At 40.6% G+C, this 82591-nt stretch carries 61 protein-coding genes, 1 rRNA gene and 2 pseudogenes; 39 read left to right on the top strand and 25 right to left on the bottom strand.

The features are described 5' to 3' along the window. A pseudogene (locus ACTNC0_RS13915) lies at positions 1-928 on the top strand (hemoblobin-interacting domain-containing protein); the annotation flags it as partial. 93 nt (positions 929-1021) lie between these two features. Here the strand turns inward: ACTNC0_RS13915 and ACTNC0_RS13910 are convergent. The 8 genes and pseudogenes from ACTNC0_RS13910 to ACTNC0_RS13875 all read right to left on the bottom strand — a co-directional run. Next, positions 1022-2467 (bottom strand): InlB B-repeat-containing protein, encoded by a 1446-nt coding sequence (locus ACTNC0_RS13910; protein WP_441087843.1) that lies wholly within the window; start codon positions 2465-2467, stop codon positions 1022-1024. 522 nt (positions 2468-2989) lie between these two features. Further along, entirely contained in the window at positions 2990-3367 is a 378-nt protein-coding gene (locus ACTNC0_RS13905; RefSeq protein ID WP_441087842.1) for a hypothetical protein, read from the bottom strand. A gap of 1 nt (position 3368) precedes the next feature. Further along, positions 3369-3614 (bottom strand): hypothetical protein, encoded by a 246-nt coding sequence (locus ACTNC0_RS13900; protein ID WP_441087841.1) that lies wholly within the window; start codon positions 3612-3614, stop codon positions 3369-3371. Next, positions 3611-3772, bottom strand: a complete 162-nt coding sequence (locus ACTNC0_RS13895) for a hypothetical protein (RefSeq protein WP_441087840.1) — start codon at positions 3770-3772, stop codon at positions 3611-3613. Before ACTNC0_RS13895 ends, ACTNC0_RS13900 begins: the two co-directional genes overlap by 4 nt. Before the next feature lie 67 nt (positions 3773-3839). Further along, positions 3840-4259 (bottom strand): type II toxin-antitoxin system HicB family antitoxin, encoded by a 420-nt coding sequence (locus ACTNC0_RS13890; RefSeq protein ID WP_441087839.1) that lies wholly within the window; start codon positions 4257-4259, stop codon positions 3840-3842. A 54-nt stretch (positions 4260-4313) separates the two neighbouring features. Then, a complete protein-coding gene (locus ACTNC0_RS13885; protein WP_441087837.1) occupies positions 4314-4487 on the bottom strand; it encodes a type II toxin-antitoxin system HicA family toxin in 174 nt (57 codons plus the stop codon). A gap of 106 nt (positions 4488-4593) precedes the next feature. Continuing rightward, the gene (locus ACTNC0_RS13880) at positions 4594-5142 is read right to left on the bottom strand and encodes a hypothetical protein (protein ID WP_441087836.1); all 549 of its coding nucleotides are present in this window, start codon (positions 5140-5142) and stop codon (positions 4594-4596) included. Between the two features lie 37 nt (positions 5143-5179). Further along, positions 5180-5514, bottom strand: a pseudogene (locus ACTNC0_RS13875) (ATP-binding protein); the annotation flags it as partial. A gap of 291 nt (positions 5515-5805) precedes the next feature. On the opposite strand from ACTNC0_RS13875, the gene ACTNC0_RS13870 reads away from it, so the two are divergent. Next, positions 5806-7395, top strand: coding sequence for an AAA family ATPase (locus tag ACTNC0_RS13870; protein WP_441087835.1), 1590 nt, complete (start codon positions 5806-5808; stop codon positions 7393-7395). Positions 7396-7502: 107 nt separating this feature from the next. Here the strand turns inward: ACTNC0_RS13870 and ACTNC0_RS13865 are convergent, their stop codons facing one another. Continuing rightward, positions 7503-7682, bottom strand: coding sequence for a hypothetical protein (locus ACTNC0_RS13865; RefSeq protein ID WP_441087834.1), 180 nt, complete (start codon positions 7680-7682; stop codon positions 7503-7505). 510 nt (positions 7683-8192) lie between these two features. Here ACTNC0_RS13865 and ACTNC0_RS13860 point away from each other — a divergent pair. Continuing rightward, the gene (locus ACTNC0_RS13860) at positions 8193-8888 is read left to right on the top strand and encodes an ATP-binding protein (RefSeq protein WP_441087833.1); all 696 of its coding nucleotides are present in this window, start codon (positions 8193-8195) and stop codon (positions 8886-8888) included. Positions 8889-9005: 117 nt separating this feature from the next. Here the strand turns inward: ACTNC0_RS13860 and ACTNC0_RS13855 are convergent, their stop codons facing one another. Next, positions 9006-9866 (bottom strand): FKBP-type peptidyl-prolyl cis-trans isomerase, encoded by an 861-nt coding sequence (locus tag ACTNC0_RS13855; RefSeq protein ID WP_117846219.1) that lies wholly within the window; start codon positions 9864-9866, stop codon positions 9006-9008. Positions 9867-10028: 162 nt separating this feature from the next. On the opposite strand from ACTNC0_RS13855, the gene ACTNC0_RS13850 reads away from it, so the two are divergent. Together ACTNC0_RS13850 and ACTNC0_RS13845 are read left to right on the top strand one after the other, a co-directional pair. Continuing rightward, positions 10029-11018 carry an N-acetylmuramoyl-L-alanine amidase gene (locus ACTNC0_RS13850; protein WP_118247625.1) on the top strand — a complete coding sequence of 330 codons (990 nt, stop codon included), beginning with the start codon at positions 10029-10031 and terminating at the stop codon, positions 11016-11018. 58 nt (positions 11019-11076) lie between these two features. Next, positions 11077-12711, top strand: coding sequence for an AAA family ATPase (locus ACTNC0_RS13845; protein ID WP_441087832.1), 1635 nt, complete (start codon positions 11077-11079; stop codon positions 12709-12711). Between the two features lie 171 nt (positions 12712-12882). Here the strand turns inward: ACTNC0_RS13845 and ACTNC0_RS13840 are convergent, their stop codons facing one another. Together ACTNC0_RS13840 and ACTNC0_RS13835 are read right to left on the bottom strand one after the other, a co-directional pair. Next, on the bottom strand, positions 12883-13518 hold the full coding sequence (locus ACTNC0_RS13840; RefSeq protein WP_441087831.1) for an AAA family ATPase: 636 nt from the start codon (positions 13516-13518) through the stop codon (positions 12883-12885). 407 nt (positions 13519-13925) lie between these two features. Then, positions 13926-18347 (bottom strand): hypothetical protein, encoded by a 4422-nt coding sequence (locus tag ACTNC0_RS13835; protein WP_441087830.1) that lies wholly within the window; start codon positions 18345-18347, stop codon positions 13926-13928. Positions 18348-18723: 376 nt separating this feature from the next. On the opposite strand from ACTNC0_RS13835, the gene ACTNC0_RS13830 reads away from it, so the two are divergent. After that, positions 18724-20295: an AAA family ATPase gene (locus ACTNC0_RS13830; protein WP_441087829.1), complete on the top strand. Its 1572-nt coding sequence runs from the start codon at positions 18724-18726 to the stop codon at positions 20293-20295. A 329-nt stretch (positions 20296-20624) separates the two neighbouring features. On the opposite strand, the gene ACTNC0_RS13825 is transcribed toward ACTNC0_RS13830, so the two are convergent. Beyond that, a complete protein-coding gene (locus ACTNC0_RS13825; protein ID WP_441087828.1) occupies positions 20625-21608 on the bottom strand; it encodes a PD-(D/E)XK nuclease family transposase in 984 nt (327 codons plus the stop codon). A gap of 287 nt (positions 21609-21895) precedes the next feature. Between ACTNC0_RS13825 and ACTNC0_RS13820 the strand changes: the two genes are divergently transcribed. Beyond that, complete coding sequence (locus ACTNC0_RS13820) at positions 21896-23401, top strand: hypothetical protein (RefSeq protein ID WP_441087827.1); 1506 nt, start codon at positions 21896-21898, stop codon at positions 23399-23401. An 80-nt stretch (positions 23402-23481) separates the two neighbouring features. On the opposite strand, the gene ACTNC0_RS13815 is transcribed toward ACTNC0_RS13820, so the two are convergent. Next, the gene (locus ACTNC0_RS13815; RefSeq protein WP_441087826.1) at positions 23482-24741 is read right to left on the bottom strand and encodes an IS110 family transposase; all 1260 of its coding nucleotides are present in this window, start codon (positions 24739-24741) and stop codon (positions 23482-23484) included. Positions 24742-25737: 996 nt separating this feature from the next. Here ACTNC0_RS13815 and ACTNC0_RS13810 point away from each other — a divergent pair. After that, positions 25738-27510, top strand: coding sequence for a hypothetical protein (locus tag ACTNC0_RS13810; protein WP_441087825.1), 1773 nt, complete (start codon positions 25738-25740; stop codon positions 27508-27510). Positions 27511-28029: 519 nt separating this feature from the next. On the opposite strand, the gene ACTNC0_RS13805 is transcribed toward ACTNC0_RS13810, so the two are convergent. Further along, on the bottom strand, positions 28030-28227 hold the full coding sequence (locus tag ACTNC0_RS13805) for a hypothetical protein (RefSeq protein WP_441087824.1): 198 nt from the start codon (positions 28225-28227) through the stop codon (positions 28030-28032). 372 nt (positions 28228-28599) lie between these two features. Between ACTNC0_RS13805 and ACTNC0_RS13800 the strand changes: the two genes are divergently transcribed. Then, entirely contained in the window at positions 28600-30789 is a 2190-nt protein-coding gene (locus ACTNC0_RS13800; protein WP_441087822.1) for a leucine-rich repeat protein, read from the top strand. Between the two features lie 601 nt (positions 30790-31390). Next, the gene (locus ACTNC0_RS13795; RefSeq protein ID WP_441087821.1) at positions 31391-31852 is read left to right on the top strand and encodes a hypothetical protein; all 462 of its coding nucleotides are present in this window, start codon (positions 31391-31393) and stop codon (positions 31850-31852) included. Positions 31853-32417: 565 nt separating this feature from the next. On the opposite strand, the gene ACTNC0_RS13790 is transcribed toward ACTNC0_RS13795, so the two are convergent. Continuing rightward, positions 32418-33698, bottom strand: coding sequence for an IS4 family transposase (locus tag ACTNC0_RS13790; protein ID WP_441087820.1), 1281 nt, complete (start codon positions 33696-33698; stop codon positions 32418-32420). Between the two features lie 364 nt (positions 33699-34062). On the opposite strand from ACTNC0_RS13790, the gene ACTNC0_RS13785 reads away from it, so the two are divergent. From ACTNC0_RS13785 to tnpC, 3 genes are all read left to right on the top strand, one after another. Continuing rightward, positions 34063-34464 (top strand): hypothetical protein, encoded by a 402-nt coding sequence (locus ACTNC0_RS13785; protein ID WP_009243735.1) that lies wholly within the window; start codon positions 34063-34065, stop codon positions 34462-34464. Beyond that, on the top strand, positions 34454-34981 hold the full coding sequence (gene tnpB, locus ACTNC0_RS13780; protein ID WP_441087819.1) for an IS66 family insertion sequence element accessory protein TnpB: 528 nt from the start codon (positions 34454-34456) through the stop codon (positions 34979-34981). The genes ACTNC0_RS13785 and tnpB overlap by 11 nt, the downstream gene beginning before the upstream one ends. A gap of 122 nt (positions 34982-35103) precedes the next feature. Further along, entirely contained in the window at positions 35104-36747 is a 1644-nt protein-coding gene (gene tnpC, locus ACTNC0_RS13775; protein ID WP_441087818.1) for an IS66 family transposase, read from the top strand. A gap of 238 nt (positions 36748-36985) precedes the next feature. Here tnpC and ACTNC0_RS13770 read toward each other — a convergent pair whose 3' ends face one another. The 4 genes from ACTNC0_RS13770 to ACTNC0_RS13755 all read right to left on the bottom strand — a co-directional run bounded on the left by ACTNC0_RS13770 (position 36986) and on the right by ACTNC0_RS13755 (position 45173). Then, on the bottom strand, positions 36986-41734 hold the full coding sequence (locus tag ACTNC0_RS13770; protein ID WP_441087817.1) for a hypothetical protein: 4749 nt from the start codon (positions 41732-41734) through the stop codon (positions 36986-36988). 330 nt (positions 41735-42064) lie between these two features. Continuing rightward, a complete protein-coding gene (locus tag ACTNC0_RS13765) occupies positions 42065-43105 on the bottom strand; it encodes a PD-(D/E)XK nuclease family transposase (protein ID WP_441087816.1) in 1041 nt (346 codons plus the stop codon). A gap of 209 nt (positions 43106-43314) precedes the next feature. Continuing rightward, positions 43315-43887, bottom strand: a complete 573-nt coding sequence (locus tag ACTNC0_RS13760; protein ID WP_441087815.1) for a hypothetical protein — start codon at positions 43885-43887, stop codon at positions 43315-43317. Continuing rightward, positions 43878-45173, bottom strand: coding sequence for an ATP-binding protein (locus ACTNC0_RS13755; protein WP_441087814.1), 1296 nt, complete (start codon positions 45171-45173; stop codon positions 43878-43880). The genes ACTNC0_RS13760 and ACTNC0_RS13755 overlap by 10 nt, the downstream gene beginning before the upstream one ends. Positions 45174-45437: 264 nt before the next feature. Here ACTNC0_RS13755 and ACTNC0_RS13750 point away from each other — a divergent pair, with 264 nt between their 5' ends. Genes ACTNC0_RS13750 through ACTNC0_RS13740 form a run of 3 tightly spaced genes read left to right on the top strand, consistent with a single transcriptional unit; the run spans position 45438 to position 48228 of the window. Continuing rightward, positions 45438-46943 (top strand): recombinase family protein, encoded by a 1506-nt coding sequence (locus ACTNC0_RS13750; RefSeq protein WP_441087813.1) that lies wholly within the window; start codon positions 45438-45440, stop codon positions 46941-46943. A 53-nt stretch (positions 46944-46996) separates the two neighbouring features. Beyond that, a complete protein-coding gene (locus tag ACTNC0_RS13745; protein ID WP_441087812.1) occupies positions 46997-47704 on the top strand; it encodes a nucleoside recognition protein in 708 nt (235 codons plus the stop codon). After that, positions 47701-48228: a spore maturation protein gene (locus ACTNC0_RS13740; protein ID WP_441087811.1), complete on the top strand. Its 528-nt coding sequence runs from the start codon at positions 47701-47703 to the stop codon at positions 48226-48228. Before ACTNC0_RS13745 ends, ACTNC0_RS13740 begins: the two co-directional genes overlap by 4 nt. A 68-nt stretch (positions 48229-48296) precedes the next feature. Here ACTNC0_RS13740 and ACTNC0_RS13735 read toward each other — a convergent pair whose 3' ends face one another. Further along, complete coding sequence (locus ACTNC0_RS13735) at positions 48297-49043, bottom strand: lysophospholipid acyltransferase family protein (RefSeq protein WP_117677226.1); 747 nt, start codon at positions 49041-49043, stop codon at positions 48297-48299. Positions 49044-49524: 481 nt separating this feature from the next. On the opposite strand from ACTNC0_RS13735, the gene ACTNC0_RS13730 reads away from it, so the two are divergent. From ACTNC0_RS13730 to ACTNC0_RS13690, 9 genes are all read left to right on the top strand, one after another. Next, entirely contained in the window at positions 49525-49935 is a 411-nt protein-coding gene (locus tag ACTNC0_RS13730; protein WP_178761076.1) for a protease complex subunit PrcB family protein, read from the top strand. 190 nt (positions 49936-50125) lie between these two features. After that, positions 50126-51682 (top strand): DUF3794 and LysM peptidoglycan-binding domain-containing protein, encoded by a 1557-nt coding sequence (locus ACTNC0_RS13725; RefSeq protein ID WP_441087809.1) that lies wholly within the window; start codon positions 50126-50128, stop codon positions 51680-51682. A 228-nt stretch (positions 51683-51910) separates the two neighbouring features. Continuing rightward, complete coding sequence (gene ispE, locus ACTNC0_RS13720) at positions 51911-52783, top strand: 4-(cytidine 5'-diphospho)-2-C-methyl-D-erythritol kinase (RefSeq protein WP_441087808.1); 873 nt, start codon at positions 51911-51913, stop codon at positions 52781-52783. After that, on the top strand, positions 52780-53499 hold the full coding sequence (locus ACTNC0_RS13715; RefSeq protein WP_117677223.1) for a GntR family transcriptional regulator: 720 nt from the start codon (positions 52780-52782) through the stop codon (positions 53497-53499). Before ispE ends, ACTNC0_RS13715 begins: the two co-directional genes overlap by 4 nt. 136 nt (positions 53500-53635) lie before the next feature. Next, on the top strand, positions 53636-55138 hold the full coding sequence (locus tag ACTNC0_RS13710) for a spore germination protein (RefSeq protein ID WP_441087806.1): 1503 nt from the start codon (positions 53636-53638) through the stop codon (positions 55136-55138). Continuing rightward, complete coding sequence (locus ACTNC0_RS13705) at positions 55135-56823, top strand: GerAB/ArcD/ProY family transporter (protein ID WP_441087805.1); 1689 nt, start codon at positions 55135-55137, stop codon at positions 56821-56823. Before ACTNC0_RS13710 ends, ACTNC0_RS13705 begins: the two co-directional genes overlap by 4 nt. A gap of 37 nt (positions 56824-56860) precedes the next feature. After that, positions 56861-57130 carry a hypothetical protein gene (locus ACTNC0_RS13700; RefSeq protein ID WP_441087804.1) on the top strand — a complete coding sequence of 90 codons (270 nt, stop codon included), beginning with the start codon at positions 56861-56863 and terminating at the stop codon, positions 57128-57130. A 116-nt stretch (positions 57131-57246) separates the two neighbouring features. Next, complete coding sequence (murI, locus tag ACTNC0_RS13695) at positions 57247-58068, top strand: glutamate racemase (protein ID WP_441087803.1); 822 nt, start codon at positions 57247-57249, stop codon at positions 58066-58068. 145 nt (positions 58069-58213) lie between these two features. Next, positions 58214-58660, top strand: a complete 447-nt coding sequence (locus ACTNC0_RS13690; protein WP_178761071.1) for a DUF1934 domain-containing protein — start codon at positions 58214-58216, stop codon at positions 58658-58660. Positions 58661-58890: 230 nt separating this feature from the next. Here ACTNC0_RS13690 and ACTNC0_RS13685 read toward each other — a convergent pair whose 3' ends face one another. After that, positions 58891-59346, bottom strand: a complete 456-nt coding sequence (locus ACTNC0_RS13685) for a hypothetical protein (protein WP_441087802.1) — start codon at positions 59344-59346, stop codon at positions 58891-58893. 332 nt (positions 59347-59678) lie between these two features. On the opposite strand from ACTNC0_RS13685, the gene ACTNC0_RS13680 reads away from it, so the two are divergent. The 11 genes from ACTNC0_RS13680 (at position 59679) to ACTNC0_RS13630 (ending at position 76608) form a co-directional block, all read left to right on the top strand. After that, positions 59679-61484 carry a polysaccharide deacetylase family protein gene (locus ACTNC0_RS13680; protein ID WP_441087801.1) on the top strand — a complete coding sequence of 602 codons (1806 nt, stop codon included), beginning with the start codon at positions 59679-59681 and terminating at the stop codon, positions 61482-61484. Between the two features lie 69 nt (positions 61485-61553). Further along, entirely contained in the window at positions 61554-62987 is a 1434-nt protein-coding gene (locus tag ACTNC0_RS13675) for a polysaccharide deacetylase family protein (protein WP_441087800.1), read from the top strand. Between the two features lie 19 nt (positions 62988-63006). Beyond that, positions 63007-64320 carry a trigger factor gene (tig, locus tag ACTNC0_RS13670; RefSeq protein ID WP_441087799.1) on the top strand — a complete coding sequence of 438 codons (1314 nt, stop codon included), beginning with the start codon at positions 63007-63009 and terminating at the stop codon, positions 64318-64320. A 172-nt stretch (positions 64321-64492) separates the two neighbouring features. Beyond that, positions 64493-65830, top strand: a complete 1338-nt coding sequence (locus ACTNC0_RS13665) for a polysaccharide deacetylase family protein (protein WP_441087798.1) — start codon at positions 64493-64495, stop codon at positions 65828-65830. Between the two features lie 355 nt (positions 65831-66185). Beyond that, a complete protein-coding gene (gene glgB, locus ACTNC0_RS13660) occupies positions 66186-68069 on the top strand; it encodes a 1,4-alpha-glucan branching protein GlgB (protein ID WP_441087797.1) in 1884 nt (627 codons plus the stop codon). Positions 68070-68308: 239 nt separating this feature from the next. Next, complete coding sequence (locus ACTNC0_RS13655) at positions 68309-68542, top strand: polya polymerase (protein WP_118511845.1); 234 nt, start codon at positions 68309-68311, stop codon at positions 68540-68542. A gap of 177 nt (positions 68543-68719) precedes the next feature. Further along, positions 68720-69865, top strand: a complete 1146-nt coding sequence (locus tag ACTNC0_RS13650; protein ID WP_441087796.1) for a GTP-binding protein — start codon at positions 68720-68722, stop codon at positions 69863-69865. 94 nt (positions 69866-69959) lie between these two features. Continuing rightward, complete coding sequence (locus ACTNC0_RS13645; protein WP_441087795.1) at positions 69960-70910, top strand: TIGR03943 family putative permease subunit; 951 nt, start codon at positions 69960-69962, stop codon at positions 70908-70910. Between the two features lie 11 nt (positions 70911-70921). Further along, on the top strand, positions 70922-71503 hold the full coding sequence (gene pth, locus ACTNC0_RS13640) for an aminoacyl-tRNA hydrolase (protein WP_441087794.1): 582 nt from the start codon (positions 70922-70924) through the stop codon (positions 71501-71503). 369 nt (positions 71504-71872) lie between these two features. After that, a complete protein-coding gene (gene mfd / locus ACTNC0_RS13635) occupies positions 71873-75196 on the top strand; it encodes a transcription-repair coupling factor (RefSeq protein WP_441087793.1) in 3324 nt (1107 codons plus the stop codon). A gap of 107 nt (positions 75197-75303) precedes the next feature. Continuing rightward, positions 75304-76608 (top strand): peptidylprolyl isomerase, encoded by a 1305-nt coding sequence (locus ACTNC0_RS13630; RefSeq protein WP_441087792.1) that lies wholly within the window; start codon positions 75304-75306, stop codon positions 76606-76608. 221 nt (positions 76609-76829) lie between these two features. Here ACTNC0_RS13630 and ACTNC0_RS13625 read toward each other — a convergent pair whose 3' ends face one another. The 3 genes from ACTNC0_RS13625 to ACTNC0_RS13615 are packed head-to-tail and all read right to left on the bottom strand — an operon-like array spanning position 76830 to position 79986. After that, entirely contained in the window at positions 76830-77891 is a 1062-nt protein-coding gene (locus tag ACTNC0_RS13625) for a GGDEF domain-containing protein (protein WP_441087791.1), read from the bottom strand. Between the two features lie 60 nt (positions 77892-77951). Then, entirely contained in the window at positions 77952-78752 is an 801-nt protein-coding gene (locus ACTNC0_RS13620; protein ID WP_441087790.1) for an HAD family hydrolase, read from the bottom strand. After that, entirely contained in the window at positions 78742-79986 is a 1245-nt protein-coding gene (locus tag ACTNC0_RS13615) for a DUF4317 domain-containing protein (protein WP_441087789.1), read from the bottom strand. The genes ACTNC0_RS13620 and ACTNC0_RS13615 overlap by 11 nt, the downstream gene beginning before the upstream one ends. A 173-nt stretch (positions 79987-80159) precedes the next feature. Between ACTNC0_RS13615 and ACTNC0_RS13610 the strand changes: the two genes are divergently transcribed. The 3 genes from ACTNC0_RS13610 to ACTNC0_RS13600 form a co-directional block, all read left to right on the top strand. Continuing rightward, positions 80160-80678, top strand: a complete 519-nt coding sequence (locus ACTNC0_RS13610) for a nitroreductase (protein ID WP_441087788.1) — start codon at positions 80160-80162, stop codon at positions 80676-80678. 249 nt (positions 80679-80927) lie between these two features. After that, positions 80928-81347 (top strand): acylphosphatase, encoded by a 420-nt coding sequence (locus ACTNC0_RS13605; RefSeq protein ID WP_441087787.1) that lies wholly within the window; start codon positions 80928-80930, stop codon positions 81345-81347. Positions 81348-82286: 939 nt separating this feature from the next. Further along, a 16S ribosomal RNA gene (locus ACTNC0_RS13600) occupies positions 82287-82591 on the top strand; the annotation flags it as partial.

Genomic DNA, 82591 nt, shown 5'->3' with positions numbered 1-82591 from the left:
CACAGCAGTTGAAGGAAGCAAAAAATTCACAGGAAGCCAGACAGTAACTTTCCAGATTAAAGACTATGACCGTGCAGACCTTGCTGACGCTGTTATCGAAGGATTAAAAGACGAGACAGTAACAGGCGAGCAGATCAAACCTGAGATCAAGGTTATCGTTGGAAACAAAGTACTTGCAGAGGGAACAGATTATACAGTATCCTACGGTGAGAATACAGAAGCAGGTGAAGGTACTGTTACTATCACAGCTGTAGAAGGAAGCAAAGAATATACAGGAAGCAAGACTGCAAGCTTCAACATCGTAGCTGCTAAACCGGAAGTTGGAACAGCAGTCATCACAAACGTACTTGTAAAGGGAAATACTGCAACACCAGTACTTTCCGGAGACGTAGACGGAGCAGTTGGATATGACTACGTAATCGCTACAGAAGAAGATTATGAAAACGGCCGTGTAGATGTCAGCAGGAATGTACTGAAAACAAATACAAACTTCTACTATGTACAGGAAGGTACATACTATGCATACTGCCATGCTTGGAAACGTGATGAGAATGGTAAGAAAGTATTCGGTGAATGGTCTAATATTTACAAATTTACTGTAAATGCAATCACACCGGCTACACCACAGATCACAAGCGTAACAGCAAAAGGAAATACAGTAACCGTTAAATATACAAAATCTAAAGATGCAACAGGATATGATGTTGTACTTGGATCTTCTGTTAAGAAAGTAAACGGAGAAAAACGTCCGGTAGACTTCGGCGAACTGGTTGAGAAGAATGTAAAAGGAAACACAGTGACCGTAACATTCAAGAATGTACCGGCAGGAACATACTATGCAGGACTTCACTCCTTCAACAGAACATCCGAAGACGGAAAGAAAGTATTCAGCAAATGGTCCAATACACAGAAAGTAACTGTCAAATAATCCATTTGGGTAAATAAATACAGATTCCTAAAAAGAGACCCCCTGGTTATGATAACCAGGGGGTCTTGCTCTTCAAATATAGATTTTTTGTAATTATTTTACAGTTACTTTCTTTACATTTGACCATTTGCTGAAGACTTTTGTATTGTCCTCAGAAGTGCGGTTCCATGCATGTAATGCCAGATAATGAGTTCCTGATTTCACATTTTTGAATGTTACAGTTACTGTATTACCTTTTATTTTCTTTACGACCTTGTTTTTACCATCCGGAAGTTTGGAACCATCCAGTTCTGTTCCTAATACAAGATCATATCCTTTGGCATTTTTGCATTTTGTATAAGTTACGGTTACAGAAGAACCTTTTACAGTTACTTTTTTGATCTTAGGTGTCTGAGGTGTAACAGCAGTTACAGTTACCTCTTTCACTTCTGACCATGTACCGAATACTTTCTTTCCTGCTGCGTTTTTGGTCCATGCGTGGCATGCAACGTACCAGGTACCTTTATCAACAAATTTGAAAGATGTTTCTAAAGTCTTGTTCTTCAGGACACTTGTATACTGTTTTGTCTGAAGCATATCTGCGGAAGTACCGATCACATAATCATAACCTTCTGCGCCTGCACAGTCGTCAGATACTACAACGTTTACAGAGTTCTTAACAGCTTCTGCACTTTCGATCATTGGTTTTGCCGGCTGAGCATAAGAACCGTCAGCATTTTTAACGCTTCCGTCTGTTCCATATACTTTTCCGTCTGTCTTATATACATTTCCATCAGTATCTGTTACAGTACCGTCAAGTGCTACTTTCCAGTTAGCTCCGGCTGTGATATCTGCAAGACCTGGTCTGCTGATCACACTGCCATCGGCTGTGATTACGACTTTTTCATCTTCCTTGTAGGTTGGACGGGATCCGTCTTTACCTGTGGAGATCTTGATGTCATCTGCTGTGTCATTCAGGTCTGCACCTGGAAGGATGATATTTCCGTCGGTATCTACAGTTACATCTTTCTGAGGATCTTTTTTGCCGGCTTCCTTGAAGGATGCTTCGATTGTATGGTCGCCATCGATTTCTTCAAATGTATAAGTAGAAACTGCGCCAACACTCTTACTATCTACAAGGACATCTGCAATTTCATAGCCTTCATTTGGTGTGATTGTATAAGTCCAGTTAGTTTTTTCTCCTGCAACTGCGACACCATCTGGGGAAATCTTTCCGTTTTCACCGGCTTTTGCAGTAAGAGTATAGTATTTTGCTGCATTGATGTTGTCAATATAGAATTCTATGGGATCAGACTCAAGACCTTCATAGTCGGCTGTTTCTTTTACAACAGCTTTTATATACCATTTACCAGATGCAGTAGGTTTGGCTGTTCCAGCGTTTGAAAAATCGTCTGCTACACGGGAATAATAAAATTCTACATCACCGATTTTTGCTGCTGCGGCAGGATCTTCTACCGTTCCTTTGTAACTCCATTTGCTCAGGGAAAGTTCTTTAGTCCAACTGTTAGATGCCTGAGCAATCTCAAATGGCAGTGTCACTGTTTGGGATTCATAGTTATTGTTTCCAAATGATGTTGCGGTTACTCTGTAGTGACCTGCATGTACAGGTGCATTATCAATAATAATATATTGGGGTCTGACACTCCGAAGGATAAATAAAAAGAATGAAGCGTTCCTAAAAGATCCATAAAAGAAATATAAAATTAGGGATTTTACCAGCGTGTGCGAGCTGCTAAAAGTCTCGCTCTTTTAAACCCCGCATTCCTGCTCTCTGTCTATTCTTTCGGCATTTATATTATTGTCAGAAATTTCCAATCCTATTCCAGAGGTCGGGTGTGGGCAGAGCCCACAAAAGGCAATGATCATGATGCCTTATTTGTCATGCAAAAAAATCGAAAATGATGTATATAATTTTCCTGCATGGCAATACTGTAAGTACAAAGATATATTCGACAGCCGCATAATCATTAATTCGACAGCAAAATTTTACATATCTATTTCTTATCAGAAAGATTTACTTTCCATAGACACAAGAATTTTTACACCCTCTTTTAACTTGTACTAAATCTTGACATAGGACCACTCTTCGCCTGCTTCTGTTTCTATAGGCAGACACTCGGTTTCGCTCACGACAGCAGACTTAATATAATCATCTGCTGTCTTGGATGTTCCGTTGTCAGAGACAACACAAGATACTGTATCTCCTACGGAGAAGCCTTTTCCTTTGTAGCTCCAGGTGCGCTTATCTGGAGATACAATAGATACAGAACGTCCAGAAACAAAATAGACTCTACCTGTTATTGGACGAGTGCTGTCTTCACTTGCTCCTGTAGGCTTTACTACAGCCAATAAAAAAAGGAGTGCTATTAACACTCCTATCAATGAAGGGATTACTACTTCCTTGATTAATTTCCTTTTTATTCTGTCTGCCTTGTTCATATCAGACCCTCCCTTCAAAATCATAGATACGCCTTGTGCCAAATGGCTTGTAGGCATTGGATTCTATTATTCCAAAAGTTTTATACACATACCCTAAGATAAACTGATACTCAGTATATGTATATAAATCGGCTCTCCATAAAGCTGATAAGGTTTTCCGGAACTCCAACCGCTGACTTGCCTTATACCCTTTCATAAGTTTGGCATAGTGTTTTGCTACTCCGTAAATTGCTTGTATTCTGTTCATAATGATTTCCTCCTAGCTGCAATTTCAGCGGAACGTTTTTCATACATTTCTTTGCTGATTGTCTTTTTGTCCCAATATGCGTTGCGAACTTCTTCCCAGATACAGGAAAGTTCGAAACTTGATTTTGCTTGTGCGATTCTGGTTTTATAATTTTTCATTATTGTTTCCTCTAATCAAAAAAAGACAACCGGTATTAAACCAAACCGATTGCCTTGTTAAAATTTTTCAATATTTTTTTTGTACACCTAATACACTCATTAGTGCGTCCTGTAAAACTCTTGATACATTCACACCTGCATGCTCTGCTTCGTAATTTAACCAACTTGGTAAAGCTACATTGCGGCGAACAGTTTTAGTATCTATTTTTCTTCTGTACTCAGCAGAATCTACGTCTACTAACGAAATAATTGTTTTGCCTTCTCCTGAAAATGTTGTTTTGCTTAAATCAATAGTAGACACATCAGATGGTTTAGGAATTTCTTCACCTCCATCTTCCATAGAAACACATTTTAACTCGATCGCATCTCTTGCCATTTCAATTGCGTTATTAAAGTCTTTCCCTTCTGTCAAAATTTCTAAATCTGGCACTTCAACCAGAATTGCTCCATCGACTTCTGTAAATACTGTTGGGTAAACTCCTTTCATAGTATTATTCCTCCGTATATAATCTTTTATATTATTTATTCCCAAAAGGAAGGGTTATAATAACCCATTCCTTCTAAGGATTGCTCTCGCTAATTGCTCATTAATCTCTTTATGTCTTGGTACTGTTTCCCTTTGGCTCCCTCGAACATAAATGTCGTGTCCTGCTCCATGACGTTCAAAGACGAAACCTCCATTTTCTAATCGTTGAGTTAATTCTCGTTGTTTCATCTTTGGTAATCACTCCTTTCTATCTTATTTGATTATTATACACACTTTTTACACAATGTCAATAATTTTTGTGTAATTAATGTGTATAATTACTAATCAAAAATTCCTATAGTGCCATGTCCACATAGCTTACTACTTCGCCTGTGAACATGTTGACAATAAGTTCATAGTCCGGTCCCTTGATAGTAACTAACAGACATTTTTTAAGCTTCTTATTTCCTTTCCAGAGAAGAGAGAGTTCGCTTGTACTTGGATACATTACTGGAATACATCCGTAGTCAAACAATTCACTGTGACTGAGAATCAGTACAGCTGCTTTCTTTTCCTTTGCGGAAAGAGTTTTGTAGAACTCAGAGAAGAAACTATAATCATTTTTGCTAAAGAAATCTGTCAGTTTTTCTTTAACAAGGTTGATGATTTCCCTGTGCTTTGCTTTGCCTTCTGTAATGTCTAACCAAGTGTTGTTGTATTCTGCCCATGCTTTATAGTCAGAGATATACTGGCAGAACTGTTCTGGTGTGTAGCTGAAAGAAAATTCGTTGAGAACATCTGTCCAAGTTCCATTGGAATAGATGTAGAGTTCCCTTCCTAAAATGGAAATGATTTCTACAGATGTGGTTACATGAGACATAATGCGATCATAGATAGTTTTCATAGTGTTTTCCTCCTGCCTTTTAGAGTGACATAACTTGGTCCCTGGCAGCCTGTAAGTCCAATAATAGATCAGGAAGTCGTACATACCGTACTGAGTAATAGCACTTGCATGCTTCCATGCCAAAGGCACAGGCCATGTAGGTTTTACCGCTTCCAGTTGCTCCAGTAATAAAGATGTTCCGGTATTCTGTAATGTATTCACAGGTTGCCAGACGATTAATCAATGCTTTGTTCAGTTTTCGCCCAGAATGATAATCAATTGCTGCAATGCTCGCATCTGGCTGCTCAAGTTCAGCCTTTTCAGACGATTGTTTTTACGGTTGCTGTATTCGACATCAACAAGCATACCGAACCGATCCTCGAACGGCACTTTGGGTGGTGGACAGGTTCATAAATAGAAGAATATTTATTGCTTAACGGTTATGGTACATGAATATTGCTTTTGTATTGAGACTTATAAATGATCTTTTAGATATTAATATCACAGTTTTAGACAGTTATAATTTTTTTGCTTCTTTGATTCGAAATATTAAGATACCAGAAAGAAGCGTTTGATCAAGGCTGGGATATGCTTTGTCGAAAACTTAATCTGGCAAGTATAACCATGATTTGTTATAATACTTTGTATCAGTAATATACGATTTCTGAAGGGAATGATAAGAATATGGGAATCTATTTAAATCCACCGGCAGATGCATTTGCAGCAATTTTAAAGAAAAATATTTATGTAGATAAGTCTGGATTAATTTCATATACAAATAGTGTGCTCAACAGCAGCCGTATGCTCACCTGTTTCAGCAGACCGAGGCGTTTTGGAAAATCATATGCAGCAAAAATGCTGGCAGCTTATTATTCTAAGGGTGCCGATTCTGATTCCTTATTTCAAAATTTAGAAATCTCAGGTATGGATGGTTACAAAGAAAATCTCAATCAGTATGATGTACTGTTTCTTGATGTTGCATGGTTCATATCTATTTCCAGTAATATTCAGAATACTATCTCTGAAATGCAGGACAGCATTATCGAGGAATTAAGATCTGCCTTCCCGAATATAGTCAGTGAAACCGTACATTCTCTTCCTGTTGCATTATTGCAGATCAGTGCTAAAACAGGGCGAAAATTCTTTATCATTATTGATGAGTGGGATGCTCTGTTTCGTGAAACAGAGAGTAATGAATCTTTACAGAGATCATATATCCAGTTACTGCGAGCTTTGTTTAAAGGGCTCCAGGTATCGCAATTTGTGGTTGGTGCATATATGACAGGTATTTTGCCAATAAAGAAATACGGTACACAGTCCGCTCTTACAGATTTTCGGGAATTTACAATGTTAGAACCAGGCTTTCTGGCAGAATATGTCGGATTTACAGAAAAAGAAGTTCGCGGGCTTTGTCAGGATCATGCACTTGATTTCAACGAGGCAAATAAGTGGTATGATGGATACCGATTCGATAAGATCGGCCATGTCTACAGTCCAAATTCTATCATAGAAGCCGTTATAAACCAGAAATTCAGTAATTACTGGACGCAAACAGAAACCTATGAATCATTGCGAATCTATATAGACATGGATTTTGATGGTCTGAAAAAAGCTATTATAGATATGCTGGGCGGTCAGAAATGCAGGATAGACACCGGAACTTTTCAAAATGACATGACGTCACTGCAGGGAAGGGATGATGTCTTAACTCTATTAGTTCATTTGGGATATCTGGCATACGATGATGATTCTGGAGAAGTTTATATTCCAAATGAAGAAGTGCGTCAGGAATTTATCAGAGCTGTAAAAAACGGAAAGAGAAAAGAGCTTGTTAAAGCAGTTCAACTGTCTGACAGGATGTTAGAGGCAACATTATCCATGGATTGTGAAACTGTTGCTGAAATATTGGAAGAAACGCATGATGCAAATGTTTCGCCTAAATTTTATAATAATGAGCAGGCACTCAGATCTGTAGTTATCATGGCTTATCTGAGCTGCATAGACCATTATATACGTTTTGAGGAATTGACCAGTGGAAAAGGATATTCTGATATATTATTTCTTCCAAATGCAGACTCCTCTAAACCGGCACTTCTTATTGAATTAAAATGGGATAAAAGTGCGCAGGGCGCAATCTCTCAGATCAAAAAGAAAAATTATACACAGGTCTTGCAGAAATTTACTTATCATGGGGATCTGCTTTTAGTTGGAATAAATTACAATTCCCGGACCAAGAGGCATAGTTGCAAAATTGAAAAAATACAGATATTCTAAAAATTATACTCGTTTTTAACAAAATTCCTAAATGGATTATATTTTACATTTACCTTTTTAACGTTTGACCACTGGCTGAATACTTTCTTACCATTCTCATCACGTTTTCAAGCGTGGCAGTATGCATAGTACTGTCCCTGACCTACATATTCAAATGTAGGCTCAGTCTTAACCTGGTTCTTGTTTACTGCATCATAATCTTTGTTTGTGATGCAGTCGCGGTCTGTAGAGATTACATAGTCGTAACCTGCAGCACCTTCGGACTCACCGGAAAGGATTACAGTCACATCTGCGTTTGCAAGCCTTTCTTTTTAGAAAATTAAAACGGATTCCTAAAAGGGAGCCCCAGTCTTGATTGACTGGGGCTCTTCTCATATTCATTATACAACACAAACGATAGAGAGGTGTCTTTCATTTATGCAAAATCACGAACTTGCTCATTTATAGTTTATAAGAGTCAATCGGATATTCGCAATCCGCTTTCGCTACTTGCTCATAACCAAATAACTGCTTCGCAGTTTATCAGAAGGGGCTTGTACCCCTTCTGATACAAGCAAGTCCCCACCCACTGCTTATTGCTCTTCGCAATTGAAGCAGGGGACTTACTTGATTTGGTTAAAATGCTATAGTTATATTTTTTATATTTATATACTGTGTTAAGCGAAGCTGCCATATATTTAAATATAATAGTGATTAAATCGTTGCATCTTATTTGGAACGCAAATATTATCGTTGCATTTCATTCGAAACGAAAAATAAATCGTTGCATTTCAATCAAATCCGGGTGAATTGAACAATTGACAAAGGATATTTTAAAAACGTTAGAATTATATTCTGACCAGAATGGGTTTAATAATGCAGCAGCACTTCTGGCTGATAATAACCATTTTAAGGGAATCGACATTATCCGATTCGGGGACAGTATAGATGAGATCATGGAAAGAAAAAGTGTTGATAAGATTCCGGAAAAGGCGTTCAGAGAGGCCGTTGCAAATGCACTTGTTCACCGCATGTGGGATATCCCGGCCTCCATAAAAATCAGCATGTATCCTGATAAAATAGAGATCAGTTCTCCAGGAGGACTTCCGGCAGGACTCAGTGAAGATGAGTATTTAAATGGACAGATCTCACTTCTTGGAAATCCTATTATTGGAAATGTTTTCTTCCGGTTAAAGTACATTGAGAAATTTGGCACGAGAATTATGCGTATTAATTATGCATATAAAAACATACTCGTAAAACCGGAGTATCGTATTTTTTCTAATTCAATCAGAATTATTCTCCCGGTTATTAAGAGCGATTACAAATTAAATGAAGCAGAAAAAAGACTGATAAATATTTTGACAGATAGTGGAAGCATGACCAGAAATGAAGTCGAGAAGGCAGCTGAAATGGAAAAAAGCAAAACAATCCGTATACTGAATGGATTGATTGATAAAAATATAATCCAGAAAAAAGGAATGGGACGTGCCACCAAATACGAATTAAAATAAATAAAAACAGATTACATGCTTTTGGATAAACTGTACCAATTTCTCAATTATTAGATTTGGAAATCCAATTTAAAGGGCTATCTTAAAAGCTGTAATCTGTTTTTATTTTATTTTGTTTTATTTCACTTCAACCAGTTCGATTCTGAAATTCAGTTCTTTTCCAGCCATTTCATGGTTGGCGTCAAAGGTGATATTCTTTTCGTCCTTGGCGGTTACTTTAACCGGGAATGGCTGTCCGTACTGGTTGGACAGGTATACCTGCTGGCCTACAGTAAGGTCTTCTGAACCTGGCAGCTGTGCGATTTCCATGGTAAAGATTGCATTCGGATCAGCCATGCCATAAGCTTCTTCCGGCATCAGATGAACATCTACGATCTGTCCGACTTCCATATCTGCTACAGCAGCATCAAAACCTTTGATCATCTGACCAGCACCGCAGATGAATTCCAGCGGTTCTCCGCGGTCATAGGAAGAATCAAACTGTGTTCCGTCATTAAAGGTTCCTCTGTAATGTGTACGGCAGGTTTTACCCACGTTGCGTCCGGTGATGGTGCTCTGTGCTCCACAGCTTCCACCACAGCCACTGCCGCAGCTCTCTCCACAGGAATGTCCTTCTTCGTGAGAACCGCAGGAATGACCATCCTCATGGTGATGATCACAATTTGCACCAGAAGAAATTAATTCACCTTTCAGGTAAAAATCTACCGCCTCATCCGCATCTCCCTGAACACCTGAGTATAATTCGATTCCAGCATCTGCAAGAGCAGCCTGAGCTCCGCCTCCGATGCCGCCACAGATCAGCACTTCAACATTCTGTCCGGCAAGTAATCCAGCTAAAGCACCGTGACCGCTGCCGTTAGATTCAATGATCTCGCTTGAAACGATCTGATCGTTTTCTACTTCATACACCTTAAAAGTCTCAGTTTTTCCAAAGTGCTGAAAAATAGTTCCATTGTCATAAGTTACTGCAATTTTCATGTGAAAAATCCTCCAAATTTATTACAAATATCGTTCAGACCAGTATAGCCTGTGGGCGCAATAAAATCAAGTAATATAAGACTTTTTGTACTGGTATGTATGCTTTGCGTCTGATAAAATAAAACTACATAACAAAGTAGTAGAAAGAAGGGAATGAAATTTATGAAAAGAAAAAAGAAAACATGGATAGTTTGGCTGATGTGTCTCTTACTTTGTGTCGCGTCTTTGCCAGCTGTAAGCTTTAAAGACGTTCAGGCGGCTTCTGTGAGCAGTGAATTTACAGGATGGAAAACGGTGAATGGAAAGAAATATTATTACCAAAATGGTACAAAGCTCACTGGCCTGCACAAAATCGGTAAATATTATTATGGCTTTGCATCTGACGGAACGATGCTGACAGGATGGAATTATATCAAAAAACATTATCGTTATTTTGCAAAGCTGTCCGGAAGAATGCGTACCAGCCAGACGATTCAGGGAAGAAAAATCGATAGTAAAGGTGTCTGGACACCGGTTATCGTTTTGGATCCCGGACATTCCGGAATTGTTGCAGGCGGTTATGAGCCCCTCGGACCTGGTTCCAGTCAGACGAAGTCAAAAGACACTTCCGGAACGCAGGGCGTTGCGACTGGTGTGGAGGAATATAAGCTGACATTAAACATCGGACTTCAGCTACGCTCTTTACTTCGGGACAGGGGCTGTAAAGTAGTCATGACTCGCACGAACAGCAAGGTTGCATTAAGCTGCATCGACCGTGCCAGAATAGCAAATAAAGCAAAAGCAGATGCATATATCAGACTGCATGCCAATGGAAGTGACAATTCCTATGTAACCGGAGCGATGACTATCTGCACCACCAAAAACAGCCCTTATATTGCGTCCATGTACAAAAAGAATAAATCCCTGTCTAACGCCGTTTTGAATGCTTACGTGTCTGCCACAGGATGCCGGAAAGAGTATATCTGGGAAACAGATTCCATGTCTGGAAATAACTGGAGCAAAGTTCCGACAACACTGATTGAAATGGGGTATATGAGCAACCCATCCGAAGACCGCCTCATGCAGCAGACTTCCTACCAGAAAAAAATGGTCAGGGGAATTGCAAAAGGAATTGAGAATTATCTGACAGATTTGTCGAAATCTTTAAGCTGACAAATATTCCTAAACAATGTTATAATCCATTTAAGGGAACATTTTATTCATTATCAATATGAAGAAGGTGAGTGCAGATATGGCAATGTTTTTGAATAATTCATACCCATATAAAAGGTATAAAAAGATATCCAACACAACATATTTTATAGATAAGTCCTGCATATTAGACGATATATTAAGATGTATGGAAGAAGAAACTCAGTATATCTGTATCACCAGACCGCGCAGGTTTGGAAAAACAGTCATGGCCAATATGCTTGGTGCATTCCTTGGAAGATCCTGGAATTCTTCAGATATCTTTGACCACTTAAAGATCTCCTCTTCTGAAAGATATTCCAGATATCGAAATCAATACGATATTATCTATATCGATTTCAGCAGACTTCCAGAAAATTGTGTATCTTATCAGCAGTATATAGACCGTATCATTAGTGGACTGAAAAAAGATCTGCTAAATGCTTATCCGGAATCTGCTTTAGATTCTGATCTTTCCATATGGGACATGCTCTCAATGATCTCGGATCAGTCGGATTGCTCTTTTGTATTTATTATGGATGAGTGGGACGCGGTATTTCATATGCCGTTTATTACCGAAAAAGATAAGGCAGAATACATTCTTTTTCTGAAAGCTTTATTAAAAGATCAGGATTATGTTGCACTGGCATATATCACAGGTATTCTTCCAATTGCTAAATATTCCAGCGGATCAGAGTTAAATATGTTTATGGAATTCAAAATGACATCCATGGAAATGTTTGGTGAATATTTTGGATTTACAGATGATGAGGTAGACTATTTATATGAAAAATACAGCCAGTCATACGAGAATCCACACGTATCACGGATGGGTCTGCAAGAATGGTATGATGGGTATTTCACAATAGCTGGAAAACGCCTGTATAATCCAAGGTCTGTAGTAATGGCTCTCAGCTTTAACCAGCTGTCTAACTACTGGACCAGTTCCGGACCTTATGATGAGATATTTTATTATATCCGTAATGATATTGATCAGATTCGAAATGACCTGGCACTGATGATTGCCGGCGAAGGCGTTACAGCAAAAATAGATGAATTTGCAGCATCTGCAATGAATCTTCAAACCAGAAATCAAATATATTCTGCAATGGTTGTATATGGACTGCTTACGTTTACCGACGGGAAAGTTTATATTCCTAACAGAGAACTGATGCTGAAATATGAAGAACTGCTCCAAAACGAAAAAAGTTTAGGTTATGTATATCAGCTGGCTCATATTTCGGAACAGATGCTTAATGCAACACTGTCAGGAGATACGAAAAAAATGGCAGAGATTCTTCAGTATGCACATAATACAGAAACTCCAATTCTGTCATATAACAATGAAGTAGAACTGTCTGCTATTGTGAATCTGGTATATCTTTCCGCACGGGACAGATACCGTGTTGAACGGGAAGATAAAGCAGGCAGGGGTTTTGTTGACTTTATCTTTTACCCATATAAGGCAAATGATACCTGTATTATCCTTGAATTAAAAGTAGGTCATTCTCCAGAACAGGCTATTCAGCAGATCAAGGATAAACAGTATATCCTGAGATTTCAGGGAAAACTTGGTGAAACACCTAAATATACAGGAAAAGTACTTGGCGTTGGAATAAGCTATGACAAAGATACCAAAGAACATAAATGTATCATAGAGACTTTGTCAAAATAAGTGTGCGATTCGCAAACTTTCTATATATCAGACGGTATAGATTGTCATACAGTCCTATATATGAGAAGAACCCTGACCAATTAATGCTACGGTTCTTCTCATATGCGCATAAAAATCCAAACTCACAGATAAGAATTCCCATCCAGCTTGAATCTTTTAATTTTAACATGTCTATTCCTCTTTTTTATCACATAAAATTTCCTCAAAAATCGGTGTGAAATCAATATCTTTTATTGCTCCATACTGGCTGATAAAATATTTACTCATATAATCTTCATGCTTACGGACGCCCTTATCACCTGTTGTTCCAAAATCAGATAATGCATATAAAACACTGTCATGTGTATCATCGTCTCTTTCAACAAACTTAATCTCATCCCTCCGGAATAAGTTTGAATTTAAAAAAATCGGATTATGTGTATTAAATACGAGCTGCGCATGATGGATATTTACATCATCATTGTGAAAGACATTAATAATGCTCATCAATGCCATCGGATGAATCGATGCATCAAATTCATCTACCACTAATGTTCCTCCCGTCTGCATTGCTTTAATCACAAGAGGAAACATATTGATAAAACGAATTGTTCCATAAGATTCGAAAATATCTGCTGCAATTGCTGTGGTCTTCTGATCTTTCATATTTTTAAATATAGAATATAATTTCGCATCCGGCTCATCATCACTCACTACATACCCAATTGCATTTGAATTGATTCCGAATAATTTTGCTGCTTCATCGGTTGTCTTTTCAACATAAACTGCTTTTTTCTTCGGATCTGCAAATCTTTTAATCAACTGCATGCAACTGGATATGATGTAGTTCTCGGAACATCTACAAAGAATGTTAACGGAGAAATACGTCCGGTAGAATATGGAACACTTGTTAAGAAGAACATCAAAGACAATGTTGTAACTGCAACATTCAAGAATGTAGACTTTACAAATAATAAAGTTTATTATGCAGGTCTGCACGCATTCAACAGAACTTCTGAAGATGGCAAGAAAGTATTCAGCAAGTGGTCAAATGTAAAACCAGTATCTAAATCTAAAAAATAATCCATTTGGGTAATTAAAACAGATTCCTAAAGAGGGAGCCCCTGCCAGTCAAGGCAGAGGCTCTTCTCAGTATTAAAAACAGGAAAAACCCCGGCTCATGATAGCCGGGGCTTTCCTGTTTTAGGAATCTGTATTTGATCTACCCAAATGGATTATTTTGCTTTTCCTACAGAAATTGCTGTTTTTCTGTATCCCCATTTGCTGAATACTTTCTTTCCATCGTTGGATGATTTGTTATAGGAATGTACACCTGCATAATATTTGCCGTCTGGTACATTGTAGAATGTTGCTGTATAAACATCATCTTCAATGTTCTTAACAACGAGTTTACCATAATCAACAGGACGGTTCTCACCATTTACTTTCTTTACAGCTTCTCCAAGGACTACATCATATCCTTTGGCATCTTTAGATGCTGTAAAGGTAACAGTTACAGTATGGCCGCTTACTTTTACAGTCTTGATGCTTGGTTTGGAAGGTGTTGTAGCATCCACTGTAAATTTCTTGATATTAGACCATGCGCCGAATACCTTCTTGCCATTCTCATCACGTTTCCAAGCGTGGCAGTATGCATAATATGTGCCTTCCTGTACATAGTAGAAGTTTGTGTTTGTCTTAAGAACGTTCTTGCTGATGTCTACACGACCATTTACGTAATCTTCTTCTGTAGCGATTACATAGTCATATCCAACTGCTCCGTCTACATCACCGGAAAGTACAGGTGTTGCAACGTTACCTTTGACTACTACGTTGGAGATCGTTGCTTTGCCAACTTCTGGTTTTGCTTCTACGATGTTGAATGTTACTTTTTTGGAACCTGTGTAGTTCTTATTTCCGTCAACTGGTGTGATAGTTGCTGTTCCAACGCCAACTTCTGTGTTGTCACCATAAGTTACCTGGTAATCAACACCCTCTTTCATAACAACATCTCCGTTGAGTACTGTTAAAGTAGGTTTAATCTGCTGGCCTGTAGCTGTCTGGTCTTTTACTTCTTCAACAGTTACATCTTTCAGGTCTTTAGCTACGATCTTGTAAGTTACAGTGATAGAAGCATTATCGCTGGAATCTCCGCCAAATGTATAGCATTTATTATTTACAAGGCGAAGAATAGCTTTTCCTGTTTCACCAACATTCTGTCCACTTACATATTCTACTGTATAATCTTCGCCTTCTTTAAGAGCTTTTCCACTTGCTGGGTTAGTTACAGTAATCTTGGATTCTGCAACCTTTCCACCAGCATAAACTGCATCTTCAGCTTTTACATCAGCTACAGAGATATCTGCTTTCTTAATTTCGAAACCGAGTTTTACATAACCTGCATACTGTCCGATACCACGGGCAACAACCTTCGGTCCCACATTGTTAATGTCTGTTGCATCACCTTTTCCAGGATTTACGTTGTACTCATAAGTAATTTCGTAATCTTTTCCTTCTACAAGGTTCGGTGAATCTGGTTTGAAAGTTACCTTCGGCTCGATTGCTTCTCCGGTATATGTCTGTGCCGGGATGGATTCTTCAACGAAATGTCCGCTGATACCTTTACCAACAATTGTGAAGCTTCCTTCAAGTGTTCCTTCATAATCACCTTTGCCTGTGATGATAATAGTTGCTGTACCAACTTTAGTATTATTCTTATACTCTACAGTATAATCATAATTCTGTCTCAGAAGGTTGTTGTTTGCATCTACAACATCGAATTCAGTAGTAACTTCTCTGTCGTTGTTATACAGACCGCTTGTCAGGACATAATCAGAATCTTTATATTTGCTTAAATCTGTATAAGTGCTGTTCCAGGAACCTTTTTTCATGATCTTGGCATCTGCAATTGATTTATTCTCAATTGTAAATGTCTTGGATACAGCATCTTTATAACGTCCTTTAGAATCAAAACCTGTGATTGTAACAGTTGCTGTTCCGGCAGAACGGTTATTTGTATAGCTCAGTTTATAGTCAGTACCTTCTACAAGTGTATAGGAACCATCTGTAACTGTAACCTTTGGCTCAATTAATTTTCCATTATATTTCTGGCTTGCAATATCTGCAACTTTGATACTTTCTGACTTTAAGCTCTTTGGAGTGATATTTGCCTTATACTCTTTATAACCATAGTAGTTTCCATCATATACGGAAATACGGCTGGTGCCATTCATAATTTGGGAAGTATGAGCAGTCATTTCCAGAGTGAACAGACCTTTTTCTGTTGTTACATCCTTTACATTGTTTACATAATAGCTGTCATAAGTGTAATCAATAGTATCTTTTAATGTATTTCCTTTTGTATCTTTAAACTGTAATGCCTTTACCTGGTCTGCATAAGTAGTCATTGCATTGGCGTCTGTGGCAGACGGGTTAAAAGTAATGGCTCCTGTAGTGGTGATTTCATCAATGTTTCTCTGGTTGATTGCAAAACGTACAGGTGTTGTCTGTCCGGAATATTTTCCTTTGAATACAAGATATACCTGTGGTGCCTGTGGGTCGTCATTATCTGGATAAAAGTCATTTCCTTCCTGTGAGTAATGAGTTACGCCATTAATCTCTTCACGGTAAAGATCAATGCTATTTGAGTCCAGAAGTGCCCCAGTTTTATTTTTTAATAAATATGCATTTACATTATTCTTGTAAACGATATCGAAATCAACGCCCACTTCAAGATCATCTGAGAATACTTTTCGTACATCCCAAACGCTAATATTATTAGCCCTAGCTACATCAGTAGCAGTAATTTTGTCAAGACGTTCATTTGAAGGTTTACCTGCTCCACCAAAAGTAATCTCTTTTCCTGTGTAGTCCTGAGAAGAAACTACGCTGGCTACATAGTTTGTTAAGTATGTAGAAAGATTTGTTCCAACAGTTGTGAAGTCCGACTTAACACTTCCATAATAATTACCAGTAGTTTTATCTTTTTCTCCTGTTGCAGTTACTTCTACCTGGCATTTTTGTCCAGATACATCATAAATACCATCTTTGTCGTATGTGTAGTCTTCATCAGGAATGAGTACATAACCCTTCTGATCAACTACTACAAAATGAGTCTTTGTGGTATCTTTTACATCAACACCGGCAACTAATTTCTCACCTTTAATAACTGGCTTTCCAGTCCATACAACCTTGCAGTTTTCCATGCTGCGGGCTACAATATTGAATTCTACTGTTGTCTTGGTTCCGGTAAATATACCGCGTCCAATAAGATCTACTTTATTTTTACCCGCATTAATGCAATCTTCTACATAGTTAATCTTAGTGAAACGTGCAGTTTCTGTCTTGTCAAGTTTTTTAGATGCTACAACGTATTCATCGCCTTCGGCTAAAGTTGCTTTACCGCCAGCCCATGTAACACTTTTGATAACAGGAGCAGCATACTGTCCATCGCCTGCGAACTCAACAGTTTTGCTTTCCAGAGTAACATCGCAGTCAGCGAGGTTGTATTTGCTTAAGTTTACGGTTTCTGTAACTTCACCTGTATAAGCACCCTTTAACTGAACAGTTACAGTACGGATACCTGATTTATCTGGATCCTGTGCTTTTAATTCAAAATCAACGCCTTCTGTTAAAGGTGTATTTCCAAGAACATCTTTCTTTGAAACGGTAATTTTTTTAACTCTTGGCTGAGTATTAACCTCGCTCATGCCAAAGTTTTCATCTTTGTCAATTTTAATATCTTCAGCTGCAATTTGAAGTGGTGCAACTTCATAATTGTTACTTTCTACTTCTTTGATTACCTGATCATTTTTGGAATTTGTAAATTTGGCAATTGTACGAAGTTTTTTTCCGGTAATCTGTACAGTCTCATTATCAGCATTTTTAATTTCTTTTAATGGAGTATATGTTGTTGCAGTAGCATCTTTGATATCAACCCATGCTTCTTTGTCAGTATCATAATACTGCCACTGATATCCCAGAGTTACACCTTCCGGAACTTCTGCACTGTAATCAGCTTTGTTTTTATATCCCCACTGATTGCCTGCTTCATTACTTATGCTTACAGTACCAGTGATAGATTCTGCACTGATTTTTTTTGCTGCTTTAACGGTAGCTAAAGTAATTACTGGATATGTTGTCTGGGAGAAAAATCCACGGATTTTAAGGGTTGCCTTTAATGTATAGGTTCCTTCGTCATTTGCAAAAAAGTTTCCTTCACTGCCAACATTCACTGGAGTTCCATCTGGTCCATACCAAGCTGGGGCGGAATAAATCTCAGCACCATTTTTTGCTTGGAATGTTCCTGTGTAAGATAATGCAGAACCAGTGTCGATAGCTGTATTTTCTACCTCAATCGTAGTTGTATAATAACCTTCACCATCATTTCTGTTCTGTGCATCAGCAGCATTTGTATTATCTTCAACAGCCGGAGCTTCATCAGCAACTGCAGCCTGTGTAGCAGCAGTATCATCTGAAAATTCATCTACTGTTTCAGCAGCCGGTGTTTCTTCGCCAGATGTTACAGCAACGTCTTCGCCAGCGCTGAACTCAGCAGCCCATACCGGCACATTAGAAGTAGCAAGCATTGCAACAACAAGTGACATACTTAATGTCTTTTTTGCCATGCCCTTCTTTGTGTTTTTAATCTTTGTCATGATTATAGTTCCCCTTTGGGTGGTGTACAGGTTCATAAGTGGAAAAATATTTATTGTTTAACGGTTATGGTACATGGATATTGCTTTTGTATTGAGATTTATAAATGATCTTTTACCTATTAATACTACAGTTTTAGACAGTTATAATGCTTTTTGCTTCTTTGATTCGAAATATTAAGATGCCAGAAAGAAGCGTTTAATCAAAGCTGGGATGTGCTTTGTCGAAAACTTAATCTGGCAAGTATAATCATGATTTGTTATAATATTTTGTATCAGTAATATATGGTTCTTAAAGAGAATGATAATGGCATGAAGGATATCTGAATCATGACAAGATATAATATAATACTATTTTAAGAAGGGGTGATTTTCTGTTATGGGATTATATCTGAATCCAGGTAATGATGGATTTTTTGAATCGGTCTCATCAGAGATTTATATAGACAAAACAGGACTTATTCGGTATACAAATAGAGTATTTCGTACCCGGCAGAAATTTATCTGTGTAAGCCGTCCACGACGGTTTGGAAAATCTATGGCGGCGGAAATGCTGGCAGCGTATTATCAACGAAATTGTAATTCCAGGGAATTATTTGCGGATAAGGACATATCGTCGGATTCTTCGTTTTTGATCCATTTAAATAAGTACAATACTATTTTTCTGAATATGCAGGATTTTTTCAGCCGTACCCACAATATAGATAAAATGTGTACCCTTCTTAGTAAATATGTGCTTCGTGATCTTTTACGTGAATATCCTGATCTGGACTATTTGAATCGGACGGACATTATTGATGTACTGCAGGAGATCTACAGTGAAAGCAGGATTCCGTTTGTCTTTATTATTGATGAATGGGACTGCATTTTCAGAGAAAACAAGAAGGATACGGAAGCGCAGAAAAAATATCTTGATTTTCTGCGTAATCTTTTAAAAGACAGAAATTATGTAGGACTAACCTATATGACGGGAATACTTCCAATCAAAAAATATGGCTCTCATTCTGCATTAAACATGTTTGATGAATTTTCCATGACAAATCCGGGCACTCTTGCTGAATATGTTGGTTTTACAGAGAAAGAAGTAAAAGGTCTGTGCAAACGGTTTGATATGGATTTTGATGAGACCAGACGCTGGTATGATGGTTATTATTTCAAAGAAATGGGACATATCTATAATCCACGTTCAGTTGTAAGTGCAATGCTGAACCGTTCCTTTGATAATTATTGGAATAAAACAGAAACCTTCGAGGCACTTCGGGATTATATTATTATGAACTATAAAGGGCTGAAGGAAAATATCATTGAATTGCTGGCCGGTAAAAGACAGCCTGTTGATGTCAGCTCGTTTAGTAATGACATGACGACCTTTTCGAGCGCCGATGACATATTGACATTATTTATCCATCTTGGATATCTTGGATATGATTTTTCAAAAAAAGAAGTATTTATTCCGAATAGTGAGATTACAACAGAGTTCGTTACCTCCATACGGGATGCAGGATGGCAGGAAGTAATTCTGGCGATAAAGAATTCTGAAGAATTGCTTCAGGCAACATGGAAAAGGGAAAATGAGACAGTCGCAGAGAAAATCCAGGAAGCACATTTTGAAACGTCTATACTGACATATAATGACGAAAATGCACTGGCATGCGTAATTTCTCTTGCATATTATAGCGCACGGACTTATTACACTGAAATAAGAGAGCTGCCGTCCGGAAAGGGTTTTGCAGATATTGTATATCTTCCGCGAAAAGAGCATCGGGATAAACCAGCTATGATCATTGAATTGAAATGGAATAAGGATGCAGAAAGTGCTATCAATCAGATAAAAGAGCGTAATTATCCACATACTTTAAAAGACTACCAGGGGAATCTGCTGATGGTAGGAATTAATTATAACTCGAAAACGAAAGTACATGAATGTCTGATTGAACGGTTAGCTATATAATCAAAAACATAAAAAATATCCAGACTGGACAGAAACTTATCTGCGTGGTCTGGATATTTAAGGTGCATATGCAGTCCGTCCCGTGTACTTACTTTGTTTTGCTTACACTGGAAAGATGTGGTAGAAACCTTCATTAGGTTTTTCGCTGTAACATCTTTACTGGCGTTAAAACTTTTACAGGTACTGATTGTTGCCTGGATACCCTCTAACCGTCCTTCTCGCCTTCATTCATTAACTCTTTCAATGCAGTACACATATAAACTCCTTTCCGTTCTGATTCTAAAGTGTACCTAAAGTATTGAACAAAGATTCTTACATTAAATTCTCAGCTAACAGTATCCCATAGATCTGGCCATTTCTTCTAATTTATCTGTAGCAAACCCTGTATATTTCACAATCTTGTCAATGGGTTCTTTATCTTTGAGCATCATCTTGGCAAGATCCAGATTTTTCTGTTCGATGCCCTGTTCGATTCCTTGTTCCACAAGCGCTTTTCCCAGATTACACATATCCTGCACCTCACTTTCGAATTCTTCTGTCATGGCAATGCCAAAATCTTCCTGGAGACGTTTTTTCTTTATTTCAGAAGATACACTAAGAGAAAAGAGAGTGTTCAGAAGATCCAGAATCTCCAAATCACTTTCTTTATCTGCATCACCTAAATTTACGATGACAACTTCCATAAGATCGTAATTGTCTGGAGTCTCCCAGGCTTTTCCCCACACCGGATCCTGTACAGTACGATATCTGAAAATCCCATTTCTACGCTTCTTTGCAGGATCCGGACAGATCCAGATACTGTAAACTTTCTGGAGCTTTTCATAATGTTCCCCGGTAAAAACAGTTCCATACTGTTCAGATATCATCCTTGCGCAGTAATAAAAACCTTTGGTGACCAGTGGGTATCCTGGAGTGTCGTTTAACTGAATCTCCAAATTGATGATCATTTGTAAAGGTTCTTCGTTATCAGGAATATATGCCTTAAATCGAATATCATAATACACCGTCTGATCTTTGATTGAGTTAGCCTCGGAATTGAGACTGCTTATCTGTTCATTTCCATTCAGCATTTCATCGCGGTCAAGCTGCTCCTGATGTACTGCGCGGCTGGAAACTTCGATGTCATCCCTCAGACAATTATTACAAATAAATCTGACACTGTATTGAGAAAACTCTTTCGTACAGGATTTGAGAATCCAGGCAACAATTGCCTTGTAAGTTAGTAATTTCTTAGCGCATTCATCATACCTTGCACGACTTGCAGCAAGGTCTATCGTCTGCGCCAGATTGGTTTGGCGTACGATGGGTGTCACCTCCTGACATATATTTTGTACTTATATTTTATCAGAACAATTGTTTATTTGCCAGAAGAACTTCTCGACAAACATCAGGAACCAACACTTGCCCTCTGCCAGTTTTGCCGGATATCTTTGGTTAGAGCTACTATGCTTGTATATAACTGTATAAAATCAAAATATTATGGGATAAAACACCATTTATAAATCTCAATACAAGAACAATCTATCCGTATCATCACTATTAAACAGAAAATACTTTTCCATTTATGAACCTGTACACCACCCAAAGGGGAACTATAATCATGACAAAGATTAAAAACACAAAGAAGGGCATGGCTAAAAAGACATTAAGTATGTCTCTTGTAGTTGCAATGCTTGCTACTTCTAATGTGCCGGTATGGGCTGCTGAGTTCAGTGATGGATCTGACGATGTTGCTACTCAGGCAGAAACATTCACTGATGAAACAGAAGCTACTCCGGTTGTAGAAGATACTACTGCTGACGTTGCAACAGAATCTGTTAGCAACAACGCATATAGTGTAACACCTACATTTGAAAATTTACCAACTAACAAAACTGTAGTATGGACAGCATCTCAGTCTAGTACTGAAGATAATAAAAAAGTAACAGCTGAGTTTACAGTATCTGCTGCAGAAGGCACAAAAACTGAAGGTATCTCCTACTATTATGCATGGAAGATTGGTGATGTTGCTGCAGAAGAAACGGAATTTTATTTAGGTGACAAAGAGACAGCTACCCTCATATTGAGCGCTGCGGATGCAGGAAAAACAGCCGTCCTTTGTATTTATGCAAAAGATAATACAGGAAAGAATGTATGGCATTACACATCAGATGAAATTCAGATTAAGGCTGCACAGGATAGCGCCTTAGAAGGTATTACAATTTCAGATGACTGGAAAAAACGTACTTATAATGGAGAAGAGCAGGTTATTGACGCAGATGGTCTTTCTTGGGGTAGCATAGAAGAAGATCAGAAAAAGTATTACAAGATTTCTGTAAGTGGAAATACAAAAAGTGTAACTGATGATGGTGTTACAGTTACTATTGAATCTCAGAAGCCAGGATATACCGGAAGCAAAACTTTAAAATATGAAATTGCCCCATTGGAATTAGATGGAACAGGTGAAAAATTAATTTCTAAACACTTTGAAGCAACATTAAAAACAACTAATTTTACATATACTGGAAAAGTTATCAGAGTAAAAGCTTCTGATGTTACTTTGATTGATAAAGACACTAAAGAAAATTTATCCGGATATTTAAAAGCTGATGACAAAGGATATGTTTCTTTGGCAAAAACTAATGTTCAGGGTGCTGGGGAAGTTGCGCTTCGATTAAATCTTATTACTGGTCAGCCTGAAAGCGGAAGTAAAAATTATTCTATCGCAGCAGTTGGCACTCCATTAGGAGCGAGTGATGCAGATGGATATAGAACAGTTGAAACTTCCAATAAAGCTACAGTTGCAGTACGTGACCTGTCTACTGTAGATGTTGCAATCAAAGCAAAAGCTATTCCAGCTGCAAATACAACAGTTACCTTATCAGAAGCAGATGTTACTTTTACAGATAAGACGACTAAAGAAACTTTAGATTTATTTGATGATGTTGATTTAACAATCCCAAAAACAGCTACTTCTAAAGGTTCTTATGATGTAACTATTGAGCCAAAAACAGCACATGATAATGTAACTGGAAAAACTACTGCAAAATTAAACCTTGTTGCAGCAGATATTTCTCCAGCAACTTTCACTGGTTCTGAAGTGACTAAGTTTGAAACAAATAAGTAGAAGACAATTAAGAAATAAAGGACATAGCAAATAAACCATCTTTCGGTGGTTTGAAAATCAAATATAGGCACAACACCTAATCAGGTAACAGGAACAGTATCATCTTTGATGACATATCCTCGTTGTTTCAGCAGATTAAGTGCCTGTGAAGTGGTCAATACTTTTGAAGCGTTCACAGGATGTGACTCAAGAAAGCCTTCCGGTGTATATGGCTTTAAATCTGTGAGTATGTGCCAGATAGCGGTCAGGATCATACGACAGATGGCAATGATAGCTTTCTTGTGCCCTCGGCGTGCTTTTATACGTCGATAACGAGTAGTAAATTCAGGATGTTTCTTGGATTTAATTAAAGCATTTGCAACTTGCACCAAAACTGGTTTAAAATAGGAACCAGCACGGGAAATCCTAGTGGATTTGATTTTATGATTGCTTTGATCATTACGAGGACAACATCCAGCCCATGATACGAGGTTTTTAGCTGTGGGGAAGACAGACATATCACCTCCGATTTCAGAGAGCACCTGAATAGCAGTCAATGGGTTCTTATCGAATCCTGGTACAGTTCGTATAAGATTGAGAATGCTTTCATACTTATCACTGAGACGAAAGATTTCCCGTTCTATTTCTGCTTGATGCTTTTCTAATTCATCGATGTGATTCAGACATTGTCTAAGTTTTACAGCCTGTTCCATAGAAATAGCACCATCAACAGCAGCCTGTATTTCTTCAATAGGAGTTTTACACCTGCCGTCAACAAAAGGTGCCACATCAAAAGTTTCCCCAGGGTGTTGTAAAATCTGTTCCGTGATGGAACGTGAAGATTTCCCAAATACATCAGAAAAGACATCGTCAAGTTTAAAGTTGGATACAGTAAGACAATTCTGAGCACGGTTTTTTTCACCGGTAATCATACAGGTAAGTTTGAAACGATATCTTACAAGATCTCTTAACTGACGAATATCAGCTGGTGGTATAAAGGAAGGCTTGACCATACCACACATATATAGATCGCAGATCCATTTCGCGTCTTTGCGGTCAGTCTTATTTCCTTTTTGTGGTTTGGTATATTTAGGATGAGACAGAGTAACCCATAAGTTATTCTTCTCTAAGATATTGAAAACTGGAATCCAATACTTGCCGGTAGATTCCATGCACACATCGTTACAGTTATATTTAACAAGCCAGTCACACAACTCTTGCAATCCTTTAGTAAAGGAAGAAAAGCGAGCTTGCTTATATTCTGTACGCCCGTTGGAATCGGTAATACCAATACAGGCATAGATCCAGGTTTTGTGGACATCAAGTCCGCAACAGTTATTTTTGAGAATTTTAAACGACAATAAAATAACCTCCTGATGATTGTAAGTTTAAAACTGACAGTGACTGGTCATCCGGCAAAATCGAGTCGACTTTGGAAGAGATAAGTTTACGGGCTACGTTATGCGCCAATCATTGATGCCTTAACGGATGACCGACAACATATACAAATGCGAGGTCGCCGCTATACAGCCCCGCCACTCACCTCCACGTGTTCTGTAGTGTGTCAGTCTTATAAAAAGATAATATCAGAAGGAAAATAGATTAGATAGCAAAAGGTCAATGCACTAGTTTCATGACGCATTGGTGCCTTTCGCAGAAAGGCGGATTATACAAATGAAGAATATACTGGAGCTGCTATTACAAAAACAGAAAAGCAGTTAGGTTCTTTAACACTCAATGGAAAAGCAATCGATAAGAGCGAATATACAATTGAGTATGCAAATAATACAAATGTTGGTACTGCAAAGCTTATTGTAAAAGGAAAAGGAAGCTTTGAAGGTAGTGAAGCTGTATTCAATTTTGAAATCAATCCAGCAGCCGTAGCAGATGCTACTATTACTGCTAATAAATCCGTAGAAGTAAAAGATACACAGAATGCTTCTGACTACAAAGATAATCTGGGACTTGTTGTTAAAGCAAAAAATGCAAACGGCAAAGAATTTACATTAGTAAATGGAACTGATTATGTAGTTAAATACAGTTATAAAGATGATACTAATAAAGTTGCTGGTGGCACAGTTGTAGCTAATATTACTATTACCAACAAAAACTTTATCAAAGATAACGCTAAGCAGTTTACAAAAGAAGTTCCGATTGCTCAGAGAGCTCTTAAGCCAGAAAACATTAAACTTAAAGAAAATGATTTTACTTACACAGGAAGTGCAATCACTCCAGACTTTGACATTGTTGTTGACGGACATGTTTATGGAAAAGATGATTTTGTATATACATATACAAACAATATAAATGCTGGTACTGCCACTATCACAGTAAAAGGAAAAAGAAATAGTTCAGGTGTGACTAAGTTTGATCCAAACACAGAAGCTAAACTTACTTATGAAATCAAACCAGCTGATGCTTCTAAACTTGTAGGTGTTATTGCATCTGAACAGTACAGAGGATATTCCATTGAAATTCCAGCTGATGGCATCAATCTTAAGTTAGGTGATAATGTTATTGATGTTGAAAAAAATTTCAAACTGACTTATGGCGAGAATCTTAATATTGGTGAAGGTACAGTAACTCTTACACCAAAGAACGGAAACTTTACTGGAACTAAGACTTTAACATTTGATATTGTTGGTTCTAATATCAGCGCAAAAGATGCAATTAAGACTTACGATTCCAACGGAATCGAAACAAACTCAAATTTTTATTATGATGGTTCAGCCCATACATATGCTAAAGCAATTGCCTCTATTACAAATGGTTCTAAGAAACTTGTAGAAGGAACAGATTATGATTTAGTTTATGTAGATAATGTATATGGTAAGAAAACTAAATTCACTGAAACACGTAAAGATGACGATGAACCAGAGACAGTTACTTATTATAAACAGGTTGGAGCAATTCTTGCTGTTGCCAAAGGTACCTATGGTGGAAATTTAACTACTGACGATAAGGAATCTGTAGTAAATGGTATTTATACTGATGCAGCAGGAAATAAAATCAAAAATGTAATTGCAATCAAGACATTTGATATTAGGCCACAGTTCGTATCAAGAAGTTGTATTACTGTAAAAAATGCGACTTATGCTGGCGGCTTAGAATTAAAACCTGTTGTTACAGTCATTGTAAAAGGAGTAACTCTTGTTGAGGGAAAAGATTATGATTTATACATTGAAGGATCTGATCTCTCAAATGTAACTACTGGAAAGACTAATTGGGTAGGTATTAAATTTAAAAACGGCTATTGTGGTTCAACCTACAACAACGAGGAAGTGTACGATTACGGTTATCAGTGGGGAATCGATAAGTTTGATCTTGCAAATGCAGATGTAACGGTTACCGATGGTAAGATTTCTGTTAAATGCGGAAAAGTTGATGTTGATACAACAGAATATACAACAACTGCAAATGGTGATGGAACAACAACTATTACTGCTGCAAAAACAAGTAAGAATTATACCGGAGCTAAGACAGTTAGAACAAACGGAACTACAGACGCTGAAAAGCCAGAAGCTCCTATGATTACTAATGTAAAGGTTACTGGAAACAAGGCAACTGTAATTCTTTCTGGTGAGTCTGATGGCGCTGCAGGTTACGACTATGTAATCTCTACAGACCGTGACTGCATCACAAACAAAGATTATGATGTAGTAAACAAAAACCAGGTTAAGACTGAGTCTACATTTGAATATGTAGGACAGGGAACATATTACGCATACTGCCACGCTTGGAAACGTGACGCTAATGGTAAGAAAGTATTCAGCGACTGGTCAAACGCATATCCATTCGTTGTAAGTGCGATCACACCATCCCAGCCAGTTATCACAAGCGTAAAAGTAAGCGGTTCTACTGTAACTGTAACATATACAAAAGCATCCAATGCTGATGGATATGATGTAGTTCTCGGAACTTCCACAAAGAAAGTTAACGGAGAAACACGTCCGGTAGAATACGGAAAACTTGTTAAAAAGAACATCAAAGGCAATGTTGTAACAGCAACATTCAAGAATGTGAAGAAAGGAACCTACTATGCAGGTCTCCACGCATTCAACAGAACTTCTGAAGACGGAAAGAAAGTATTCAGCCAGTGGTCAAACGTTAAAAAAGTAACTGTAAAATAATCCATTTGGGTAATTAAATACAGATTCCTAAAAAAGAAGGCTCCAGCCATTTTGGCTGGAGTCTTTCTTTTTGGGAAATACATATATTGGGGTCTGACACTCCGAATATAACTCTGGAAAAGTAGTTCCTGCATCTGAATATACTGTAAAATATGCAGATGATAGCTTAACAGTAACAGCGAGCAAAGACTCCAAATATTATACAGGATCACAGACAGTAAAAGTCATTCGTGAGAATGAGGCATCCATTGGTGCACCGGTTATCACTAATGTTCGTGTAACAGGTAACAAGGCTACTGTTGTTCTTGGCGGAGATGCTGCAAATGCTTCCGGTTATGACTATGTAATCTCTACAGACCGTGACTGCATCACAAATAAATATTATACTTCCGTAAACAAAAACCAGGTTAAAACTAACACTATATTTGAATATGTAGATCAGGGACAGTACTATGCATACTGCCATGCTTGGACACGTGATGAGAACGGTAAGAAAGTATTCGGTGAATGGTCCAATGCTTATCCATTCTCTGTAAGCGCAATCACACCATCCCAGCCAGTAATCACAAGCGTTAAAGTAAGTGGTTCTACTGTAACTGTAACATATACAAAAGCATCCAATGCTGACGGATATGATGTAGTTCTCGGAACATCTACAAAGAAAGTTAACGGAGAAACACGTCTGGTAGAATACGGAAAACTTGTTAAGAAGAACATCAAAGGTAATGTTGTAACAGCAACATTCAAGAATGTGAAGAAAGGAACCTACTATGCAGGTCTCCACGCATTCAACAAAACTTCTGAAGATGGCAAGAAAGTATTCAGCCAGTGGTCAAACGTTAAAAAAGTAAATGTAAAATAATCCATTTGGGTAATTAAATACAGATTCCTAAAAAAGAAGGCTCCAGCCATTTTGGCTGGAGTCTTTCTTTTTGGGAAATAAAAAAATGAGAAAGCTGCCTCTCCCGTGACTAATATTAGTTTGCTACTGCACTTTTTTAACCAGATCTTCATTGTATGATATGAAATAATTGAGTATAATGATTACAACTTGTAAATTATATTGTAAAAACGAGGAGTGAAAAAGTTATGAGAAGAAAAAACATGTGGGCCAGCAGACTGACAGTAATCCTGCTTTGCACTGTTTTATCAACAGAGCCAATTGCAATCTATGCAGAAGATTTTTCTGATGGAACTGCAAATACAGAGATGCAGGATAAAACAGAAATTCCAGAAAGTACAGAATCTTATCAGAACACCGAATCTCAAATGGATGCGGATCCGGAATCCCTGTCAGATGAAATCGAATCACCTGAGCAGGATTTCGAATCGGAAGAAGATGCATTTTCATCCGGAATCCCGGATGCACAATCAGAAGATGCGCCATCTGCAGAGGCTGTGCGAAGTGGAACCTGTGGAAAGAACGTTACATGGACTCTGCAGAATGGAGTATTAACTGTAGAGGGAAACGGCACAATGGATGATTTTTACAAAATAGTAGACTGGGAAACAGGTGAACCGGTAAATTCACATCTGTGTCCATGGGAAGATTATGCAGATGAGATCGTGGAAGCAGATATCAAAGACGGAGTTACATCAATAGGTGACATTGCATTTTTTAACTGTAATAATCTTCGAAAAGTTGTGATTGGAAATTCTGTGAAGCGAATCGGTGAAAAGGCATTTGCAAACGATCACGCCCTGGCAGACATTACTATCGGTAATTCTTTGGAAATCATTGAAGATGATGCTCTTTATGGATGTGGCATAAAAAAGCTTGTATTACCTGCAAGTCTGAAAGAGATAAGTTCCTTTGGCCTGGTTTCTTTATGGGAACTGGAGGAAATAGACATTCCGGATAATGGTGTTTTTAAGTCCATAGACGGAGCCCTATATATAGATCAGGGAAAAACACTTTTACTCTATCCACCCAAACGTACGGGTGAATATGTGATCCCGGATGGAGTGACTGCGATTGGAGGAAATGCTTTCTCATCTACACATCTTACAAAAGTTGTAATTCCGGATACGGTTAAGGAAATTGGAATGTGTGCATTTAGTTACAGTAACTATCTTACTACGATCATTTTTGGGAATGGAATTACAGAAATTCCATCGATGTGCTGTTTTTACTGCAAAGCACTTACTTCTGTGACACTTCCGGAAGGGCTGAAAACAATAGAATATTCTGCTTTTGATTCCTGCACATCATTAAAAAGCATCACTGTTCCTTCTACCGTTACAAACTTAGGACAGGACGCATTTGATAATGGAACAAAAGTAACTTTTCTGAATCCGTCTTTCTCCCGGCTGGAGGATGGCAGCTATATAAACGGAATCAATGTAAACGTAGAGGCAAAAGAAATGTATGCAAAAGCCTTTCAGGTCCTTGATCTTGTAAATAAGGAAAGAGCAAAGCAGGGTCTCTCACCACTAACAATGGACAGCAGCCTTCTTGATACTGCGATGCAGAGAGGATTTGAAAATGTACTCCACTGGTCTCACACCAGACCGAGCGGTCAGGATTGTTTTTCCGCTAATAGTCTGATGATGGGAGAGAATATCGCAATGGGGCCTGATGCTGCCGGGCAGGTTATGAACCTGTGGATGAATTCAGAGGGACACAGAAACAATATTTTGTCAGCAAGATTCAGAAGTATCGGAATTGGATGTGTATGTTACCAGGGAATCTACTATTGGGTACAGTGCTTTGGTGAACAGCTGAGTTCAACAGCAGACAGCACCTCTTATACAGACAAAACCAACAGCAGAAATGTACTGGTAAACTACACCCCAAAATATTATAAAGCATCCCTGCAGGTTTCAAAAACATCACTGCAGAAAGGCCAGACAGGGGAAGTAAATATTTTCTGGGATGATCTTCCACTTAAAGGTTCCGGTGCGGTCATAGAATCTTCTGATCCATCTGTATGTAGGGTAAAGGATGGAATCATTACAGCAGTCGGAGAAGGAAAAACAGATATCCGTATGTACTTTGAAGGACATCCGGAAACGACTCTTACCAAAACGATTCAGGTTACAAAGCCCACAGATATCCAGAAAAAAGTAAAAGTTACATTTAACGCCAATGGTGGGTCTGTAAGTATAAAATCAAAAAATATAACTGTGAAATCCAAAATCGGAAAGCTCCCGATACCTCGCAGAAAGGGCTATGTTTTCGTCGGATGGTATACTGCAAAGACCAAAGGAAAGAAAGTGATTTCTTCTACTAAGATCACTAAAAAGCAAACCTTGTATGCTCATTGGAAAAGATCATAAACTATACAGTTTTTTCAAACATGAGAAGAGCCCCAGTCAATTAAGGCTGGGGTCCTTCTTATATGCACATAAAAAGATCTGGAAATTAGATTGTCAGATCCTTCGGGCTTATCACGTAAGAGAATTTGTCGAAATGTGTCATTTTGTCAATATATTCGAGGGTTTTCGCTTCAACAAATATTTCAAATTTAAGAAGAATAAAATCATTATAACTGCCCAAGAAGACTCGGGCAATCCAGTGACAAAGGAGAGAAGCTGGTTAATGACAAACTAAGAAGTCAGCAGAATCTTTAAATCAGTTGATCCATCAATAGGTCTATCATTTATAAAGTTGTAAACTGGTGCCTCTTTTATTACATATCCCTAATTTTATATTTCTTTTATGGATCTTTTAGGAAGGCTTCATTCTTTTTATTTATCCTTCGGAGTGTCAGACCCCAATATATCTTGCAAAAGGAATTGAGAATTATCTGACAGATTTGTCGAAATCTTTATACTGACATGGATATCAGATTTTTGCTGGAGGGATTTCATGTTCCGGGAATCACAGTGCGTACTGCTATAGAGAAAAAACTGGTCTATCATCAGGAGGGAGGCTATTATGAATGATACAGCATATGATCCATCATATCTGGACAGTATGAAACTATCCGGCAGATATTTATTTAAACTGATCGCGCGAAACTGTCCGGACTGCTTTGATACGATCCGCAGATATATGAAAAGTGACTACCGCAAATATATGGATATGGGAAATCCATTGTATCTGTGCAAGACACCAAAACAAATCCTGGGAAATATGGGAATTACCATAAACGCAAAGGCAGAAATAAGTAATACTTATGATGAATTCATTCTTGAATGGATGTCAGATTGTTATGTTACCCTGCAATGGAGATACCGGCTCTGGTCATCAGAGATGATAGATATGGTAAAGCCCGAAAAACTGTATAAACAATATTACCCTTTACATGAAACTTCCCTGTCTAATGCAGTCGTTAAAATATACAACATTTACCATCTGGAGAAATTATCTGCACATCGTGCCAAACGAATTTATTAGAAAATAATCCATTTGGATAATTAAATACAGATTCCTAAAAAAGAAGGCTCCAGCCATTTCGGCTGGAGTTTTTCTTTTTAGGAAACAGCTCTGATAAATTCCTGACGCACTTCTTCGTTTGGAATATAAACTTCTCCGGAATCATCATACGCCAGATATCCCAAATGTACCAGTAAAGTTAGGACATCATCCCTTCCCTGCAGTGACGTCATGTCATTTTGAAAAGTTCCGGTGTCTATCCTGCATTTCTGGTTTATAACGGCTTCTATAATAGAATTTGGACTGTAGACATGGCCAATCTTATTGAACCGGTATCCATCATACTACTTATTTGCCTCGTTGAAATCAAGTGCATGATCCTGACAAAGCTCGCAGCCTTCAGAGTGTCAGACCCCAATGTGGTCAACCTAGCGTCAACTTAGGGGCATATTAGCGAATATCCTCTAATGCAAACTACAAAATTAATCGGTTTATGACAGAAAACAGTTGCTGTTTTGTTGGAAACCAGAAGATTCATAAAAATTGCCGCACTTAAATAAGCCTATTGATGAATGCTGGCTCTATTTTAAAAAGAAGCTTTTTTATTTCGGAAATGTGAACGTCCCTTGGATTTCAATTTCTTCCTTGGAAACGACCTGCCGGGCAGGAGCTGTGATCTGCAGCGTACAGCATCTGTATATAACTGTTCAATAATTGAAAGCTCAAACAGTCCGCAGAGTATTTTGGGAACAATACTTTTGATCCGTCCAATGATAAATGCACGATTGGCCTGATAACGGAACTTATTTGTGCTTTTGGCAGAAATCTGTATTTCTTCATCTGCTTCATTTTTTATAAGAGAGGCCAGATTCGATAAAAGCATATTTATATAAAATTCCTGCTGTATAGACACTGCAGTAGCACCGGAAAACTCTTCCATGGCAAAGCGGCTTTTTAGTTCTTTGTACTTAAGTTCTACAGGCCATCTGTAGAAGTAAAGTTCCCGGAACATATCTTTTGTAACAGCAGGATCAAACAGGTTTGTTGCAAGATATTCTTTTGTACCATCATCAAGCGGAATCTCAAGGACACGTATGGGTACATCGGAAGTACCTTCTTTTGAAGTTCCCTGAAGAATGGAAATCATATCACCATTGCATTTTTTAGATAAATTGATTCCCTCTTTCAGTCTCATAACACAGAGATGCCCATGCTCTACACAGTAGCGGAACATATCTTCTGAATAATAACCTCTGTCAAAAATAATAATACTGTTGTTATATAGTCCCATATCTTCAAGAACTTCAAGATGTTCTAATGCAGCTGCTCGTTCAGAAGAAAGAAATTTATGGATAGATGCATGAAGGATATAATCATCCAGAACATCATAGATTATTGAAGCCAGTCCCATGGTATAACGTCGGTTTGGATCAGGATAGCTGGACATTTCGCCAAAAAAATCAAACGTCGATTTTGAATTCGGAAGTTCGATCCTGGAACCATCTACTGCAAAAAGATGATAACCCTGCCACAGCTTTCTTGAAGGGATCTGGCTGTAAAACAGATCAACAGAAAGATAATAAAGTTCCTTGAACAGTGAAGGATTAATGAACTGTCTGGCTTTGGAAAGTGCCTGTTTTGAAACATCCGGAAAAGAAAGCGTGCCCAGTTCTTCTCTGATCTGTGAAAGATTCTGGAACATGGAAGCTTTTGAAGAGAAGAACAGATAAATAATAACTTGCAAAAGTGAAAGTTTTCTTCGCCGTACAAAATGTTTTTCCACCCGATGGGGTTCCAGTTTATCTTGATCTGTGATATAATCTTTAATGGATTGGACGATATTTTTACAAATATTAGTTCGATTCATATGGCATACCTCCTACGTATTGGAATAGATAAATATTTCGCTGGTAACGTAATATTGCTTAATCTATAAACCACATATTTAGGAGGATATGTCAAGATATTTATATAAAAAATCCAGAATATAAGCCCAGAATCGTTGAATTTTCAGCATTCTGGGCTTAAGTTGACCACATTGGTGTCAGACCCCAATGTGCATCTGGATTTTTTTATTTTAACATATTTATTGTTTATATGTAAACGGTAGAACCTGAGTACCTTTTTATTCACTTCAAGTTATGCCATAATCATACTCAACAAAATAACATAGTCAAAAAAGTTTAGTACTTAACTTTTTTAACTGACTATGATTCAGAGGAGGAAATATTATGGCTACGCAAACCAGCCTTGTAGCTCAGCAGGTCAGGATTAGACAATGGGCAGAACAGATCCGGAATTGTCAGAACCGTCCCAAAGGGATGGATGTTGAAACCTGGTGTACCCAAAATAATCTTACAAAAGCCAACTATTATTACCGTCTCCGGCGTGTCAGGCAGATATGCCTGGATCAGATGCAGGACACAGAAACCACTGCTTTTGTGGAACTGCCCGCACCTGCACCAGATCCAAAGAAAACAGATACTCCAAAAGAATCCGGTACATGCATTTCAGCAGGAACTCTGCCAATGATCCGTATTAAAAATACCAGGGGACTGTCAGCTGAGATATTTTCCGGTACTTCACCGGAAATGCTCTGCCATCTCATAAAGGCTTTTACCCATGCTGAATGATGCAGATGCTTCCGGATTTAAAAAGGTGTATCTGGCGATGGGATTTACGGATCTCCGTCGTGGGATCGATGGACTGGCAACGATCGTACGCTTTCAGTTTAAGCTTGATCCTTACGACAAAAATACACTGTTTCTTTTCTGTGGAAGAAGATGTGACCGGATCAAAGCACTGCTCTGGGAAGGCGATGGTTTTCTCCTTATGTACAAGAGACTCGATAATGGTGCATTCCGGTGGCCCCGTTCGGCAGATGAGGCAATGGCGATCACAGACGACCAGTACCGTATGCTGATGCAGGGACTGGAGATCGTTGCACGCCATCCGATCTCTGAGCTGAAAGAGCCCCCCCCCGCATTATGTAGCCTGTGCAAAATGCCGAAAATAAAAAAGTACCAAAACTGTAAAAATGATGTGTATCAACCGGATGAAAAAGGTTATCCACAAACAGTCTTTTCCCATTCCATTTGTTATCGTGTGAATAGAAAAACTGTTGTGGATAATACATCTGAAAAGCTGTAAAACAACGGCTTTCCAGATGTGTTATCCACCGTCATTATGACGAAAGCCCATATCTGAAGGATTGGCGGAAATACAAAAATTCTGTTATAATCGGAATCAGTATAAAGACAGGAGTTCCGGTTATGACGATCAAGTACACAAAAGAACAACTGAATAAGTTTGATAAGGATCTGCTGATAGAGCTTTTTCTTGGGATGCAGGGACAGATGGAAGAATTGTCCAGGCAAACGCAGGCCTTAAATGACAGGATGCAGCTGATGATGGAACAGATGGTCCTTTTCCAGAAGAACCGTTTTGGCAGATCCAGCGAAAAAATGGCGGATCCTGAACAGATACGTTTCATGGAAGTAGACGGGACTATCGTATTTTTTAATGAAGCAGAGGCAGTCTGCGACCTGGATGCACCGGAACCTGATGACCTGGAACTGAAAGCACCCAAAAAGAAAAAACAGCCAGGGAAAAAAGCGGCTGATATAGCAGGGCTGACAGTAAAACGTATTGATCACTATCTGAAAGAGGAAGAACTGACGGCTGAGTTTGGTGAAAACGGATGGAAACAGCTTCCGGATGCCATTTCCCGATGTTATCAGTTCATTCCGGCCAGTGTCGTGATAGAGGAACATCATATCGGCGTTTATTCCAGTAAACTGGATGAACACATGATAAAGGCACCCCATCCCAGAAATCTGCTTCATGGAAGCCTTGTATCCCCGTCCCTTGCTGCGGCAGTCATAAATGGTAAGTATGTAAATGCGGTACCTCTCTACCGTCTTGAAAAAGAATTCGAAAGGTACGGGCTTGCCATTACCAGACAGAACATGGCGAACTGGATGATCCGTCTTGGGGAAGAATATCTGAGAACCATGTATGATTATCTGCATAAACTTCTGTATGATTATCATGTGATACAGGCAGATGAGACTCCTGTACTTGTAAATAAGGACGGGCGTCCTGCTGGCAGCCAGAGTTACATGTGGGTGTACCGGTCCGGCTTTATGTACCGGGATCGTCAGATCATCCTTTATGAATACCAGAAAACGCGTAATGCATCCCATCCCCGGGAATTCCTGAGGGATTACACCGGGATCTGTGTTACGGATGGGTACCAGGTATATCATACATTGGAAAAGAAGCGTGAAGATCTGAAGATCGCAGGCTGCTGGGTTCACTGCAGGCGCAGGTTTAACGATGCACTGGAAGTGATACCAAAAGCACACCGAAAGGAATCGATCCTGCATCTGATCATGAAACAGATACAGGCCATTTACCGGGAAGAGGGAAAACTGTCTGATTTTTCTACGGAAGACAGGCTCATGCAGCGTCAGCTTGTGGTAAAACCACTGGTGGATGCTTTCTTTGCGTACCTGAAACAGAATGAACCTAAGATTCCAAAGAACGGTAAAATACGGGAAGCATTTACATATGCACTGAACCAGGAAAGCTACCTGAAAGTCTTTCTGGAAGATGGGGATGTTCCAATAGACAACAATGCCAGCGAACGTGCGATCCGTGGATTCTGTATAGGGAAGAAAAACTGGGAGATGATCGATACGGTCAATGGAGCCAATAGTTCAGCGATCATCTACAGTATCGCAGAAACTGCAAAGGCGAATAACCTGAAATCTTTCGATTATTTCGAATATCTGCTTACGGAGATTCCTAAACATGTAGATGACAAAAACACAGATTTTCTTGCAGAACTTCTGCCATGGTCAGATATGTTGCCTGAAAACATTAGAAAGCCGCAAAAAGCCAGCGGAAAATAAACAGACCGCAAAAGCGGTCTGCTATTTGTCAAGGTACTCGTATTCTACCGTTTACTTTATATCGTTGCCAAATATGAGGTATTCCGTTTCCATTCAAAAATAAATGTTCTTTATTTTTATTCTTAAATTTGTAATGGTAATGTGGTCCTGCTTTGCTGGGCCACTGCATATAAGAAGAGCCCCGGTCTTAATTGGCCGGGGCTCCTCTTTTAGGAATCTGTATGAATACCCAAATGGATTATTTTACAGTTACTTTCTTTGTGTTGGACCATTTACTGAATACTTTCTTGCCATCTTCAGATGTTTTGTTGAAGGAATGAAGTCCAGCATAGTAGGTTCCTTTCTTCACATTCTTAAATGTTACAGTTACTGTGTTGCCTTTGATATTTTTCTTAACAAGTGTTCCGTAGTCTACCGGACGTTTTTCGCCGTTTACACTCTTAACAGAATTTCCAAGAACAACATCATATCCTGTTGCATTTTTGGATGCTGTATAAGTTACAGTTACTGTGTTTCCACTTGTCTTTACGCTTGTTATAGTTGGAGTAGATGGTGTTGTGGCTGTTACCTCAAATTTATAGATATTTGACCATGCACCAAATACTTTCTTACCATTCTCATCACGTTTCCAAGCGTGGCAGTATGCATAGTAGGTGCCTTTCTGTACGTAATGGAAGTCTGTGTTTGTCTTCAGGATGTTCTTGCTGATGTCTACACGGCCGTTCTTGTAGTCTTCCTCAGTAGCGATTACGTAGTCGTATCCAACTGCGCCGTCTACTTCGCTGGAAAGTACAGGTGTTGCTGTGTTGCCTTTGACAACTACATTGGAAATCATTGCTTTGCCGACTTCCGGTTTAGCTTCTACGATATTGAATGTAGCATCTTTAGTTCCCTTATAGTTCTTTCCTTTTGCTGTGATGGTTACAGTACCAACACCAACTTCTTTGTTCTCGCCATAAGATAAAGTATAATCTACATCTGGTGTCAGGATAACATCGCCATTCATTACTGTGACAGCAGGTGTGATCTGGCTTCCTGTATAGGTCTGGTCTGCAATAGTGGATACAGCTACTTTGGAAAGATCCTTTGCAACTACATTATAATGTACAGAAAGTGTGTTTACATCTTTTCCATTAATTGTATAGTTGTCTGTATTCTTAAGGGTAATGATCGCTTCGCCTTTATCGCCTACATTTACGCCACCCTTATATTTTACAGTATAATCAGTTCCTTCTGTTAATGCTTTTCCACTTACCGGATTTTTAACTGTCAGTGTTGGAACAGCTACTTTTCCACCGGCATACTCAGCATCGCTGACTGTTACATCAGAGCTTGTGAGATCTGCTTTTACGATATCAAAAGCAACTCTAATCTTTCCGGCATAGTTTCCGATACCATGTGCCTCAACATAAGCTCCCGGATAATTGGAAGCAGAAAGGTCTTCTTTGCCTGTTCTTGTATAGCAGTTTACGTTGTTTACATAAACGATTTCATAATCTTTGCCTTCAACCAGTTTGGATGGTTCTGCGGTAAATTTAACAGCAGGTTTAATTTCTTCACCGGTATAAGTCTGGTCTGCAATGGAAGTTACATTGAATTTTCCTTTCAGGGAATCACCTACAATCTTAAAGGTTGTGGTAAGAGTTCCGCTGTAAGATCCTTTTCCTTCTACTACCATAGTAGCAGTACCAACATTTACATTATCTTTGTAAGTTACAGTGTAATCTCTGCCTTCCTGAAGTTTATTGTTATTTGCATCAACAACAACATAACTTGGAGTGATGGCAGCACCATCTTTGTAAATCTCATTTAAAAGGACACCATCAGCATCTTTATAAACAGATGCATCTGTACCAGGTCTAAATTCTTTTACAATCTTTCCTTTTTCAAGGGAAGTACTTGTGATGTTGAATGTCTTAACTAATGTTCCTGTATAACGGTTTCCTTTACCAATAACTTTAACAGTTGCAGTTCCGGCAGCTACATTGTTGCTCCATTCAGTAGTATAATCAGTACCCTCTACCAGTGTATATTTTCCGTCTAAGTCAGTGATAGTCAAAGTTGGGCGGATTGCTTTTCCTGTCCATTCCTGATTTGCGATATCGGCAAATTTAATATCTGTTGCAGTCAGTTTCTTAGCAACGATATATTTATTTACATAAGTATAACCGGTATAATTGCCATCTTCATATGTGGTGTAATCATTAGCATTTTCTGCATAATGAGCCCATGCAGTAATTTCAAAGTGTCCCGTAGATGTATCTTTTTCATCTGCTCCTGCGTTCCACTTAACTTTTACATCAGTGTAATCCTTGCCCTCTTCCAGAGTCATTCCATTGTAGGACAACTTAAGCTGTGGTGCATAAACCTCTTTTGCATTTGCTTTTGTTGCAAGAGGATTAAATACGATAGGAGCAGTTACATCAGTAACTTCTGATAAATTCTGCTGTAAAATATCAAATTTAAATGTTCTGCTTCCAGTATATTTGCTGCTGTCACGCATTGTAATTGTAACAGTTGGAGCTGGGTTTGCACCATGTAAAGCAGCATTTGTATTCTGGGAATAAGTTACATCATAGTCAACACCGGCAATAAGATCCTCGTAGATATTATTTCCGCTTTTGTCAACACCTTTTACATGTTTCAGGCGATTTAATCCACTGAAAGTTACCTTTTTACCACTGTATACAACAGCCTTTGTATTATCATCAAGTTTTACCTGATTTGTGCTGTTTCCATTAACAACAAAGACTGGTCCGTTGATAGCTTTTGCGATTTCTGAAAGGAAAGCATCTCCAGAAGAAATTCCGGCATCTGCGGTCTCTGTCTTGTCAGCAAAAATATCAGAATCTGTTACTGTTTCAAACTCTAATGTTTTGCTTCCGTAGAAGTTCTCTCCTGCATTATAGTCTGTTGCAGATTTAGCTTTACCAGAGATGGTTACCGTTGTTTTAAGACCGGCAATATTGTTGGTATCATCATCTTTGATTTCAAAGTTGATTCCATTTGTTGATGTTGTTGGGTCAACTTTCTTTCCTGCCTGATCGTATACATCAAAGTAGTCAGTAAATGGAACTTCGCCTGGGTCACATTCGTCAGCAGCTTCTGCTACGATTTTTTTCCCTACTGGCCTTGTAGTAGTTTTCTGTACGATTGTCAGATTGTCTAAAGATGCAGGGGTGATAATGAATTTAGTGCTTGCAGAACCTGTGTATTTATCTTTGCCAGTAACAGTTAAATCTACACCATTGGAAACATCTAATACGTTAGATTCTTCTGGTTTTGCAGTTACATCGTGTTTAACAGGTGCACTTGTTGTATAATCTTTGCCTTCTGTGAGGTTTACCGGACCAGTTGGGAGTTCCAGTGTCACAGATTTAATAACTGGCTTAATACCCTGAGTATTATACTCATAACTCTGCTTTTCTAATGTTACTGTAGCATTAGCAATGCTGAAAGCAGAAGTATTAATGTTCATAATCTTTGCTCCCTTATAAGGAGAGGCAAGATTAAAGGATACTGTATAGTCTCCGGTTTTATTTGCAACGTATCCGTCTACAGTATAAGCGGTACCTTTAGTAAGGTTATCAGATCCAACATATACTTTTACACCATCAAGTTCAGCTTTGGATGTAAATTTGTGATTAGAAGCTATTACATTGCCACTAGCATTCTTTAAAGTAATATCGTCAGAAGATACTTCTTTAGGCTGTACAGTGATTTCATTTGTGTAACCATCTTTCTGGTCAGTACCATCATAGTATGTAATTTTCTGGCGGAGTTTAATAGTGGTTGCTTTTTTAAAGAAATTGCTGTTGTTTGTTCCATATTTTGCAAATTTCTGAGTGACTTTTAAAGATCCATCAGGCTCTCCCTGAATATCTTTCCACTCATCTTTTCCAGACTCAGCATCACATACCTGCCATGTGTAACTGGTTGGGGTGGTAATCTTAGTATCAAGAGATGATTTGATGGTAACTCCCCATTGATTGTTCCAGTCTGAGCCATCAGCCTTAACAATTTTAGCAATAACCTGATCAACCTGACCTTCGGCTTTTGTTACGTTAAAATCGTATGTTTTTTTACCATCCACATCTTTGTAGTTAAAATGATTTTTGAACCTGATATGTGCGATCTTCTCATTAGCATTCTTTTCTGTATAAGCGATAGTGTAATCTGTATCTTTTTTCAGATCATATACTCCATCGTTGTTTTTAGGATCAATATTATCATAATATTTATCGCAATAGTCGGATTCGCTATATTTGTTTGTTTTATCTACAACCTGAACGGATAAATTTTTGATGTCACTTTCTTTTAAGGTAATAGGATTAGTGGTAATTTCTTCACTATTTAAAAACAGTTTAACCTGATCTACATTAATTTCAGCGGTCTGTTTTTTTACCTGAACACCAGTATTGCACTCGCAAGAATAATTTTTTCCAGCATTAGCACTAGTTAACTCAAGTGTTATTTTCTTTCCTACATATTCTTTCTTTAAATCTAATGAAAGTGTTTCAGTAAAAACATGGCTACTACCATCAGCGTTTATAATGCCTGTTGCTCCAGCAATTGCATCCTTATCGGCATACCACTGATATGTTAAAGAATCTATAAAGTCGGTTGAATCAAAAGATCCATCAGGCTTAAAATTATTTTTATTTACAGTTCCGGAGATTGTTACGTCTACACTATTTCCCCATGCAACATCTCCACTTTCAGAAACTGTCCATGTTGGATCGGTATATTCATTGGTTCCAGTGGCTACGTCTGCTGTATCATCAGGCTGTACAGCAGGAGTATTTTCATTAGACTGTGCAGTAGCATCTGTAAAACTATCTGATTCTACAGCTTCTGCACTTGTACCGTCACTGAACGCATCAGCAGCCCAAACCGGTACATTAGAAGTAGCAAGCATTGCAACAACAAGTGACATACTTAATGTCTTTTTTGCCATGCCCTTCTTTGTGTTTTTAATCTTTGTCATGATTATAGTTCCCCTTTGGGTGGTGTACAGGTTATTTTGGGAGGAATTTTCGTATAGAAAATAGTGTTTAGACTTGGAGAATAGATGGATTTTGTGATTTATAAATGGATAATTATTGGCGTTAATATTATAAATATACAGTTATTACAAATAAACCAGATAATTTATCGGATAATTCTTTCGGTTTTCCTCTGCCATTTTTACGAAAAAAGCTCTCAACCGTATCAGTAAATACAGTTGAAAGCTTCCTTCGCTTTGGGTAAATTCTACACTTGTTATGCATATTTCATTAAAAGAAAAGTATAAAGGCATTTCTATTCGAAAACAGTTTTAAGCACTAAGTGTTATTCCGATAGATTCTGCAATCTCTTTTAGCTTTTCTGTGGCATATCCGGTGTATCTTTCAATTTTATCAACAGGCTCTTTGTCTCTGAGCATCATCTTTGCAAGGGACAGATTTTTCTTTTCTACGCCCTGTTCAATACCCTGTTCAATACCTTGTTTAATACCCTGCTCGATGCCCTGCTCAATTCCCTGATCGACCAGTGCTTTTCCCAGATTACACATATCCTGCACCTCACTTTCGAATTCTTCTGTCATGGCGATGTCAAAATCTTCCTGCAGACGTTTTTTCTTTGTCTCCGAGGAAAGGGAAAAAGAGAAGAGTGTGTTCAGCAGATCCAGAATCTCCAGGTCACTTTCCCTGTCCGCATCCCCTAGGTTTACAATAACCACTTCCATAAGGTCATAACTGTCCGGGCTTTCATAAGGTTTTCCTAATACCGCATCCTGTACCGTATGATATCTGAAAATTCCGTTTCTTCTTTTTTTTGCCGGATCTGGACAGATCCAGATGCTGTATACTTTCTGAAGTTTCTCATAGTGTTCATTGGTAAAGACCGTTCCATACTGCTCAGAAATCATCCTCGCACAATAATAAAATCCTCTGGTAACCAGCGGATATCCAGGTGTGTCATTTAACTGGATCTCCAGATTGATGATCAGCTGTACCGGCTCTCCAATGGATGGTATGTATGCCCTGAAACGGATATCATAATATACCGTCTGGTCTTTGATGGCATTTGCCTCGGAATTAAGGCTGTCGATCCGTTCGTTTCCATCCAGGGGACCGGTGTGGTCAGTCTGGTCCTGATGCACGGCCCGGCTGGAGATCTCGATGTCACTTTTCAGACAGTTCTCGCAGATAAAACGGATACTGTATTGTGAAAATTCTTTTGTACAGGATTTGAGAATCCAGGCAGCAACTGCCTTATAAGTTAATAGTTTTTTGGCGCATTCATCATACCTTGCACGGTCCGCAGCAAGATCTATGGTCTGCGCCAGATTCGTTTGTCGTACTATGGATGTCACCTCCTGCCATCTGTTTTGTAATTATATTTTAGCAGAGCAGTGGTTCATTTACCAGAGAAATTTTTCGACAGATACCGGAAAAAAGTGACAGGTGGGAACAGAGTTCTTTCCGGGTGACGGATATCATTATTATCCATGACAGAGAAGAACCCCGGCCATATCGACCGGGGTTCCCTCTTTTTAGGAATCTGTATTTTTACCCAAACGGATTATTTTACAGTTACTTTCTTAACGTTTGACCACTGGCTGAATACTTTCTTGCCGTCTTCAGAAGTTCTGTTGAATGCGTGGAGACCTGCATAGTAGGTTCCTTTCTTCACATTCTTGAATGTTGCAGTTACAACATTGCCTTTAATGTTCTTCTTAACCAGCTTGCCGTATTCTACCGGACGGTATTCGCCGTTTACTTTCTTAGCTGCGGAGCCGAGAACTACGTCATAGCCGTCAGCGTTTGCTGCTTTTGTATAAGTTACGGTTACAGTATTGCCTTTTGCTTTTACGCTTGTGATCACTGGCTGTGAAGGTGTGATTGCAGATACAACAAATGGATATGCGTTGGACCAGTCACTAAATACCTTCTTGCCGTCAGCACCGCGTTTCCAAGCGTGGCAGTATGCATAGTAAGTATCCTGCTGAACGTAGGTGAAGTCTGTGGTAGTCTTAACCTGGTTCTTGTTTACTGCAGCGTAGTCTTTGTTTGTGATTATAGGATACAGTGTAGTTTGTACACAGATTACCCAGGCAGCGCATGAATAGCTGCCTGGTGCGGAAGTTAGATACAAAAAGCCGCATACACCGGTACAATCTGGTAGTGTTCTTTGCTTTTGAAGTCTTCTGTGGAGAGAAGATACATTTGTTTAAGCTGCTCCAGAGGACATGAAGAGTCTGTCTGGTGTCTGCTATTGTATAACCGCATAAGATTCCTGCATTTCTGATGCGGGGTAATGCGGTAGTCTGCAGCTATAAAGTGATTATTTTTGGACAGTAAAAATGGAACTTCTGCCTGGTTGCCGCTGGACCAGTAGGAGAGTGTGTAACCGTTCTGGATAAACTGCTGTGCGAGGAAGGTTTCTGTGCAGGCAGTGTTTGCGATGCTTTCTTCGCCGGTGAGGAGCTGATAAGCAGGGATTTTGAGCATGCGTGTGCAGAGTCCTGTGTCTATAGGATACAGATGCAGATTAATTTGTTGTCTGGCAGCATTTTTGCCATCCTGATTATCATGGCATGGCAGCACAAGTCCGTTCTGGATGAGCCACTGCAATGGTTCCTGGTAGGTTTTGGCGGTGGCGCCTTTGGCGATGCGTGTATATTGAAATTTGCGGCTGGTTCTTCCGAGTTGCGATGGGATGGACAGCCAGCTGTTGCGGCAGTATCGTGCAGTTCCTTTGGGAGCGAGCGTACTAATATCATTGAGAAACAGATCGAGAAGCTTTTGCTGGGTATCGGGTACCATCAGAAGCTTCTTTTCTTTTTTGTATTCCATAATAGCAGCAGGCATTCCGCCGATGATCTGGTAGAGACGAAATTGCGAGAGGGCTTTTTGGTGAAGGTCTTTTCCCATAGGTGTAAAACTGGTGAAATGGGAGCGGATCTCACGGGCGAGAGCAAACTCGGCATTTGCCCAGAGAAATTCTTCGAAATCCAGAGGATAAAGTGTGAGGATGTCGAAGTCGTGGTGTGAGTAGAGGCCAGAGTTTCCCACAATTCTGGTAACAGCAGCGATGTGATATTGTGGAAAGTCTGCAGCGATCGCAGAGAGGAGTGTGGAAATCTTAAGGGTGCATTGGATGTTGTCGAGGATCAGCAGGGAGGAGGAAGGTCGCAGGGGTTTGTCTGCGTAGGTTTCCAGAAAGAGAAGCGCCTCCTGTGGGTCATGGGGAGTTGAGAGGTAGTTGGCAGCAGGCTGGTCTGTTTCGAGATTGATGTAGAGAATGTTGTCGTATTGTTTGGATGCAAAGTCCATAAGCAGCCAGGTTTTGCCTGTCTGGCGGAGCCCCTGCAGAATTAAAGGCTTTCGTGTTGGGGATTTTTTCCAGTGAATCAAAGAGTCAGTACATTTTCTTCTCATAAAAAACCTCCTTTTTTTACTGAAATTGCGGAGCAGTTATTCGATGTAAAGTTACGTTAGCGAATAATCCAAAGATAAGGATTCTAACTCGCAGGGATATAGGGCTGATTCTTATTTTATATAGTTATGTTTGAATTATAAATGGAAATCCCATAAAAATCCATACATAAATATCGAAAAATGTCGATTTACACACTTTTAAATATTTGTTATCGTAATTATGTCGACAATATAACGGTTATGATAATGTATAGGAGGATTTCTATGAAGAGAATTAACGCAATCTATGCAAGGCAGTCAGTGGACAGAGCGGACAGTATTTCTATTGAGAGTCAGATTGAATTCTGTAAGTATGAATTAAAGGGCGGCGCTTTTAAAGAATACAAGGATAAGGGATATAGCGGGAAGAATACAGTCAGGCCTCAGTTGCAGCAGCTTTTGACGGATATCCGACGTGGGGAAGTGGAGAAGGTGATCGTTTATAAACTGGACAGGATCAGCCGTTCTATTCTTGATTTTTCAAATATGATGGAGCTGTTTCAGCAGTATCAGGTGGAGTTTGTCTCCTCAACAGAGAGGTTTGACACTTCCACACCGATGGGGCGTGCAATGCTTAATATCTGTATTGTGTTTGCACAGCTTGAGCGTGAGACGATACAGAAGCGTGTCAGCGATGCTTATTATTCCAGAATTCAGAAGGGGTTTCGCATGGGTGGAAAGCCTCCTTATGGGTATCGCCTTGAGGAGGTTATGATGGAGGGAATCCATACGAAGAAGTTGGTGGAGGAGCCACAGGAGGCGGCAATCGTGCGGGAAATCTTTGAGATGTATGAGAAACCTTATACTTCTTATGGGGATATTACCAGATATTATGCGGAAAAAGGGGTGCAGTTTTATGGGAAAGAGCTTATACGCCCAATGCTCGCGCAGCTTCTGAGAAATCCTGTCTATGTTCGCGCGGATATGGATGTATATCGCTTTTTTAAGAGCCAGGGTACAAATATTGTGAGCAGACAGGAGCAGTTTGACGGGATTCATGGATGTTATCTGTATCAAGGAAGGGACGCAGCGGCAGATAAGCTGCAGAATCTAAAAGGGCATATGCTTGTGGTTGCTCCGCATGAGGGACTGGTATCATCGGAACAATGGCTGAATTGCAGGATCAAACTCTTTGGAAATAAGACGATTCAGGCAAACAGAAAGGCTGTGAATACCTGGCTTGCCGGGAAGGTAAAATGTGGCCATTGTGGTTATGCTCTTATGAGTATAAAAATACAGTCCGGTAAACAGTACTTAAGATGTACGAAACGGTTAAATAATAAGGCTTGTCCGGGATGTGGCAAAATTTATACAGAAGAAGTGGAGAATTATGTATATGGAGAAATGGTGCGCAAGCTGCGTGATGCGCAGACTCCGGTGGGATACACGAAGCTTAATGAAAATCCGCAGGTGAAGCAGATCTATCGGGAAATTGAAGAGATTGAGGAGGATATCTCTGTGCTTGTAGATTCCCTGATCGGCGCGGGAGAAACCCTTACGAATTATATTAATCAAAGAGTAGAACAGCTTGATCAGGCGCGTCAGTTAAAGGTAAAGGAGATGAAAACTCTTGCGGAGAATCATGCGACACCTGAACAGATGGAAAAAGTAGTGTCCAATATAAGTCTCTGGGATGATATCGGATTTGATGAAAAACGATTTACAGTTGATAAGATGATTACATTGTTAAAGGTACTTCCGGGTTCAATTCAGATACAATGGAAGTTCTGATAAATGGAATTGGGGAATATCTTTTAGAGATATTGCAGTAGCTGAGGGATGGAATGACTTATTTATGGAGTGGAATGATCCTGATAGGAATCATATATGGAGCTCTGACCGGAAACTTTAAGGCGGTGACAGAGGCGGCTGTGTCTTCGGGAAAGGATGCGGTGACTTTATGTATTTCTATGGCCGGAATCGTAGCGATGTGGTCGGGACTGATGAAGATTGCACAGGAATCCGGGATGGTGGAGAAGCTTTCCGGGAAAATGCGTCCGGTAATAAGGTTTTTGTTTCCGAGGCTGCCTCTGGAATCGGATGCCTGTAAATATATTTCGCTGAATTTCTTATCAAATATCCTTGGACTTGGCTGGGCAGCTACGCCTGCGGGACTGAAGGCAATGGAGTGTCTTGCTGATCTGGAAGAGGAGAGGATTTCAGTACGGCATGAGAAGTATCCAAAGAGTGCTTCTAAGAATGTTTCTCCGAATGTCTCCCAGACTGCCTCTAAGCCTGCTTCTCCGAATGTTTCCCGAAATGCTTCCATAATGAATCGTTCGCGTGTAGCCAGCAAAGAGATGTGTACATTTCTTATCATAAATATTTCGTCATTGCAGCTGATTCCCGTAAATATGATCGCGTATCGTGCACAGTATGGAAGCATAAACCCGGCGGCGGTGGTGGGACCGGGAATTGTGGCTACTGCGGTAAGTACTGCGACAGCGGTGATTTTCTGCCGGATTATGAACCGCAGAGGGAGGGGGAGATGAAGCTTCTTTCTTTTCTGTCGGATATGATGATTCCGGTTTTTATGCTCTATATTATTCTGTGGGGCTTATTTGCGAAAAGGGATGTTTATAATGATTTTCTGGATGGAGCGAAAGACGGGTTAAAAACGGTAGCAGGCATCTGTCCGGCACTGATAGGTTTGCTGACAGGAGTTGGGATTCTCAGAGGTTCGGGATTTTTGGACTTTGTGGGAAATGTGTTGGGAAAGTTAACGCCAGGTTTTGGAATTCCTTCAGAAATTTTGCCACTGACTATTGTGAGGATGTTTTCTTCCAGTGCAGCGCTTGGGTTGTTGCTGGATATTTTTAAACAGTATGGGACAGATTCGAGAGCTGGGTTTATGGGAGCGGTGATCTTGAGTTCGACGGAGAGTCTGTTTTACTGTATGAGTGTGTATTTCGCAGCTGTGAAGATTGAAAAGACAAGATATACGCTGCCGGGAGCGCTTCTGGCGACATTGACCGGGACGGTAACGGCAATCGTATTGACTGGAATGTATATTTGAATGAAAAAAGCCTTATCATACATAAATTGAATGGTAAGGCTTTTAGAATTTGCAAATATCTGGCTGAATCAATTCTGGGTAAGAGGTTTATTCTTTACCAGCATCTCATGAATAATATTCTGCGTGTATTCTCCGATATGCTTTTTATCTTCTTTGCTCAGCTCATCCGGGTAGATTGGCTTGCCGTATTCTACCACAACTTTTGCAGGTTTTATTTTCGGGAAGTGGGCTTCGAAGATATCGGCGGAATTGCTGATTGCGATCGGAATGACCGGGCATTTTGTTTTTGTAGCGATCTTGAAGCTTCCTTCATGGAATGGGAGCATATCGAGCTCGTCCTGGTTTCTATTTCTGGTTCCTTCCGGGAAGATACAGATGGAAATTCCGGATTTTACTTTATCGACTGCTGTCAGGATGGTTTTCAGACCTTGTTTGATGTCTTTTCTGTCAAGGAAAAGGCAGTGAAGGTAATGCATCCATGTGGACAGGAGCGGGATTTTTTCCATTTCTTTTTTGGCGATGTAGCCTGTGCGGATCGGGCAGCGGGAATAGGTAAGAAGAATGTCAAAGTAGCTTCTGTGGTTGCCGATATAAAGCACTGGCGTATCTTTTGGCACATTTTCTTCTCCAATCACTGTGACTTTGGCGCCGGTAATCCAGAGGATGAAGCGAAATACTGCCTGGATGATTCGGAGAGAGCTGACATCCTTTGTCATAGGAGAAAATTTGCCTATGATCCATTCGACCAGAAGAATAGGAATGGACAGGATCAGATATCCGATCACCACGATACAGACGAGAATAAATCGTATCATTATTTAATTCCTTTCCGGGCATAAAAATGCTCATGTAATGTGACTGTATGTAATCATTCAGCAATCTGCTATCCTGTAAGATTGTTCAAGAAATTAACTTGTTGGTACACCAGGCGTTGAATGATTACGGTGTTCCTTCTATTATAAAGAATTATGGGATATCCTGCAAGAAATAAAAACATAAATTCACGCTGTATGGCTAAGTATTGTTACTGTTCACTGGTAATATCCCGCGAGGTGTTTTTTGTGAGCGAAGGTCACAGAAAACCCGAGACATACCGCGCGAATTTATGCGATTAGCATAAATTCTGTGCATCGCGAAGCGTGTTGCTGGGAACGGAGTGAACAGTAACTAAGTATTTGTTACTGTGAAAAGAGTAAATCAGTAATATGCATTTCAGGAGAATCACGTATGAACAATAGTAATAACCATCCGGATTAAAACATAAAATAGCTAGTAAAGAATGAACATGGGTGCATTATGGGCAAAAAGGCTGCAGGGCTGGTCTGTATATTTCTGCTGATGGTCATATTAACGGGCTGTCAGCTGATCAGAATTGAAGAAGGAGAACGGACACCTCTGAAATATACGATCGTAAAGCAGGAAGAGATCCCGGCGGAGGCTGTGGAGCTGATGGAACAGAAGAAGGAGAAAACATTTCAGATGACATACCAGGTAGGAGATGTACGGTATCTGATGAAAGGATATGGGGAACAGCTTACGGGAGGTTACAGCATTCAGGTGGAGGAGGTTTCTGAATCGGAGAATGCGGTGTTCTGCAAAACGAGGCTGATTGGCCCGGCGGAGGAGAAAGCAGGAAGTGAGCCGTCTTATCCATGTATTGTTCTGAAGATAGCAGAAACAAAGAAGCCTGTGGAGTTTTCCGGGTAAGGACATAAGATGTTATCGGGAGCAGAGCAGGTAATAGTGATAGGTTATTAGGCTATTATTTGGTTCAGAACTATATAGTTGATTGAATCCTGAGTATCTAATTTGAGGGTACAGTGTGCCGGTGGCATACGTTTTGCGTTGGTCAGAGTAAAGGTGAAAAGGTATCATATCAGGAAAGGAATGAAGAAGATTGGAATTAAAAAAAGAGAGTATCCAAATGCTGCGTATCAAGAATAAAGCAACAAGTCAGGTGACTTTTGACGAAGACTATAATGTACCGGATGTGAAACCGGATATCGGCAGGATGGTACAGAGTAAAGCAGAAGTCTCTATGGATGAAGTCCGTCTGAGCGAGGGGAGAGCCCTGCTTAAAGGAACACTGAATGTGGATTTGCTTTACGTCGGGGAAAAAGAGGGAAAAATATACAGTCTTTCAGCGAAGCTTCCGATGGATGAGGTCATCAACCTGGAGGGAATCGAAGGGGGAGATAAGCTGTGCCTGAACTGGGAGATTGAGGATCTCAGTGTTCATGTGATTCATTCCAGAAAATTAAATATCAAGGCAATCGTAACGTTTTATGCGGTGGTGGATGAGCTGGCAGAGGTTAAACTTCCTGCTGCTCTGGATGATGCGGAGATTTCTGTAAAGAAAAAGACAATTCCGCTTATGAATCTGTGCGTACATAAAAAGGACACTCTGCGTATCAAAGATGATATTACCCTTGCATCAAACCGGCCAAATGTGGAGAATCTTTTGTGGTATACCATCGAACCTCGAAATCTTGATATCCGTCCGGAAGAAAATAAGCTCCGGGTAAAAGGAGAGCTGGCAGTTTTTGTTCTATATACAGGTTCGGAGGAAGAAGATCCGCCGCAGTGGCTGGAGTATATTATGCCATTTAATAATGAGGCAGAATGTACCGGCTGTCTGGAGGAACTGATTCCGCATATTGAGGTATCGCTGATTCATCAGGGAATGGAAGTGAAACCCGATCCGGATGGGGAAGAGCGCATTTTGCAGGTGGACGCAGTTCTGGAGTTAAACATGAGGATGTACAAAGAGGAAGAACATGAGTTGCTTCTGGATGCATATAGCCCTGTAAAGGAGTGTGTTCTGCATAGAAAAAATGAGATGCTGGAGAGTCTTCTGGTACGCAATTTTTCCAAATGCAGGCTGACGGACAGAATAGAAGTGAAAGAGAATCAGGGAAAAGTTCTACAACTTTGTCACAGCAGTGGCAAGGTAAAGGTGGATAAGACCAGAATAACGGACAAAGGAATTGTGGCAGAGGGAATTGTGGCTCTTAAGATTCTGTATATTATAGGAAATGATGAGATGCCATTTTATTCCATGGATGCTATGCTGCCGTTTACGCATCTGGTCGAAGCGAAAGATATCGGGCAGGACTGTACGTATTTTCTGCAGGCGGATCTGGAGCAACTTTCCACTGCAATGGCGGATGGAGCTGAGATTGAAGTTAAGGCGGCAGTGGGATTGAATGTGCTGGTGTTCAGACAATGGGAAGAACAGATTATTGAATCGGTGGAGGAACAGCCGCTTGACCGCAAAAAGATTGAAAGTATGCCTGGAATTACGGTTTATATTGTTAAAAATGGGGATACTTTGTGGGACATTGCAAGGAAATTTTACACGACTGTGGATGAGATCTGCAATGTAAACAATCTTGCAGAAAAAGAGGTGAAAGCAGGGCAGCCACTAATCCTGGTAAAGCAGGTGCCGCAATGATTAACAGAGATTATATTTATATGCTGATATTTTGCAATGATATTCCAAAATCCGGGTAAATTCTGTGCATTGCGAAGAGTGTTACCTGGCATGGAGTGAATAGGAATCAATTGAAAAAATGTTCCACAAAAATAAAGAAACATATATTGAAAATAGCTATGAAATGTTTTAAAATATGTACAAAATATTTTATTGTATACAAAGTACAAGAGAAAATCGGAGGGAATTATGCGTTTACGTGCATTTGCAAAGATAAATCTGGGATTGGATATTCTCAGAAAGAGAGAGGATGGTTATCACGAAGTCCGGATGATCATGCAGACAATTCAGATGTATGATGTACTGGAAATGAAGAAAGTGAAGAAACCGGGAATTTCTCTGTCTGTAAATTATCCGTATATTCCCAGCGATGAACGAAATCTGGTGTATAAAGCGGCGAAGCTTCTGATGGATGAATTTCAGGTAAAAGAAGGCGTAGATATCCGTCTTGAGAAATTTATCCCTGTTGCGGCGGGAATGGCTGGCGGAAGTTCAGATGCGGCAGCAGCGATGGTAGGAATGAACCATCTGTTTAAACTGGGGCTTAGTGAGAAAGACCTGATGGATCGTGCAGTGAATATAGGCGCAGACGTTCCTTATTGTATTATGCGTGGAACTGCGCTGGCAGAAGGAATTGGCGAGAAACTTACCAGAATCGCACAGGTTCCGGACTGTTATGTGCTGATCGGCAAGCCGGGAATTGGTGTATCTACAAAGACAGCTTATGAGAGTCTGCAGCTTGATAAGATTCAGTCCCATCCGGATATTGACGGAATGATCAGGGATATTGAGAATGGTAATCTTCTGGCGATGACGGATAAGATGGGAAATGTTTTCGAATCAGGAATCATCGGGAAGTATCCGGTGATTGGTGAGATTAAAGACCTGATGGAAGCGAACGGAGCGCTTAAAGCGATGATGAGTGGGAGCGGTCCGACGGTGTTTGGCATTTTTGATGATCGTGAGAAGATGGAGGCTGCGGCAGCAGTACTCAGACAGAGTAATCTGGCTAAGACTGTTTTTGCGACAGAAGTAACGAAAGTAAGGGAGAGACACAAATGACAAGTGAATTTTCAGTAAACATGAATGAATATCTGCCATTGAGAGATGTGGTTTTTAATACATTGCGTCAGGCAATCCTCAAAGGAGAGCTGAAGCCGGGCGAGAGACTGATGGAGATTGCCCTTGCAGAGAGACTTGGAGTGAGCAGAACTCCGATCAGAGAAGCGATGCGTAAGCTGGAGCAGGAGGGGCTGGTCGTGATGATCCCGAGACGTGGAGCTCAGGTTGCGAACATTACAGAGAAGGATCTGAACGATGTTCTGGAGGTTCGTATTGCCCTTGAAAACGTAGCTATTGAGAAAGCCTGCGCACGTATGTCAGAAGAAGAGATGAGTAGACTCTGGCTTGCTGCCAAGGAGTTTGAGCATACGATCACAGAGGGAAATCTTGTAAAGCTTGCCGAGGCGGATGTTGCGTTTCATGAGATTATTTATCAGGCTTCGGATAATAAGAGACTGATTCAGGTTCTCAACAATATGCGTGAGCAGATTTACCGTTATCGTGTGGAATATCTCAAAGAAGGAGAGACGAGAGATTTGCTTGTGAAAGAGCACGAGGAACTTACCAAGGCAATTAAGGAACGTGACGTCGAACGCGCGAAACAGCTTTCCTTCCAGCATATTGAGAATCAGAGAATGGCTATTCTGCGTTCAATTGAGGCTGAGAATGCAGAACGCGAGCGCTTAGAGAAGGAGAAATCCAGAGGTCGCAGATAGAACAGTGCTGGGATTGTGAATTGCTGCGTATATAATTTTTAATATCGGGAAATTCTAAGAGAGGCGAAAAGCCTCTCTTTTTTTATCAGGCGGAGAATCCTGCAAGCAGGATTCGTATAGAAACGAGGTGATAACTGTGAAAGAACCGGAAATTTCCCGAAAGGTATCTGCAAATCTGCGGGAGAATGAAAAGTATCTGCGAAGCAGACTGGAGAATTGTGCTGATATTCTGATCCGTCCGATGCGACTCGGAGAGAACCATAAAGTAGACTGTCTCATGGTTTATATAGAGGTTGCGGTTTCTAATATGATGCTGGACGATTCTGCCATTGGAAAGATGATCAATCATTTCTGGGAAATTTCTCCCGGACAGATTCAGGAATTTGTTCAGCATAACAGCCTTGGAATCGCAGATGTGAAGAAGCTGGAAGATCTGGACGAGGCCATAGAAGCCATGTTGACCGGAAATGCCGTATTTTTTATAGATGGCTATGACAAAGCAATGAAAATCTCCAGCAAGGGTTATCCGTCTATGGGAGTGATGAAGGCCGAATCAGAGAAAGTTCTCAGAGGTTCCCGGGAGGGATTTTCAGACAGTGTAAAGAGCAACAGCGCATTGGTAAGAAAGAGACTTAGGGATACCAGACTTAAAGTGGAAGAGTATAGGATTGGAGTGCGTTCTCATACCCTGACTCAGGTATTGTATATGGATGACCTGGTACATGAAGAACTTCTGGAAAAGGTAAAAGAAAGGCTGGAGGAGTTTCAGATTGATGGGATTCTGGACAGCGGTATGCTGGAACAGCTGACGGAGGATGTATGGTATTCGCCTTTTCCGCAGTATCAGACAACAGAACGGCCGGACCGCGCTGTGCAGGAAATTCTGAATGGTAAGGTTGTGATTTTATGTGATAATTCACCGGAAGCTTTAATTTTGCCGGGGAATTTCAACAGCTTTATGGAGAGCAGCGAGGACTGGTATCACAGATTTGAAATGGCTTCTTTTCTGAGGATACTGCGATATCTGGCAGTGATTATGGCAACAATCCTGCCGGGACTTTATCTGGCGGTGATTCGTTTTCATACACAGATTCTGCCATCTTCTTTGATTTTGTCTTTTGCTGAGGCGAGGGAGGGTGTCCCTTTTTCAAGCGTAGTGGAACTTATTTTTCTGGAACTGGCTTTTGAACTGATCAGGGAGGCAGGGGTGAGGGTTCCGGGATCGCTTGGAAATGCCATCGGAATCGTGGGCGGCCTGATTATTGGACAGGCAGCAGTAGATGCAAATCTGGTAAGCCCGATCGTTGTAATGATCATGGCTTTGACAGCACTGGGTTCAATGACGGTTCCGAATGAAGAATTTGCAGCGGCATTCCGATTGGTAAAATATGGATTTCTGATTCTGGGAGGATATCTTGGAATTTATGGGCTTGTATTAGGAGTATATCTGCTGGTGAGTCATCTGGCAGGGCTGATGAGTTTCTCGGTTCCGTATCTGGTGCCTTTTATAAAGAAAGAACAGGCGGGCAATGGAGGAGAGGGAATCTTGAGAATTCCTTTGCGGAGAAGAAGCTTAAGACCACTTTTTGCAAGAGAAGAACAGAAAATCCGGTTAAAAAGGAGGGAATCCGGTTCATGAGATTTGCAGAGAATAACAGAATTTCTCACAGACAATTATACAGACAGATGATACTGGCACTTCTTGCACCGTTTATGCTTTGTATTTTTGGAAAAGGTGGAATAAATGGGATCAGCGCTGTGACAGGGACTGTGCTTGCATTGATTTTACTTGGTTTTTATGTGATTTTGCTGATTCGCCTCACGCCTGCTTTTGATGATCTTGTAAAATCTGCGGGAGGTTTTGTTGGGCGGCTGATTGGGATTTTCTTTTTGCTTTATGTATTGCTGGCAGGAGGATATCTGTTGGCACTTTTAAGATATCTGGTTCCTGCGAGTCTTATCACAGGAGTTTCCGGCAGATGGATTGCGTTCTGGGCGATAGTGGCGTGTTCGCTGGGAACTTATAAGGGAATGCAGAGAAGGGGGCGAATGGCGGAAGTTTCCGGAGGCCTGCTTCTGGGGGGAATTGTGATTATGCTGGCACTTTGCGTACCTCAGGCGAAGGCAGAGTATTTTATGGAAGCACTGCAGTGGAATGAGGTTACAGGGAAGAATATCCGGCAGTCTTTTTACGGGATATTATGTGCATTTTCGGCGGTTGCATTGTTGCCATTTCTGATGGGAGATGTGGAGAAATATGGAAGTGCAGGGAAGACTGCAGAGGGTGCGATCCTGACACTGGGAGTGCTTCTTATAGGAATGGAACTTCTGCTTCCGGCAGTGCTGGGATATGACAGGATAAAAGCGGAAAGTTATCCGGTTTTACCGTTATTGGACGGCGCTGATCTTCCCGGAAATGTGTTGGCGCGTTTTGATATTATATGGATGGGATTTTTGTTATACAGCCTGCTTTTTGCAATAGGAAGTTTGCTGCATTATGGACATCAGATTATCCGAAAAGCACACCTTGGTACGGGGCGGTTATGGATGCCGGCGATGATATTTCTGATATCACTTCTGGAAGAGAATGGAAATGGAATCTTAAATTATTTTGGGTGGATTCTGGCATATGTTTTTGTTCCGGGAATTTTAATCTGCCAGGTTTATCTGTTTTTCAGAGGAAAGGAGAGACATAAGAATCACAGGAAGAAAGCGCCTGCTGTGGTTGCCGGAATTCTGGCGCTCAGCTTTTTCCTGGGAGGATGTGGTGTGGCTGTGGAGCCAGAAAAGAGAATATATCCGATGGCGCTTGGCGTGGACGCTTCGCCGGAGGGAATTCTTCTGTCTTATGGGATGCCGGATATGTCGGAGAGTACCGGACAGGGGAAAGAAGAGGAAGATGGCGGGGCAAGACTTCTGCAGATCAGTGGTTCTGATTTTACGCAGATTGAGCAGGCATATGACCGTTCGCAGGAGAAACTTCTGGATATGGGACATCTGCAGGTGCTGGTCATTGGACAGACACTTGTAGAAGATGGACGTTGGAGAATGGTCCTCGATTATCTGAAACAGGAGGCTTTTGTCGGGGAGGATCTTTATGTATTTGAAGCGGAAAATGCGGCAGAGATTCTGAACTGGCAGGGGGAGGATAATTCGTCGGTGGGAGAATATATTTCAGGGCTGCTTGAGAACAGAATGTCTGGGGAAAATACAGAGATGGTGACTCTCAGGGAGCTTTTTTATGAAAAGTATAAAGAAGATAAGCTAAAGGAATTGCCCTATGTGAATATCAGGAATGGAAGTATAAATCTTCAGAATGTGTAAATAATTTCAATAACAGAATTAACAGGAGGTTTATGCAATGATAAAAAGAAAAACAGGTATAGCAGGAAAGATAGCAAAGAAATTGACCATTACGATTATAGGAGGACTTGCAGGTGCGATTCTGGCGGGAACGATACCGCAGCAAGTACAAAATTTCGCACAAAAACGACAGGAACAGACAGCAGTTACCGCATGGTGGGGAACGCTCTATCCAAAATTCTGTTTCTCTCAGATCCCTGAGGAAAATAAAGACCAGAAAGATGACATAAAGATATCCTTCTGGCTTGCGCGGGCTCTTGATTGGTGATAGAATAATGGGACAATCATTATGAAAGATAATGAACAATCGTAACAATTCAGCAGTCTGCTATTCCGCGAGGTACTGAACAGTTACGAACAATCAATAGAGATGGAGAGAAATTAATGAATATAGACAGAGAGGCACCGATTGGAGTATTTGATTCCGGTGTGGGAGGACTGACCGTTGCGCGTGAGATCATGCGCAATCTTCCTTCAGAGAAAATCGTATATTTTGGTGATACGGCGAGAGTGCCTTATGGAAGTAAATCGAAAGAGACAATTATCCGGTACTCCCGGCAGATCATCCGTTTTCTGCAGGAACAGCAGGTCAAGGCAATCGTCATTGCCTGTAACACGGCAAGTGCATTTGCACTGGATGCAGTAAGAGATGAATTTGATATTCCGATCATTGGTGTAATAGAACCAGGAGCTGAGGTTGCAGCAGCCCATACTAAGAATAAAAGGGTTGGAATTATTGGTACTGTAGGAACAGTAGGAAGTGGTATACATGCAGAATACCTTAAGAAACTGGATCCAACGATCACAGTCTTTGCAAAAGCATGCCCCCTTTTTGTACCGCTGGTTGAGGAAGGATGGCTACATGATCCTGTGACAGATGAGGTTGCTGCCAGATATCTGAAGGAGCTGCAGGATAAAGAGGTAGATACACTTATCCTGGGATGTACGCATTATCCACTGCTTCGATCTACGATCAGAAAGATCATGGGAGAGGATGTGTGTCTGGTGAATCCGGCTTATGAGACTGCGCTTGAGCTGCGCAGATTGCTGGATGAGAAAGGACTTTCCAGCGAAGGTACAGAGAAGAATGAGTTTCCGTACCGCTTCTATGTAAGTGACCTGGCGGATGAGTTTAAGGCATTTGCCAATTCGATTCTGCCGTATGATGTGGAGATGACCAAGAAAATAGACATAGAAAAGTATTGATATATTATAGCTGCAAAAGAGAAGACAGTGTGATTGATTATATGAACTGTCAGGTACTGAATTATAGTGATTCTTAAAAATATTGTAGCAGCTGGAATGATACATAAAAACAAAGCTATAGAAGAATATCAGGAGTATGAGAGAAATGGATAAAGAAGTACTGATTCACGTAAGGGGACTTCAGACAATAGATGCAGATGGCGATCAGGAACCGGTCGAGATTGTTGTACCTGGACAGTATTATTTCCGGAATGGAAGTCATTATCTGCGTTATGAAGAGATTCTGGAGGATTTCGCAGAACCTACGATTAATTACATAAAAATATCACCTAAGGGCATGGAAGTCCGCAAAAAAGGTGTGGTTAATGTTCACATGGTTTTTGAACAGGGCAAGAAGAATATGACTTACTATACGACTCCTTATGGAACGATCGAGATGGGAATTGCTGCAACGAATATGAATCTGGAGGAAAATGACGGCAGCCTTGATATGAAGGTTGACTATGCATTGGATATGAATCAGGAGCATGTGGCAGACTGCTATCTTGCGATTAAGGCACAGCCGAAGGATTGTAAGGATTTCACGATTTAACCGAATCAAGTAAGTCCCCTGCTTCAATTGCGAAGAGCAATAAGCAGTGAGAGGGGACTTGAATGGAACCTATAAATAGAAGAACTTACAGATAGGTGTAAAACGATTAGAATTAAATAAAAGACCGATGATCTTATATGGGGATATGCTGCCTGCGAAGCAGGAGACATATCAAAGATCATCGGCCTTTTTCATACAGTAAATATTCACCTGACTGATTTAACTGGTGATTATTTAGCAGCTTTATCTTTCTTAAATCTTGCGAAGAAACCTTTCTTCTTAGGAGCCGGTGCTTCCAGAGAACCACGGATTCCTTTCACGCCTACGATATAAAGACCGCTTACTTCGGCTTTGATTTCTTTCTTAACCGGAATCAGATCGAAGACTTTCTCATCTGCGATCATGATAGCAATCCTTGGTCCGACTTTGGCTTTAACGATCGGAAGTTTGGAACGGCGCATAAGCTTAGGTGTCTGTTCAATTACCATCTGAGGAAGTCCGGATTCTTTTAACGGCATCCTCTTTTTATCGATAACCAGCATGGAAACGGTTTGTTTTGTTGCTTCAATCTGAGCCTGCTGTTCTTCCTGTTTCTTCTGAGCTTTTTTGCCGAAGAAATATAAACCGATCAGTGCAGCGATCAGGATAACAAGAATGACCAGAAGGACTATTGTTACTGTACTCATTTGCATCCTCCTAATATGTGTGTTTTCACAGGGACTGTTACAGATAGACAGCCCATTGCATAAAAATTATTTTATCATTAAACAGGACAAAACGCAATTATTAAAAAAGAATTCTTGGGATTTTGGCAGGTGTATATAAAAACATTTTGCGAGAAAGCGTAGTGCGAATAGCAACTGGAAATTTGTATTATTATACGTTATAATTGTAGTAAAAACATTTTTACAGGATGGAAAGCCTGTGTGTGGTTATAATATGGTTATCCAGATAACAATAAAAGTGATACAGTAACCGGTCACCAATTACTTATTCAGAGGATAAAAAGGAGGAAAGTATGAGCAAATTAAAGCCTGACTCTGAAAGTACAGAGGAGAGACTTTCAGATAAGGAAGAAGTAACTAAAAATGAAATGGCTGCAAATACGGCAGATACGAATGCAGTAGACACAAGTATGGCAGATGCCAATACAAATGCAGAAGATACAAATGCAACAGATACAAATGCAGATAGTGCTTTGCAGGAATCAGAAACAGAGAAACAGGCACAGACTTCAGAGACAGAAGTACAGGATAAGTCATCTGAGGAGAAAGAACCTCCGGCTGCAAGTGAGGATGAGGATTTCTTCTATGACGACAATAAAGCATATGAGGCCCGAAGAGCAGCCAGACTGGAACGGCGCAATAAACTTCGCCGCAGAAAAAAGAGAGTGCGTATTGCCGGTGGAATCGTAGTAGTGGCAGCGGCAGCAATCGGAATCGGCGTGGGATTTTACGGGGAAGAATTGCAGACATTTTTCAGCGAGCAGCAGACAAAGATCACTCAGATGGCAAAGTCATTTGGTACAAGGAAAGAAGAGATTGCCCAGACAACCGCAGAAGCAGAAGGAGAAGCGGAAGCTGAAAATACAGCAACACCTGAGGCAGCGCAGGAAGGAGAGAGTCTGAGCAAAGAAGATAAAGCTCTTTACAGACAGGCAAAATATGCGGCAAATCAGTATGACTATGATAAGGCTATTGCTTTGCTTCAGGGCAGTGACACTTATCAGACAAGCGAGAAATTCCAGCATGCGGTCAAGGTTTACCAGAAGAAGAAAGATTCCTGTGTTTCCTGGCCGTTAGATCAGGTGACACATGTTTTCTATCATACACTGATTAAAGATACCAGCAAGGCATTTGACGGGGATTATAAAACAGGGGATTATGACCAGGTTATGACAACGATTGATGAATTTAATCAGATCACGCAGAGTATGTATGATAAGGGATATGTCATGGTCAGCATTTATGATATGGCGACAGCAGATGAGAATGGAAACATGAATATGGGAGAAATTCTGCTTCCGCCAGGTAAAGTGCCGTTTGTCCTTTCACAGGATGATGTATGTTATTATCATTATATGGACGGGGACGGATTTGCCACGAAACTTATTGTGGATGATGAAGGCAAGATTCGTAATGAATATGTAGAAGATGATGGCAGTATTTCTGTAGGAGATTATGATATGGTTCCTCTGATTGACCGTTTCGTGGAAGAACATCCGGATTTCTCATACAGAGGAGCAAAAGGAATTGTAGCGCTTACAGGATACAATGGAATTCTTGGTTATCGTACAGACAGCAGTTATGAAACCCGTCCGGATGATTTGGATGCAGATAAAGTGAAATGGCTTGATGAACATCCGGATTTTGATCTGAATACAGAGAGGGAAGGCGCTGCCAAAGTTGCGCAGGCCATGAAAGATGAAGGATGGCTGTTTGCGAGTCATACCTGGGGCCATCAGAATGTAAGTCAGATAAGTCTGGAGAGATTACAGGCAGATACACAGAAATTTAAAGAGAATGTTGATCCGCTGATTGGTGGAACAGATATTATTATTTTTGCATTTGGTGCAGATCTTACCAGTGTAGAAGATTATTCAGGGGAGAAATTTGAATATCTTAAGAGCCAGGGGTATAATTATTATTGCAATGTGGATTCCGGTCAGTACTTCGTACAGATCCGCAGCAATTATTTCCGCCAGGGAAGGAGAAATCTGGATGGATACAGAATGTACTATAATCCGGAACTTCTTTCGGATCTGTTTGATGCACAGGCAGTGTTTGATTCTTCCAGACCGGTGCCGGTCCCGACTATGGGATGAGAATAATAAAGGGGACGAACAGTGTTCACTGACAGAATAAAGGTGACGCATAATTGAAAGGGGCAGAATATGAGAAAAAAAACAGCATGTGTGATGGCAGCAGTTTTATGCGTATCACTGGGATTTAGCGGGTGCGGAATCCTTCCGTTTGAACAGGATATTCCGTTCCTGAATTCCAAAGCTGGAAGTACAGAAACAGAGAAGGGAACAGTACAGACAGATGGTAGTCAGGATGCTGATACAGAACAGAATACTGATACAACAGAGAATGAGCAGCAGGGTACCAGCCTGAATGAGGGAGAGCAGGCTGAAACACAGGAATCTCCGCTGGAGCAGGCTTCACTTATGGCAACACAGTACAATTATGATGGAGCCATAGAACTTCTAAAAAGTCAGCCGGATTATGATAGTAATACAGATATGCAGAATGCGGTGGCTGATTATGAGAACACGAAAGCTACCTGCACAGAATATCCGCTCGAACAAATCACACATGTGTTTTTCCATACACTGATTAAGGACACCTCGAAAGCTTTTGACGGAGAGTCGGATTCTGACGGATATAATCAGTATATGACAACAATTGATGAATTTAATAAGATCATACAGAATATGTATGATAAAGGTTATGTAATGGTCAGCCCTCATGATATGGCAGTTGTAAATGAAGATGGAACAATGTCCAGAGGCAGTATTATGCTGCCACCGGGAAAGATTCCGTTTGTTTTATCACAGGATGATGTAAGTTACTATCACTATATGGATGGAGATGGGTTTGCGTCAAAACTTGTTGTGGATTCCAATGGTGAAGTTAAGAATGAATATATAGAGGACGACGGAAGTATTTCCACAGGAGACTACGATGTGGTTCCGTTGATCGATACCTTTGTAAAAGAACATCCGGACTTTTCTTATCATGGAAGGAAAGGCATCCTGGCGATGACAGGTTATGATGGCGTTCTTGGCTATCGTACGGACATTGCATATAAAACAGGAAAGAAACTCCAGAATGACCAGAAGAAGTTTCTGGAGGAGAACCCGGATTTTGATTATAAGCAGGAAGTAAAGAATGCAAAGAAGGTAGCGAAGGCTATGAAAGCAGAGGGTTGGGAGTTTGCCAGCCATACCTGGGGACATAAGGATGTTGGAGCTACTTCGCTGGATGATTTAAAGAGAGATGATAAAAAGTGGCAGAAATATGTCGCTCCGATTCTTGGGAAAACAGATATGATCATCTTTGCATTTGGAGCAGATATCGGAAGCTGGGAAGGATATTCTGCTGATAATGAGAAATATGAATTTTATAAGAGTCAGGGATACCGTTATTTCTGTAATGTAGATTCCAGCCAGTATTTCGTACAGATTACAGATGATTATTTCCGTCAGGGAAGAAGAAATCTGGATGGATACAGAATGTACTATAATCCTGAAATGCTCAGTGATCTTTTTGACGTATCAGAGGTATGGGATTCATCAAGACCGACTCCGGTACCGGGAATGTAGAAGGGAGTATTATTTTATTATGAAGAAAAAAATATATCTTGCCATGTTTGCAGCCTGTTTTGCACTGACTGCATCCGCATGTGGTGATGGTGCGGCTGTTATTACAGACAATACAAAAACAGAAAAGTCTGCCGATAATAAAAAAGCAGAAGTGGGAACAACCAGGCTTGTGTCGGTTGAGAATGTAGATAAATATATTACGATTGGAGAATATAAAGGACTGACTCTGGATAATACAGTGGATGCAATCACAGATGATGATGTGCAGGCACAGATTGACCAGGATCTGCAGGATAAAGCAGAACCTGTATCTGACAGCGCCAAAGAAGGTGATCTGGTAACTGTGAATTATGTGGGAACTAAGAATGGACAGACTTTTGATGGCGGGACTGCCAATAATTATGATTTTGTGATTGGTCAGGGGCAGATGTTTGATGAGTTTGAGAATGGCGTAATCGGAATGAAGAAAGGCGAAACAAAGGAAATCAAGATTGATTTTCCGTCAGATTACGCAGATGAAACTCTGGCAGGTCAGGAAGTTGTATATAAAGTCACTGTACAGAATGTGCGCCGCGCAGGTGAACTTACCGATGAGTGGGTAGCAAAGAATACAGATTATACGACTGTGGATGAATATCAGGAAAGCGTTCGCAGCCAGCTGGAGGAAGAAGCGAAGAATTCAGCACAGGAAGTTCTTAAAAATACTGCATGGAGTACAGTACTTGAGAATTCGGAAGTGAAAGAGTATCCGCAGGAGGATGTGGATTCTGCAATTTCTGAGTTTAAGAGCAGTATGGAAGTTTATGCAAAACAAGCGGATATGACCTTAGAGGAATTCATAGACAGCCAGGGGATTTCCCAGGATGATTTTGACGAGCAGTGTCAGCAGTATGCAGAAGGTAAAGTGAAACAGAATCTGATTGTACAGGGAATCATGGATGCGGAAGGGCTGTCACTTGATGATAAAGAGAGCCTTCAGCTGCAGGAGGAACTGGTGGAACAGATGGGTGCCAGTGATATCGCAGAATTGGTTGGAACATACGGGCAGACTTATGTAGACGAATCAATTGGTCTTCTCAGAGTAGAGGATTTTATTATAAAGAATGCAAGCGTCAGTGATAAAGTCGCGAATGGCGATGTGATCGCGGATGATGCAGAAGCAGCTGCAAAAAATTCAGACTCAGACAGTGAACAGGATATGACGGATGCAGAAGATACGGATACTTCAGATGATGTGGAAAGTTCAGATGACAACGATAGCAGCACAGATCAGAGTGGTTCTGATGTTGACGTAAATCTGGAAGAGGAACTGGGGACAGAAGAAGTAGAATAATTGTTACCGGGCACGGAGTGAACAGTAATGAATAATTGGCATTGTATTTGCCGGGTAAATGAGTTATGATTGAAGTTACAAAAAGAATGACAGTAACTTATGAAGCTATTCAGCAGTTGCAGATAAACGTTCTTGGCTAAATTAATGTAAATAGAAACGGGGAAAGGAAACAATGGATAAACGGGTTTTGCGCGAGAGGATGCGCAGAAAAAAACGCCAGATGATGATTCGTCATTATACGAAGATCGGACTTTCCGTGCTTGGTCTGATTCTGGCTATTGTATTTGTGGTGAGAGGAATCATTATTCCAATCGCTCATCATGTAGCCGGAGGCGGAAGCAGTAATCAGACTGTGCAGGCCCAGGCAGATACGGAAGAGGTTCAGACTAATTCTGATGCGGCTGTGAGACAGCCACTGAAGGGTAAATCAGATACGGATAAGATCTCCACGATGACAGCAGGCTGGCATGAAGATACTAACGGAAAGTGGTATCAGAATGCAGATGGTACATATTTTGCAAATGGATTTCAGGATATTAACGGTGTGACATATTCATTTGATGAAAACGGATATATTCAGACTGGATGGGTGACAAAGGGCGTAAAAGATTACTACTTTAATGATGATGGATCTTATGATCCGAGTCAGGTACGGCCGATGCTGGCATTGACCTTTGATGATGGTCCGGGACAGTATACAGATGAGCTTCTGGATTGCCTGGAGGCGAATAATGCACATGCAACATTCTTTATGCTTGGACAGAATGTAAGTGCATATCCGGATGCACCGAAACGTATGCTGGAACTTGGCTGTGAGATCGGAAGTCATTCCTGGGATCATACACAGCTGACTACGATTGACCTTGATTCAGTTGCCAAACAGTTTTCTGATACAGATGATGCACTGACTCAGGCCTGCGGACAGGCATCGACAGTAGCACGTGCACCGTACGGAGATGGAAATACAGATATTTATAATACAGTAAATAAACCATTCTTTATGTGGTCTTTGGATACGGAAGACTGGAAGCTGATGGATGCGGATGCGGATTATAATGCAGTAATGAACGGAGATCTTACAGATGGAACAATTATCCTGATGCATGATATCCATGAGCCGTCCGTACAGGCTGCCATAAGACTGATTCCGGATCTTATTGCAAGAGGATATAAACTTGTGACGGTAAGTGAGATGGCGGAAGCTAAGAATGTAACATTACAGAATGCATGTTATGTTGATTTCTGGCCGAGTACACTCAGCAACGGTGGTGTTCCCGGATATCAGGGCGGAGCAGATGCAGCAGCTTCTACGGATTCCACAGATGGTACAACTGATTCATCAGATTCTTCTGACGGAAACTCAGATTATTCTGATGGAAGTGAGGATGGAAGTACCGATGACAGCAGTTCAGATGGAAGCTATGACGACGGAAGCGGCGATTACAGCGATGATTCTTCGGAAGATTACAGTGACGATTCTGTGGATTACGGAGATGACTCTGAATATTAAAGGACAATAAAAAGAGCAAAGAAATGCGAAAGACAGCGTTTCTTTGCTTTTTGTGTTTTTTACAAAAATAACACAAAAAACGCATGAAAATTGTTAAATATACACATATTTTTGATTGACGTAGCGAACGGGGGTTGGTATAATAAAGCTTATAGAATGACTAAGAGTCAGTTCATAGCCCTGCCGGGCCGGATCGCATTGCGCAGTAAGGAAGATGTTGTCTGGAACGATCCACCGCAGGCTGAGAATCCTGCTTTGCAGGGTTCTTCTTGTGTTATTGTTTATGTTGCAGTGAGCAATAATATTTTCGTATCCGTGAAAAGATAGAAACATGAATATTAAGGGAGGACTCCAGATGGGCGAGAGTATGAAATTTACGGATTTAGACCAGTATTTGTTTGGACAGGGAACCAATTACGAAGTATATAAGAAATTGGGCGCTCATCCTACTACATATCGAAGAAAAAAAGGCGTATATTTTGCGGTCTGGGCACCAAATGCCCAGTCAGTATCTGTAATTGGTGAATTTAATGACTGGGATGAAGAGGCCAGTCCGATGAAGAAGGTAGGACCGATCGGTGTCTATGAAGTGTTTGTTCCGGGAGCCAAGATCGGACAGTTATATAAATTCTTTATCGTAGGAGCACATGGAGAGAAGCTTTATAAAGCCGATCCGTATGCAAATGCGGCTGAGAAGCGTCCGGGAACGGCATCAAGGATTGTAGACATTACAGATTATAAATGGAAAGATGCTACATGGATCAAGAACAGAGAGAAGTTTGACGAGACAGTACAGCCGATGGCAATCTATGAAGTTCATCCGGGTTCCTGGGTGAAACATTCGTGGACAGAGGAGAATGAAGAAGGATTCTATAATTATCGGGAACTTGCACATTCTCTGACTGCATATGTAAAAGAGATGGGTTATACTCATGTAGAATTAATGGGAATCGCCGAGCATCCGTTTGATGGTTCCTGGGGATATCAGGTAACCGGATATTATGCACCGACTTCCAGATACGGAACACCGCAGGATTTCAAATATATGATCGATTATTTCCACCAGAATAAGATTGGCGTTATTCTTGACTGGGTACCTGCACATTTCCCGAAGGATGCCCATGGTCTGGCAAATTTTGACGGAACTGCAGTATATGAGCATGCAGATCCGAGACAGGGAGAACATCCTGACTGGGGAACTAAGATTTACAATTATGGTCGCCCGGAGGTTAAGAACTTCCTGATCGCAAATGCTCTTTACTGGATTGAAGAGTGTCATGTAGACGGACTTCGTGTGGATGCGGTTGCCTCTATGCTTTACCTTGACTATGGTAAGAAAGACGGAGAATGGGTTGCGAATAAATACGGCGGAAACAAGAACCTGGAAGCGATTGAATTCTTTAAACATCTGAATACCGTTGTTCTCGGCAGAAATCATGGAACAGTGATGATCGCTGAGGAATCGACAGCATGGCCGATGGTTACAGGAGATGCTGAGAAAGATGGACTTGGATTCAGCCTGAAATGGAACATGGGATGGATGAATGACTTCCTGGAATATATGAAACTGGATCCATATTTCCGTAAATTCAATCATAATAAGATGACATTCTCCATGACTTATGCATACAGTGAGAGATATGTACTGGTTCTTTCTCATGATGAAGTGGTTCATCTGAAATGCTCCATGCTTGAGAAGATGCCGGGCGAACTGCCGGATAAATTCAAGAACTTAAAGGCGGCATATTCCTTTATGACCTGTCATCCAGGTAAGAAGCTCCTTTTCATGGGACAGGAATTCGGACAGCTTCGTGAGTGGAGTGAGGAGAGAGAACTTGACTGGTTCCTGCTGAATGAGGAACCTCATAAAGACCTGCAGAATTATGTACATGATCTTCTTACTATTTATAAGAAATATCCGGCGCTCTATGCGGCTGATAATGATCCGGAAGGCTTTGAGTGGATCAATGCCAATGACGGAGACAGAAGTATTTTCAGCTTTGTAAGAAAATCGCCGACGAAGAGAAATAATATTCTGTATGTAGTTAACTTTACACCGGTTGACCGTCCGGATTACAGAGTTGGTGTTCCGAAGAAGAAACAGTATAAGCTGATCATGGACGAGCATGGACTGACAGAGCCAAAGACATTCAAGGCTGTGAAACAGGAATGCGATAACAGACAGTTCTCATTTGCATATCCGCTGCCAGCTTATGGAGTTGCAATTTTTGTATATTAAGGTTATTGCTCAGACACAATTATCCTACGGGATATGTTGCTAAGAGCGGAGTGAACAATAACATATTAAGTTTTGACCGGAAAAGGAATTGCGTTATTTATCAATATTATAACTAAGCGTATGGAATACCTGCAAAATTCGTGCAAAATCAATAATTGCTTTTTGTATATAACTGCGTTATAATTAGCGCGAAAATAAGGAATAGAGAGAAAAGTTTACATGTTGAAAGGAGAATGAACATGAAAGTATCTAACATTAAAGATATTGAGAAGTTTTTTGATGTAGTTGACAGCTGCGAAGGAAGAGTAGAATTAGTAACAGGCGAAGGTGACAGACTGAACCTTAAATCCAAATTATCCCAGTATGTATCGCTGGCAAACATTTTCTCAGGCGGAGAGATTCCGGAACTTGAGATCGTTGCATACGAGAAAGAAGATATTGATAAATTAATGAGCTTTATGATCAACGGTTGATCATTAGAATACGAGAGGGGACATGATATTGGATCATGTCCCTTTCTTTGCGTGGGACAGGCTTGAATATGGAAGAAAGCTTGTGTATAATAAATGCGTTACGGACAAATATTTCATATCTGCTTACAAGATAAATTTGTATAAAAAACATAAAAATAGAAAAGGAGAAACAAAACGATGGCAACTAAGATTGATATTATCTCCGGTTTCCTTGGAGCCGGTAAAACTACATTGATCAAGAAGCTTCTGAAAGAGGCTTACGCAGATGAGCAGGTCGTGCTGATTGAGAACGAATTCGGTGAGATCGGTATCGACGGTGGGTTCCTGAAAGAAGCAGGAATCCAGATCCGTGAAATGAATTCCGGATGTATCTGCTGTTCTCTGGTTGGAGACTTCGGAACTTCTCTGAAAGAAGTTGTTGATAAATATCATCCGGACAGAATCCTGATCGAGCCGTCTGGTGTTGGTAAACTGTCAGATGTTATTAAAGCGGTACAGGGTGTTCAGGGAGATGTAGATATCGTACTGAACAGCTACACAACTGTAGTAGATGCAAAGAAATGCAAAATGTACATGAGAAACTTTGGTGAGTTCTTTAACAATCAGGTTGAATATGCCGGCGCAATCATCATGAGCCGTACAGACATCATTGATGAGAAGAAAGCACAGCAGGCTATGGAACTTCTTCGTGGGATCAATGCAAAAGCTGCCATCATCACTACTCCGATCGAGAAACTGGATGGAAAGAAGATCCTCGAGGTTATGGAGAAACCGGTGTCTCTGGAAGAAGAACTGATGGCAGAAGAAGAGGTATGCCCGGAATGCGGACATGTACATGAGCATGGTGAACACCATCATCACGACCATGATGATGAATGTGGTTGTGGACATGACCACGACGAGCATGAACATCATCACCATGATCACGATGATGAATGCGGCTGCGGACATGACCATCACGACCATGATCATCACCATGATCACGATGATGAATGCAGCTGTGGACATGACCACCACCATGACCATCACCATCATCATGCAGATGAAGTATTTACAAGCTGGGGACGCGAGACAATTAAGAAGTATACAAGAGAAGGACTTGAGAAAATGCTCGAAGCTCTTTCTGCTTCTGAAGATTACGGTATCATCCTTCGTGCAAAAGGAATGCTTCCGGCAGAAAATGGAACATGGATCTACTTTGATATGGTTCCGGAAGAAACAGAGATTCGTGAGGGAGCACCGGAATATACTGGCCGTCTCTGCGTGATTGGTTCTAAATTGAAAGAAGATAAACTTGCAGAGTTATTTGGCCTTGCAGAATAAAAAAACGATTACCGCGTCCGGTAATAAAAAAGTTACAGCTTACAGATAAACCGTAGCGCAGTGACAAAATAATCAGGATAAAGGAAATAGAATTATGGATGATATCAGAGTTCCCATTTATTTGGTAACAGGATTCCTGGAGAGTGGAAAGACAACTTTCCTGGATTTTACATTACAGCAGGACTATTTCGCCATTGATGGAAAGACACTGCTGATTCTTTGCGAAGAAGGCGAAGAAGAATATGATATGGATAAACTGAAACTTACAAACACAGTTATAGAAGTGATCGAGGATGAAGAAGATCTGACTCCTCAGCGTCTGGCTGCGATGGATATCATCCATCAGCCGGAACGTGTTGTGATCGAATACAATGGAATGTGGCTTGTAAGTAAATTCGAGCAGATGGAGCTTCCGGACGGCTGGGGTATTGAGCAGGAGATTACCTGCGTAGATGCGACAACTTATCAGGTTTATATGGCAAATATGAAGTCTCTGTTCATGGATATGGTGAGAAATACAGATATGGTTGTATTTAACCGTTGTAAAGAGGGAGATCCGCTTCCTGCATATAGACGTGGAATTAAGGTCGCAAATCAGAGTGCAGAGGTTATTTTTGAGAATGAAGAAGGTGAAATGGACGACATTTTCCAGGATGAGATGCCGTTTGATATTGATGCACCTGTCATTGAGATCCAGCCGGAAGATTACGGAATCTGGTTTGTAGATGCAATGGATAACCCGGAGAAATATGTGGGTAAAACTGTACGCTTTAAAGGACGTGTTATGAAACCTCGTGGAATGGGAAGCAAATTCTTTGTTCCGGGACGTGTCGCAATGACTTGCTGTGCAGATGATACTACATTTCTTGGATATGTGTGCAGAAGTGATAATGCATCTCATATCAAAGAAGGAAGCTGGGTAGAGGTAACTGCAAAGGTTGCTTTTGAAAACCGTACAGAATATCAGGGCGAAGGCATTGTGCTTTATGCAAGTGATGCAAAAGAATGCGAACCTCTGAAAGACGAAATGGTATATTTTAATTAGGAGACGCGCATATGTATTTAGTAGTGGGACTGGGAAATCCCGGGAGAGAGTATGAAGCAACACGTCACAATATGGGATTTGACACCATTGATCATCTGGTAGAGGACTACAATGTTCCGCAGGGTGGCGTGAAATTTAATGCCATGTACGGAAAAACGATGATTGGCGGAGAAAAGGTTATTCTTATGAAACCTCTTTCTTTTATGAACCTGAGTGGCGGACCTGTCCGTGAGATGGCGAATTATTTCAAAATTGATCCGGAGACAGAACTGATTGTTATTTATGATGATATTGATCTGGAACCGGGACAGCTTCGCATCCGTAAGCAGGGAAGCGCAGGTGGCCACAATGGAATTAAGGATATTATCCGTCAGCTTGGCACAGAGAAGTTTCTCCGTATCAAAGTAGGAGTTGGTGCAAAGCCGAAGGGATGGGATCTGGCAGATCATGTACTTGGCAGATTTTCCACAGAAGACAGGAAACTTGTGGATGAAGCAATAGCAAAGGCGGCAAAGGCTGTGGATATCATAATCTCACAGGGTACAGATGCAGCGATGAACGAATATAATAGAAAAGTACCTGCACAGAAGTAAGAAGCAGCAAAGTGGTAAGTTGCACATGCTGGCTGCTTTTAACGGAAGAAAAGGAAGAAAAGCGGTGACTGTTAATGATGCTACAGCAGGAAAACAGGTGCCGCTTTTATCTTGCTACAGTGTTTTGGAACTTTTGGCGTAATATTTTTAACCGAATCAAGCAAGTCCCCTGCGGAGGTTGCGAGGAGCAATAAGCAGTGGGTGGGACTTGCTTGTATCAGGAGGGGTACAAGCCCCTCCTGATAAACTGCGGAGCAGTTATTCGGTGTAGAGTCACGTAGCGAAAGCGGATTGCGAATATCCGATTGACTTACGAATAGCAATGAATGGCAGGAAGATTTATTTATCGGAGACATATAAGAGGTGAATATGAAAGCATTTATGGCACCTCTGCAGGGACTTGCAGAGTTTGAACGGATTAAAGAAAAAAGCAAAACGAATAAGGGAATCCTGCAGGTTTCGGGGTGTATGGAATCGCAGAAATCTCATTTGATGTATGGTCTTTCTGAGACTGCGCCATATCGTCTGATTCTGGCAGAAGATGAACGCCGGGCCAGAGAAATCTATGAAGATTACCGGTTTTATGATAAGAAAATATATTCCTATCCGGCAAAGGATCTTCTGTTCTTTCAGGCAGATATCCATGGAAATCTGCTGATCCGGCAGAGAATGAAAGTAATCCGGGCATTGCTGGAGGAAAAGGAACTTACAGTTGTCACAAGCATTGACGGATGCATGGATTTCCTGGAACCGCTGGAAAAAATAAAAAGCCAGCTGATTCATTATGAAAGTGACAGCACGATAGACATGGATCGGTTGAAAAATAAACTGGTGGATCTGGGATATGAGCGGGTAGGACAGGTGGAAATGCCGGGGCAGTTCTCTGTGCGTGGCGGTATTGTGGATATTTACTGTCTCACTGAGGAAAATCCATGGAGAATCGAGCTGTGGGGGGATGAGATCGATTCTATACGAAGTTTTGATGCTGAGAGCCAGAGATCCCTCGAGAATCTGGAGGAGATTACGATTTATCCGGCAGTAGAACATATCGGGGAATCTGATATGGTTTCTTTCCTGGATTATTTTCCAAAGGAGAAATCGGTTATTTTTCTGGATGAACCGAATCGACTGACGGAGAAAGGTGAAGCAGTAGAAGAGGAATATCGCCAGAGCCGTATGCACCGCGAGGAAAAAGGCAACCAGAATCTGCCGGACAACTGGCTTTGTTCTTTTGAAGAACTTCAGAAAGAATTAAATAAGCGAAACTGTATTTCTGTCTGTGCGCTGGAACCGAAGCAGGCGGGATGGAAGGTCCGGGAGAAATTTTATCTGGAAGTAAAATCAGTCAGTTCGTATAACAGTAGCTTTGAACTTCTGGTAAAGGATCTTCACCAGTATAAGAAACAGGGATACAAGATCGCATTGCTCTCCGGTTCCCGTACCAGAGCTGAACGGCTGGCGAAGGATCTCCAGGAGGAAGGACTGGCTGCTTTTTGCGGGCAGGATTATGACAGGGAGATTCTGCCGGGTGAGATCATGGTGGTTTATGGTCATGCGAAAAAAGGTTTTGAATATCCATTGATCAAATTTGCAGTGATGACAGAGTCGGATATTTTTGGCCAGGAACAGAAGAAGAGAAAGAAGAAAAAGAATTATAACGGAAAGCGTATCCAGGATTTTGCAGAGCTTTCTATCGGGGATCTTGTGGTTCATGAGAAGCATGGGCTTGGTATTTATCGCGGAATTGAGAAAGTGGAAGTGGACAGAATTGTTAAGGATTATATTAAGATTGAATATCGTGGCGGCAGCAATCTTTATATTCTGGCAACTCAGTTAGACTGTCTTCAGAAATACTCGGGCGGTGATACGGCAAAAACTCCGAAACTGAATAAGCTTGGAACGCAGGAATGGAATAAGACGAAAAGCAAGGTCCGGGGAGCTGTCAAAAATATTGCGAAAGAGCTGGTAGAGCTCTACGCGGTACGTCAGGAAAAGGAAGGCTATGTCTGTGGTCCTGATACGGTATGGCAGAGGGAGTTCGAGGAAATGTTTCCATATGAGGAGACAGAAGATCAGCTCAGCGCCATTGAAGATGCCAAGCGAGATATGGAGAGCACGAAAATCATGGACCGTCTGATCTGCGGTGACGTAGGTTATGGTAAAACAGAGGTTGCTCTGCGTGCTGCATTTAAGGAAGTGCAGGAGAGCAGACAGGTGGCGTATCTTGCCCCGACAACTATTCTTGCACAGCAGATATACAACACCTTTGTACAGCGAATGAAAGAGTTCCCGGTACGAGTAGAACTTCTCTGTCGTTTCCGTACGCCGGTGCAGCAGAAGAAAGCGATTGAAGATCTGAAAAAGGGACAGGTAGATGTAATTATCGGAACACATAGAGTCTTGTCGAAGGATGTACAGTTTAAGAACCTTGGACTTCTGATCATTGATGAGGAACAGCGTTTCGGAGTTGCACATAAAGAGAAGATCAAGCAACTGAAAAAGGATGTAGATGTGCTGACTTTGACAGCAACGCCGATTCCGCGTACTTTGCATATGAGTCTCATTGGAATCCGCGATATGAGTGTTCTTGAGGAACCACCTATGGACAGAATGCCGATTCAGACCTATGTTATGGAGTATGATGAGGAGACAGTCCGGGAGGCAATCAACAGGGAACTGCGCAGGGGCGGACAGGTCTATTATGTCTATAATCGTGTTACGGATATTGCGGATGTTGCCCTGCGCATAGCGAAACTTGTGCCGGATGCGAGGGTGGATTTTGCACATGGACAGATGAGCGAGAGAGAACTTGAGAATGTCATGTATGCGTTTGTAAATGGTGATATTGATGTACTGGTTTCGACTACGATCATTGAAACAGGGCTGGATATTTCCAATGTAAATACCATGATCATCCATGATTCCGACAGATACGGACTTTCCCAGCTTTATCAGCTTCGCGGAAGAATCGGTCGATCTAACAGAACGGCGTATGCATTCCTGATGTACAGGCAGAACGCGATGCTGAAGGAAACTGCGGAGAAGCGTCTGGCGGCTATTCGTGAATATACGGATCTGGGAAGTGGATTTAAAATTGCCATGAGAGATCTGGAACTTCGAGGCGCGGGAAATCTGCTGGGTGCACAGCAACATGGACATATGAATGCGGTGGGATATGATCTCTATTGCAAGATGCTCAGCGAGGCAGTCAAAGAGGCAAAAGGAATCCATACAATGGAAGATTTTGAGACATCGATTGACCTCAATATCGATGCATTTATTCCGGATTCCTATATCAGCAATGAATTCCAGAAACTTGATATTTATAAACGAATCGCTGGAATCGAAACGCAGCAGGACTATGATGATATGTTAGAGGAACTTCTGGATCGTTTTGGTGAACCTGGAAAGGCAGTGCTGAATCTCCTTGCAATCGCGAAGTTGAAAGCTATCGCACATCAGGGCTATGTGACAGAAATTAAGCAGATCGGAAAATCAGTGCGCATTACACTTTATGAAAAAGCAAAGCTAAATCCGGAAGGGATTCCGCTTCTCATGCAGAAATACAGAAGAGGTTTGCAGTTTAAGAATGAGCAGGAACCGAAATTTATCCTGGAACCTCAGGGCAGTCTGATTCCTGCACTGACGGAATTTGCAGAAGAACTTAAAAATATGGCTGAAGAGTGTGTTTGAAGATCGTGATAAATATGTGAAATATAGCACTTATTTTTTAATTTACCTTGCCCTCAGCAGGAAAAAAGTTTATACTCTAGTAATAGCACAGTCTGGAAAAGTGGGACATGAAGAAAGACCGGACTGATAATATGGAGGAAGAAATGAAAGAAATGGCAAAGAGAACAGCCGTAGCAGCACTGGCAGGTGTGATGTCAGTTGGTATGCTTACAGGTTGCGGAAGTAAAACATTAGATGGAACAAAAACAGTGGCTACAGTAGACGGAACAGATGTTCCGCTTGGAGTTGTCAGTCTTTATGCGCGTGAACAGCAGCAGCAGACAACCGCCATGTATATGTCTTATATGGGAAGCGCGGATAATATCTGGGATCAGACAGCAGATGAAGATTCTGGAGAGACATATGGTGATCAGGCAGTGACAAGCAGTCTGGAATCCATTGAGAAAATGTATATTCTGAAAGAGAAAGCATCTGATTACAATGTAGAACTTACAGATGAAGAGGAAACAGCAATCGCAGATGCTGCATCACAGTTTATGGCTGCAAATAGCGAAGAGACAATCAAAGAACTCGCTGTAACAGAGGATCAGGTAAAAACATTACTGGAGCTTCAGACAATCCAGAAAAAGATGTATGACCCGGTTGTTGCAGAGGGAAATATCACAGTTTCTGATGATGAGGCAAATCAGACAACCTTTACTTATGTAAGTATCTCTACAAGTGGTGATGATGTAACAGACGAAGATAAGGAAACTAAGAAAGAACAGGCTCAGGAGATTCTTGATAAAATGAAAGAAGATCCGACAGCTGATATGAGCGAAGTTGCTCAGGGAGTAGATGAGAGCTACTCAGCAGTACAGGGCAATTTTACAACTAAAGAAAGCGAAGACGAGGATGAAGACTCCAGCGGGGCAGCATATCCGGACGAAGTTCTTAGTGTTTTACGTGGACTGAAAGACGGAGAGGTTGCAGATGATATTATTGAGACTGATACAGGATATTATGTAGTAAGACTTGATAAGATTAATGATGAGGATGCAACAGCATCCAAGAGAGAATCTCTTCAGAATTCCAAAGAGAGCACATATTACACAGAGACAACAAATCAGTGGCTGGATGATGCGGATGTAAAAGTAGTAAAGAAAGTTCTTAAGACACTTAAGATTACAGATAAACATACTTTTACAGCTCCAACATCGACACCTACTCCATCACCAGAAGCAACACCAGAAGTAACAGAAGAAGCAACACCAACACCGGAGGCTGATGTGACAGAGGAAGCTGAAGCAACTGAGACACCGGAAGCAGAAGAAATAGAAGCAGCAGAAGATACAGAGGCAACTGTAACACCAACAGAAGAAGCTGAAGCTACAGAAACACCAGAAGCAACACCGACAGAAGCTGCGAAATAAGACAGGAAAATTATATTGCTGTATCGCAGAGAAGTGTGGTAATGAATAATAAATATAAGGTAACATAATAAAAGCAGCTATATGGAAAACAAAAACGTTTCTCATATAGCTGCTTTTGCATTGTCAAAATAATATTTTCTGATGAATTGCGCAAAAACCTCGAATCAGGAATACCCTTGTGGATGCCATAAAATGCAATGGTACCGGAAAGTTCTGCAATATCAGGAAATTACGGTATCGCGCCCATGTGTTTTTCCGTAATAAAGCTTATCATCTGCATGTTTGACTAATTCTGAAATACTTGACTGATAGTCGTTTTCTTCTACACCGAAAGTCATAGTTACGTGAACTGTAATATCTTTATAGGTTATGATACATTTGCTGACTGCTATATTAATTTCATTCATGATGGTACTTGCGTTGTCAAGATTCATTCTCGGAAAGAAGAAGAGAAATTCTTCGCCGCCCCATCTGCAGACGTGTCCTGAACCAAGCGTTTTTTCTTTAAAAAGTTCTGCGAGAGATTTTAGAACCTGATCGCCGCAATTATGACCATAAGTATCATTGATTTTTTTGAAAAAATCGATATCACCAATGGCAATACTGAAATTTTCATGAGGATTAGCTTTAATGTGATTTTCCAGAACCTCTTCCATACGGCGTCTGTTATATAGAGTAGTAAGAGGATCGGTTCCGGCCTGTTGTCTTAATTCAATGTTATACAGCATGAGATGTTTCTCTGCTTTCTGAAGATTACCGCTGAATGTCAGACAGATCACACCCATGATCACAAATGATAAAATAGTATTTAAAACTTGTATAATCAGAATATGCGCTTCTGTAAGGACGTATATTGGCGGATAATTCTGACAATGGAAAAACAGTGCCATTCTCAGTATGAATAAAAAAACTGCAAATGCAATTTTGTTAAAGGTTGTATCATACAGGGAAAACATTGAAATTAACATTAGCGGCAGGATAAAGCTGGTACCGCCAACATTCCATCCATAATAATAGATGAAATAAGAAATCCATCCTGTGGAAATGATAACATAAAATAAAAAGTTCCATCGTATAAAGATACGATTCATGTAATGTCTTGCAAGAAGACATGCAGCCAGCCATCCCGCAACAGGAAGAGCATTAACCGGATATCCAAAACGTGTGATACAGACTATAAATAGAAGAAAGTATACAATGTAGATATTATAAGATCTTGTTAATGCAAGGGAAAAATACAAAGGTGTAGTTTCAGCATCAAATTCATGATTAAATATACTCATATTGATTCTCCTGAGCATATAGAAATAACATATTCAAAAATGTTATTTCTATATGCTTTATTAAATAAGGAGGAAATGCTTTAATGCATTAGCGATGCCATTATCCTCGATATTGGTTGTCTGGTAAGTGCAATGAGAAAGAATCAAAGGATCTGAATCACCCATTGCAATGCTGTTTCCGGCAAACTGAAGCATAGGAAGATCATTTGTGCTGTCGCCAAAAGCAAAGGTATCTTTGATTGATACTCCCAGGCGGTCAGCCAGAAACTGGATTCCTGTTGCCTTGCTGCAATTTTTCTGAGTTAATTCCCAGGCTTTATCATCATGGATAAAACACAGAAAATGTTCATCGACAAATTTGCGGAAGGTATCCGTATCAGAGTCTGCGGCAGGAAATGCCAGAAACTTGTCAAATGTAAAACTATGGTAGATTTCGGAAGTGTAGAGAGATAAATCTTCTATTTCAACTTCTGTTTTCAGATTCTGGATAGCACCAGGAAGAGAACAGGATCCGTTATCATATAAAATTTTGTCCGGGCGCTCAAAAAATGCGGGGATCTTGCAATTTCTTAGTATTTCTATTATTTCACGACAGAGTGAATTGGGAATTGAACTGGAAAATAAAAGTTCTCCATTCATATAAATCTGGCTGCCACATCCACAGACATATCCGTCAAAGCCAATCTCTCGGATTATTTCAGGAATCATGGCATAAGTACGTCCGGAGTTGATAAAAAGCAGGTGTCCATTATCGCGGGCTTTTTTTAAAGCAATTCTTGCACTGTCCGGAACAGCCCATGGAAAAGGGGTAAGTAAAGTCTTATCAATGTCAAAAAATAATAGTTTACGATTATTCTGCATCAGATGCCTCCTCTATTGTGTCACTGAATTCATCGTTTGTTTTAATATGGCTTCCGTTGCTGAAATCTTCGCTAAATTTTTCGCTGAATTCCTCGTTCGAAGAATCTTCATTTCCAGTATGTACGCGAATGCCATTAAACTCGACTTCACCTTCCATTGGAATTACAAGACATTTTCGTCCATCAATCACGCGTGTCTCAACGAGATCGGCACGTTCAGGGTCTACGTGAACGACAACATCAGGAGTCTTAATCTCGAATCTTCGTGTATTGGTAATATTAGAAGCAACCAGAGAGGATTTTTCTCCGGCAGTAATTTCATACTGCTCGTCAAAAGACTGTAACTTCTCATCTTCTACGCCACATTCTTCGAAAAGACGTTTCACTTCGGATTTAGTCAGAACTACAGGCTCCGGTTCATCTTTCTGAGCTTCAATCAGGTCGTTTAATTTCTCGTGAATATTTAATACCGTATCATAGCTGCAGTCCTCACCAAGTGTATCTTCGACCAGTGCATTGAAAGAGTCGCGCTGTCCACCGGCGGAGAGGGGGGCATTGCATCCAAGGAGTTCATCAATAAAAATATCTCTGAGTTCATTCGTGTTCTTGCTATAATAAAGAACTCCATGAATATCCGTACTGCGGTCATTAAACTGCGGGAAAAGAAAAGAAACATCCGGAAGTTCTACGATCCAGTCGCGGATGCGGTCCTGAATGCTGTTGGTCTCCGCGTTATAGCAAAGTCCTGCTTTGGAAAGTTTCACCGGGCAGATACAACACATAATGTGTTCGTAAATTTCATCTGAGGCATCAAACATTTCGGAACCATCGGAGGATTTTCCGGGAATGTCATATACTCCATGAATCAGGATAATGTAATAATTCTCCGGATAATCATAGCTTTCGATAATTTTATCGTAAAAACTCTCGACCAGTGCATCGTCTGTAAGTTTGCTTTCTCTCAGTTTCATAAGGAAATGCTGAGTTCCGCCTTCGGATTCCTGCTCAAGAGGAAATTCCATGTTCATCAGGTTCTTCCCGATTGTTCCGGAAAGGGATTTGCGGAAGATATCAAAATATTTGAACATTTCTTCTTCGGAGAGGGAGAGAAATGCTTCTTTTAATTCGGTTTTTTTGTTCTTTTCTCCGTCAACATAGCATCCGCAAATGCGGGTGATAGAGCAGTTCTCTGGTGTGAACTGCTTCTTGATTTCGGAAATTTCTTTTTTGTTCATATAAGTTACACCTCGTAATAGTATACTTTCCATTATAGACTAGATAGGGACTGGGGGCAAGGATGATTTGTCTGTGAAAGTGTGAAATTATAGATGAGTTTTGACAAAGGTGGTGGTATAATATAGGAAAATTTGTTACTGTTTACTATGTGAAAATACAGGAGGATACTGACATGAATGAAACAATGAAAAATCTTTTAGAACGCAGAAGTGTACGTGGATATAAGAAAGATCTTGTGCCGGAAGAGATATTAAATGAGATTCTTGAAGCTGGTGAGTATGCGCCGAGTGGAATGGGACAGCAGGGAACTCTTATGGTAGTGACTCAGAATCCGGAGCTTGTTGCGAAGCTTTCTAAAATGAATGCGGATGTAATGGGGACAAAGAGCGATCCGTTTTATGGAGCACCGACTGTTATTGTGGTTTTTGCTGACAGTGAGCAGGGCACTTGTGTGGAAAATGGAAGTCTTGTTATGGGAAATCTGATGAATGCGGCTCATGCAGTTGGTGTGGATTCCTGCTGGATTCATCGTGCGAGAGAAGTGTTTGCGTCTGAAGAGGGTAAAGCGCTGAAAGCTGAGTGGGGTGTGTCGGAGTCTTATATTGGTATTGGCCATTGTGTACTTGGTTATCGTTCTGGAGAGTATCCGGAAGCTAAGGCGAGAAAAGATGGGTTTGTGATCAGAGTTTGATCGAGTCAGGTGAGTTCCCTTACTTTAACCGAATCAAGTAAGTCCCCTGCTTCAATTGCGAGAAGCAATAAGCAGTGGGTGGGACTTGCTTGTATCAGGAGGGGTACAAGCCCCTCCTGATAAACTGCGGAGCAGTTATTCGGTTATGAGCAAGTAGCGAAAGCGGATTGCGAATATCCGATTGACTTGTGAAAAACAGGGAGCAGGGGTGTATATGTGTAGAGCGACTGATGAGATGAGGATGACTGAGTGAGTATATTTGGTAATAGAAAGAAAAAGAAGTATAGAACTTTTCTTCAGGATTCTGAGACGGGTGCGGATGATACCAGGGAGTATGAGAGGGGCCGGGGAGTCTGGGGGAAGAATAACTTGCAGGAGGGACATGGGTCGGAGATGAGTGAGAATCTGATCAGGAAGCATTATTGGTTTTCGGGGAGAGTGCAGGGGGTCGGGTTTCGGTACCGGGCGTGTTATATTGCGAGTTCTCTGGGAGTGACCGGATGGGTGAGGAATAACTGGGATGAGCGTGTCGAGATGGAGGCGCAGGGGACCAGGGAGGATCTTGCCAGGATGGTGGAGATGTTGTATAGGCAGAGTTTTATTGGAATTGAGGGGGTTGAGGAGGAGGTTGTGCCGGTTGAGGTGGAGAGTGGATTTTATGCTCGTTAACCGCTGATTAAGGTACGCCAAGCCCGCTAGATTATTCCTGTCGGCTCGGTTTCAGGGGATAAGGTACGCCAAGTCCGCCAGATCATTCCTGTCGGCTCGGTTTCGGGGGATAAGGTACGCCAAGTCCGCCAGATCATTCCTGTCGGCTCGGTTTCAGGGGATAAGGTACGCCAAGTCCGTCAGATCATTCCTGTCGGCTCGGTTTCGGGACTTAAGAAAAGCTAAGCCTCGGGAAATCCGCTAAAAGCATTCGCAGATAACTCAAACTCGCTGCGCTCAGACAGTGAGTGATCTGCTCATAACGCGGATTTCCCGGGGCTAAGTTTTTCTAAAGTCCCTGCAAATGTCGCTCGACAGGAATGATCTGGCGGGCTTGGCTGGTTATTGGTAGTGGAAAAGTGGCGGTGGGAAGTTGTTCATTTATAGATAGACTTTCTTATAGGGAAAAAGGAATAGGTGGATAAAAGGAAAGAGGAAAATAAAAAAGTTTGTCAAATTATGAAATTAACTGTTGACAGGGTGAACTTTCGGTGTTATATTAGTTGAGCTGTCGGAAATAATTGTTTCTTTAAATGAGACAATTCGATATGATTTCTGAAAGAAAAAAGAAATTTAAAAAAGTGCTTGACAACTTAAAACGAATATGTTAAAGTAATCAAGTCGCTTGAACAGAGCCGACAATCACTGATCGGAAGAACAGTTCGGAAATCCGAAAGAGTTCGAAAAACTTTGAAAAAACTTAAAAAAGTTCTTGACAAAGTAAAACAGATGTGATAAAGTAAACAAGCTGTCGAAAGACAGACAACCTTGATAACTAAACAGTGAAACACATACGATTCTCGAAAATTCTTTACATTTTTAAGAACGGTTGAATAAACCAAAAACAGTAAAAACGAGAGATAACTAAGCTAGTTGGTTGTCTTGAGTGAATCAAACATTTTATCAGAGAGTTTGATCCTGGCTCAGGATGAACGCTGGCGGCGTGCTTAACACATGCAAGTCGAACGGGAATTACTTTATTGAAACTTCGGTCGATTTAATTTAATTCTAGTGGCGGACGGGTGAGTAACGCGTGGGTAACCTGCCTTATACAGGGGGATAACAGTCAGAAATGACTGCTAATACCGCATAAGCGCACAGGACCGCATGGTCTGGTGTGAAAAACTCCGGTGGTATAAGATGGACCCGCGTTGGATTAGCTTGTTGGTGGGGTAACGGCCCACCAAGGCGACGATCCATAGCCG

Origin of the sequence: Blautia sp. HCP3S3_B11 (assembly GCF_052064435.1) — a bacterium.
In the GTDB taxonomy this organism is placed as follows: Bacteria; Bacillota; Clostridia; order Lachnospirales; family Lachnospiraceae; genus Blautia_A.
The sequence above is the reverse complement of the archived record's forward strand: the minus strand, read 5'-3'. Positions and strand labels throughout refer to the sequence as shown.

Coding starts and splice junctions, on each gene's coding strand:
- ACTNC0_RS13615 (WP_441087789.1), bottom strand. CDS start 79,986: ATGAACAAAAAAGAAATTTCCGAAATCAAGAAGCAGTTCACACCAGAG.
- ACTNC0_RS13900 (WP_441087841.1), bottom strand. CDS start 3,614: ATGAACAGAATACAAGCAATTTACGGAGTAGCAAAACACTATGCCAAA.
- ACTNC0_RS13850 (WP_118247625.1), top strand. CDS start 10,029: ATGAAAAGAAAAAAGAAAACATGGATAGTTTGGCTGATGTGTCTCTTA.
- ispE (WP_441087808.1), top strand. CDS start 51,911: ATGCGTTTACGTGCATTTGCAAAGATAAATCTGGGATTGGATATTCTC.
- ACTNC0_RS13870 (WP_441087835.1), top strand. CDS start 5,806: ATGGGAATCTATTTAAATCCACCGGCAGATGCATTTGCAGCAATTTTA.
- ACTNC0_RS13770 (WP_441087817.1), bottom strand. CDS start 41,734: ATGACAAAGATTAAAAACACAAAGAAGGGCATGGCAAAAAAGACATTA.
- ACTNC0_RS13855 (WP_117846219.1), bottom strand. CDS start 9,866: ATGAAAATTGCAGTAACTTATGACAATGGAACTATTTTTCAGCACTTT.
- ACTNC0_RS13890 (WP_441087839.1), bottom strand. CDS start 4,259: ATGAAAGGAGTTTACCCAACAGTATTTACAGAAGTCGATGGAGCAATT.
- ACTNC0_RS13650 (WP_441087796.1), top strand. CDS start 68,720: ATGGCAACTAAGATTGATATTATCTCCGGTTTCCTTGGAGCCGGTAAA.
- ACTNC0_RS13665 (WP_441087798.1), top strand. CDS start 64,493: ATGGATAAACGGGTTTTGCGCGAGAGGATGCGCAGAAAAAAACGCCAG.
- ACTNC0_RS13745 (WP_441087812.1), top strand. CDS start 46,997: ATGACTTATTTATGGAGTGGAATGATCCTGATAGGAATCATATATGGA.
- ACTNC0_RS13755 (WP_441087814.1), bottom strand. CDS start 45,173: ATGAGAAGAAAATGTACTGACTCTTTGATTCACTGGAAAAAATCCCCA.
- pth (WP_441087794.1), top strand. CDS start 70,922: ATGTATTTAGTAGTGGGACTGGGAAATCCCGGGAGAGAGTATGAAGCA.
- ACTNC0_RS13610 (WP_441087788.1), top strand. CDS start 80,160: ATGAATGAAACAATGAAAAATCTTTTAGAACGCAGAAGTGTACGTGGA.
- ACTNC0_RS13840 (WP_441087831.1), bottom strand. CDS start 13,518: ATGCAGTTGATTAAAAGATTTGCAGATCCGAAGAAAAAAGCAGTTTAT.
- ACTNC0_RS13625 (WP_441087791.1), bottom strand. CDS start 77,891: ATGAGTATATTTAATCATGAATTTGATGCTGAAACTACACCTTTGTAT.
- tig (WP_441087799.1), top strand. CDS start 63,007: ATGAAGAAAAAAATATATCTTGCCATGTTTGCAGCCTGTTTTGCACTG.
- murI (WP_441087803.1), top strand. CDS start 57,247: ATGAATATAGACAGAGAGGCACCGATTGGAGTATTTGATTCCGGTGTG.
- ACTNC0_RS13750 (WP_441087813.1), top strand. CDS start 45,438: ATGAAGAGAATTAACGCAATCTATGCAAGGCAGTCAGTGGACAGAGCG.
- glgB (WP_441087797.1), top strand. CDS start 66,186: ATGGGCGAGAGTATGAAATTTACGGATTTAGACCAGTATTTGTTTGGA.
- ACTNC0_RS13620 (WP_441087790.1), bottom strand. CDS start 78,752: ATGCAGAATAATCGTAAACTATTATTTTTTGACATTGATAAGACTTTA.
- ACTNC0_RS13735 (WP_117677226.1), bottom strand. CDS start 49,043: ATGATACGATTTATTCTCGTCTGTATCGTGGTGATCGGATATCTGATC.
- ACTNC0_RS13805 (WP_441087824.1), bottom strand. CDS start 28,227: ATGTTCTTCTTAACAAGTTTTCCGTATTCTACCAGACGTGTTTCTCCG.
- ACTNC0_RS13830 (WP_441087829.1), top strand. CDS start 18,724: ATGGGATTATATCTGAATCCAGGTAATGATGGATTTTTTGAATCGGTC.
- ACTNC0_RS13785 (WP_009243735.1), top strand. CDS start 34,063: ATGGCTACGCAAACCAGCCTTGTAGCTCAGCAGGTCAGGATTAGACAA.
- ACTNC0_RS13835 (WP_441087830.1), bottom strand. CDS start 18,347: ATGACAAAGATTAAAAACACAAAGAAGGGCATGGCAAAAAAGACATTA.
- ACTNC0_RS13800 (WP_441087822.1), top strand. CDS start 28,600: ATGAGAAGAAAAAACATGTGGGCCAGCAGACTGACAGTAATCCTGCTT.
- ACTNC0_RS13820 (WP_441087827.1), top strand. CDS start 21,896: ATGACAAAGATTAAAAACACAAAGAAGGGCATGGCTAAAAAGACATTA.
- ACTNC0_RS13690 (WP_178761071.1), top strand. CDS start 58,214: ATGGATAAAGAAGTACTGATTCACGTAAGGGGACTTCAGACAATAGAT.
- tnpB (WP_441087819.1), top strand. CDS start 34,454: ATGCTGAATGATGCAGATGCTTCCGGATTTAAAAAGGTGTATCTGGCG.
- ACTNC0_RS13790 (WP_441087820.1), bottom strand. CDS start 33,698: ATGAATCGAACTAATATTTGTAAAAATATCGTCCAATCCATTAAAGAT.
- ACTNC0_RS13905 (WP_441087842.1), bottom strand. CDS start 3,367: ATGAACAAGGCAGACAGAATAAAAAGGAAATTAATCAAGGAAGTAGTA.
- ACTNC0_RS13685 (WP_441087802.1), bottom strand. CDS start 59,346: ATGAGTACAGTAACAATAGTCCTTCTGGTCATTCTTGTTATCCTGATC.
- ACTNC0_RS13845 (WP_441087832.1), top strand. CDS start 11,077: ATGAAGAAGGTGAGTGCAGATATGGCAATGTTTTTGAATAATTCATAC.
- ACTNC0_RS13655 (WP_118511845.1), top strand. CDS start 68,309: ATGAAAGTATCTAACATTAAAGATATTGAGAAGTTTTTTGATGTAGTT.
- ACTNC0_RS13715 (WP_117677223.1), top strand. CDS start 52,780: ATGACAAGTGAATTTTCAGTAAACATGAATGAATATCTGCCATTGAGA.
- ACTNC0_RS13795 (WP_441087821.1), top strand. CDS start 31,391: ATGAATGATACAGCATATGATCCATCATATCTGGACAGTATGAAACTA.
- ACTNC0_RS13645 (WP_441087795.1), top strand. CDS start 69,960: ATGGATGATATCAGAGTTCCCATTTATTTGGTAACAGGATTCCTGGAG.
- ACTNC0_RS13730 (WP_178761076.1), top strand. CDS start 49,525: ATGGGCAAAAAGGCTGCAGGGCTGGTCTGTATATTTCTGCTGATGGTC.
- ACTNC0_RS13675 (WP_441087800.1), top strand. CDS start 61,554: ATGAGAAAAAAAACAGCATGTGTGATGGCAGCAGTTTTATGCGTATCA.
- ACTNC0_RS13880 (WP_441087836.1), bottom strand. CDS start 5,142: ATGAAAACTATCTATGATCGCATTATGTCTCATGTAACCACATCTGTA.
- ACTNC0_RS13680 (WP_441087801.1), top strand. CDS start 59,679: ATGAGCAAATTAAAGCCTGACTCTGAAAGTACAGAGGAGAGACTTTCA.
- tnpC (WP_441087818.1), top strand. CDS start 35,104: ATGACGATCAAGTACACAAAAGAACAACTGAATAAGTTTGATAAGGAT.
- ACTNC0_RS13705 (WP_441087805.1), top strand. CDS start 55,135: ATGAGATTTGCAGAGAATAACAGAATTTCTCACAGACAATTATACAGA.
- ACTNC0_RS13700 (WP_441087804.1), top strand. CDS start 56,861: ATGATAAAAAGAAAAACAGGTATAGCAGGAAAGATAGCAAAGAAATTG.
- ACTNC0_RS13885 (WP_441087837.1), bottom strand. CDS start 4,487: ATGAAACAACGAGAATTAACTCAACGATTAGAAAATGGAGGTTTCGTC.
- ACTNC0_RS13630 (WP_441087792.1), top strand. CDS start 75,304: ATGAAGAAAGACCGGACTGATAATATGGAGGAAGAAATGAAAGAAATG.
- ACTNC0_RS13740 (WP_441087811.1), top strand. CDS start 47,701: ATGAAGCTTCTTTCTTTTCTGTCGGATATGATGATTCCGGTTTTTATG.
- ACTNC0_RS13895 (WP_441087840.1), bottom strand. CDS start 3,772: ATGAAAAATTATAAAACCAGAATCGCACAAGCAAAATCAAGTTTCGAA.
- mfd (WP_441087793.1), top strand. CDS start 71,873: ATGAAAGCATTTATGGCACCTCTGCAGGGACTTGCAGAGTTTGAACGG.